General features: G+C 44.9%; 98 protein-coding genes (2 of these 98 running past the window's edge). 48 read left to right on the forward strand and 50 right to left on the reverse strand.

Annotated features, from left to right (window positions below; all coding sequences use genetic code 11):
• Nucleotides 1-866, reverse strand: the 5' portion of a protein-coding gene (locus VEJY3_RS23500; RefSeq protein WP_014234931.1) for a phosphotransferase. The gene continues 112 nt to the left of window position 1, outside the view; 866 of the gene's 978 nt are visible here — the first part of the coding sequence; the start codon lies at nucleotides 864-866; its stop codon lies off the left edge, out of view.
• 8 nt (nucleotides 867-874) lie between these two features.
• Entirely contained in the window at nucleotides 875-1,150 is a 276-nt protein-coding gene (locus VEJY3_RS23505) for a GNAT family N-acetyltransferase (RefSeq protein WP_014234932.1), read from the reverse strand.
• A 129-nt stretch (nucleotides 1,151-1,279) separates the two neighbouring features.
• On the opposite strand from VEJY3_RS23505, the gene VEJY3_RS23510 reads away from it, so the two are divergent.
• A complete protein-coding gene (locus tag VEJY3_RS23510; protein ID WP_014234933.1) occupies nucleotides 1,280-2,014 on the forward strand; it encodes a flagellar brake protein in 735 nt (244 codons plus the stop codon).
• 115 nt (nucleotides 2,015-2,129) lie between these two features.
• Here VEJY3_RS23510 and VEJY3_RS23515 read toward each other — a convergent pair whose 3' ends face one another.
• On the reverse strand, nucleotides 2,130-4,490 hold the full coding sequence (locus VEJY3_RS23515) for a Lon protease family protein (RefSeq protein WP_014234934.1): 2,361 nt from the start codon (nucleotides 4,488-4,490) through the stop codon (nucleotides 2,130-2,132).
• 195 nt (nucleotides 4,491-4,685) lie between these two features.
• Between VEJY3_RS23515 and VEJY3_RS23520 the strand changes: the two genes are divergently transcribed.
• On the forward strand, nucleotides 4,686-5,186 hold the full coding sequence (locus tag VEJY3_RS23520; RefSeq protein WP_014234935.1) for a hypothetical protein: 501 nt from the start codon (nucleotides 4,686-4,688) through the stop codon (nucleotides 5,184-5,186).
• Between the two features lie 230 nt (nucleotides 5,187-5,416).
• Here VEJY3_RS23520 and VEJY3_RS23525 read toward each other — a convergent pair whose 3' ends face one another.
• The gene (locus VEJY3_RS23525; protein WP_014234936.1) at nucleotides 5,417-7,450 is read right to left on the reverse strand and encodes a prolyl oligopeptidase family protein; all 2,034 of its coding nucleotides are present in this window, start codon (nucleotides 7,448-7,450) and stop codon (nucleotides 5,417-5,419) included.
• A gap of 166 nt (nucleotides 7,451-7,616) precedes the next feature.
• Nucleotides 7,617-8,516 (reverse strand): LysR family transcriptional regulator, encoded by a 900-nt coding sequence (locus VEJY3_RS23530; protein WP_014234937.1) that lies wholly within the window; start codon nucleotides 8,514-8,516, stop codon nucleotides 7,617-7,619.
• Nucleotides 8,517-8,679: 163 nt separating this feature from the next.
• On the opposite strand from VEJY3_RS23530, the gene VEJY3_RS23535 reads away from it, so the two are divergent.
• Together VEJY3_RS23535 and lldD are read left to right on the forward strand one after the other, a co-directional pair.
• Nucleotides 8,680-10,371 carry an L-lactate permease gene (locus tag VEJY3_RS23535; protein ID WP_014234938.1) on the forward strand — a complete coding sequence of 564 codons (1,692 nt, stop codon included), beginning with the start codon at nucleotides 8,680-8,682 and terminating at the stop codon, nucleotides 10,369-10,371.
• Nucleotides 10,372-10,670: 299 nt separating this feature from the next.
• On the forward strand, nucleotides 10,671-11,813 hold the full coding sequence (lldD, locus tag VEJY3_RS23540; RefSeq protein WP_014234939.1) for an FMN-dependent L-lactate dehydrogenase LldD: 1,143 nt from the start codon (nucleotides 10,671-10,673) through the stop codon (nucleotides 11,811-11,813).
• Nucleotides 11,814-11,927: 114 nt separating this feature from the next.
• Here the strand turns inward: lldD and VEJY3_RS23545 are convergent, their stop codons facing one another.
• Nucleotides 11,928-12,275 carry a helix-turn-helix transcriptional regulator gene (locus VEJY3_RS23545; RefSeq protein WP_014234940.1) on the reverse strand — a complete coding sequence of 116 codons (348 nt, stop codon included), beginning with the start codon at nucleotides 12,273-12,275 and terminating at the stop codon, nucleotides 11,928-11,930.
• 226 nt (nucleotides 12,276-12,501) lie between these two features.
• Here VEJY3_RS23545 and VEJY3_RS23550 point away from each other — a divergent pair, with 226 nt between their 5' ends.
• Nucleotides 12,502-13,605: a mechanosensitive ion channel family protein gene (locus VEJY3_RS23550; RefSeq protein WP_014234941.1), complete on the forward strand. Its 1,104-nt coding sequence runs from the start codon at nucleotides 12,502-12,504 to the stop codon at nucleotides 13,603-13,605.
• 60 nt (nucleotides 13,606-13,665) lie between these two features.
• Here VEJY3_RS23550 and VEJY3_RS23555 read toward each other — a convergent pair whose 3' ends face one another.
• A complete protein-coding gene (locus VEJY3_RS23555) occupies nucleotides 13,666-14,385 on the reverse strand; it encodes a carbonic anhydrase (protein WP_014234942.1) in 720 nt (239 codons plus the stop codon).
• Between the two features lie 343 nt (nucleotides 14,386-14,728).
• Between VEJY3_RS23555 and VEJY3_RS23560 the strand changes: the two genes are divergently transcribed.
• Nucleotides 14,729-15,166, forward strand: a complete 438-nt coding sequence (locus VEJY3_RS23560; RefSeq protein ID WP_014234943.1) for a DUF3859 domain-containing protein — start codon at nucleotides 14,729-14,731, stop codon at nucleotides 15,164-15,166.
• Nucleotides 15,167-15,243: 77 nt separating this feature from the next.
• Here VEJY3_RS23560 and VEJY3_RS23565 read toward each other — a convergent pair whose 3' ends face one another.
• Entirely contained in the window at nucleotides 15,244-15,447 is a 204-nt protein-coding gene (locus tag VEJY3_RS23565) for a cold-shock protein (protein WP_014234944.1), read from the reverse strand.
• A 569-nt stretch (nucleotides 15,448-16,016) separates the two neighbouring features.
• Between VEJY3_RS23565 and VEJY3_RS23570 the strand changes: the two genes are divergently transcribed.
• A complete protein-coding gene (locus VEJY3_RS23570) occupies nucleotides 16,017-16,217 on the forward strand; it encodes a hypothetical protein (RefSeq protein WP_014234945.1) in 201 nt (66 codons plus the stop codon).
• A 134-nt stretch (nucleotides 16,218-16,351) separates the two neighbouring features.
• On the opposite strand, the gene tdh is transcribed toward VEJY3_RS23570, so the two are convergent.
• The 5 genes from tdh to VEJY3_RS23595 form a co-directional block, all read right to left on the reverse strand.
• Entirely contained in the window at nucleotides 16,352-17,383 is a 1,032-nt protein-coding gene (gene tdh, locus VEJY3_RS23575) for an L-threonine 3-dehydrogenase (RefSeq protein ID WP_014234946.1), read from the reverse strand.
• Between the two features lie 168 nt (nucleotides 17,384-17,551).
• A complete protein-coding gene (locus VEJY3_RS23580) occupies nucleotides 17,552-18,745 on the reverse strand; it encodes a glycine C-acetyltransferase (RefSeq protein WP_014234947.1) in 1,194 nt (397 codons plus the stop codon).
• A 212-nt stretch (nucleotides 18,746-18,957) separates the two neighbouring features.
• The gene (locus tag VEJY3_RS23585) at nucleotides 18,958-21,282 is read right to left on the reverse strand and encodes a bifunctional diguanylate cyclase/phosphodiesterase (protein WP_014234948.1); all 2,325 of its coding nucleotides are present in this window, start codon (nucleotides 21,280-21,282) and stop codon (nucleotides 18,958-18,960) included.
• Complete coding sequence (locus VEJY3_RS23590) at nucleotides 21,282-22,211, reverse strand: transporter substrate-binding domain-containing protein (RefSeq protein ID WP_020333443.1); 930 nt, start codon at nucleotides 22,209-22,211, stop codon at nucleotides 21,282-21,284. Before VEJY3_RS23590 ends, VEJY3_RS23585 begins: the two co-directional genes overlap by 1 nt.
• A 60-nt stretch (nucleotides 22,212-22,271) precedes the next feature.
• A complete protein-coding gene (locus VEJY3_RS23595) occupies nucleotides 22,272-23,687 on the reverse strand; it encodes an aminotransferase class V-fold PLP-dependent enzyme (protein WP_014234950.1) in 1,416 nt (471 codons plus the stop codon).
• A gap of 585 nt (nucleotides 23,688-24,272) precedes the next feature.
• Here VEJY3_RS23595 and sodC point away from each other — a divergent pair.
• Nucleotides 24,273-24,746 carry a superoxide dismutase family protein gene (sodC, locus tag VEJY3_RS23600; protein ID WP_041170513.1) on the forward strand — a complete coding sequence of 158 codons (474 nt, stop codon included), beginning with the start codon at nucleotides 24,273-24,275 and terminating at the stop codon, nucleotides 24,744-24,746.
• 32 nt (nucleotides 24,747-24,778) lie between these two features.
• On the opposite strand, the gene VEJY3_RS23605 is transcribed toward sodC, so the two are convergent.
• The 4 genes from VEJY3_RS23605 to VEJY3_RS23620 all read right to left on the reverse strand — a co-directional run bounded on the left by VEJY3_RS23605 (nucleotide 24,779) and on the right by VEJY3_RS23620 (nucleotide 28,447).
• Complete coding sequence (locus tag VEJY3_RS23605) at nucleotides 24,779-26,152, reverse strand: HAMP domain-containing sensor histidine kinase (protein WP_014234952.1); 1,374 nt, start codon at nucleotides 26,150-26,152, stop codon at nucleotides 24,779-24,781.
• A gap of 20 nt (nucleotides 26,153-26,172) precedes the next feature.
• Nucleotides 26,173-26,922 (reverse strand): response regulator transcription factor, encoded by a 750-nt coding sequence (locus VEJY3_RS23610; protein WP_014234953.1) that lies wholly within the window; start codon nucleotides 26,920-26,922, stop codon nucleotides 26,173-26,175.
• A gap of 139 nt (nucleotides 26,923-27,061) precedes the next feature.
• Nucleotides 27,062-27,754: a spondin domain-containing protein gene (locus tag VEJY3_RS23615; RefSeq protein ID WP_014234954.1), complete on the reverse strand. Its 693-nt coding sequence runs from the start codon at nucleotides 27,752-27,754 to the stop codon at nucleotides 27,062-27,064.
• Nucleotides 27,755-27,763: 9 nt separating this feature from the next.
• On the reverse strand, nucleotides 27,764-28,447 hold the full coding sequence (locus VEJY3_RS23620; RefSeq protein ID WP_014234955.1) for a spondin domain-containing protein: 684 nt from the start codon (nucleotides 28,445-28,447) through the stop codon (nucleotides 27,764-27,766).
• A gap of 346 nt (nucleotides 28,448-28,793) precedes the next feature.
• Here VEJY3_RS23620 and VEJY3_RS23625 point away from each other — a divergent pair, with 346 nt between their 5' ends.
• Both VEJY3_RS23625 and VEJY3_RS23630 read left to right on the forward strand, forming a co-directional pair.
• The gene (locus tag VEJY3_RS23625) at nucleotides 28,794-29,723 is read left to right on the forward strand and encodes a LysR family transcriptional regulator (RefSeq protein WP_014234956.1); all 930 of its coding nucleotides are present in this window, start codon (nucleotides 28,794-28,796) and stop codon (nucleotides 29,721-29,723) included.
• Nucleotides 29,716-30,099 carry a VOC family protein gene (locus VEJY3_RS23630; protein ID WP_014234957.1) on the forward strand — a complete coding sequence of 128 codons (384 nt, stop codon included), beginning with the start codon at nucleotides 29,716-29,718 and terminating at the stop codon, nucleotides 30,097-30,099. The genes VEJY3_RS23625 and VEJY3_RS23630 overlap by 8 nt, the downstream gene beginning before the upstream one ends.
• Nucleotides 30,100-30,179: 80 nt before the next feature.
• On the opposite strand, the gene VEJY3_RS26060 is transcribed toward VEJY3_RS23630, so the two are convergent.
• The 3 genes from VEJY3_RS26060 to VEJY3_RS23640 form a co-directional block, all read right to left on the reverse strand.
• Entirely contained in the window at nucleotides 30,180-30,533 is a 354-nt protein-coding gene (locus VEJY3_RS26060; RefSeq protein ID WP_081469396.1) for a hypothetical protein, read from the reverse strand.
• Nucleotides 30,534-30,686: 153 nt separating this feature from the next.
• On the reverse strand, nucleotides 30,687-31,076 hold the full coding sequence (locus tag VEJY3_RS23635) for a cytochrome b562 (RefSeq protein WP_024372646.1): 390 nt from the start codon (nucleotides 31,074-31,076) through the stop codon (nucleotides 30,687-30,689).
• A 141-nt stretch (nucleotides 31,077-31,217) separates the two neighbouring features.
• Nucleotides 31,218-31,970, reverse strand: coding sequence for a phosphatase (locus tag VEJY3_RS23640; RefSeq protein WP_014234959.1), 753 nt, complete (start codon nucleotides 31,968-31,970; stop codon nucleotides 31,218-31,220).
• Between the two features lie 230 nt (nucleotides 31,971-32,200).
• Between VEJY3_RS23640 and VEJY3_RS23645 the strand changes: the two genes are divergently transcribed.
• On the forward strand, nucleotides 32,201-33,256 hold the full coding sequence (locus VEJY3_RS23645) for a trypsin-like serine protease (RefSeq protein WP_014234960.1): 1,056 nt from the start codon (nucleotides 32,201-32,203) through the stop codon (nucleotides 33,254-33,256).
• A gap of 95 nt (nucleotides 33,257-33,351) precedes the next feature.
• Here the strand turns inward: VEJY3_RS23645 and VEJY3_RS23650 are convergent, their stop codons facing one another.
• Entirely contained in the window at nucleotides 33,352-33,639 is a 288-nt protein-coding gene (locus VEJY3_RS23650; RefSeq protein WP_014234961.1) for a hypothetical protein, read from the reverse strand.
• Between the two features lie 347 nt (nucleotides 33,640-33,986).
• Between VEJY3_RS23650 and VEJY3_RS23655 the strand changes: the two genes are divergently transcribed.
• The 8 genes from VEJY3_RS23655 to VEJY3_RS23695 all read left to right on the forward strand — a co-directional run bounded on the left by VEJY3_RS23655 (nucleotide 33,987) and on the right by VEJY3_RS23695 (nucleotide 42,915).
• Nucleotides 33,987-34,844 carry a DMT family transporter gene (locus VEJY3_RS23655; RefSeq protein ID WP_014234962.1) on the forward strand — a complete coding sequence of 286 codons (858 nt, stop codon included), beginning with the start codon at nucleotides 33,987-33,989 and terminating at the stop codon, nucleotides 34,842-34,844.
• Nucleotides 34,845-35,259: 415 nt separating this feature from the next.
• The gene (locus VEJY3_RS23665) at nucleotides 35,260-37,440 is read left to right on the forward strand and encodes an FUSC family protein (protein ID WP_014234963.1); all 2,181 of its coding nucleotides are present in this window, start codon (nucleotides 35,260-35,262) and stop codon (nucleotides 37,438-37,440) included.
• Between the two features lie 10 nt (nucleotides 37,441-37,450).
• Entirely contained in the window at nucleotides 37,451-39,088 is a 1,638-nt protein-coding gene (locus VEJY3_RS23670) for a TolC family protein (protein WP_041170443.1), read from the forward strand.
• Entirely contained in the window at nucleotides 39,088-39,291 is a 204-nt protein-coding gene (locus VEJY3_RS23675) for a DUF1656 domain-containing protein (protein ID WP_014234965.1), read from the forward strand. Before VEJY3_RS23670 ends, VEJY3_RS23675 begins: the two co-directional genes overlap by 1 nt.
• A gap of 12 nt (nucleotides 39,292-39,303) precedes the next feature.
• On the forward strand, nucleotides 39,304-40,191 hold the full coding sequence (locus VEJY3_RS23680; RefSeq protein ID WP_014234966.1) for an HlyD family secretion protein: 888 nt from the start codon (nucleotides 39,304-39,306) through the stop codon (nucleotides 40,189-40,191).
• A 21-nt stretch (nucleotides 40,192-40,212) separates the two neighbouring features.
• The gene (locus VEJY3_RS23685) at nucleotides 40,213-40,899 is read left to right on the forward strand and encodes a potassium channel family protein (RefSeq protein WP_014234967.1); all 687 of its coding nucleotides are present in this window, start codon (nucleotides 40,213-40,215) and stop codon (nucleotides 40,897-40,899) included.
• The gene (locus tag VEJY3_RS23690; protein WP_014234968.1) at nucleotides 40,892-42,040 is read left to right on the forward strand and encodes an AI-2E family transporter; all 1,149 of its coding nucleotides are present in this window, start codon (nucleotides 40,892-40,894) and stop codon (nucleotides 42,038-42,040) included. The genes VEJY3_RS23685 and VEJY3_RS23690 overlap by 8 nt, the downstream gene beginning before the upstream one ends.
• A 209-nt stretch (nucleotides 42,041-42,249) precedes the next feature.
• Nucleotides 42,250-42,915: a DUF2057 domain-containing protein gene (locus VEJY3_RS23695; protein ID WP_014234969.1), complete on the forward strand. Its 666-nt coding sequence runs from the start codon at nucleotides 42,250-42,252 to the stop codon at nucleotides 42,913-42,915.
• A gap of 92 nt (nucleotides 42,916-43,007) precedes the next feature.
• Here VEJY3_RS23695 and VEJY3_RS23700 read toward each other — a convergent pair whose 3' ends face one another.
• The gene (locus VEJY3_RS23700; RefSeq protein ID WP_014234970.1) at nucleotides 43,008-43,772 is read right to left on the reverse strand and encodes a ferredoxin--NADP reductase; all 765 of its coding nucleotides are present in this window, start codon (nucleotides 43,770-43,772) and stop codon (nucleotides 43,008-43,010) included.
• A 206-nt stretch (nucleotides 43,773-43,978) separates the two neighbouring features.
• Here VEJY3_RS23700 and VEJY3_RS23705 point away from each other — a divergent pair, with 206 nt between their 5' ends.
• A complete protein-coding gene (locus tag VEJY3_RS23705) occupies nucleotides 43,979-44,431 on the forward strand; it encodes a thioesterase family protein (RefSeq protein ID WP_014234971.1) in 453 nt (150 codons plus the stop codon).
• A 65-nt stretch (nucleotides 44,432-44,496) separates the two neighbouring features.
• Here the strand turns inward: VEJY3_RS23705 and VEJY3_RS23710 are convergent, their stop codons facing one another.
• Entirely contained in the window at nucleotides 44,497-44,715 is a 219-nt protein-coding gene (locus VEJY3_RS23710; RefSeq protein WP_014234972.1) for a VF530 family DNA-binding protein, read from the reverse strand.
• Between the two features lie 154 nt (nucleotides 44,716-44,869).
• Nucleotides 44,870-46,024, reverse strand: a complete 1,155-nt coding sequence (locus tag VEJY3_RS23715; RefSeq protein ID WP_014234973.1) for a D-alanyl-D-alanine carboxypeptidase family protein — start codon at nucleotides 46,022-46,024, stop codon at nucleotides 44,870-44,872.
• A 243-nt stretch (nucleotides 46,025-46,267) separates the two neighbouring features.
• On the opposite strand from VEJY3_RS23715, the gene VEJY3_RS23720 reads away from it, so the two are divergent.
• On the forward strand, nucleotides 46,268-47,563 hold the full coding sequence (locus VEJY3_RS23720; RefSeq protein WP_014234974.1) for an alpha/beta fold hydrolase: 1,296 nt from the start codon (nucleotides 46,268-46,270) through the stop codon (nucleotides 47,561-47,563).
• Between the two features lie 82 nt (nucleotides 47,564-47,645).
• Here VEJY3_RS23720 and VEJY3_RS23725 read toward each other — a convergent pair whose 3' ends face one another.
• A complete protein-coding gene (locus tag VEJY3_RS23725) occupies nucleotides 47,646-48,134 on the reverse strand; it encodes a GNAT family N-acetyltransferase (RefSeq protein ID WP_014234975.1) in 489 nt (162 codons plus the stop codon).
• 364 nt (nucleotides 48,135-48,498) lie between these two features.
• Here VEJY3_RS23725 and VEJY3_RS23730 point away from each other — a divergent pair, with 364 nt between their 5' ends.
• A complete protein-coding gene (locus VEJY3_RS23730) occupies nucleotides 48,499-49,479 on the forward strand; it encodes a rhodanese-related sulfurtransferase (protein ID WP_014234976.1) in 981 nt (326 codons plus the stop codon).
• Nucleotides 49,480-49,555: 76 nt separating this feature from the next.
• Here VEJY3_RS23730 and VEJY3_RS23735 read toward each other — a convergent pair whose 3' ends face one another.
• Both VEJY3_RS23735 and VEJY3_RS23740 read right to left on the reverse strand, forming a co-directional pair.
• A complete protein-coding gene (locus tag VEJY3_RS23735) occupies nucleotides 49,556-50,428 on the reverse strand; it encodes a patatin family protein (RefSeq protein ID WP_014234977.1) in 873 nt (290 codons plus the stop codon).
• Between the two features lie 162 nt (nucleotides 50,429-50,590).
• A complete protein-coding gene (locus tag VEJY3_RS23740; RefSeq protein ID WP_014234978.1) occupies nucleotides 50,591-51,232 on the reverse strand; it encodes a MarC family protein in 642 nt (213 codons plus the stop codon).
• Nucleotides 51,233-51,459: 227 nt separating this feature from the next.
• Here VEJY3_RS23740 and nfsA point away from each other — a divergent pair, with 227 nt between their 5' ends.
• The 3 genes from nfsA (at nucleotide 51,460) to VEJY3_RS23755 (ending at nucleotide 55,438) form a co-directional block, all read left to right on the forward strand.
• Nucleotides 51,460-52,182, forward strand: coding sequence for an oxygen-insensitive NADPH nitroreductase (nfsA, locus tag VEJY3_RS23745; RefSeq protein WP_014234979.1), 723 nt, complete (start codon nucleotides 51,460-51,462; stop codon nucleotides 52,180-52,182).
• Nucleotides 52,183-52,444: 262 nt separating this feature from the next.
• Nucleotides 52,445-53,713 (forward strand): DUF1835 domain-containing protein, encoded by a 1,269-nt coding sequence (locus tag VEJY3_RS23750; protein WP_014234980.1) that lies wholly within the window; start codon nucleotides 52,445-52,447, stop codon nucleotides 53,711-53,713.
• Nucleotides 53,714-54,133: 420 nt separating this feature from the next.
• On the forward strand, nucleotides 54,134-55,438 hold the full coding sequence (locus tag VEJY3_RS23755; RefSeq protein WP_014234981.1) for a dicarboxylate/amino acid:cation symporter: 1,305 nt from the start codon (nucleotides 54,134-54,136) through the stop codon (nucleotides 55,436-55,438).
• Nucleotides 55,439-55,532: 94 nt separating this feature from the next.
• Here the strand turns inward: VEJY3_RS23755 and VEJY3_RS23760 are convergent, their stop codons facing one another.
• The 6 genes from VEJY3_RS23760 to VEJY3_RS23785 all read right to left on the reverse strand — a co-directional run bounded on the left by VEJY3_RS23760 (nucleotide 55,533) and on the right by VEJY3_RS23785 (nucleotide 66,384).
• Nucleotides 55,533-55,910, reverse strand: coding sequence for a YkvA family protein (locus tag VEJY3_RS23760; protein WP_014234982.1), 378 nt, complete (start codon nucleotides 55,908-55,910; stop codon nucleotides 55,533-55,535).
• A 188-nt stretch (nucleotides 55,911-56,098) separates the two neighbouring features.
• Nucleotides 56,099-58,162, reverse strand: a complete 2,064-nt coding sequence (locus tag VEJY3_RS23765; RefSeq protein ID WP_014234983.1) for an alpha-amylase — start codon at nucleotides 58,160-58,162, stop codon at nucleotides 56,099-56,101.
• A gap of 161 nt (nucleotides 58,163-58,323) precedes the next feature.
• Entirely contained in the window at nucleotides 58,324-59,001 is a 678-nt protein-coding gene (gene mtgA, locus VEJY3_RS23770; protein ID WP_014234984.1) for a monofunctional biosynthetic peptidoglycan transglycosylase, read from the reverse strand.
• A 146-nt stretch (nucleotides 59,002-59,147) separates the two neighbouring features.
• The gene (glgB, locus tag VEJY3_RS23775; protein ID WP_014234985.1) at nucleotides 59,148-61,352 is read right to left on the reverse strand and encodes a 1,4-alpha-glucan branching protein GlgB; all 2,205 of its coding nucleotides are present in this window, start codon (nucleotides 61,350-61,352) and stop codon (nucleotides 59,148-59,150) included.
• A 281-nt stretch (nucleotides 61,353-61,633) separates the two neighbouring features.
• Nucleotides 61,634-63,814, reverse strand: a complete 2,181-nt coding sequence (malQ, locus tag VEJY3_RS23780) for a 4-alpha-glucanotransferase (RefSeq protein ID WP_014234986.1) — start codon at nucleotides 63,812-63,814, stop codon at nucleotides 61,634-61,636.
• Nucleotides 63,815-63,930: 116 nt separating this feature from the next.
• Nucleotides 63,931-66,384, reverse strand: a complete 2,454-nt coding sequence (locus tag VEJY3_RS23785; protein WP_014234987.1) for a glycogen/starch/alpha-glucan phosphorylase — start codon at nucleotides 66,382-66,384, stop codon at nucleotides 63,931-63,933.
• Between the two features lie 569 nt (nucleotides 66,385-66,953).
• On the opposite strand from VEJY3_RS23785, the gene malT reads away from it, so the two are divergent.
• From malT to sstT, 7 genes are all read left to right on the forward strand, one after another.
• On the forward strand, nucleotides 66,954-69,662 hold the full coding sequence (gene malT, locus VEJY3_RS23790) for an HTH-type transcriptional regulator MalT (RefSeq protein ID WP_014234988.1): 2,709 nt from the start codon (nucleotides 66,954-66,956) through the stop codon (nucleotides 69,660-69,662).
• A 558-nt stretch (nucleotides 69,663-70,220) separates the two neighbouring features.
• Nucleotides 70,221-71,138 (forward strand): DUF368 domain-containing protein, encoded by a 918-nt coding sequence (locus tag VEJY3_RS23795; RefSeq protein ID WP_014234989.1) that lies wholly within the window; start codon nucleotides 70,221-70,223, stop codon nucleotides 71,136-71,138.
• Nucleotides 71,139-71,282: 144 nt separating this feature from the next.
• Nucleotides 71,283-71,708, forward strand: a complete 426-nt coding sequence (locus VEJY3_RS23800; RefSeq protein ID WP_014234990.1) for a hypothetical protein — start codon at nucleotides 71,283-71,285, stop codon at nucleotides 71,706-71,708.
• 9 nt (nucleotides 71,709-71,717) lie between these two features.
• Nucleotides 71,718-72,335 (forward strand): SCO family protein, encoded by a 618-nt coding sequence (locus VEJY3_RS23805; RefSeq protein WP_014234991.1) that lies wholly within the window; start codon nucleotides 71,718-71,720, stop codon nucleotides 72,333-72,335.
• A gap of 197 nt (nucleotides 72,336-72,532) precedes the next feature.
• Entirely contained in the window at nucleotides 72,533-72,835 is a 303-nt protein-coding gene (locus tag VEJY3_RS23810) for a glucose PTS transporter subunit EIIB (RefSeq protein WP_014234992.1), read from the forward strand.
• Nucleotides 72,836-73,115: 280 nt separating this feature from the next.
• A complete protein-coding gene (gene rsgA, locus VEJY3_RS23815; RefSeq protein WP_014234993.1) occupies nucleotides 73,116-74,192 on the forward strand; it encodes a ribosome small subunit-dependent GTPase A in 1,077 nt (358 codons plus the stop codon).
• A 356-nt stretch (nucleotides 74,193-74,548) separates the two neighbouring features.
• Complete coding sequence (gene sstT / locus VEJY3_RS23820; protein WP_014234994.1) at nucleotides 74,549-75,769, forward strand: serine/threonine transporter SstT; 1,221 nt, start codon at nucleotides 74,549-74,551, stop codon at nucleotides 75,767-75,769.
• A gap of 71 nt (nucleotides 75,770-75,840) precedes the next feature.
• Here sstT and pdxY read toward each other — a convergent pair whose 3' ends face one another.
• Together pdxY and VEJY3_RS23830 are read right to left on the reverse strand one after the other, a co-directional pair.
• Nucleotides 75,841-76,710, reverse strand: a complete 870-nt coding sequence (gene pdxY / locus VEJY3_RS23825) for a pyridoxal kinase PdxY (protein ID WP_014234995.1) — start codon at nucleotides 76,708-76,710, stop codon at nucleotides 75,841-75,843.
• A gap of 233 nt (nucleotides 76,711-76,943) precedes the next feature.
• The gene (locus VEJY3_RS23830) at nucleotides 76,944-78,137 is read right to left on the reverse strand and encodes a tetratricopeptide repeat protein (protein WP_014234996.1); all 1,194 of its coding nucleotides are present in this window, start codon (nucleotides 78,135-78,137) and stop codon (nucleotides 76,944-76,946) included.
• Between the two features lie 542 nt (nucleotides 78,138-78,679).
• Here VEJY3_RS23830 and pulA point away from each other — a divergent pair.
• Entirely contained in the window at nucleotides 78,680-82,660 is a 3,981-nt protein-coding gene (gene pulA / locus VEJY3_RS23835) for a pullulanase-type alpha-1,6-glucosidase (protein ID WP_014234997.1), read from the forward strand.
• A gap of 177 nt (nucleotides 82,661-82,837) precedes the next feature.
• Here the strand turns inward: pulA and VEJY3_RS23840 are convergent, their stop codons facing one another.
• From VEJY3_RS23840 to VEJY3_RS23855, 4 genes are all read right to left on the reverse strand, one after another.
• Complete coding sequence (locus VEJY3_RS23840; RefSeq protein ID WP_014234998.1) at nucleotides 82,838-84,433, reverse strand: alpha-amylase family glycosyl hydrolase; 1,596 nt, start codon at nucleotides 84,431-84,433, stop codon at nucleotides 82,838-82,840.
• 89 nt (nucleotides 84,434-84,522) lie between these two features.
• Nucleotides 84,523-85,029 carry a hypothetical protein gene (locus VEJY3_RS23845; RefSeq protein ID WP_014234999.1) on the reverse strand — a complete coding sequence of 169 codons (507 nt, stop codon included), beginning with the start codon at nucleotides 85,027-85,029 and terminating at the stop codon, nucleotides 84,523-84,525.
• A 297-nt stretch (nucleotides 85,030-85,326) separates the two neighbouring features.
• Nucleotides 85,327-86,136 carry a MalM family protein gene (locus VEJY3_RS23850; RefSeq protein ID WP_014235000.1) on the reverse strand — a complete coding sequence of 270 codons (810 nt, stop codon included), beginning with the start codon at nucleotides 86,134-86,136 and terminating at the stop codon, nucleotides 85,327-85,329.
• Nucleotides 86,137-86,237: 101 nt separating this feature from the next.
• Complete coding sequence (locus VEJY3_RS23855; protein ID WP_014235001.1) at nucleotides 86,238-87,515, reverse strand: maltoporin; 1,278 nt, start codon at nucleotides 87,513-87,515, stop codon at nucleotides 86,238-86,240.
• A 456-nt stretch (nucleotides 87,516-87,971) separates the two neighbouring features.
• On the opposite strand from VEJY3_RS23855, the gene glgX reads away from it, so the two are divergent.
• Entirely contained in the window at nucleotides 87,972-89,954 is a 1,983-nt protein-coding gene (gene glgX, locus VEJY3_RS23860) for a glycogen debranching protein GlgX (protein ID WP_014235002.1), read from the forward strand.
• A 104-nt stretch (nucleotides 89,955-90,058) separates the two neighbouring features.
• Here the strand turns inward: glgX and VEJY3_RS23865 are convergent, their stop codons facing one another.
• Complete coding sequence (locus VEJY3_RS23865) at nucleotides 90,059-91,045, reverse strand: LacI family DNA-binding transcriptional regulator (protein WP_014235003.1); 987 nt, start codon at nucleotides 91,043-91,045, stop codon at nucleotides 90,059-90,061.
• Nucleotides 91,046-91,432: 387 nt separating this feature from the next.
• On the opposite strand from VEJY3_RS23865, the gene VEJY3_RS23870 reads away from it, so the two are divergent.
• From VEJY3_RS23870 to VEJY3_RS23880, 3 genes are all read left to right on the forward strand, one after another.
• Nucleotides 91,433-92,872: a sucrose-specific PTS transporter subunit IIBC gene (locus VEJY3_RS23870; RefSeq protein ID WP_014235004.1), complete on the forward strand. Its 1,440-nt coding sequence runs from the start codon at nucleotides 91,433-91,435 to the stop codon at nucleotides 92,870-92,872.
• 256 nt (nucleotides 92,873-93,128) lie between these two features.
• Nucleotides 93,129-93,773, forward strand: a complete 645-nt coding sequence (locus VEJY3_RS23875; RefSeq protein ID WP_014235005.1) for a recombinase family protein — start codon at nucleotides 93,129-93,131, stop codon at nucleotides 93,771-93,773.
• Complete coding sequence (locus tag VEJY3_RS23880; RefSeq protein WP_014235006.1) at nucleotides 93,770-94,981, forward strand: multidrug effflux MFS transporter; 1,212 nt, start codon at nucleotides 93,770-93,772, stop codon at nucleotides 94,979-94,981. Before VEJY3_RS23875 ends, VEJY3_RS23880 begins: the two co-directional genes overlap by 4 nt.
• A 71-nt stretch (nucleotides 94,982-95,052) precedes the next feature.
• Here VEJY3_RS23880 and VEJY3_RS23885 read toward each other — a convergent pair whose 3' ends face one another.
• Together VEJY3_RS23885 and VEJY3_RS23890 are read right to left on the reverse strand one after the other, a co-directional pair.
• Entirely contained in the window at nucleotides 95,053-97,083 is a 2,031-nt protein-coding gene (locus VEJY3_RS23885) for a TonB-dependent receptor domain-containing protein (protein WP_014235007.1), read from the reverse strand.
• Nucleotides 97,084-97,220: 137 nt separating this feature from the next.
• Complete coding sequence (locus tag VEJY3_RS23890) at nucleotides 97,221-98,159, reverse strand: LysR family transcriptional regulator (protein ID WP_014235008.1); 939 nt, start codon at nucleotides 98,157-98,159, stop codon at nucleotides 97,221-97,223.
• A gap of 196 nt (nucleotides 98,160-98,355) precedes the next feature.
• On the opposite strand from VEJY3_RS23890, the gene VEJY3_RS23895 reads away from it, so the two are divergent.
• From VEJY3_RS23895 to VEJY3_RS23915, 5 genes are all read left to right on the forward strand, one after another.
• Complete coding sequence (locus VEJY3_RS23895; RefSeq protein WP_014235009.1) at nucleotides 98,356-99,276, forward strand: siderophore ABC transporter substrate-binding protein; 921 nt, start codon at nucleotides 98,356-98,358, stop codon at nucleotides 99,274-99,276.
• Between the two features lie 88 nt (nucleotides 99,277-99,364).
• Entirely contained in the window at nucleotides 99,365-100,321 is a 957-nt protein-coding gene (locus VEJY3_RS23900; protein ID WP_014235010.1) for an ABC transporter permease, read from the forward strand.
• Nucleotides 100,314-101,264 (forward strand): iron chelate uptake ABC transporter family permease subunit, encoded by a 951-nt coding sequence (locus tag VEJY3_RS23905; protein WP_014235011.1) that lies wholly within the window; start codon nucleotides 100,314-100,316, stop codon nucleotides 101,262-101,264. The genes VEJY3_RS23900 and VEJY3_RS23905 overlap by 8 nt, the downstream gene beginning before the upstream one ends.
• A gap of 11 nt (nucleotides 101,265-101,275) precedes the next feature.
• Nucleotides 101,276-102,037 carry an ABC transporter ATP-binding protein gene (locus tag VEJY3_RS23910; RefSeq protein ID WP_014235012.1) on the forward strand — a complete coding sequence of 254 codons (762 nt, stop codon included), beginning with the start codon at nucleotides 101,276-101,278 and terminating at the stop codon, nucleotides 102,035-102,037.
• Between the two features lie 122 nt (nucleotides 102,038-102,159).
• Complete coding sequence (locus tag VEJY3_RS23915; RefSeq protein ID WP_014235013.1) at nucleotides 102,160-102,771, forward strand: TetR/AcrR family transcriptional regulator; 612 nt, start codon at nucleotides 102,160-102,162, stop codon at nucleotides 102,769-102,771.
• A gap of 66 nt (nucleotides 102,772-102,837) precedes the next feature.
• Here the strand turns inward: VEJY3_RS23915 and VEJY3_RS23920 are convergent, their stop codons facing one another.
• Together VEJY3_RS23920 and VEJY3_RS23925 are read right to left on the reverse strand one after the other, a co-directional pair.
• The gene (locus VEJY3_RS23920) at nucleotides 102,838-104,376 is read right to left on the reverse strand and encodes an MFS transporter (protein WP_014235014.1); all 1,539 of its coding nucleotides are present in this window, start codon (nucleotides 104,374-104,376) and stop codon (nucleotides 102,838-102,840) included.
• Nucleotides 104,377-104,382: 6 nt separating this feature from the next.
• Nucleotides 104,383-105,396, reverse strand: coding sequence for an HlyD family secretion protein (locus tag VEJY3_RS23925; protein WP_014235015.1), 1,014 nt, complete (start codon nucleotides 105,394-105,396; stop codon nucleotides 104,383-104,385).
• Nucleotides 105,397-105,900: 504 nt separating this feature from the next.
• Here VEJY3_RS23925 and tnaC point away from each other — a divergent pair.
• From tnaC to VEJY3_RS23940, 4 genes are all read left to right on the forward strand, one after another.
• On the forward strand, nucleotides 105,901-105,975 hold the full coding sequence (gene tnaC / locus VEJY3_RS26235; protein WP_076633468.1) for a tryptophanase leader peptide: 75 nt from the start codon (nucleotides 105,901-105,903) through the stop codon (nucleotides 105,973-105,975).
• A gap of 278 nt (nucleotides 105,976-106,253) precedes the next feature.
• Nucleotides 106,254-107,714 carry a tryptophanase gene (gene tnaA / locus VEJY3_RS23930; protein ID WP_014235016.1) on the forward strand — a complete coding sequence of 487 codons (1,461 nt, stop codon included), beginning with the start codon at nucleotides 106,254-106,256 and terminating at the stop codon, nucleotides 107,712-107,714.
• A gap of 67 nt (nucleotides 107,715-107,781) precedes the next feature.
• Entirely contained in the window at nucleotides 107,782-108,996 is a 1,215-nt protein-coding gene (locus VEJY3_RS23935; RefSeq protein WP_014235017.1) for an aromatic amino acid transporter, read from the forward strand.
• 249 nt (nucleotides 108,997-109,245) lie between these two features.
• A complete protein-coding gene (locus tag VEJY3_RS23940; protein ID WP_014235018.1) occupies nucleotides 109,246-109,593 on the forward strand; it encodes a RidA family protein in 348 nt (115 codons plus the stop codon).
• Nucleotides 109,594-109,643: 50 nt separating this feature from the next.
• Here VEJY3_RS23940 and VEJY3_RS23945 read toward each other — a convergent pair whose 3' ends face one another.
• The 4 genes from VEJY3_RS23945 to VEJY3_RS23960 all read right to left on the reverse strand — a co-directional run bounded on the left by VEJY3_RS23945 (nucleotide 109,644) and on the right by VEJY3_RS23960 (nucleotide 112,474).
• A complete protein-coding gene (locus tag VEJY3_RS23945; protein ID WP_014235019.1) occupies nucleotides 109,644-110,396 on the reverse strand; it encodes an alpha/beta fold hydrolase in 753 nt (250 codons plus the stop codon).
• A gap of 21 nt (nucleotides 110,397-110,417) precedes the next feature.
• Nucleotides 110,418-110,750 carry a YggL family protein gene (locus tag VEJY3_RS23950; RefSeq protein WP_014235020.1) on the reverse strand — a complete coding sequence of 111 codons (333 nt, stop codon included), beginning with the start codon at nucleotides 110,748-110,750 and terminating at the stop codon, nucleotides 110,418-110,420.
• Nucleotides 110,751-110,993: 243 nt separating this feature from the next.
• Complete coding sequence (locus VEJY3_RS23955; protein ID WP_014235021.1) at nucleotides 110,994-111,419, reverse strand: DoxX family protein; 426 nt, start codon at nucleotides 111,417-111,419, stop codon at nucleotides 110,994-110,996.
• A gap of 167 nt (nucleotides 111,420-111,586) precedes the next feature.
• Nucleotides 111,587-112,474, reverse strand: a complete 888-nt coding sequence (locus tag VEJY3_RS23960; protein WP_041170444.1) for a LysR family transcriptional regulator — start codon at nucleotides 112,472-112,474, stop codon at nucleotides 111,587-111,589.
• A gap of 94 nt (nucleotides 112,475-112,568) precedes the next feature.
• Here VEJY3_RS23960 and VEJY3_RS23965 point away from each other — a divergent pair, with 94 nt between their 5' ends.
• Nucleotides 112,569-112,883 (forward strand): multidrug efflux SMR transporter, encoded by a 315-nt coding sequence (locus VEJY3_RS23965; protein WP_014235023.1) that lies wholly within the window; start codon nucleotides 112,569-112,571, stop codon nucleotides 112,881-112,883.
• 88 nt (nucleotides 112,884-112,971) lie between these two features.
• Here the strand turns inward: VEJY3_RS23965 and VEJY3_RS23970 are convergent, their stop codons facing one another.
• Nucleotides 112,972-113,805: a LysR family transcriptional regulator gene (locus tag VEJY3_RS23970; protein ID WP_014235024.1), complete on the reverse strand. Its 834-nt coding sequence runs from the start codon at nucleotides 113,803-113,805 to the stop codon at nucleotides 112,972-112,974.
• A 118-nt stretch (nucleotides 113,806-113,923) separates the two neighbouring features.
• Between VEJY3_RS23970 and VEJY3_RS23975 the strand changes: the two genes are divergently transcribed.
• Entirely contained in the window at nucleotides 113,924-114,571 is a 648-nt protein-coding gene (locus VEJY3_RS23975) for a glutathione S-transferase family protein (protein ID WP_014235025.1), read from the forward strand.
• A 72-nt stretch (nucleotides 114,572-114,643) separates the two neighbouring features.
• Here VEJY3_RS23975 and VEJY3_RS23980 read toward each other — a convergent pair whose 3' ends face one another.
• On the reverse strand, nucleotides 114,644-115,343 hold the end of the coding sequence (locus VEJY3_RS23980) for a CoA-acylating methylmalonate-semialdehyde dehydrogenase (RefSeq protein WP_014235026.1). Its footprint extends 797 nt past the window's final position; the window shows 700 of its 1,497 coding nt (coding positions 798-1,497); its start codon lies off the right edge, out of view — the gene reads right to left on this strand; its stop codon occupies nucleotides 114,644-114,646.

The following is a 115,343-nucleotide window of genomic DNA, read 5'->3' on the forward strand; positions in this document are numbered from 1 at the left end:
GCCCAGGCGACAGGAAACAACGGACGCCACTCTTGCTCGACCGCTTTTGCATCAAGCTGTGGCTGGTAGATTTGAAGAGCATGCCTAAGTTCTACGAAGTAGATATCAAGAACCCAACTTTCCATTTCTGAACACGCTTCTGGCTCGACCGCACTGCTCATAAACAGCGCCACGTCCTTCATCGCACAGCCATGGCCAACATATTGAAAATCGACTGCGGCAACTAATGACTCTGTGTCATCAAAACAAAAGTTGGCTAATTTAGCATCGCCATGAACAAGAGTTTGATATTTTGCGCAGGTAAGTGTGCTATCAATTAACGAAGCAGCTTGTTTTAACGCTTTATCTTCTAACGCGTCCAGTTCATCTGGCCTCGTTGCCAAATGCCAATACGTTCCAATATCCCATAGCTGATGGTGGTAAACCCCGATATAGCGGGCATGAAAATGCGCCAACCAAGAAAGACAAGCCCGTAAATGTTTTTTGGACGCTTGAGCCATCACTTTAGTGAACCCTGCTTCGGCGAGATCTTCCATAACGATCAACCATTCATTGTCCGTTTGAAAGCATTTTAACCCTTTCGGTATCCGACAATGTTCGTCGACAGATTGGCTAAAGTGTTCATACCAACTGACCTCAACCTGATAAGAGTGCAGTTTACGTTGATGGGATCGATCGGTATTCCAGCCTCTTGGGTGTTCAGATGGTTTGGGAAGCGTCACATGTTTTACAATGATTGAGCGCTTAGAGAACTTCACTCGCACCAGTTCACCGTAACCTCCCCAAAGTGATTGAATCACTTCGACTGAAGCAAGATTACCCAGATCTAGCTCATTGCCAATGTTCACATAGAGAGGGTTGATCATTTGTCCCCCTACGCCAAAAGATGTGCCCACTGTTTATTTTTATCAATATAGTGCCCGACATAAGGACAAACCGGGACGATTTTGTAGCCCAATGATTCAATTTCTGGCAGTACGGCTTCCATCATCACCTTTCCGCAACCCTTACCTCTTAGTTCTTCAGGAACCACGGTCGACGTGATATGCATTGCGTCATCTTGCAGTTGATACACAACTTTAGCGCTAAAGCCTTGCTCAAGTTCAACCCAAAAGATGCCACTTTCACTGTCGTGCGTCACTTTTTGCATAACTTACTTCCTTATTTTCGGTTAACTTATTGAATCGAACTATATCACTGAATAAAATCAATACCACGCTAGGAAGCCCAGTCATTTCATATCAGTCCCTTTTCAGGTTCGACCATAATAATGAGAAATATGATAATTAGTGCCGGAGATGGCAAGCGACCTTCTCAAAGTAAGAGGGAACCAGAACGTCAGGCGACAATACTCAACAGCACCGATGCAATGGCAATGGTGGAACACGGAAGCGAAGTTTCTTTAAACGTGACGACGCCCGTAGGAACTAAGTTTATAACCACCAGCACCTTTATTGGCTGTCACTCCAACCATACCGCGTTGGTAGAGCTACCAAATATTTCGGAAGAAGATCTCAAGTTCTACTTTCAAGAAGGATTCTGGATCAACATCAAAGCGTACTCTCAGCGTGGTGAAGGTGCGATTATTCCTTTTAGAGCGCAAATCCAGCATCGCTTGGGTGAACCTTATCCATTATTGGTTCTCAACCTGCCAAATACGATGCAAGTGTACCAGCTCAGGAAAGAAGTCCGTTACGAAGTCAATTTGAAAGCTCATGTACGCTTCGAAACATATCGCAACGAATGTGAGATAAGAGACATTTCTCGAAGTGGCTGTCGTTTCGTGACCTCTCCAATGAGTCGTCCGCTGCAGATTGGTGACCTCATTTCGTTAGATGTAACTATGCCGGAAGATAGCCGCATGCTAGCCCCACTCAACGGCCGCATTTGTAACCTGCAAAAATCGACTCATTACTCCCGTTACGGCGTGGAGTTTGATGACGTAGGCAAATCCAATGCAAAGCGCTTACTGAGCAATCTCAAATTTGACGGAACCAAACTGAAGTTAAAGTAGTTCGGCATTTGTCTCATCATTTTTCTTAAAACACAAGAATAGAAAAAGGCACTGAATGTGCCTTTTTGTTTTTTGATTCAGTCAGATACTGAATCTCTTTTCCGCGAGATTTGGTCTACTTTCTCAATGCATTAAGCTTAGCTTGAGCGATACCAAAAATCGTATCGATCGGATAAGAGCCTTCTTCTGTTGGTTCCCCTGCTACTTTTCCGGTAAACAGTTCAATCGCTTCGGTGACATGGTCTATCGCCCAAATATGAAACTCGCCTTTTTCTACCGCTGTGACGATATCGGATCGCAACATCAGGTTATGAGCATTCGACGCCGGAATGATTACCCCTTGACCGTTATGACGACCTTTAATGACACACACGTCATAAAAGCCTTCAATCTTTTCGTTTACACCGCCAATAGGTTGCGCTTCACCAAACTGGTTCATCGAGCCTGTGATGGCGATATCCTGACGGTTTGGCTGTTTTGAAAACGCAGAAGCAACCGCACACAGCTCGGCCATACTGGCACTGTCTCCATCGACCCCGCCGTAAGACTGCTCAAAGGTAATCGTAGTCGTAAGCGGAACACGTGCATTTTTACCAAACACAGACGACAAATACGCCGATAAGATCATGACCCCTTTGGAGTGAATGCTACCACCGAGATCAACACTGCGTTCAATATCAATCACCTCACCGTCACCATAGCAAGTGGTCGCGGTAATGCGGTTTGGTGCACCAAACATATAATCGCTGGTACTCAACACCGACAATGCATTAACTTGCCCGACTGCGGAACCTTCAGTGCGTATCAGCGTAGTACCATTGACATAGGACTCCATCACACTGTCACGCAAGCGGCTCACACGCATTTCTTGATTCTTCAGCGCTTCCTGTACATGCCCGGTTCGAATCATGTTGGAGTTGGCCTGACGAGCAACGTAGTTTGATTCTCGGAGCAAGTTAGCAATATTGGCAGAGTGCAGCGACAGCTTGGACTGGTCCCCAGACAAACGTGAGCTGTATTCGATAATACGGGCAATGGCTTTCTTGTCGCAGTGCAGCATGTTGTTATCGTGGACGACACTGGAAATAAAGCGCGCGTAGTGCAGCTCAGACTCAGGCGTTCGGCTCATTTCATCTTCGAAATCGGCCGTAACACGGAATAGCTCGCTAAATTCTGGATCGTAGTGCTGTAACAATTGATAAGTTCGGTAATCACCAAACAGGATAATTTTGATATCTAACGGAATCGGCTCTGGATCGAGTGAAACCGCACCGGTTAACGTTACTTCTTTCTCTAGTGAGGTAAAGCTTAACTGACGCGATCGAATCGCACGCTTTAGGCCATCCCATACATAAGGCTGCTCCAGCACTTTCTGTGCATCCATCAAAAGGACGCCGCCATTGGCTTTGTGCAAACTACCTGCCCGGATAAGCGAGAAATCGGTAAACACTGTGCCTTTAAACGTTGCCGTTTCAATAGAACCAAATAGCGAGTGATAATTCGGGTTCTCTTCGACCACAATTGGGAAATCACTGTTACAACGACTGACCAGTACATTCACTTTGTAGCGGCGAGGTAACTTCTTATCTAAAGACGCGGTCGCGATTTCGCCTTGTTCACCACTTTGGTCAAGAAAGATATCGGCGTTCTCGACAATGTCTTTTTGTAGTTCAGTAAGATAGGTTTTGATCTCTGGATATTCAGAGTAATCAACCTTAAGCGTTTTAATGAAGTGAGTAATCACATCCAGTGTTACTTCATCATTAAGCTTTTTGATCTTATCACTAAAGGTCTCTTCCCACTCAGTGAGCTCACGTACCATAGAGCGCAACGCCACTTCCAACTCATCAATGGCATCACTGAATTGTTCTTGCTCTTTTTTGCTCAGTGCATCAAACGACTCTTCGGTATGCAGCTCATCACCATCCATCGCAACGAACTGGTAGTCACCTTGCGTTGTGATCGTCAGGCTAATGCCTTTATCTTTCGCTTCTTTGCTAATACGATCCAACTCATTTTGTTGCTTGTTAGCTAGTTGGTTTTTTAACCGATCAGCACGGCTAAAGTACATTTCGTTATCAAATGCCAATGGTAATGCATTGAGCAACTTGCCCATTAAGGCTTCAATATCAACTCGTAACTTATTACCGATACCACAAGGCAATTTCAATACTTTAGGTGTGCGAGTGTCTTCAAAATTCGCGACATAACACCAATCAAATAACGCTTCTACATCGTGTTGATGACGATTTAAGTAACGTAAAATCATGGTACGTTTACCTAAACCATTCTGACCGATTGCGTAAATATTGTACCCTTTCTCCTTGATTGACATCGCAAACTCAACTGCCTTTTGAGCGCGCTCCTGCCCCACGATTTCATCAATAGGAGGTAATTCCTTGGTAGACTTACATGGCATATTCTCTAGATCAGCTACAGAATACAACTGCTTAGGTTCTAGCCTTAGTATTGCCATATCCGCTTCCTTTTTCTTATTGTGTTCAATTGAGTGTAGAGATTATTTGTTTAATTTTAAGTGATTTACATTACATCGCGGTCTAACCGAACACTTTATGAGCAACTAAACCACAAAAAATGACAACAATACACACTTGCAATTGATAACTATTTTCATTTAATATCATATTCAATCTAATTTGGGGAGTTGGACATGGATATCGAGCAATGCTGGATGCGCTACATGAAAGCTGGGCAATTAATACAACAGGGTCACTGGCCTGAAGCGCATCGTTTATATGAAGATGTACTCAATCATTTACCCAATCACATCCACTCAGCGTTAGAAAACGAACAAACCAAACCCTGCCAATTTATTTGTCTTATTAGCGGACTACGTGATGCTAGCGTGGCACAGTCAGAGATTCTCAATAGACTCGGTTCGCAACGTGCAGCTTTTTCAGCACTCAACCAAACTTATGCATTATTTCAGTTCTTACAATTGGAAAGCCATGATCTGATTGAGCGCTTAAGTCGTCACCTGCTCGCGCAGCAAAGTGAAGACTTACTTGCACACATGGCAGCATTTTGTACCGCGCAACGTAACGCGGAATGGATGATTGAATTACAACACGTGACTCATGCACACGAACAATTTTTGCATTTGCAGGCAATGATATCTGGCGAATTAGCCAATATGCGTCTCTATAATTAAGCCTCAGCCCCCTGATTCTGAAGCGATGCTAAATTGGCAAGAAAACTTTTGAATTACTGAAAATGGGCATAGCTGCCTTTCGGTTTGGCCGCCGAGACTGGTTGGTTCAACGAGTCAGACTTAGTCAATCTGATTCAATATACTGTTAACAGTATGACTTGAGTTCCCCCAACCATGAAAAATGCCGCGATTCTGTCGCGGCATTTTTTATTCTTCTAACTCATCGGTCGTTACACAGACTCAATGCCCATATTGTATAGGGTGAACGCATAGATATCGGTTGTAAGATCGATTTGTTTACTGAGCGGCATGCCCGCACCATGTCCTGCATTCACATCGATTCGAATCAATACCGGATTTTCGCCCTGATGTTTATCTTGCAGTTCGGCAATGAATTTGTAGGAGTGAGCAGGCACCACACGATCATCATGATCGGCAGTGGTCACCAGCGTTGCAGGGTATTGCACGCCCTCTTTCACATTATGTACAGGCGAGTAACCAAGCAGATACTGGAACATCTCTTCACTTTGCGCAGACGTACCAAAGTCGTACTTCCAGCCTTCTCCAGAAGTGAATGTATGGTATCGAAGCATATCAAGCACTCCCACAGCAGGCAGTGCCACTTTGAACAGCTCTGGACGTTGAGTCATACACGCACCGACCAACAACCCGCCATTCGAACCACCACGAATCGCCAAGCGTTCTGAACTTGTGTAGTCGTTCTCGATCAAATATTCAGCTGCAGCGATAAAGTCGTCAAACACGTTCTGCTTTTGCAACTGGGTTCCGGCATTGTGCCATGCCTTTCCATATTCACCACCGCCTCGCATATTCGCTACGGCATAAATGCCCCCTAACTCGAGCCAGTTGGCTACATTACCAGAGAACATTGGCGTCAGGCTGATATTAAAACCACCATAACCGTAAAGCATGGTCGGCGCAGTACCGTCGAACTTGGTGCCTTTTTTATAGGAGATGATCATCGGTACTTGTGTACCGTCTTTTGAGGTGTAGAAAACCTGCTTCGACTCATAGTCATTGCGATCAAATGGCGCTTTAGATTCTTGATAAAGCTGTGATTCACCAGTTTCCACATCAAAAGAGAAAATCGTCGGAGGCGTGACGTAATTGGTGAAAGTGTAGTAAAGCGTGGTTTCTTCTTTCTTCCCTGCTAAACCATATGCCGTGCCTTCGCTCGGTAATTCAACATCACGAATCCATTCGCCTTGGTAGTTGTACTGCTGTACTTTCGACAGAACATCAACCATGTAAGTAGCAAACAGATACCCGCCGCCTTTGCCCACTTCTAACGGCTGCTCTTGCTCTGCAATAACCTCTGCCCATTGTGAGGTTTGCGTGTTGTAACTGACGACTTTGCCATTTGGCGCATCGAGGTTGGTGTAAAACAGCAGAGTTGCATCTTGATTATCAATAAGGTGCGTATCGCCTTGTGTAGTTTCGCGTAACGTCACAATCTCTTGTGCTGCTGAGTTCAGGTCGATATAAAACAAGCGGTTGCCAGAAGTTGATTCCGCACCAGAGATAATTAAGTAGCGATCATCCGTTGTCGTCGTAGCGAATACATAGCGATGTGTCTGAGAGTCCAATGCGCCAAACACGACTTTATCTTCAGCTTGTGAAGTCCCTAGCTCATGATAGTAAAGTTTATGCTGCTCAGTACGCGCTGACAGTTCACTGCCTTCTGGCTTATCGTAGCTGGAATAGTAGAAGCCTTTGCTGCCCAACCAGGAAATGGAGGTAAATTTCGCATCGACAATTTCAGGCTCCAACTGTGCTTTGGTTTCCGCATCAATCACAAAGATCTTACGCCAGTCACTGCCACCTTCAGAGATAGAATACGCGACTAAACGGTTGTCTTTTGAAAAGCTCACTTCACCAAGAGAAGTGGTCCCCTCTTCAGAAAAAGTATTAGGATCTAAAAATACTTCTGTCTCACCCTCTCCTTTACGACGGTAAAGTACGCTTTGGTTTTGCAAACCATCATTTTTATAAAAATAGGTGTAATCACCGCGCACAAATGGCTGTGAGTATTTCTCATAGTTTTGGCTGCTAGCGACCAGATCGCGAATTTTCTGACGATAAGGGACCTGACCCAGTAAATCAAAAGTCACTGAGTTTTGGCTTGAGACCCAGTTTGCCGTTTCTTCACTACGATCATCTTCTAACCAGCGATAAGGATCGGCGATATCGTGTCCGAAGTAGCGGTCCACGACAGAATCTTTGCGAGTTTTTGGGTAATGCATAACGTCCGTGTTACTCCACTTTAATTTTGTTTTAGTTTTAATTGAGACTAATTCTCAACACATACCTTAGGGCGCTAACGTTTGATTTCAACTAAAAGATTGAAACATTTATTAAATTGATACTTAACACGCAATTTGCATCGAAGACGGCATGAAGTCCAAGCCGCTAAAAATAGTGTGAAATCGTTAAGTAACGATCACGGATGTGCTCAATTAATAATTTTACTTTATTCGGTGGCTGGCGAGTAAATGGATACACCGCATAAATACCCAGTTTTTTGCCAACCAATTCAGGAAAAATATCCACCAGCTGGCCATTACGAATATCGTGATACACCAAGCACCTTGGTACGTAGGCGATACCATGGCCACCCAGCGCCGCTTTGCGAAGCGCGGTGGCGTTATCAGTAGAGAAACTGCCCGACACTTTAACAATGTAGTTGCCTTCATCACTCTTAAACTCCCAATCGGAAGCACCTGTGGTTTGATAGGCATACTGAAAACAGTTATGACGCGTCAAATCGATCGGTTCTACTGGTTTGCCATTTTTGGCTATATAAGAAGGAGAAGCACACACCACCCATTGAGAATCGAGAATATGCCTTGCAATTAAGCTGGAGTCTTCAAGATACCCCGTTCGAATCACGAGATCATAACCATCAGCCACAAGGTCAACGAAGCGATTATCGAGCGACATGTCGACGGTTAAGCCCGGATGAAGGTTACAAAATTCGGCTACTGCATCAGCAAGAATCAAGTCTCCAGAAATAGATGGCACAGACATCTTAATATGTCCGCTTACATTCTCTCCAAAGCCTGCAACTGCATCCATAGCCTCCTGAGTGGCTTGCTTCACATTTTTAGCACTATGTAATAACACCTTCCCCGCTTCCGTCAGGGTCAATTTACGTGTTGTTCGATATAATAGCTGCGCGCCGATTTCTTCTTCCAACCTGGCGATTCTTTTACTAACTACCGAATTTGTAAGGTTATTTGCCTCAGCAACCTTACTAAAACTGCCCAGTTCCATTACCTGAGAAAATAGGATTAAGTCGTCTGCTCTCATTTGATTATGTCACTTTTGGAATTAATTATTTTCATTATTTCCCTATATCTAAAAAAAATAAAGGAGTAGATTCACGCCAAATTAACAAAACCATTACAACAAAAAGTCGCCTCTACAACGGAAACATACCGTTCAAAAAAGTCTGCGAACGAAGGATGTACAAATGAGTGAAACCCTACTTGCCCTCGTGGCGTTTTCGCCAATTGTTGTGGCCGCCATTTTATTGGTTGGTCTCAACTGGCCTGCTAAAAAAGCTATGCCTGTTGCTTTCGGTCTTACCGTCGCTATCGCCCTAATGTTTTGGGATATGTCAGCTACTCGCGTACTGGCATCCGTATTCCAAGGCCTAGGAATTACCGTATCTGTTCTCTGGATTGTGTTTGGCGCCATCTTCTTGCTCAACACTTTAAAACACACCGGAGCGATCACAACTATCCGTAACGGCTTTACCGATATCTCTGCCGACCGTCGTGTTCAAACTATCATCATTGCATGGTGTTTTGGCTCGTTCATCGAAGGGGCATCTGGTTTCGGTACGCCTGCTGCGATTGCTGCGCCGCTACTCGTTGCGATTGGCTTCCCAGCAATGGCAGCCGTGCTTATGGGCATGATGATTCAGTCTACACCTGTGTCATTTGGTGCTGTAGGCACGCCGATCATTGTCGGTGTCAATAAAGGACTGGATTCACATAACATTACCGAGACATTGGTAACACAAGGTTCTTCATGGGAAGCATACCTACAGGACATTACTGCTCACGTAGCGGTTATCCACGCGGTTGTTGGTACTATGATTCCAGTGTTAATGGCTGTGATGTTAACACGATTCTTCGGTAAAAACAGAAGCTGGACAGAAGGTCTCGATATCCTGCCATTCGCTCTGTTTGCTGGTATCGCATTTACGGTTCCTTACGCATTAACTGGCGTATTCTTAGGTGCTGAGTTCCCATCTCTGATTGGTGGCCTTGTTGGTCTAGCAATTGTGGTGACCGCAGCGAAGAAAGGCTTCCTGGTACCAAAAACTAAATGGGACTTTGAAAGCGAAGATAAATGGCCAGCCGAGTGGTTAGGTTCTCTGAAAATCAACATTCAAGAGAAATCTGGTAAGCCAATGAGCCTGGTAATGGCTTGGGTTCCTTACGTATTGTTGGCTGTGATCCTTGTTGCTAGCCGTGTAAGCGCTGAATTCAAGAGCTTCCTGCAAAGCATCAGCTTGTCTTTCAGCAATATTCTTGGAGAAGCGGGCGTTAGTGCAGCAATCCAACCGCTATACCTGCCTGGTGGCATCCTGGTGTTTGTTGCGCTACTTGCGGCACTACTGCAAAGCGGCAGCGCGAAACCACTTCGTGAAGCATTCGGCGAATCAAGCAAAACACTGATTGGTGCTGGCTTCGTACTGGTATTCACCATTCCAATGGTACGAATCTTCATTAACTCAGGTGTTAATGGTGCAGACCTTGCGAGTATGCCAGTAACAACCGCGAACTTTGCCTCAGACCTTGTAGGCTCTGCATTCCCGGCATTGAGCGCAACGGTTGGTGCACTAGGCGCGTTCATCGCGGGTTCGAACACGGTATCAAACATGATGTTCAGCCAATTCCAGTTTGAAGTTGCTCAAACGCTGTCTATCTCAAGTGTGATTGTCGTTTCACTTCAAGCGGTAGGTGCAGCAGCGGGTAACATGATTGCGATTCACAACGTAGTAGCAGCATCAGCAACAGTAGGTCTGCTGGGACGTGAAGGTGCGACGCTGCGTAAAACCGTTATCCCAACGTTCTACTACCTTGTTATGACAGGCATTATCGGTTTGGTACTGATATACGGATTCAACATGACAGATGCTTTGATGAAGTAAATAAAAGCGCAGGGTGTCAACGCCCTGCACGGTTTTGACACAGCTATTAGCAACACTACCTGCATAGGTTATTTGACCTGCAAATCTCCCCCGGTAGCTGTGTCACCTTCAATCACTTTATATAACTGATTGAATAATTGGACTGATTGTTCAATCAATTATGTAAATTGGTTACTAGAATTACTCTATCTGATAGTTGTACTTCTTTGTTAACCCGTATTCTGATGTCGTCAGCTACTCCGTAGCGATGAGAAACCACGCTCCACAACTTTGCTTAGAATAAACGCTAGGACACAATTATGATTATATCTGCTTCTACCGATTACCGCGCAGCCGCTAAAGCCAAGCTACCTCCATTTTTATTCCACTATATTGATGGCGGCTCTTACGATGAACGTACTCTGAAGCGCAATACTGACGATTTAGGTGATGTCGCTCTTCGTCAACGCGTCCTACGTGATATGGCTGATTTAAGCCTGGAAACCGAGATCTTTGGTGAGAAACTCGCCATGCCTATCGCACTTGCTCCTGTTGGTTTGACGGGCATGTACGCACGCCGTGGCGAAGTGCAGGCAGCAAAAGCAGCAGAGAAAAAAGGCATTCCTTTCACAATGTCTACGGTTTCCGTTTGTCCGATTGAAGAAGTCGCTCCTGCCATTGAACGCCCAATGTGGTTCCAGCTATACGTGCTAAAAGACCGCGGCTTTATGAAAAACGTTCTTGAGCGCGCAAAAGCGGCTGGAGTAACGACGCTTGTGTTTACCGTAGATATGCCAGTACCAGGCGCACGCTACCGCGACATGCACTCAGGTATGAGTGGTCCTAATGCAGCAATGCGCCGCGTATTTCAGGCAATGCGTCACCCGAGCTGGGCACTGGATGTAGGCATGCTGGGTAAACCTCACGACTTGGGTAATATTTCCACTTACCGTGGTGAACCAACGAAGTTAGAAGATTACATTGGTTGGCTAGGCGCAAACTTTGACCCTTCAATTTCTTGGAAAGATCTAGAGTGGATTCGTGACTTTTGGGATGGCCCAATGGTAATCAAAGGCATTCTGGATGAAGAAGACGCAAAAGACGCGGTACGCTTTGGTGCCGATGGTATCGTCGTATCTAACCACGGTGGTCGTCAGCTGGACGGTGTGCTTTCTACCGCTAAAGCTCTGCCAAGTATCGCAGACGCGGTTAAAGGTGACCTGAAGATTTTTGCTGACTCTGGTATTCGAACTGGATTGGATGTGGTTCGCATGCTTGCTCTTGGCGCGGACTGTACGCTTCTTGGTCGTTCTTTTGTCTACGCACTGGCTGCACAAGGTGGTACTGGTGTAGAGAACCTGCTTGACCTTTACGACAAAGAAATGCGTGTAGCGATGACGTTAACCGGTGCTAAAACGATTGCCGACCTTTCACAAGACTCATTAGTGAAAATCCCGAGCTAATCCGATACATCAATAAAAAACGAGCCATCAAAGGCTCGTTTTTTATAGCTAATTAGCTAAGGGCTGGAGAGCGTAGTCGTCGTTCAAATAGTGATTGAGACCGGGCTACGAAAACTAGCTCACTTGATGCACGTATTCGATCACCACCTGATTGCCTTCGATAAATACGTTGCTAATATCGCCATCCACCGTTACTCGGCTTTGCAGTTGTACAGAACCTATAGCAGACATTTCTCGCTCATTTAGAGTCGGAATCACTTGACTAGGGCGCACATGTAGCTGCTCGCATAGCTGTTTTACAAAACCCAATGTCAGGGGTGAACTACCACGTAATAGGCCAGAAAACTCATGCAAGCTCACACCGAGGCGCTTCGCCATATCCATTTGAGTGATGTGCATTTTGGCTTTTTGTGACATCCAAGTGTTATAGAGCGCAATTCTATCCTGCTCTTTAAATTCCATATCTGCCTCCGCTAATTTTAAGTGGCAATACCCTCTCACACTTGCCACCGCTTAATGTTAGCGATAAGTCAAAGAACTTATAATTAAACGTTCAAGCCCTGTAAGGTAATGTTACTCACTCTACTGACAATAACGCCGGTGCTATACAATATTTGTTAAATTTCTGGGGTGAGCGTTTAATATCTGCTACCTTTCTCACCAAGACTCATTCGAAATAAAGTTACTTATGTCACAGTGGTTTACCGATCTTCAAAACTATATTCTTACCAACGGTGAAGAATGGAACAGCAGCGTTCTATTTATCACTCTCGCCAGTTTTATTGCATGGATCGCTTGGCGATTAATTCGCTCACGTTTAGCCATCCTGGTAGAGAAAACGCCATTCCATTGGGATGACATGTTGCTTGAGGCTCTCAAAGCGCCGGTGAGTACACTCATCTGGTGTTGGCCCGCCACCGTATCTCTCGGCATTATTTTAGAAAGCGAGCTAAACGATAAGATAGATTGGCTGAGCACACTCAAGCTCATTTTGATCATAAGCATCTTGGTCTGGACCTTGATGCGGCTAATCACCAATGTAGAAGAATACGTACTCGAACACCAAAAACGCGACGAAACGACGGTGCAGGCTATCGCGAAAGTGGCTCGCTTGTTCTTCGCCACATTGGGCGTTCTGACTATCATGCAGGCGTTTGGCCTTTCTCTGTCAGGTCTGCTCACCTTTGGTGGTGTGGGTGGTTTGATTGTGGGTTTAGCCGCGAAAGATTTGTTGTCTAACTTCTTTGGTGGTTTGATGATCTATTTCGACCGTCCCTTCAAAGTTGGCGACTGGGTTCGCTCTCCCGACAGAGAGATCGAAGGCACAGTTGAACGCATCGGGTGGCGCATGACGATTATTCGCACGTTTGATAAACGCCCGCTTTACGTTCCCAACTCGGTTTTTAGCAGCATTGTGGTAGAAAACCCGTCACGAATGCTCAACCGACGCATTTATGAAAAAATTGGCCTTCGCTATGACGACGCAGAAAAAGTGCCGGAGCTCATCAATGCAATCAAGGAAATGCTGAAGGCTCACAAAGACATCGACGCTCGTCAAACGCTCATCGTTAACTTCGATTCTTTCGGGCCATCATCGTTGAACTTCTTTATCTATACCTTCACAAAGACGGTTAACTGGGTGCGCTACCATGAGGTAAAGCAGGATGTCTTACTGCAAGTGATCACTATCATTAAAGAGCACAACGCAGACATTGCCTTCCCAACTCAAACGCTTAAGTTGGATCCGATTCAAATGGCCAATCAGACAGAACCAGACGAAAACGGCTTTTAACATTACATAAAGCGAAGCCCACTCAATTGAGTGGGCTTTTTCATTATGGTTTAGCAAGCGTTATTGCTTGGTTAAAATCAGACGCGCATTCAACGGCTGAACTGGACGATTATTTTCACCCATGGCTTGTTCAAATGTCGCGATTTGTTCTGCTGAAATCGTCTGAGGATCTTTAAGTACTAGCCAACGCACCCCTTCCGAGCATGGAGGCGTGGTCAAAGATCCATTAAATCGATAGTAATCCTTCTCACTCGGGATCAGAGCACTGGCATCAAATGGCACACTGATTGTCACGTTACTGTCTTTTGCTGGGACTTTATCTAATAGCTTATCCAAAGCAGGGTTTGCATCCCCTTCTTCGAAGAATACCGCGACTACCGCAAGATTACCTTGCTCATCTGCGTGAACATAATGCGCCTCTAACGGATAGGATTTACCATCTACATGGTTTTCTGATGGCGTATGGAAGTGGAATTGCTTGAGGTTAAATGACTTGCCGTCAACAAGCAGGTTGTTGTCGCCTTCTAGACTCGTTTGTAGCGTATGACCATTGTTTGTCAGTGCAATAGCTTTACCATTGTAATCTAATTCCAGCTTGGCCAATTCCGCCTGAACCGCTGATTGAATATCAATTGGGCTCTGGTTTTTACCCTGAGCACATTCAGAAGCAAATTCCCCCCAATGCTCCGGCCCATGGTTACCCTCATATCCCCAATTTGCAGCATGCGCTGTACCAACTAATGCTAGAGATAAACCTAGCGCTGTAAGTGACTTATTCATAGTTTTACCTTATTCCATCAAGCGAAGTATTTTTAACCTCGCTATACTAATCTCAGAAGATCCTGTCGGAATAGTCCGAAAACTATGATTGCAAATAAACTTTGGGAGCAAGACCTCTTGTTATGTAATTGATAGTTCTCCCACCAGCTTCTGTTTCACAGAAAGTCACAAAAAGACAAGCATCGAAGTCTTCGCATCCATCACATCAGGCGTAAAATGACGTCGAGTAATTCAGACACAACCTCACCATATTGGTCTGTTTTTGTGGGGATACAGGCCCTTGCTTGAAGCCCTGCCGGTATTTGGTAGAATCGCGGCATTATTCATGAGCGAGAACCAATGAGTGGCAAAACGTACTCCAGTTATAGAAATGACATCCTACGGTATTTATTCCCACTGGGATGCAAAAGCCAAAGAGTTGCCTCAAATTAAAGCGTTCACCCAAACGGTTACTGCCGATGAAGGGGTTGAATTTGGCTTTACCGTCAATATTAAGAAAGCGAAAGGACAACTTTTACAGTTTTGCATCCATCATCCGGGCATTATCAATAAAAAGGGTAAAGTACTCGCGCCTTTTGATGGAGAAGTGTATGTACGAAGTAATGATTGGCACTTCTATCTTGGCGATACCATTCAGCTACTGTGTCCGATTAACGGATTAGAGAGCAACTTAGGTGAATGGCGAATGACGCTAGAAATGCAAGGTAAAACAATCGCTGAAAAAACATTCAACGTTGTTGCTCGTGACGAAGGACAGTTCTGGAAAAGCCGAGGGTTTTAACCTGACTTATGCTTAAAAAACACTAAAAGCAGACTCATAGCGACACTTAATGAGCCTGCTTACTTTTCAATACTCAGTTATATAGGCTTAACATTAGTCGCACACGGACCTTTTTGCCCTTGCCCTACTTCATATTCTACTTTCTGGCCATCCGCCAGCGACTTATAACCACTCATTTTAATTTCCGAATGGTGGACGAATAAATCTTTACTGCCATCATCCGGTGTAATAAAGCCAAATCCTTTATCTCCATTGAACCACTTAACTATTCCTGTACTCATATTCTCAATCTTCATCTTTGGTGAACTATGGATGACTTACTTGTTATCACCATTACAAGAGCCATTTTGTTTTAAAGTTTTATATTGAATTAAAAGTAAGCCAATTAATAAAAACAAATAAAACTATAAGTAACCATTAGCTCAATATAGGCAATAGACAAGAAATTGCAGAAAATATTTAGGCTAACCTGTGTAAAAATCCAGCAGAAATCCACCATCAACCTACCGCTGCCAACTTTATCTAACCACCTATTTAACATTGAATTATGGGGTACACATCACACCAAAAAACAAAAACTCGAAGTAATCTCATGCATATAACTAAGTTTCATACCCAGGTGGGTATGAATAAATTTTTTGTCCGTTCGTCAGTAGGCTAATTTATATGCAACTTTATGGGATGTGCCCTTCGTGTAAGAAGAGTACGGTGTTTAATCGAATACACCGGACATTCATAGAAAAAGTATTCCGGAAAAAATACTTCAAATATGAGTGTATCAATTGTTCAGCAGAAGTTTTTTCTCACCAAACTCAAAGAGATATAGTTCTCCATCGAAATGGGAGCTTAAATGAACAATAACATCAGTTCTATGGATCAAGCTGAAGGTTTACGTCGTCTTGTTAAATCTCCAACTGGCTTAGATAAATTAAAGGCTCTACAGGTCGAATTACGTAGTGCCATCATCGCAGGGAAATACAAAGATGCGGACAGGCTAATGGCTTTGCTAGACAAAGCTCAAAAAGAGCTAGAAGAAACGCATTGGAGATAAACTGGCGCTCGATCTGCTAAACAAAACTCTACTTGGTTAGGACTTTGGGGGATTAATTCCAGACGTTTACTGGTTATTCATGTTCCCTAAAACAAAAAACGCCCCTTTCGGAGCGTTTTTCTTACTTAGAATGGTTATTCCCAATCAAGGATAACTTTGCCAGACTGACCGCTACGCATAACGTCGAAGCCTTCTTGGAAGTCATCAATCTTGTAGTGGTGCGTGATGATTGGCGACAGATCCAGACCCGATTGGATCAGGCTTGCCATCTTGTACCAAGTTTCGAACATCTCACGTCCGTAGATACCTTTGATAACCAGACCTTTGAAGATCACTTGGTTCCAGTCGATACCCATGTCTGATGGTGGAATACCTAGCAGAGCAATACGACCGCCATGGTTCATGGTTGTTAGCATTGAGTTGAACGCTGCAGGGTTGCCAGACATTTCAAGGCCAACATCGAAGCCCTCTGTCATGTTCAACTCTGCCATTACATCTTCTAGCTTCTCTTCTGCTACGTTTACTGCGCGAGTTACACCCATCTTACGAGCAAGTTCCAGACGGTACTCGTTGACGTCTGTAATGACTACGTGACGTGCACCAACGTGTTTTGCAACTGCAGCTGCCATGATGCCGATTGGACCAGCGCCCGTGATCAGCACATCTTCACCAACTAGGTCGAAAGAGAGTGCGGTGTGTACTGCGTTACCAAACGGGTCGAAGATCGATGCTAGATCGTCAGAAATCTCATCTGGGATCTTAAACGCGTTGAACGCTGGGATAACCAAGTATTCTGCAAATGCACCTTCACGGTTTACACCTACACCTATGGTATTGCGACAAAGGTGTGTACGACCACCACGACAGTTACGACAGTGACCACAAGTAATGTGACCTTCGCCAGATACGCGATCACCAATTTCAAAGCCACGAACTTCCTGACCAATCGCTACAACTTCACCCACGTATTCGTGGCCCACAACCATAGGTACTGGAATGGTTTTTTGTGACCACTCGTCCCAGTTGTAGATGTGTACGTCTGTACCACAGATAGCCGTTTTCTTAATTTTGATCAGAATGTCGTTATGGCCAACCTCAGGTTTTTCCACCTCAGTCATCCAGATGCCTTCTTCAGGCTTTAGCTTTGATAATGCTTTAATTTTCATAGTATTCACCAAATATTGCTCCGCTCAGTGCGCAACAAAAAATTCTCTATAACTTTCATTATCACTCAACAGCGTGGGTGAAAAGGCTTAACCCAATGAGCCTTCTCCAAGGGAGATTTGGGCAAGCCTTTGTCATAAACCCACGTGAAACACGAGCGATACAGAAACTTAAATAATACCCATGTCCTTACCAACCTGGATGAACGCATCAATCGCACGATCCAGTTGCTCACGAGAGTGCGCCGCTGACATTTGAGTGCGGATACGCGCCTGACCCTTTGGTACAACAGGGAATGAGAAGCCGATTACGTAGATGCCTTTTTCTAGTGCACGCTCAGCGAACTCAGCCGCAACTTTCGCGTCACCAAGCATGATTGGGATGATTGCGTGATCAGCACCACCCATCGTGAAGCCAGCCGCTTCCATACGTGCACGGAAATGCGCTGCGTTTTCCCACAGGCGGTCACGTAAGTTGCCACTTTCTTCTAGCAGGTCTAGAACTCGGATAGAGGCATTTACGATTGCTGGTGCAACCGAGTTTGAGAATAGGTACGGACGAGAACGCTGACGTAGCCAGTCGATCACTTCTGCTTTACCTGATGTATAGCCGCCTGAAGCGCCGCCCATTGCTTTACCAAGCGTACCAGTGATGATGTCGATACGGTCAACCACGTTGTGGTGCTCGTGCGTGCCTGCACCGGTTTTACCCATAAAGCCAACCGCGTGAGAGTCATCAACCATAGTTAACGCGCCGTATTTTTCCGCCAGGTCACAGATAGCTGGAAGGTTCGCAACCACGCCGTCCATCGAGAACACACCATCCGTTACGATAAGAATGTGGCGAGCACCCGCTTCTTTTGCCGCAATCAGTTGTTGCTCTAGCTCTTCCATGTTGTTGTTTGAGTAACGGAAGCGCATTGCTTTACACAGGCGAACACCATCAATGATAGACGCATGGTTTAGTGCGTCAGAGATAATTGCATCTTCTTTACCAAGAATGGTTTCAAACAGACCTGCGTTTGCGTCAAAGCAAGAGGTGTAAAGAATCGTGTCTTCTTTACCCAGGAACTTAGACAGTTTCTGCTCTAGCTCTTTGTGGATGTCTTGAGTACCACAAATGAAGCGTACTGACGCCATACCAAAACCATGCTCATCCATACCCACTTTACCTGCTTCAATCAGTGCAGGGTGATTAGCAAGGCCTAAGTAGTTATTTGCACAGAAGTTCAGTACTTCTTCACCGGTTGAGATTTTCACAGCAGCTTGCTGTTGAGACGTAATAATACGTTCTGCTTTGTAAAGACCTTCAGCCTTCACTTCTTCAATTTGCTGTTGAATCTGTTGGTAAAATGCAGAAGACATTCGCAATTCCTTCTTGATTACGTTGGCGAGTTTTCACTCGTTTTGAATTTGGTTTAGCCTTTGTGTGACGGGCGTCACCGGCGATCACTTATCAATTAATTGTAGTGTAATTCAAAGCAGGAAGAGGGATTATCCCTTGAGGTGGAAAAGCATTGATGAACTTGAGGCACAAATATCATCAATGCTTAGCTATGACATTGTATTAAAAGGATTTACAACCAGCTTGGTTGCTTAAGTAAGGCGTCGAACTCCTCTGCGGGTACTGGGCGGCTATAGTAGAAACCTTGTCCAAACTCACAGTTTAGGTTGTTGAGATAATCGACATGTCGGCGCTCTTCGATTCCTTCAGCAACAATTTTGAGATTGAGTGCTTTTGCCATCGCGACAATTACACTGACCAGTTCTTGATCCGACTCATTTTCAAACACGTTTTGCATGAAAGCTCTATCGATTTTCAGACGATCAAATGGGAATTTCTGCAAGTAACTCAGTGCCGAATAGCCCGTACCAAAATCATCAATGGTCAGTTTGGTTCCCAATGAACGCAAGTTGTTCAGCATGTCCAATAACTCTTGGTCATGGTTGAACAGTAAACTTTCCGTCACTTCGACATCAAACTTATCGGCTGGGAGCCCCGATTCACTTAAGTTTTGAGTTATCAAATCAAGTAATTTTTCACAATAACGGAACTGAACACTAGAGAAGTTGACCGACATAAATAAAGGTGTAATTGATTGCCACTGCGCTGCTCGCAGACAAGCTTGCTGGATGGCAAACTCACCCACTTGGTGAATCAATCCATTTTTCTCAGCGATGGAGATAAACTCTTCAGGATTAACAAATCCGTATTTTTCATCTTTCCAGCGCATTAATGCTTCTGCACCAACAATCTCGCCTGTTTTTAGCTCAACAATAGGCTGGTAATACAATTCCAACAATTGATTAGAAATTGCGTGACGCAATCGGCTTTCCAAATCAAGATAGCGTTGCAGATCCTGGTTCATGTTCTGGTCATAAAAACAGAAAGCATCTCGGCCATCTTGCTTAACGCGATACATTGCCATATCAGCACTTGCCAATAACTGCTCCGCAGTTTCACCATCATCAGGGAACACTGACATCCCAATACTACTGGTGAGGAAAAACTCATGGTTGTTCCACATCAACGGCGCATCAAAAGCAGTGAGTACACTAGATGCGACACGTTTGGCTGTGTCACCATCAGGCAAGTCAGGCACCACTAATAAAAATTCGTCACCGCCTATTCTGGCTAGTAAGTCGGTTTTTCTCGCGACACCGTGTAAACGTTGCGCACTAAGCTTAAGGATTTCATCACCAACAAAGTGGCCCATGGAATCATTGATCTGTTTAAAATGATCCAAATCGATAAACATAACCAACACTTTAGAGCCACTACGAGCAGCGCGGATCAATTCCAACGCCAATCGCTCTGAACCGTAACTACGATTTGGCAAGTTGGTTAAGGTGTCATATTTCGCTTGGAATTCGAGCTCTTTTTCTGATGCGATACGACGTTCTATTTCATTAGTAAGCTTTTGGTTTTGTTTAGAAAGAATATCCTTACGCTTTTTCTCTTCTTCAAGCTTTATTTTTAATTCAATTCTATTATTATTCGCGATGAAAGCGTAACAAAGACCGCTAACAATCATTACAGCAAGAATACTCAAGCCAATAATAAATAATCGAGAGGTAAGAACATCACTTTCACTTAAAGGCTCAAACCAGGCTCTCAATTTAAAGTGATAGCGTTCAACTGGCACTTCAAAATATATTTTACTTGTCAGTTCTTTAGGTTCTAGGGAACTCTCGTGTTGATTATCTATAGAATTCTTTGTTATTGAATCCCAAACAACCATCTCAACGTTTTTAACATTGAGAACCATCCGGCTATAGCTATCTTCGTGCTCTTGATTGGTTAATTGCTCAATCACGACACTTGTGTTGATGTCTGCAACAATAAAAGCGACTTGTTTTCCTGAAAACTGTACTTTTTTGACCACTTGAATGAGTGTGCCATCACCCTCATCAGACGCGTAGACTTCCTCTGTGTGATTATGATCGATCATCAGTTTATGAACATCAACTGACTGTAACCTCTCAGGATTTGTAGAGATGATAATCGTTCCATCACCGCCCACCAGCGTTAACTTGTCATAAATATGGCTGTTATTTATTTTTTTACTGGCGATTTTACTGTCAAAACGATGCTTCAGATTGATCAGGCTCGCACCCAGTCCATACTCCATAGACATACCAGACGCCAAATTGGCAAAAAATGTTTGGACGGTCTTATCACTGGATAAATTTTCAATGTCTTCACTTGCAATCGTAAATAAGTTATCAAGTGTACTTGCATAACTTTTTACTTTTAAGTCTAGCTCTCTATGTTGTGATTCTTTTAATTTATTTTGGCCAAGACTTGTAACAACAATAAGCATCGCCAAATAAACCGACACTAATATTGCGCTTATTGTTATTATTTTTCTGCTGGATATTTTTTTAACAGCCTTTTTCATTAATTTTTCTTACTTTCTTCTATGAAGTAATCATTATAAAAGTAGTAGATCGATGGATAATATTTCTTCACTAGCATTTCGTACGTTCCATCTTCCTTAATCGCGTCCAAATAACGATCAAAGGCTTCGCGTAATTCTGGTGAATTTTTTCGGAATGCTACCGCCATCTTTTGATTTTCTGATATTGGACCGATCACTTTTATTTCACCAGGCCATTTTTCAAGCGCGATGAGAGTATCTGCAACATCTAACAAAGTGCTTTCCGCATCATTCTTCATAATTGCTGGCACCATCTCGTTGAGAAGGCGGTGACCATCAGGAAGAATCACTTTTGCTCCAGTGTCATACAAGTCATAAAGATTGGGGTCAAGACATGAGTGTTCCAAGGCTAGTACCTCTCGACCATCTATGAGATCTTTCACTATGCCGATGTCTTCATCAATGGAGCCAGTTGGCTTAATTGGAGACAGCGACGAATCCGTTCTGGATACTAACCAAACACCAGAAGGAAAGTAGTCCTTCGAAAAATCAACAACCTCAGTTCTCCAGTCGAGGATGGTCACACCATTTGCAATCAAGTCGCCTTCAATAGGTGTTGTTTCACCCAAAACGGCTCGTTTATCTTGGTAATGAACATGTTGGCCAATGAGCTTGCCGATCATATTGCTCCACTGAGCAGGCACGTATTCATAACGCACGCCCAAAGACTGAGCAAATCCTCTCACTATGTCGACATCAAACCCGGTGAGTGTTTCCATTTCACCTTGTTCGATATAAGAAACAAAATTGGCATAAGGAACACCGATATGGCGCAGGACTCCACTCTCGCGGATCTCTTGGAGATCACTTGACCAAACTGAAGAAGACATAACGGTGGCCGTTATTATCCCCATCGCGGCTATGGTTCGTTTAAGTATCTTGACTGACATAGTGCTTAACCTTTTTCACAAAGCGCCCAAAACTGGACGCTTACGTGATCAATAACAATCTTAGAATGAGTAGTACAAGTCTGTAATTGCTTGAACTAACCCTTCTACATCTTGCTCATCATGGAACAAGTGTGTAGAGATACGCAGCGCATACGTATTGTGTGAATCATCTTTCTTCAACTTGAAATCCGTTGTACGGATGATATAGCCATACTCCTCGCGCAAGCGATCCCGGAACAGCGTGAGAGCTTCACCGTTCGTCTCATCTGCAAGTGGGTTAAACGTCGTGATACCACTGGTTAAACCCTCTACGTTTGGTGAGAAGATCTTTGCTTGTGGTAAAGCTTCAGCAAGCAACTCTTTACACAGACTACCTAAGCCAAGGACACGCTCTTCAATTCGATCTCGGCCAATCTCATCCCACATTTTACAGCTGTCAGTTAACGCTTGTTTCGCTGGGAAGTTATCGTTACCAATGTACTGAAACTGAGTCTGTTGGGACATACCAGTATGAGCAAGTGATGAGTTAATCAACCAAAGCGGGTTTTCAAGTTCCCGCTCCCAGTACTCGCTTAAACGATCACCCTTCCTTACGTATAAAATACCAGTCGCGCCAGCACCACACTGCCACTTATGACCAGAACCTGCATAAAAGTCACAGTCTATGTCATGGAAGTCGAGATTTAACATACCAATGGTGTGAGCACCGTCGATCATCGTAGGGATGCTGTTCTCATTCGCAAGTTTACAAATCGCCTTGGCTGGAAGTGCCGTACCTGTTTTGTAAGTGATATGAGAGAAAACGATCAGTCGGACGTTCTTACCAGCGTTAAGATTATCTTCAATCGCCTTACTGAACACGTCGACATAAGCTTCTTCAGAGACCTCTTCGGTACCAGTAAACACCGGAAGTTGAATTTGAATCACCTCAGCTTTAAAACGCTCTGCTGCCACGTGAAGAGGCGAAAGAGCTGCTGCATGTTCATGGTGCGTTGTGAGGATAACGTCACCTTCTTCGAAATCCAGTCCGTTGATGATTGTACATAAGCCATCAGTGGTGTTACGACTAAGAATGATCTCTTCCGCATCTGCACCAAAGCCCGCAGCAATTTCCGCGGCCATATTGGTAACTTGTGGCCAAGAACCAAACTTGCCTTGCATATCCCATGGGTATGTTGCTACTAGCTTGTTATTGTCTGCGTAGTTTTCCAGTACATGCTTAGGCATAGAGCCTGTCGTGCCAATGTTCATGTACGTCGTTTTTTTGTCTAGAACAAACTGCTTTTGAACTTTACGCCAAAATTGTCTATCGTTTTTACTACCTAGACCTTGGCTGCCCCAGTTAATTTTCTGCTCACCTGCTTGTGCAAGGCCTGAGAAGGCAGATGCACTCACACCAGCAACAACGGCACCCGTTGCTCCTTTCAGAAAATTACGGCGGCTGCGATCAGTCTGAGTAGATTCCTTGTTGCTCATCTTTTTCATTCCTTGTCGAAATTAGCCATCTTATTGTTAATTAAATACACGTAACTATTTGTTACTAAAACATTATTACTTATTCAAACCAAACTTGAATTTTTTTCAACGTTGTTAAGTGATCTTTGTTCCATTTTTCTAACAAAATGATGACATATTAGACACCCAAACTATCATTTATATTCACCCAAACTCATATTAAAATAGTAGTTAAATTAGAGCGATTTAGTAGGGAAAATTTAATTTATTCGCTCGAGTAAAACCGATTCGTTCATTCGCTTTTAGTTCTACACATCTGTTTTTCTTCATGGTTTCGAACAAGTTTGCCGTTGACTCTCCGCTTATCACGGTGATTCTTATGTCAAATATGTCTGATGTGCTACGTTTTATTAGGGTCAGAATATACGGTTCTGGCTTTAGAACTTTCCCCAGTTCACGTCAAAAGTTGTTTGAAGAGCATGACGCTACGCGTGTCTCTTTCCGACACTCGCACATCGAACTTACTACCATCCGAATAGTTATATGGAAGGGCAAACCATGTTAAAAGGATTACTGCGGATTTCTGCACCCGTAACATTGATTGGAATGATCGCACCTGCCGCTATCGCTCAATCGATCACCATGACTGATCTCAATACCAACAAAAGCGTTGGTACGGTTGAGCTATCAGAGAGTCAATACGGCGTTGTATTTTCGCCTCAATTGACCAGTATCCCTGCAGGGCTACATGGCTTTCACGTGCATGTAAACCCATCTTGTGAAAGTGCAGAAAAAGACGGAAAAAACGTCTTAGGCGGTGCAGCTGGCGGCCATTATGATCCACAAAATACCGGAAAACATGGGTATCCGTGGACAGACGATAACCACCTTGGCGATCTTCCTCCCTTGTATGCGGATATGGAAGGAAATGCCGTTTCACCCGTCGTTGCACCACGCCTAAAACTGTCCGATTTGAAAGGCCGAGCCCTGATGATACATGCAGGTGGGGATAACCATTCCGATCAACCAGCGAAACTCGGTGGTGGTGGGGCCCGCATTGTTTGTGGCGTAATTGAGTAACGAGTCAAATCCTTGACTCATTCACACTTCTCTCATACTGCGGGAAGTGTGAATCGTTGGGTAAATCGTGACGCTGTCATAGCAGTTTCTAAGTAACTGTGATGCAACATTAAAATGGACTGCACAATTTTAGTTCCGATACCTAATGAACCTTGGTGAGACTCTGACGCAATGTGGTTGGAAAGCGTAAAGTGGGCACTGGCTCTGTCATCACTGAGATTGATTCGACAAACGACGGTCGACCCTGACGGACTATGGCGTAACGCGTTTTCCAACAAGTTCAGCAGCATCCTTTCCAGCAACCCTTTATCTCCAATGGTCTGTATTTGCTCTTCCATCTCTACACTCAGCGTCACTTCCTTGTTCTGAAATTGACCTTGCATCGTTTCAGCACACTCTGTTACCAACTCAGCCAAATCTACGGGAAGATATTCGTAGCTCGGTAGCGTGGCTTCTTTTTTCGCCTCTTCGAGTAATGCATGCAGTTGTCTGGAAAGTTTTTCTCCATTTCGAAAAGCCACATCAATAAGAGGATCCGATTCAGGATGTTGTAATCGCCACGTTTCTAAATACCCCAATACACTTGAAAGCGGCGTCTTTAAATCGTGACTTAATTGCACAAGACTTTGACGACGCTGAGAAGATTGATATTCGAGGTGTAAGAATTGCTGCTGGATGTGCTTTGCCATCAATTGGTAAGAATGAGCCACGGGTATTAACTCTGGAACCTGACGAGTAAACTCTGGATGCAGACGAAAATCATGTTCCGCCTGCTGTTGCAATTGATCGGTCACTCGCTCGATAGGATTAAGAAGACTGCGCTTCACCAACATATAAGCACCGAAAGCGAAGCCTAATATGGAGAGTAATACCAGCCCAGCGAGTGCGAGGTAAGGCGTATCAACTTGCGCGTTAGCAATCGCTGTGTGACGGGAGCTGCCGATCACAACATAAAGATAACCTACCGTTGAGCCAAGCTCTTCAATCGCCGCGACGGAAAACACTTTATGTCGCTCACTATTTCGCGGATCGTCGCCTAAAATCGGAAAAGTATCACCGCGTAAAAACTGTTTGATCGGAGCAAGATCCACCGACTTCAACAGCTTTGTCCCATCCGGAGCGGCATGTGTGGTGATATTCCCCTGACTATCAAGAAAATAGATTTCGAAGTCGGGCCCAATCAACATTAAAGTATGGAAGATCGATTTTAGCGCTTTCGGGTTGTAATCTGTCCCTATCATCAACGGATTATCATCGCGCATATGACTGGCGAGTTCTTTGTGTAAACTCTGCTGAGTGCGAAGTTCGATGGTCTCTTTCTGCCAGTTATAAGTCAGCGCAATGGCAGCGGCAGCCAAACAAAACCATACCGTGGTAAACACAACCAAACGAGACTTGAAGCTCATCCTTTCGCCTCCTAACTGGCTCATTGGTGCGACTGAAATTTGTAACCCACACCCCAAACTGTCTGGATAAAATGATGCTCAGAATCCGAGAGCATCAACTTAGAGCGCAAGCGATTAATAGTGCTACAAACCGTGTGATGATATCCGGCGTGATTGGTATTCCAGACATGATCGAGCAGTTCATCTTTGCTATATACCCTGCCGGGGCGAGTCGCGAGAAACTGTAACAACGAGAATTCCATCGCCGTCAGCGAAACATCTTTATTGTTGAGCGAAACCTGATGCAACGCCGGAACAATCTTTAACGCGCCAAAATTCAAAGCGTCTTCGGTCTCTCTGGCCTTGTTATCTGTCGTTTGATTTGCTCGGCGTAATACATTCCTCACTCGAGCTTGAAACTCCAGCACACTAAAGGGTTTCGTTATGTAGTCGTCAACATCTGCCTCTAAACCATCGACTTTGTCCATTTCACTGTCTCTCGCAGTCAGCACCAGAACTGGCGTCCAATCTTGCTGCTGACGCAAGTAATGGCAAAGTTCTAAACCATCACCATCTGGTAGCCCCCTGTCGAGGATAACCAGGTCAAAAGTCTGTCGCTGATACTCAGCTTTGCCCTTTTCGATGCTAACGACTCGCGTGACATGATGCCCTTGAAACTTAAGGTGCATTTGAACCAGCTCGGCTAAATCATTATCGTCTTCTATCAACAAAATGTTCGCTGCTAAATTGATTGCTGGGTTAACTGCTGAGTTAATAGATTGCTGCGCCATGATCCTTTCCCTGCGAATGACTTGCCCTATCTTGAGATAGCCTCATTCTGCACATGACCGGATCAAAGCACGCTTTCTTTCAATAAAAGGCTCCGGCGGTAGAAGCAAGAGAATTAAGCTTAGCCGCCGGAAGCTCTGTTTACTCTATTCGCGTGATCGTCACCTTCGCGCCAGGGTTTAGAAATCGGTGATTCGCAGCCAAGGTAGAATTCGTCAGCCCATCATCGTGGCTAATAACGCCAGCATGGAAGGCGACCATGTCGGCGTTGTCATTACGCTCTGCATTGAAACCTTCTCCGCCACCAGCCGGGCCTGGAATCGTCGCAGCGAGTTCATCATTGAGCTCGGTTCCGGAATCCCACACGTTCATGTTCATTTCGTAGCTGTCACCAACCGCGAGCGATTTAAGTGACAAGCCGGTCTCGCCAACAAAGGCATCGTTAGTGTTTACCAACATAGATGCCACCGACAAAAAACCATAGCGATGTGGGTTAAGGGTAATCGTCACTTCGTCAGAAGCCCCCGGAAGTAACAATCCATTCCCCGATACCCCCTGATAAACATTGCTGTCGCTGTTCATCATCGCAAGCAACTCGGCATTACTGCCACCTTCAGCTAAGTGTTCTAAGGCGACCGAAGCACTTAGACCAATTTCAAATAAGCGGAAGTCACTATTATGAGTAAGTACCGCCAGTGGAGACATAGGCTGATTTGCAGTGAGGTTCACCACATTTACCGTATATCGGAATGACGTTACCTCGTCGTTGTCATCATTATTACAACCTGCGAGTAGAGCGACTGACGCAGCCACTAGTAAGATTCTGTATTTCATACGTCCCCCTTACTTCACTACGATGGTGATGGTAGCTACGGGGTTTAACCAACGGTGACTGCTACTGTCTAGGTCGCTCATACCACCGAGCGAATCACTGTCACCCAAATTCCCCGGATGTACATGAACTTTGTCATTTGAGACCACAGTTTCAACACCCGTCCCGCCACTTCCGAAAGTAATAAAAGGCGGATTGGGTATGCTTGCCACTAACTCGTCATTGGCTTCTGTGCCTGCATCGTAGCTGTTCAATGCTGCTTTATAAGTACCTGCTGCCGTAGGAATTTCCCAGCTATCTAAACCAACAAATCCATCATTGGTCGGCAACAGCATTGCGCTGAGAGAAAGATAACCATGATCGCCACTGTCAAAGGTAAACGTGGTTGCAGTCCCCGGATTAAGGAAGCCACCTGCCGGATTTTCTAATACAGTGCCCCCAGCGTTACCAATCACGCTGGATAAACCGGAAATGTCGCCTTGTTCAGCCATCGCTTCTAACTCCGACGTCGCGGCTTCACCCACTCTGAACATATGCAGATTAGCGCCATGTGCGGCCACAATGAGCGGAGTAAAATAGATGCCTTTGGTAGCGTTGGTTACGGTAATTTCTAATTCTGCTGCGCTCACCGATGCTCCGCCAAACGTCAGAGCGACAGAAGCCATGGCGAGACTAAGTTGGGTACGTTTTTTCATTGTGAGTCCATCCTTTAATGAGAGTGGTATCCAAGCCCGTTAACTCATCGTCTTACGGCTGCCTGGGTAAAGTTACGATCGAACGCCTTCCGTTCTGCTTCTAAGCATGGCGAGTAGATCTATCGGCAACTTCATCAAATTCTCATAAAATTCTCACAACTTCTGGTTCGGTTGATGACACGTAGAAATGGCCCTCTTCTAATCGGTTGAGCGCACTCTGATTACTGAACAAAACAAGCGATACATGCTTTCTGACGAAAATATCGTGAAAGCGAGACTGATACACTTGAACTCAGCCATGTCGTGCCAGAGAATACCGTCATTACGCGCTACAGAACCAAAATCTATGGTTAATACTAAACTTATCGCCCTCCTTCCTGATCTTGCCTCGTTTATCTTGGTAGTAAATGAAGGGAGTTTTACTGCCGCAGCGAAAAAACTCGGGGTTACACCTTCAGCTTTGAGCAAACTGATCACGAGATTGGAGCATGCGCTTTCGGTAAAATTATTCGAACGCACCACTCGTAAGCTGCTCATCACTCAAGCTGGTCAAAAAGTATATGACCAAAGCATTGCGATGGTTAACGCTGCGCAGCAAGCTGTCGAACTCTCAGCAGAAGATCATACTGAGCCAAAAGGTGCACTTACCGTTGCGGCACCAGAGGCGTTTTTAAACTCGGTACTTCAGCCTTTTGTTTTACCCTTCTTACAGCGCTACCCAAAGATTCAGTTAAAGCTGCGCGCTGCAGATGGAGAAATCGATTTGTTTCGTCAAGGCATCGACGTCGCTTTCAAATTGACTGACAAGCCCGACGAGAATTTGGTATTAAAAGAGATAAGTAAAACCAACCTGGTGTTGTGTGCGTCACCGGACTACCTCGCTAAGCAGGGCACGCCAGACCACCCAACTCAGCTTGAACAGCATGACTGTATTTATCTGGCAGAAAACGATAAAGACAACATTTGGTCATTTTTTAAAGAAGAAGCCTTTCACTCTGTTGCCGTAAATGGTCGCTACGCGGTAAACCACTCACAAATGCGCTTAAATGGCGTTAAAGCAGGGCTAGGTATTGGAATCTTTCACGACTTTGTCGTCAAAGAAGCGCTAGAAACAGGGGAAGTCGTTGAAGTGCTTGCAGATTGGATGATCAAGAGTAACTACCATGGTGCAATAGCCATGCAGTACCCTCAAACGAAGTACATGCCCGCGCGCTTGCGTGTGTTTATCGATTTCGTCAATGAACACTTGATCTCAAAGGAACCTAATCATGTTTAATGCGATTCATCACGTCGCCATCATTTGTAGTGATTACCCAACGTCAAAGCATTTTTATACGGAAATATTAGGCCTGTCCGTTATTGCAGAAAATTACCGTGCAACGCGTGATTCTTATAAGCTCGACCTTGCGCTTCCTGATGGTAGCCAGATTGAATTATTCAGTTTTCCCGATGTACCTGAGCGCCCAAGCTTTCCGGAAGCCCAGGGCTTACGACACCTGGCGTTTCAAGTTGATGATATTGAGGAAGTAAAAACCTACCTTGAATCGAAAAACATCGCAGTTGAACCTATTCGAATTGATGAATTCACTGGTAAAGCGTTCACTTTCTTTCAGGATCCGGATCGGCTGCCTTTGGAGTTATATCAAAAGTAAACCGTGAAGATGGAAAGCGTAGGGGTATTTGAGGTGCTCGGTTGGAAGGTAAAGGGATTCAGAAAACGTTAAGTGCTTGATTAGGCTATGGCTGGGGGCGCCCTTGGAACTGGTGTTTCAAATCGCACACTTAGAGCCAAAAAAGTGTAGCTGTCAGAAAGAACCGAGCTCAGTCGTAAAAGTAAAGGTGTAGTTGGAAGTGAGTCGTGATGAAAGGGTGAAAAGTAACTGAATGGGCAGGGTTTCCCCTTATGTGTTACCGCATTGTCTCCCTCTTCAACCTGTACCAGTTCAAAACCATTAAGCGTACAAAGCGTTGCCCACACGCCCATGCTGTTACCATGAGCATTAATAACAGGCATTAGTGTTACCAGCGCCCAACTCAGGGCACTAACAAACAGCATGGAGCGATAAAAAGGAATTAATCTACGCATAACGGTGACTTAACAAATTTCATACAGCGTAACCAATTCTAAGTACAAGCTCAATAAAGGATTTCAGGCGTAGTTCTATTTTCCATCAGAAACAAAAGACCCGCAGAGTTGCGGGTCTTGAAATCGTTGGGGGTTGTTCATATCCATCCCAAATCAGCCAAACAGCTTGCTCCAGATGCTTGGGTTACGTTTGTCGTGGTATTCTTCACGAAGACTATCGATTTCGCGCAGTTGCGCTTTTGCTTCGGTAAGATTACCCGCATCTAAGTCCGCTTCGATGCTGTCTAGTGTCACTGACAACTTGTTGAAGCCTTCAAGAAACGTATCAAACTTTTCTGGTGGGTAGTTACCACGCTTAGATTGCTCCACGATAGCTTGTAAGCTATCAATGGCCGTTTTCATGGTTTCAACATCCGACGCTTCGGCCGCTTGTTTGAAATCCATCTTCATTTGTTTCATGTTCTGTTTTAGATCGACAGCTTCTGCCATTGCGTAGCTTGAGCCCAACGCAATCGCACACCCTAAAACTAAAGGACGTAACATCTTCACTTCTCCATTTTTAGTGCCGAATTCTTTGTCGGCTTTGTTTATCACGATCACCCCTCATTAAGGATGATTCGGATAGTTGAGCTTCGCAGTGTAAAGGAAACGCGCTTGGGGTGCATTCCCAAAATGTAATCAAGTTTATGCGTTAAGCATTTCGTCATATTCTGCAATTGGCTCTCGTCCACGAAGCGCCAGGAACGACAAAAACTGCTCAGCCGAGTGAGTAATGACGTTCTCACTCTTAATACCGACTCTGTCCATCAGTTCACCCACCAGATCGAGATTACCGACATCATGGCAAAAATGTGCATCACTGCCTGTGGTAAAGAAAACCCCCACTTCTTTACCTATTTGAGCGATATCATGACAACGTTCAACACTACCCACACGGCTGTTGCCTTTCAGGGTTGTATTGTTTATCTCAATAGCAACGTTATGTTGTTGCGCACATTTTAAAACCGTCTCGAAATCAAAGTCATAATTAGGGTTACCCAGATGCCCGAGTGCATCAACGCGACCACTTTGGATCACATTAAGTAGTGCTTCGGTATGGGTTTCTTTATTGGATGGAACAAAGACTGGCTCATGAAAACTGGCAATGACCCAATCAAGGTTCCGGTCAACGCTCAAAGGGATATCAATATCGCCCTCGATATTAAGAATGTTGGCTTCAACGCCACGAATGATGGCAACACCGTTGAGGTAACGAGGCAGAATCTTTTGGTTGGAGAAAAACCAATAATGAGGTGCACCCGGCATTGACTCTGCGTGATCGGTGGTGCAGAACATTTCGAGCCCGTTCTCTTTTGCCGACTGAGCGTTTTCAATCAACGTACTGTAAGCGTGACCGCTGGCATACGTATGTGTGTGGGTATCAACCTTAAATTCCATCATTTACTCTCTTTGGTTTGCAGGTTTTCAGCCATTGTATACCCAAACGTTGTCAGGATGCAGGACATAAAACCTCAATTCCCCCTATCCACACTTGCCAGCATGCCTCTTTTCCTGACCAAGCCCCTTCATCGAGTATGAATAATGAGACTGGATAGAAGCAATGTTGTACTTGTTGGAGTCTTGACTAAAGTAAATGTAATAACAAATCTAACAATAAGGATAAGGTTATGAGGTTACATCATGCTTTGCTCGGGACTTTCCTCATTTTGCCTATAACGACTTTAGCGGATACAGATACCAATCTATCACCACAAGATATATCTGTTGCTATCATTGGTGGTGAGCCTACCACTTTGAATCAATTACCATTTTTTGCTCGCTTGATACTACACAAAACTGGGTCTAGTGAATTCGCTAACCTTTGCGGTGGTTCTATCGTGAATGATCGCTACATTTTAACCGCCGCACACTGTGTGGAGTCAGAGGTATTCACAAACGGATGGAACACTGATGATTTACGTGTGTTAGTGAAAAACCCGACCATGGATGACGTTTATACCTCCGAATTTAAAGATGTTCGTAGAATTACGATTCACCCAGGCTATGCGCCCTACAACTTATGGATTAATGATCTGGCAGTGCTAGAACTTGCCCGACCAATCACTGATAACGTGCAATCCATTACTTTGCCACAAGATTTCGGAGATTACAGTGACGCATCGGCTTATCAAATATTTGGCTTGGGGCAGACCTCAACCACTGACACTTCAGTGCCAAATTATTTGCGCTGGGCAGAAGTCGACCCACTGACTGACGCAGAGTGTGCTTCGTTAGTGACAGGCTTCAACTCTGAAGAAAGTTTATGTGCAAATGGCTTTGAGGGCAGAGATTATACGGGTATATGCCGTGGCGATTCCGGCGGCCCGCTCACCTACGTAGACAGCAACGGCATGTATCAACAGATTGGTATTGTCAGTTATGGTTCATCCATTTGTGAATCTGCCGCCATACCGAGTGTGTTTACCGAAGTTCTGAACTACACCACTTGGATTGAACTGCAAACCAGCGCTGGCGTAAAAACCAGTTATGACGCTGAGTTAGCCGCAACGGAAGATTACCATAGTGAAGGTGACTCTCGGATCTTTGAAGACAGCAGTGATGATGGAGGCAGTGGTGACAGTGGTGGTAGTGGTGGCGCTGTCGGGACTGGCTTGTTGATGATAGCGGGATGGCTGGGTTGGATACGCAGACGCCAATCTAACAACAAATGTGAGTTGAGTTAGAAACAGCTCAGGCTATAGCGGCTCACCCGCTGTGTCTTACGATAAGAAAACAGCCTCCAAGACACGCAATACGTCATTGGACGGCTGTTTTTCTTCTAGCGACGAATGTAAATCGCGGTTGTACCGGCGGCTTTGCCTTCAGGAATACGAAAGCCCACTTTTAACATGGTATTGTGCAGTACTTTGTTAAATAACTCGAACTCCACCGTTTCTTTGACTTGGTTGAGGTGCTGCGTTTTTAACTCCGGGAATCGCATTAGTGCTTCTTTTCGTATATTTTTCAATTCTTCAGTATTAATGCTTTGTTTACTCAGCAGTTTATTACCGATGAAGCTTTCATAAGCACGCGCGCATTTCATCAATCGCAAAACAAATTCATTCATTGTAGTCTTTCTTTTTCGTTATAGCCTGACGTTAAGAACACATGTTTATATTGATTGTGTTCCAGCCTTCGGAAAAGATAGCAAGAAGTATCACAAGATAGGTGTAGGAAAAATCCTAACAGAGCGAAAGAAATTACGGACTATTCCTTTCTATTCAAATATTTAACAAAAGCCCTACAATTTGTAAAATTAAATTATTTAGTGATGATTTTATCATTAGTCAAATGATCATCAGCTAGCTCCCCAGGCAGCAAAAGACAACCGGTATAACTAATCACTTAATCAACTAATTGAATAAATCACTTTGCCGCTACACTCATTCTATGCACCCAATTTAAGGATTGAAGATGTTTACTTTTTTGCTGACCGTTGTTGTGATGCTCGCCTTTGCCGCCAATTCACTGTTATGTCGTGCAGCGTTGGTAGATGGACTGAGCGATGCGGGAAGCTTCACGATAATCCGGTTGATCTCCGGGGCGACGACGCTGGTGTTTTTTCTCCTTATCACCGGAACTTGGCACTCTGAAAAACCAACAAGTCGCTTTAAAGTTCTCGCCGGTGTGACATTGTTTGGCTATGCGGTACTGATTTCTTACGCGTATTTGAATATGGATGCAGGAACAGGCGCCCTACTCTTATTTGGGGCAGTACAGTTGACGCTTCTGACTTTACATTGGTGGCAAGGCGAACGATTTAAAACTTTAGAAGTGATTGGTATCGCCGTCTCCATTCTGGGTTTCGCTTGGTTGATGCTTCCATCAGCGACTCGTCCTGATATTTGGTCGACACTTCTTATCGTGATATCTGGCGTTTGCTGGGCGCTCTTTACTGCACTTGGTAAGCATGCTCCTTCACCAAGTAGCGGAATCGCATGGGGTTTTATTGCAGCCTCGGTAATCAGTTTACTGGTCTCCCCTTTTCTTCTCTCTTCGGTCAATCTCACCATTGAAGGCATCTCACTCGCGATCACCTCCGGTGTGCTTGCATCAGGGATTGGTTATTTACTGTGGTATCACGTAATCCAGCAACTGACTCTACTGCAAGCTGCGGTAAGCCAGCTTTCGGTACCCGTAATTGCCCTAGTACTTGGGTCTATTCTGCTTGGTGAATCCCTTTCAATTCATTCCGTCCTCACTAGCACAATCATTTTAGGTGGCATCGCGCTGGTTTTTTTATCTCGCTCCCAAAATGCAAATAAAGAATAGTAAAAACTCTACAACTTAATAAAAAATAAAACTTTTCCTCTCAAAATCCCATTCATCATCTATGCTTTTTAAAGGTGTGGCATAGATGACACCAAACAAATGCCCCCTATTTAGTATCAGGCGATTTATAGATTTAAAGAAATCTTGGCTAGGAAAAACCAGTAAATCTGTTTCATAAATAAGACCACGTAAAAGTAGTGGTTTTGAGCATTTACCCAATGCCCCTAGTAATGACAAGGGATACAGGTAAATTGATCGCTTTATATGCATTTAGTTTTGACACAAGATTTACAATCTGCTCCTTTTTGCTCGCTATATTCCGCCAACCAAAATATAGTTGGAACTGCAACCCTAAACCAACTTTTTATTAACAAATTCATCAACTTGAAACGATAAGCCTGAGCAAACTTTGACTATGAACGACAAAATTAAATTTGCTATAAAAGTATCGCTTAGCCTCACCCTGGCTTATCTGATCCCCTTTGCTATGGGGTGGCCGCAGGCGTCTACCGCAGCGACAACGGTGATGCTGATTGCCACAACAGGCAGTCGTCGAGAGTCTCTCGCAAAAGGCACATTGCGCGTTCTCGGTACCCTAGTCGGGGCAGTTGTCGGCTTGTTGCTGGTTGGACTCTTCGCACAAGATCGCCTGCTGTATATGCTGAGCGTGTCGCTCGTCGTTTCATTCATCTTTTATTTTCGTAACGCTTACCAAAAAGACCCTACGCTGCTGATGCTTACCGGGGTGATGACGTTAATGATGTCCAATGGTGGTGATGCGGACGGCGCTTTTCTTTACGGTGTTGATCGCGCCTACATGACTGTTTTTGGCGTGGTTGTCTATACATTGGTCGGTACTTTTCTATTCCCAGTCAAAACCGAACAAAATCTGCGTCAGCTAATTGAGCAGTTAAATCAAACTCAGCAAGCGTTATTCGCTACGATTGTGCATAGTTTTGAGCAAAGTCATGAATCACACCCTGACTCTGCCGATGGTTCAGAATCACCAGAGGAATCAGAACACAGAGCCTCACAACTCAATATCGACAAGCTCACCGAAGAAATGTTTGCTGCGCAAAATAGTCTGGAGCAACGATTTGCAACTGTGAGTGTTGAGTGCAGTGACGTCTCCGCGTATTTAAAAGAGTGGCGCTTGGCGGTTCACCTGAGCAAACAAATTACTCAGCAATTATCGGTTGCCGTGCATAGCCATTTTAGCCTTGAAGAAGATCGTCAGTGCATCACTAACTTTGACGAAACGATCGCGGAAATAGAACAGTTATTCCATACCTGTCAGCAGGTTTGGGAAGACAATGAACACGTTTACCGCACTAAAGAATTTAAGGTTGAATACAATCAAGAATTGCTAGATTCGGTACCACACCTGACTAAAGGCTCGGCAATCACTTTAGGGTTTCTGCTGGAATCCATGCATCAGAACCTCTCACGCCTGGCTGAAAGCATTAGCTGTATTGACTCGGTGACGAACAATGTCTCGTTCAACATTGAACTGCCAGAATCGAAAGGCAAGTTCTTGTGGTGGGATGCAGAAAACTTCAAAACAGCAGTCAAAACCTTCGTAACCTACTGGGTTGCAGGGCTCATCTGGATCTATTTTAACCCTCCGGGTGGCTACTCATTTGTGATTTTCTCGACCATGTTCATGTCTTTGTTGTCGTTTGTTCCTGTGCATCCAATTTTACTATTGGTGTTATTCACCTTTGGTTTCCTGTTTGCGGTGCCATCTTATTTATTCATTTTGCCGCAACTGGATCTCGGTCTGGAGCTAGGCCTGTTTATCTTTATCTACACATTTATTGGTTTTTACTTGTTCAACGGACCGATAACAATTTTCTACATGGTCGGCCTATTTGTACTTGGGCTGGACAATAATATGTTCTACCACTTCGGGATCTTAATGACGATCATGACACTGTTTTACTTGGTCGTATTCATGATTATTTTTGCTCATTATTTTCCGTTCAGTTCAAGACCCGAGCACCTATTCTTAACCATAAAAGAACGCTATTTCCGGCATACACGAGCTCTGTTTGTCACCTATCAAAAACAGTCTGAATCCTTTTTCACGCCACTTAAGCGTGCTTTGCACATAGTCACATTGAACGTGTCTGCGAAAAAACTCAAAGTGTGGGGTTCCAAAATCAATCACAAACATTTTGACCAAACGACACCAGAGGCGATCGGTGCATTCAGCAAAGCTTGTGACGTGCTATGCAGCCACATAAACGTGCTCATGGTTGCAGAGAAAAAATTGTTGTCTAACCCTTTGATAAACAAGCTCCGTCAACAACATCGTGACTCCATCATTCCTTTGATGGCGGGTGCATTAGCCAGCCACCAGGTAACAGAAGAACTCGACTCCGTATTTAATCAATACAGTCAGGATTACCAATCCTTCGAAGATAAGCTGGAAGATTTTTTTAATGAATTGGATTTATCTGACTACGCTTATTCAGAGATAGCTGGTTTTTATATCTTGCTGAATTTAAAACGGAACGTGTTCGAAGCAATTAAACATTGCAAGCAAACCTACGAGGATATCGATTGGGTGAACTTACAACAGAAGCGGTTTTAAAGGTAGGGGTATGATGCTTCAAAAACTAACGAAACCAAGCCTCGCCATAATGACTCTGATTGGGCTCAGTGCGTGTACAACTGTGGGGCCAGACTATGTCCATCCCCAGCAATCTGCTTTACCAAGTGATTGGTCATTGCAAAACGCAGTACAGGATACCGAGCAATCTGAGCAAAAGGTACAGCAGTGGTGGCAACAATTTAATGACCCAACACTGAATCAACTGGTTGAGTTGGCGAGCCAGCAAAACCTTGATTTAGAAGCCGCTGGGTTGCGTATTGTCCAAGCCCGTGCCTTAGTTGGCGTTGCATCAGGCTTGCAGTATCCACAGGTACAAACCGTATCCGGTAATTTGGCACGTGCTTACGTCAACGATCAAGGGTTCAACAATGCTGCGCTCTCATTTGATGCAGCTTGGGAGATGGATATTTGGGGTAAATATGCTCGCGGGATTGAATCGGTAGAAGCGGGTTACTATGCAACGATCGCGTCTTACCACGATATTATGGTAACCATCACGTCAGAAGTGGTGCGCAATTACATCAACTATCGAACCTACCAAGAACGTATTCTGCTCTCTAAACGAAACATCGAGATCCAAGAGCGCGTGGTCAATATTACTCAAGTCCAATTCGACTCAGGTAACGTGACCGAGCTCGACGTTCAACAAGCACAAAACCAGTTGTACACCACAAGAGCCGCCCAGCCCAGCCTTGAAATTGCGATGAAGCAGTCACGCTCCGCGATTGCACTTCTGTTAGGCTTGTTGCCAGAAGAAGTCGACACCATTCTGGCATCAAATGGTCTATCCGAGCGTATCGCCGAATACGAAGCACAATTTAAATCAACAGGTAGAAAAACGGCGTTATCTGGCAATGACGAAAACTCGATTGTCCCGCGTCCACCATTGTTAGAGACACAAATCGACGCCAACTTGGTCATGCGCCGACCAGACTTGCAAGTGTCTGAGATGCAAGCTCGCGCGCAAAGCGCCCAAATTGGTGTGGCAGAAGCGGCCTTGTATCCAAGTTTTTCTCTGTTTGGCTCGATTGGTATCGACAGTACCGTACCGGATGGCAGTAGCTTTAGTTTCAGTGACTCACTCACGATGGTCGCAGGCCCAGCGTTTAGTTGGAACATTTTCCAATATGGACGTGTGAAAAATAACATTCGCTACGAAGATGCCAGCTTTCAGGAAACCTTAACCAACTACAACAAAAAAGTACTGCAGGCCGTCAATGAAGTCACCAACGCGTTAGAAGCTTACGACCTGTATTTAGAACAAAAATCGCTACGTTTGCAGTCGGTAAACTCTTCGATTCGTGCCTTCAACATTTCGATGACTCAATACGAAAACGGCCAAATCTCCTTTGAGCGTCTACTGAACTCAGTAGAGAAAATGACGCGAGCAGAAGATAACTACGCCTCTATCAAAGGCAATGTTGCCAACCAGGTCGTCGCTCTTTACAAGTCCCTTGGTGGGGGTTGGCAAGCACAAACCGGTAAGCCGTTTTTATCTGACGAGATTGCGAAACAGATGGTCGAACGCACCGACTGGGACGGGTATTTAGACCAAGAAAACCGAGTTCTACCGCCACTTCCTATTGAACGGGCTGGTGACAAACCGCCTAAAGGGGAGGAGCCATAATGCCTTATGAACTCTCTTGGGGTGATGTGTACTTTTCCCCGTTACTGCTGGTGCTGTTTCTTGCGGTCACCGCAACGTGGATAACCGTCATCCTGTTAAACAAGACTCGCTTATCTCGTTTTATCGCTTTTCCGTCGCTGACTTTCATCGCCATCATGGTCTGTTATGTGGTGGCGATAGACAGCTTTTATATTCAATTTTAGGTGCCAAACAAGATGAAAAAACTATTCGTAATTGCACTCAATCTTGTCATTCTTGGTGGCGCAGCTTGGCTCGGCTATCAAAAGTATGAAGAGTATTTCAATAATCCCTGGACGCGAGATGGTCAGGTACGTGCCAATGTCATCAAAGTTGCGCCTCGCGTATCCGGTCCAATTGTGAACGTTGCGATACAAGACAACCAAGAAGTCAAAACTGGCGATTTATTGTTTGAGATCGACCCAACCACCTACGAGGTTGCATTGTCGCAAGCAGAAGTGGGACTGGAAAAGTCCATCGTCAGCTCTCGCGGTAAGAAAATCGAGTACGACCGTTTAACGGATATCCGGGCGAAAGATCGCGGCGCAGTATCCCACAAAGATCTTATCCGCCGTGAGATTGCCTATGAAGAATCTCTACTACAAATCAAGGCGGCAGAAGAGCAGTTAAAGTCTGCGAAATTGAATCTTAGCTATACCAAGGTTTATGCGACCGTCGACGGTTTTGTTTCTAACCTGGATATCCGCAACGGTACTCAAGCGGTTGCCAACCAGCCTCTGCTTGCGCTTATCGACAAACACAGCTTTTGGGTATTTGGTTTCTTCCGTGAGAACCAGTTACAGCAAATCGAGCCTGGCAGCAAAGCACAAGTGACGCTGATGTCTCATCCAGAGACACCTATTGACGCAACCGTCGATTCTATCGGCTGGGGTATCGCGCCACGAGACGGTACCGTCGGTTATAACCTGCTGCCAAATGTTAACCCTGTCTTCCAGTGGATTCGTCTGGCACAGCGCATTCCTGTGCGTATTGCCATTAAAGAACTGCCAGAAGATATCGAGCTTCGATTTGGCCTTTCCGCTTCCATCATGGTGATGAAAGACTCATCAGAAAACAATGAATAGTTACTAAGTGAGAGAACAACTATGGTCATTGGAAAAAAACTCAAAAACATTAATGAAGAAAATAACTTCTTCTATCTCACACTGTCACTCATCGTTTTGTTGATTGGCGGAGCATCTGCTCAGGTGGTGGATGAAGGGGCAATCGAGCATATTTTACAGGCGTTTACGATAATCACGTTCATCGTGTGTTTTGCTAGTCTACGATTCGATAAAACCTGGTCTCGGTTCCTCTATACTCTTTTCGCAGTATGGGTGTTGGTCATCGTGATAAAAACGATTTTTCATATCAAAGAAATGAACGTCGTGATGCTCGCGTTAACCTTTGCGTTTTTCTTTGGCACCTTTAAATCTATTGCAAGACAAATCCTGTTTACTGGTCACGTCAACAGTAACAAAGTCATTGGGTCTGTTGCGTTATTCCTGTTGCTGGGTTTGATGTGGGCCATCGCCTACCTCATTTTACTGGAGTTTTCACCACAGGCTTTCACCGGTATGGAGGCGATATCCTGGGGGCAAAACTTCTCCAATGCGGCATATTTCAGTTTCGTCACCCTGACCACTCTTGGTTATGGCGATATCAGTCCTCTGACTCCGTTGGCTCAAGTCATCGTTTATTTAGAGGCCATTACAGGTGTGTTTTATATGGCTATTGTGGTTTCTAGCCTCGTCAGTTCCAACATTGATCATCAGGTAAATAAAAATGGATAAATCATCGGAAAGAAATGAAAGTAAGATTTTCATCAGTAATATGGTGGAATCGTCAATACGAATTGGCTTGATCTTCGTATTGTTTATGTTTACTTACGACATCATCAGGCCTTTCATCCTTCCCGTTATTTGGGGGGCGATCATTGCAGTGGCACTTTTACCCGTCACTAAAAGGCTTCAGCGAGCCTATGGTGGCAGGCGTGGTTTGGCAGCAACCACCATCGCTTTGCTTGGTATCGCGCTGTTAGTGACACCGCTTGTGATGGTTTCTGGTTCCATTTACGACGGTGCAACCCATGCACTGCAAGTACTCCAGAGCGGTGATGTCAAAATACCTGGGCCGAAGCCATCGGTTGCAGACTGGCCACTTGTCGGTGGTAAGCTCTACGACACCTGGACACTTTTCTCGACGAATTTAGAACAAGCAATTCAAACCTTTATGCCTCAGATTAAGTCAGCATTGACTTCCCTGCTTGGCATGATGGGTGGCGCTCTGGGTAGTGTATTGCTTTCTATTCTGTCTTTGGCGATTGCCGCTGGCTTTATGACTTACTCAGAATCATTGGCATCTGGCCTAACCACCATTGCCATTCGTACCGCAGGTGACAATGCAAAAAGCTGGGCGACGCTCATTGCAGCAACCATTAAAAGCGTTTTACTTGGCGTTGTCGGTGTCGCTGCGATTCAAGCGTTGCTGATTGGTGCGGGTTTCTTCGTATTTGGCGTGCCTGCAGCTGGCTTGCTTACTCTAATACTGATGATTTTGTGTATCGCTCAGTTACCAGCTCTTCTTGCAGTGCTACCTGTGATTGGCTACATGTACATGACTCAAGACAGCACGACTGCAACCTTGTTTACCGTATGGGCGGTCGTTGGTGCGCTTTCTGAAAACTTGCTCAAGCCAATGCTGATGGGTCGAGGCGTGGACACTCCGATGCCAATTATCCTGATTGGTGCCATCGGCGGTATGCTTGTCTACGGTATCGTAGGCCTCTTCCTTGGCGCGGTTATTCTTTCAATTTGGTATGAGCTATTCGTTTGGTGGCTAAGCATTGAGAAAGCCCAACAGCAAGAGGAATTGGGCGACTTGCTGGAGGAAGCAAAAGACCAAAGTGAATCTGGCAACGGAGCAGGTATTTAAGCTCACCAAGCCTTAATCCGATACTCACAATCTTTCAAACCGTTGCATTGCAGCGGTTTGTTTTTATTGGTGTCACATTTTCATCTCAATAACGATGAAAAATGAAACTAATGTTAAATTTTCAAACTAATGACACTTGATTGTTGCAATCAAACGCATAACGATGCACTCTCGATGCTCACTAATAAATAGTGCTTAGGATAAAAACAATGAAATTGATCAAGCCTTTAACTTGCGCGCTCGCTCTGGCAATGAGTAGCATGGCATTCGCTGACGTAACGGTTAGTGTTCCTGACGACGTTTCGGTACTCGCAGCAAACGGTGAAAAAGTGAAGCTGGATGGCGGCTTCTTTGCCTCAGAAAGAACACTAACGTTACCTGATGGCGTTAACCAGGTCGTATTCCGATTTACTCCGTTTTTCAACAAAGGCAATGACCGTGTCAGTGTTGAAAGCGACGTGATTGTCACCAGCTTTACGTCTTCAGATTCTAAACTGGCACTTCAACTTCCAGAGTACCGCAACTTGAATGATGCAGAAGACAATATCAAAGACTTAGACTGGAAACTGGTTGATGCATCTGGCAACGCGATTGCCGTTAAGCAAGACAAGCTTATCAAAGAAGGTATGCAGATTGGCCGTGACTATGTTCGTGAAGTAGAAGATTACAATCGAACTGGTGGCGTGGCAGCAATTGCTGTCGCAGGAGCGATGGTTCAGCCAATGACGTTACCCGCTGAAATCCCTGAAGATATGAAGCAAGCACGTGCGGCAGTAAAAGCAGATTCAACCGCAGAAGAAATGCTGCACTTCTGGTACCAAAAAGCGGATGCTGAAACCAAAGCTCGCTTTAAAGCGTACATCAACCAACAATAAGTTTGGTCTTTCTGAGTTTAAAAGCCACATTTAATGTGGCTTTTTTCGTACTGTAATAACCTCAACAACTGCTGAGCTTTAATGGTTCCGATTTACCAGTAACGCTCGTAAATGATGTTACCACCAGTATTGACTCGAAACTTCTCTAAACCGCGTTCTTGCAATACTGGCAATGTGTCTTTAATCATTGCTGGATTGCCACACAACATCACAAAACTACTGCAAGGTGAGAACTGCACATCCGCTCGATTAGACAGCTCTCCTGAGGCAATAAAGTCGGGAATACGGCCTTGTAACTTACCTTCCACTGCTTCTCGGCTAACAATAGGCACGTACTTTAATCGGCCTTCATAGCGCTGCTCTAAGTGCTCAATTAAGTACTTATACACCAGGTCTTTCTCATAGCGAACACCATGAACCAAAACAATCTTTTCGTTATGAGGAAGCAGGTTAATGTCATCTAACAATGACAAAAATGGCCCGATACCGGTACCAGTTGAAAGCAACCAAAGGTCATGTGCTTGTTTGGGAATCGAATCATGGATCAAATCTCCGTGTGCCGTTTCACCAACATAGATACTGTCACCAGTCTTTAACTTTTGCAGTTTTGGCGACAATTGTCCCTGAGGGTCCGCAACAATCAAAAACTCCAGCCAGTCAAACTGTTCGCTCGGAGCATTCACCACGGAATAGGCACGGCTGATTGGGTTGCCATTCTCGTCTAACAACGCGAGTTTGGTAAATTGACCAGCTTTAAAGGAAAGTGGAGCGCCAGATACTCTTAAGCTGAACAGCTCGCCTGTCCAGTCTATTCGCTTCTCAACTCTGGCGAGATTGAAATTTTTCAGTTCTGCCATGAGACATCTCCCTTTTAGCCACTCTCAAATAAACTTACGCTTACAACGTTACTATGTAAAGATTAAACTTTACATAAACAACCAGTTTATTTCACACTTCAGGAACAATTTTATTACATTCTAAATAATTACATCTAGAATAAATACTCAGATTAATAAGTGGCTTCACAATTTGTGGCAACGTTGATGAAAAAGGAACAAAGAAAATGGACACACTACTAAAAGACTTCCCCGTCGTTACTGAGATCAGAGTAGCTTGGGGAGAAATGGATGCCTTGCAACACGTCAACAACGTCGTCTACTTTCGTTACTTCGAAACCGCACGTCTGGACTATTTTGAAGCGATTAATTTGCTCGTCGACCTGCAAACCTCGCAAATTAGCCCTGTTCTGAGTGAGACTCAGTGTCGTTATAAATTGCCAGTGACTTACCCGGACACGCTTCTGATTGGCGCTCGAGTGATCGACATGCAAGGCGATCGCATGACAATGGAATATCAGGTGTTTAGCAAAAAGTGGGGAAAAGTGGTCACCGTCGCGACGGCAACGGGTGTGATGTTTGATTTTAAAAATAACACTAAGACTGAGATTCCAGACAACGTCCGCAAGTCGATTCTGGAACTGGAAGCGACTGTGGGCAACACTCACCACCTGGAGTAATCATCGAGTTTAAATTCCCGGCGGCACACAATCGTGCTTTCGGGAATAATTGCTTTTTCGGCAGCTTAACAGAAAGTTTCGATGTACAGCGCTTCAACTTTATCTCGTGCCCATTGCGTCTTACGAAGAAACTTTAACGACGACTTAATAGACGGGTCTTTTTTAAAACAGTTAACACGAACACGTTCATACATACCATTCCACCCAAAGTGCTCAACCAAACGGGTGACGATTTTTTCTAAACTCAACCCGTGCAGAGGGTTATTCGGTTGTTCGTTGCTCATGATTTCAATCCAACAATTTATAGGGCGATTTGGCGGGCTAATCTAACTGAAACAAACCTGATTCCCAACTGTTATTTACATCAGAATAAAAACAGCCCGAAGGTAAACGGGCTGTTATTCGATTCATCGTTTAGTCAGTTAACCTGAGTCGGGGTTAAAAAAACGATTTCACCCATAAAACGATGCTGTCCCAGATTTGGCCAATCCATGACGCGGGTTCAACCGCTTGATTGCTGACCAGTGGGTAGCTGGCGACGGTTTCATCGTTATTTTTCCACACGACTTTACCAACCACTTCCCCTTGCTCAATCGGTGCCATTAAAGGTTCTTTCATTTCGACACTCTTATCTAAGCCAGCTGTCATACTACGAGGTAGGGTCAAATAGGCATCTTGCGGGAAGCTCGCTTCTATTTCACTCACCTTGCCTTTCCAGACCTTAACCTTTGATTCCACCTGTCCCTGTGTAGCCACCTTCTTAGTGTCATAAAAACGGAAACCATAGCTGAGCAAGTTTTTAGACTGACTGATGCGTGCTTGCGCGCTAGGTGTTCCCATCACGACAGAGATCAAACGCATTTTACCTTCAGTCGCTGAACTGACGAGACTATATCCCGCATTGCTGGTGTAACCTGTTTTGCCACCGTCCACTTTAATAGACTTATCCCACAACAACTTATTACGGTTGTATTGGGTAATATCGTTCCACTTAAACACCTTTTCGTTGTAGAGCGCATAAACATCAGGTACGTCATTGATGATCGATTTCATCAACGTCGCCATATCCAAAGGAGAAGTTTGGATGCCTTCACTATCCAGCCCATGAGAGTTCACAAAGTAAGTATCTTGAAGCCCGAGCTTTTCGGCCCAGCCATTCATCAACGCCACAAATCCATGTTCACTGCCTGCCACATGTTCCGCCAGAGCGACACATGCGTCATTTCCCGATTGGATAATGACACCGCGCATCAAGTTCGCAACGCTGATTTCATCTTTCGGTTTGATGAACATTTTGGAGGAACCGGGGAATTTTTCTGACCACGCATTTTCGCTGACAGTCACTAAATCATCCCAATTTAATCGACCTGCTTTGATTTCCTGACCCACGACATAAGCCGTCATGAGTTTGGTTAAACTGGCAGGGGCTAATCCGGCTCTCCCGTTCTGTTCTGCGATAATAGCTCCCGACTGAAAGTCCATTAACACGTACCCTTTTGCCTGTAACTCAGGTGGGCTTGGCGTGACCACCGCAAATGCGGGCACGCTAACTAAACAAGTCACGATAATCCATTGAGCCAGTGACACTTTCATTCAACATCCTCCACAATTCACACTCACTTTGTCGTCGCTCTAATGAGCATAGCTCATTCAACCAGTTGCACCAGTCGCTAATCGTTTCATTTTCTTGAACTTACGTTGATTTTACAAAAGAGATTAAACGGCTTAGATGTGACTTGCTCTACTTCGGATTCTTGGTTAAACCCTGATTTCGAAGTAAAGTAGCGAGCGTAAGGTCTACTAGATGCTGAACCCAACAAGGATATAAATAAAACAATGAATGCTCTATCATTTATCGACGCAGGATTGCACTACACTCCCCACACATTTAATGTCCCTTTGAATTACCAGGAAGAGAGCAAAGGCACTATTGAAGTCTTTGCCCGTTCGGTATGTTTAGTGGGAGACGAAGACTCAACCAAACCATGGCTTGTGTACTTTCAAGGTGGTCCTGGCTTCCCTTCTCCACGTCAAAATGGCCATAACGGCTGGATAAAACGAGCACTTCAAGAGTACCGAGTATTACTGCTCGACCAGCGCGGCACCGGAAACAGTTCGGTGATCAACCACCAAACGCTGGCGCACCTAACGCCACACCAGCAGGCAGAATACCTGAGCCATTTCCGAGCAGACAATATTGTTCGCGATGCTGAATTTATACGTCAGCAATTTGGTGTAGAAAAGTGGGCGATTTTAGGCCAAAGCTTCGGTGGTTTTTGCTCTCTGACGTATTTGTCGTTGTTCCCAGAAAGCCTGACCCGAAGCTACATTACTGGTGGCGTGCCGTCTGTTTCACGTCATCCCGACGATGTGTATAAAGCAACGTTTAAACGTACAATGGATAAGAATCAGGCGTTCTTCCAGCAATTTCCTAAAGCGCAGCAACTTTGCCAGACCATTGCTGATCACCTGTTAGAAAATGAAGAGTTTCTGCCAAACGGGCAACGCTTTACCGTTGAGCAATTCCAACAGATTGGGATTAATTTTGGGGTCAGCGATACCTTCTTGCCAACGTATTACTGGCTGGAAAGCGCACTCATAGAAGTAAACGGAAAAACGCAGCTTCGTTACGAGTTTTTAAGTGACATGCTGGCTCAGCAAAACTTCCAAACCAACCCTATTTACGCCATTTTGCACGAGTCTATATACTGCCAGGGCTTTGCTTCCAATTGGAGTGCACACCGAGTACGTCAGTCAAACCCGGCGTTTAACTATGAAAAAGGCCAACCTTTCTACTTTACCGGGGAAATGGTTTTCCCATGGATGTTTGACCAATACACCAACCTAAAGCCACTGAAAGAAGCTGCTGAAATACTGGCAAGCAAAGAGGACTGGTCACCCCTTTATGACCAAAACCAACTGGCGTTGAACAAAGTTCCGGTAAGCTGTGCGGTTTACGCCGACGATATGTTTGTGGAAATGGACATCAGCCGAGAAACATTAGCGTCCATGCCGAACTCAAAAGCGTGGATCACCAACGAATATGAACACAATGGTCTGCGTGCTGACGGCGAACGCATTCTGGATACCTTAATTGCGATGGGTAACCAGACTGCGGCGACTTTGGTTTAATAAGACACCCGTTTTGCATACCGACGCCTTTTCACCATGAAAAGGCGTTTTGCTATCCAATACCGAGCATCACGCAAGTCGATTAATCTTTGATCCTTTTTATCATGGACTTAGTGATCACTCGATAGCCCATCTTGTGATAAAAATCTTCGCCTTCGTGGTTAAAAGAACCAACGGACAATCCGATTTCCTCTGCGCCCAAGCTGCAAAGCGCACTTTCAATTCTATCCATTAACGACAAGCCTATTCCCAAGTTTCGATGGCTTTCCGCAACAACGAGTTCATTGATAAAGCCAACGTATTTCTCTGGTGAAATGATGGAGTTAACTTCACCGGTGGTTCCCGAAATAAACCCCACAATGTTTCGATTTGAACAAGCTACAAATGCAGTGATACTGCCATCGAAGTATTTTTCAAAGATATTACGGCTATCCCTAATCTCAGCCATTTCTTGTGGTGAACGATAAAAGTCTGGCTCAGCTTGATAGTGAGAAGTATCGAGCTCAACTAAAAGAAGTTTGAGAAGCGGTATATCCTCTTCTCTGAGTCGCCTGATATGAAACTGCTGCATGTCTTACTAACCATTCCGTTGAATTAATTTTTGTTTTTTTATCTTGCTGTACTGTGCTGAGTGCATTTACGAGTAACGAGCACTCAACCAATTAACCGTACAAATTTCACACAAACCTGTCGAGGTTAACCTCGTCAATTAACTTAGATTTTTGTTGATAATTTGAAGACCTACAAGGTTTGCGGGGAAGCAGCTATCCATTCTGCATCCTCATTTTGTCACTAACCAATCAACATGCATGTTTCCTGTCCGACGGGTTTACCTGTATACCTGACCGTTTTAGTCGGGTATACTCCGGGCCGTTATAATTTAATGGTCGTCGACCACTTGTTTTATTAAAGCCTGTTTTTTTAAAGGAAATCTCATGAGTCAGTATGTTGTCTGTGCGCTGTACAAGTTTGTGGAACTAGGTAACTATCAAGAGCTACGCGAACCATTGCTTGCACTGATGGAAAAGAACCAGATTCGTGGCACCCTTCTGCTGGCAAGTGAAGGTATCAACGGTACCGTTGCTGCGGACCGCGCGGGTATTGATACCCTGCTTGAATGGCTAAATGCAGAGCCACGTCTTGCGGGCACTGTTTATAAAGAGTCGCTTGCTGAGACACAGCCTTTTAACCGCACTAAAGTAAAACTCAAGAAAGAGATCGTAACTTTAGGTGTTGAAGGTATCGATCCTCGTCATGTGGTTGGCACTTATGTGAAACCAAAAGACTGGAACGATCTTATTGCGGATCCAGAAGTGTTTGTTGTCGATACACGTAATGATTACGAAATCGAAATCGGTACTTTTAAAGGTGCGGTAAACCCGAACACTGAAACTTTCCGTGAATTTCCAGACTACGTGAAAGAAAATATGGACCCGGCCAAGCATAAGAAAGTGGCAATGTTCTGTACTGGTGGTATCCGTTGTGAGAAATCGACCGCTTACATGAAAGAGCAAGGCTTTGACGAAGTTTATCACCTTGAAGGCGGCATCCTAAAATATCTGGAAGAAGTGCCACAAGAAGAGAGCATGTGGGAAGGTGATTGCTACGTATTCGATGGTCGTGTTGCTGTAAACCACCAGCTAGAGAAAGCGGACTACGACTTATGTAACGCTTGTCGTTTGCCAATCACAGAAGAAGACAAACAGTCAGACCTTTACGAGCAAGGTGTAAGCTGCCCTAAATGTCACGGTACGCATTCAGAAGAGCAGATTGCTCGATTCCGCGAACGTGAAAAGCAGATTTCTTTAGCGGATCAACGTGGTGAACAACACGTTGGCGGTGAAAGCGCGAAGCAACGTGAAGAGCGACGTGCGGCTAAGATTGCTCAAAAAGAAGCACAGCGTAAACAAGCCTAACGCTTATTGGCGAACCATATACCATGGTTCGCCAATTTACATATTTACGAGTGACGAAAGGTTAAGCGTCGCTGCGCTAAATACAGAAGTGACAGTTCTCTCGATCCAGGCCATGAGCACCAGCAAGATTTTTCAGGTGCGCTCTGCCCTCTGCAAGCCCCATCTCATAACCTTCAAGCAACACAGACTGACGCATTGATAAACGCTGTACATGAAAATTATCAGGCGGAGCAATAACGCGGATACGCGCGTCTTCCGGCGGGTTACGAATAAACGCCAACGATTCGTTATAGTTCTCTGTTCGGTGCAACATTGCTTCGACCATTTTAGGATGCTCGGCAAATAGCTTCTTAGTGAGCCAGGTTGTTTTGGCTGGCTTCTTCGAGTAATTCAGCGGGTGGGATAACACCACAGTAATGTCTCTCGCGCCTCTTCGGTAAGCTTCGCGAACCGGAATTGAATCCGCCACGCCTCCGTCGGTGTAACAGCCACCAGAAAAGCAAGGGGTATGTTTGTATGCGATAGGCAAAGCAGTCGTCGCTTCTAGCGCGTGATGGAAGTTATCACGATTGACTCGATAATAGTCTGCCTTACCTGTATCAACATTGGTTGTGGTCGCAAAAAATGGAATACCATCAAACAACTTCTTTTCATCAACTGGATATAAACGGTTAGACTCTTCAAATAACCATTTAACGTCAATAAGGTCACCGCCCTTTATAAAGCGGGTTGGATCGAAGAAACGTTTACAGGTTGCAAGCTTGGTGATGATATTAATGCTGCGATGTGGGTAATCAGTTAAGTAACCAATCAGATTCGATGCACCTGCTGATACACCAATTGCAAAATCAAACGGCTTGTAATTTTGCTCCATGAACGCATCTAGCACGCCACTAGCGAAGACGCCTCGCATCGCACCACCTTCAACCACAATTGCTTTTTTTACCATGTTTCCTCCCCAATACTGTGTTTAAAAATAGTATTGAAAGTAAGGCAATAGAAACAATTGGTTATTCTTATTATTTAGATAGGTGATTCCTATACTCAAGTAAGATTTCGCTACAGAGTACAACCTGTGACCATGCCTACACCTTACATAAGCCTAGTAGGGTTAAGAGAAAACGTTCTTATACGCTTCTGCAGCCCCATCAATGAGCATTTGAGTGCCGATGACCGCCAATATCAGCCCCATCATTTTGGTCACAACATTGAGCGCACTAGGACCAACGGCTTTCACTAATCTATCGCCAAATAAAAACAAGATGTACGTGATAATACAGAGCACAGCAAAAGAAACGATGGTAATGATTGTTTGATCAAACCCACCAGCGGTCGCAAAGTTCATCGCCGTTGCGATAGTGCCAGGACCAGCCAATATTGGCATCGCGAGAGGGGAAACCGCGATACTTAACGCCGCTTGTTGCTGGGCAGGGGAGTAAGCCTTTTCTTTGGTCTTTTGATGGGTAGTATCACCTTGTAGCATGTTGTAACCAATCAAAAAGACCAGAATTCCGCCAGTAATACGCAGCGCATAAAGCGTAATCCCAAATAAATCGAAAATCAGTTTTCCCGCAATTGAAAACACCGCAACGATGATAAAAGCAATAAACACCGAACGCAGTGCTATGGAGCGAACCGTCTCTTTATCTTCATCCGCAGTTAAGCTCAAGAATATGGGAATATTCGCGATAGGGTTCATGATGGCGAAGAAACCCATAAATACCGTTACTGTGTGAACGATCAGTTCTTTCATCTTTTTACCGCATGTAATTCATTGATTTTAAGACAGTATATACCCATATCTTAAAGCGTGCCTGATAACTGGCTTTCTCTAGTAAAACTTATGGTTTAAGGCTCACTTTTTTCGTTTGAGCTTTTCTTTTGAGCTTTTTTCTTTGGAGAAAGTTTACCCAGCCATCAAATGCCGATAAGGTGAGTTCCACGAAATATGAAAACAATAACAAAGGATGTTAAAGCATCATGAACAGTACGATTGAAACTATAATGAGCCACCGCTCGATTAGAAAATTCAGCCCGCAACCAATAGATAAAGCTCAACTGGACACGATTATTCAAGCTGGCCTAGCCGCATCTTCTTCCAGTATGCTGCAAGTCGTTTCCATCATCCGAGTCACGGATCCAGAAAAACGCGCTCAATTAGCGCAATACGCAGGTAACCAAGCTTACGTTGCGAGTGCGGCGGAGTTTTTAGTGTTTTGCATTGATTATCAGCGTCACTCGGCTATTAACCCTCAAGTACAAGCAGACTTCACCGAGTTAACACTGATTGGTGCCGTTGATTCCGGCATCATGGCGCAAAACTGTCTGTTGGCAGCAGAATCGATGGGATTGGGTGGCGTATACATTGGTGGCTTGAGAAATAATGCCCAAGGTGTTGATGAGTTGCTCGGCCTCCCTGCCAATACTGCCATTTTGTTTGGTATGTGTCTTGGCCATCCAGAGCAAGACCCAGAAGTTAAACCTCGCTTACCAGCAAAAGTGATCGTGCACGAAAATCAGTACCAAGCTTTAAATATTGAAGACATAAAAGCTTACGACCAAACCATGCACGATTACTACGCCACTCGTTCAAGTAATCAAAAGCAAAGCACCTGGTCTGAGGAAGTGACAACGAAATTGGCTGGAGAGTCTCGCCCGCATATTCTGCCTTATTTACATGGCAAAGGATTAGCAAAGCGCTAAATTGTATTGAACGATAGCCCTGCCAGGTTAGGTGGGGCTTTGTTTTTATTAACTATTCCTTCTCTGAACCCTGATTTTCGGTTGCCAGTCATTCAGCCGTCGCCTATGATATACGAGCTCACGCCTAAAGCACCCAACACTCGCGGAAAGAACTCGGTTCACGGCAATTTGGCTTCCCTGCATTTCCAGCAGGTACAATCTGTTTTTACCTTCTTAAAGCTTCTGTTCAGGCGAGTGTGGAAGAGAATAAGAAAGGTGAAAAATGCAACCTCACAACAGCTTCTCAATTAATCTCAATCAGCAAAAAGTCATTGCTAAAAAGCGTTTAAAGGCAATTCGTCAACGTGACTTCAATACGCTGGATCTCGTTAAACAGTTTCACTCCCAACCCGACACTCTATCTTTTGAATCTATTCAGCTTGCTGATGTTCAACATGCTTTAGCAAGAGAGCTCGGCTTACCGAGTTGGAACAAACTAAAAGCTCACGTGGAACGTTTAGAATCGCATAAGAACGCTATCGCTAAACGAGAAAAAGCGTTAGACAGTGGCCTGAGTACGCTCCATGTTCGTTGTGGACATGATATTCAGGAAAAACTTAAAGAGAGCGGCTTTGAAGGCCAGTTTCTCCCAATGATTGATCCACTATGCATGGGCCCTATTCCTAAAGCTGAGCAATCATTTTTAGCCATACGCGCTCAGTTCGTTGTTGATACGATGCTGCCCGTTATGGGGCATAAAGAATCTGTTCAAAACATCGCTCAGCAAGAGCAGCGTAACGTAGAGACTCTGCTAGACGATAAGTTTGAGCGCATCGTATTTTGGGTGGAGCATGATAGCTATGATCAACTTATGTTGATCCGTTGCCTGACTTATCTTGAGAACGTAAAAGCTAAAGTCATTGAGATCATTGAATTGAACCAATTCCCCGGTACAGAACGTTTTATCGGTTTTGGACAATTACCCGCAGAGGCGATTCGTTCATGCTGGCATGATCGCAAGCCGATAAACGCAAGATTAATGAGCCAGGCCAGTCGGTGTTGGCAAGCTCTCACAGAAGAAACGCCAGATTCTATTGTCTCTCTATTAGAACAACATGAGTTGGATTGCTTGCCAAATATGAGTGCGGTTCTTATACGGCATTTGCGCGAGCTCCCCCATTCAATATCAGGGTTGAGCTTCACTCAGCGTCTCGCACTCGATGCACTAAAGGAACAAAACAACGCGATTTCAGTGAGTAAGTGGTTTCAGCTTTATCAGCAGAGCGAACCTTTGCCCTACCTGGGTGATGTGATGTTCTACGCACTGGTCCTTCCTTTAGCAACCAATGGGAAACCACTGATAACAGTAGACTCGTTAGAAAAAAACTGGTGGGAGCAACAAGTGTGTATAACCGAGCATGGAATACAGTGCTTAAACGGTAATGTTAAATTTGAGCAACAATATTGGGTTGGTGGAATTCCAAACAACAACAAAAGCCGTTGGGAGTGGGATCATCTACAGCTATCTAGCCTGTCCAATGTACAATGTTGATATGGAGCTGAATTTACCAACTTAGTAGCTAAAGATAACAGAGCGATGCGAATAGTGAGATAAATGTATTGCTCTAATTATCGACTACTAATGCGTATTATATAAACAAGTTTTAGTTGCATATTTAGTCCCACATTAATCAGAGGTGAATAATTACGAGTTCAATATGCAACCAAAACATAGAACACCAAAGTGTAACAATAGGTGAACATTAGTTTTATACTCGATAAAAGTGTTAAAAAACAGCCGTTACAACCAGCCTTAAAGTTAAATAACTGTTAAAATAATATTTTTTATGGTGACCGTGGTCACATCTACCGACCAAGATTAGGTTTTTTCTTTCGTGTTTTTTCACTCCGCTGCTAACCTGCACGCCACTTTGAAGTGAACTCAGAGTGCATAACTATAAGGAGTGTTCTCATGAATACCAAGAAACCGATGTCGCTTACCAGCCGTGTTATTTTCGGTATGGTGGCGGGTATCTTGACAGGATTTGCAATTCGCACACTTTTTGCCGACAACGGATTTGTCGACGCATACATTGTTAATGGACTATTTGAAGTTGGTGGGCAGATCTTTGTCGCCAGCTTGAAGATGCTAGTAGTACCTTTGGTATTTGTATCACTCGTTTGTGGTACTAGCTCTCTTAAAGACCTATCTACTTTAGGTCGCATGGGTGGTAAAACCCTCGCTTTATACATTGCAACAACGGCTGTCGCTATCACACTTGCTCTGACTATGGGCACCGTGTTCCAGCCAGGCGCTGGCGCTGATCTTACTGCGGTAAGCTCATTTAAGTCAGCAGAAGCACCGTCTTTGGGTCAGGTGATCATTGATATGTTCCCGACTAACCCAATCAGTGCAATGGCTGAAGGTAAAACACTTCAAGTTATCGTGTTTGCCGTTTTATTTGGTATTGCGATCAGTGCTGCTGGTAAACCAGGCGAGCGTATCGCTGCATTCTTCTCAGACTTGAATGAAGTGATCATGAAACTGGTTGCTATTTTGATGAACCTGGCACCATTTGGTGTGTTCTTCCTGATGGCGAAGCTGTTTACTGGTTTGGGCTTGGGTGCAATCCTAAACCTTGCCGAGTACTTTATCGTTCTAGCTGGCACACTGCTGCTACACGGTCTGGTAACGTACAGCCTAATGTTGAAAGGGTTTACTGGTCTTAGCCCAATTACCTTCCTGCGTAAAATGGAAGATGCTGTGATGTTTGCGTTCTCTACTGCATCATCAAACGCAACCATTCCGGTTACTATGGAAACAGCAAAACACCGCATGGGCGTAGAAAACCGTGTGTCTTCGTTCACTGTACCACTTGGTGCAACCGTGAACATGGACGGAACGGCGATCATGCAAGGTGTCGCTACCGCGTTTATCGCACAGGCATTCAACATTGATTTAACCATGGGTGACTACCTGATGGTTATCATGACGGCGACTCTGGCATCTATCGGTACTGCTGGTGTTCCTGGTGTTGGCCTTGTCATGCTAGCGATGGTACTAAACCAAGTAGGCTTGCCTCTGGAAGGTATCGCTCTGATTATGGGTGTTGACCGTCTACTGGATATGATTCGTACCGCAGTAAACATTACTGGTGATAGCGCAGTAACGGTTATTGTTGCTAAATCAGAAGGTGCATTGGATGAAGCTCGCTTCAACGATCCAATGGCCGGCGCAGCCGAAGAAGAAGTGCATCTTAAACGCGCTGACGCTTAAACCGTTTACGGTTATCCTGTCTAGAACAAAGCCCCGATGGAAACATCGGGGCTTTGTTTATTGAGAAAGATTGATTAAGCAATCTTAAAGACTTTTAGTCATTAGCCATTAAATTCAGTTTCGCTCTGGCTTGTTCTTCATGCTCTGGCGTAATAGCGTTGCCAACCGTGTTCGCAGCCAATGTAAGCGCTGCCATATCATCAGTGAATCCAACGCCAGCCAGCACATCGGGCACCATATCCGTTGGGAGAACGAAATACGCTAATGCCCCACCAAGAATCGCTTTATGGCGCACGGAGGTATTGGCGTCTGTCATCGCGAGCCAGGATTTAATTCCCATCACAGCAAGCTCTTCACCCGCTTTTCTTACCGAGTTTTTCATCTTGCGCCAAAACGTTTTCTCATCTGGCGCTTTTAGTGTTTCTTCAACGGCGTCATTAGGCGCCGACTTTAAAGACATGGCTGTAGTCATCGTTGCCTCCGATAGTTGTGACGATTGCAATAATAGTAATGATCAAATCTGAACGTAACATTAATGGGTGCTTCTTTGCTGAACTTAAAAATACGATGAATAAAAACAAAGCCCCCAAACCTAAGTCTGAGGGCTATGACTTTTAAAATCTGGATTAAAACCCAGAATGAGCTTTTTGAACTAGTGATTTACGGTTTCTCTCGGCCGACAAAAGCAACCACTACCTTGTCACCAGCAAGAGTACGAGAGAAGACGTACGCTCCTTCCTGAGCGATTACGTGATGCTTACCTGCTCCAATCGCAGGGTGTGCTTTTCGGAACTGCCCTAGAGTCTGCCAATGTTTCAGCAACGATTGTTTCTCGTCAGTAAGCTTCCAGACCATGTCAGAACGAGTCCCTTGGTGGAAGTCGTCTGCATATGGGCCAATGTTACGCCCCACTTCATCGCCATAGTAAACCTGAACAGCGCCTGGGCTTAACAACAGCGCATTCGCTGCGTTACGCTGCATGGCGTAGTCTTTAAAGCGTGAGAAGAATAGCTCGGTGTCGTGAGAGGACATATAGCTGACCGGGTTAAAGTCTTTCTCATTGGCGATGGTATCGGCATAGCTTTGGTAGGTTTCAGCCATTTGGCTAAAACAGGCTGCGCCTTTATCGAGTTTCTTCTGCATATCAAAGTTAATCAGCGCGTCGAAGCCATCGTCAAAGTAAGGGCTACGATATGCGGTGTGTCCCCAGACTTCGCCCATCATCCAAAACGGTTGACCGGATCTACCGTTTTCTTTACGCCACTGCTCTAAGCTTTGAGAGGCTTCTTGCTTCAAACGTTTCCACACGTCACCTTCGACGTGTTTTACGGTGTCGACGCGATATCCATCAATGCCAAAGCGCTTCACCCAATCCGTTTGCCATTCAATTAAATAATCCGACACGGTGAAATTGTCTCGCGCCTTAACACGCGTACCCGGATTGTCTAGCAGCCACTTAGGTGGTGTTACCGCTTTATCAGATTCGGTGACAAAGTCCGGCAACCCAGCGAGCGACATAGTGATATCGCTGCTGCCCGGCTCAGGATAGCCCGGTAAACCTGCTCTTACCCAATCACCACCCCACCAGTTAGCCCAGTTCGGACTTTGGTAATCAATATAATGGTGGTAGCTGTGCCAGTTTTCACCACTCTTTGGTTGCCAGTTCGCCCATTTCTCTGGCAAATCAGCGCCCGGTTTGAGCACTTCGATACCATCAAACTGTAAATCGGCAAGTGTGGAGTAACCGGTGTGGTTGATGACGGCATCCATCAGCACTTTTAACCCGCGTTTGTGCGCTTCTTCCACTAGCGTCTTTAAGTCAGCTTCACTGCCGAAGTTTTCGTCGATCTTAGTAAAATCACGCGTCCAGTAACCGTGATAAGCATAAAATGGGAACGAGCCACTGTCGCCACCGCCAACAAAACCGTGTACCTGCTCAACAATCGGCGATAACCAAATGGCATCTGTCCCCAAGCTTTTGATGTAGTCCAGCTTATCAATCACTCCTTTGAGGTCGCCACCATGGAAGGTGCCGATTTCTTCTTTCCCGTCTTTTTTACGCCCATAGCTAGCGTCATTGCTGCTATCTGCGTTGTTGAATCTATCAACCATCACAAAGTAGATATTGGCATTTCGGTAGTTAAACGGAATTGCTTGCTTGGTTTTCTTCATCGGCTCAAGAAGTACGATTCCACCTGACGCTTGGTCTGGCACCAAAGAGACTTGTTGATTTTTCACTTCGACTACCTGCCCTGAGTAAGCATCCCGCAATTTGGTTCCATCGGGGAAACTATCACCCAATGCAATGGACACTTCGCCACCTTGATAAACTTCACACTGGACTTTTGGGATCGGGCGTTTGAACTCGGTTTTCGCCGCTTTCTTTGGTTCTCGCTTAAACAGAAGTGTTTTTGCCTGCTCATCATAGGCAAACGAGTAGTCACCGGTAAAACGTATTTTCAGCGCAAGTTCTGTCGGCTCTCCACAGTTCAGTGAAATGGGTGTATTGAACTTTACGTTTTGTCCGTCGGGCGCGGTACAACTTCCATCAATACCGGTTATTTTTAGTGTGTAGCCATCTTTGGTAAGCGGCACGACTAAAGGTTGCTCGGCACTGAGTGGAAAATCGCGGCTGTTCGTTGTGGTAGATATGGTGATATTGGGTTCAGCAATAGCACTTGCCGAGGCGAGTAATAATGTCGTCGTGATCAGATTCAGTTTCATCGTTCTATCCATTGATTGCGTATGTAACCTACGCAAATTTATTAGTTTTATTCACACTAATAGTAAATGGATGAAAATTTGAGCACATCATTCTAATAGACTACGCCCTAAAGCTTGGATTAACTCACATTTTTGCTTTATCAGGGCGTAGTTTGAAATTTCTACAAATGAACGCTGCCTAGATTTCGCATTTGATTCATCGCCCATCTGGTGCGGCGCTGAGTATAGTCGCTTTGTGGGTAAACTTTTATACGATAAGGATTAGGCAACACCACGGCTAATTGCGCCGCTTGCCACTTCGACAATCTATCTGAGCTTACGCCAAAGTAGTTCTGAGCAGCCGCTTCTGTACCATAGATACCCGGACCAAACTCAACCACATTCAGGTAGACTTCCAGAATGCGCTCTTTGCTCCACATCGCTTCCATCAGCAGTGCAAAGTAAAGCTCATAGGCCTTACGCACATAAGAATGGGCAGGAAACAAAAACACATTCTTGGCGGTTTGTTGGGTAATCGTGCTTGCTCCGCGGGATGGGCCATTTTCGTCCGCATTCGCTATCACATTAAACAGAGACTCAAAATCGACGCCATAGTGCGTCGGGAATTTTTGGTCTTCTGTTGCAATCACAGCAAGCTGCATGTTTTTGGAGATTTGCGACAAAGGCACCCATTCATGCTGACTGTGATCAGGATAGTTTGTTGGAGGTGAGACAAGGCGACTGAGTTTCCAGCCCCAAATTGGAGGATCGATAAACTTTACCGCCCCGACCATAACAATAGGAGCAAGCAACAGTACCAACACGACTTTAATTAGAAATGACTTTAGCCTTTTGATCATTCTCAGTATCCCGACAACGCTCCGCTTTAAAAGCAAGCGAGCAAGATTGCCGTATTCTGCAAAGAACAACAAGTTTCTGAGGTTAAAGTTTGGTCAAAAAAAGCCCGATTTACATTGTAAAGCGGGCTTGATGTTTTCAGTGGCGCTTATTTAGCAAGCTTGTAGAACACCGTTGATAAAGGTGGGATGCGCAATCCAAGAGATTGTGGGAGCGACTCGCTTTCGATCGCTTCAGTTTCGACACTCTTGTGAACCTTGAAGCCACTGCCACCGTATTTGCTGTCATCGGTGTTAAGCAGAAGATCGTATCGGCCTTCATTCGGAACGCCTAAGCGGAACTTCTCATGTGGTACTGGCGTAAAGTTGGTGATAACCAAAATACGCTCACCGTCCTCACTAATACGCTCATGAGCCAGAATACTCGCATCGGCTTCATCTTGAAGACGCCATTCGAAACCAGCAGGAATACAATCCTGATCGTGCATAGCTGGTTCAGTTCGGTATAGATGGTTTAAGTCACGAGTCAGATCTTGAACCCCTTTGTGACGTTCAAACTCCAATAAGAACCACTGTAGTTGATCATCATGGTTCCATTCCGCTGTCTGACCTAATTCTGCGCCCATAAAGTTAAGCTTTTTACCTGGCTGACCGTACATATGGCCGTAGTAAGCACGCAAGTTAGCGGTTTGTTGCCACTCATCACCAGGCATTTTGTTGTGGATAGAGGCCTTGCCATACACCACTTCATCGTGCGACAACGACAATACATAGTTCTCACTGTGTGCATAAATAAGCGGGAACGTGATGGTATTGTGGTGGTATTTGCGATGAACCGGATCTTCTTTCATGTAAGAAAGACTGTCGTGCATCCAACCCATATTCCACTTGAATCCGAAGCCCAATCCGCCCATGAATGTTGGCGCAGACACACCTGGGAATGCCGTCGACTCTTCAGCAATCGTCATAGCATTCGGGAAGTGTTTGTACACCTCCTCGTTCATCCATTTTAGTGTCGCAATCGCTTCATAGTTTTCGTTGCCACCATCGACATTCGGAATCCACTGATCATGACTGCGTGAGTAGTCAAGGTAGATCATGGACGCAACAGCATCGACTCGAATACCATCGATATGGAATTGTTCGAACCAGTACAAGGCATTCGCGACTAGGAAGCGACGGACGTGCTCGCGGCCGACATCATAGATATACGAGTTCCAGTCTTGGTGCCAGCCGCGACGTGGGTCTGGATCGTGGAACAGAGGTGTGCCATCGAAGTTTTCCAGACCATGGTCATCGGATGGGAAGTGCGCTGGTACCCAATCGAGAACCACGCCAATACCCGCTTGGTGACAAGCATCAACAAAGTATTTGAAGTCATCTGGCGATCCATAACGACTGGTTGGAGCAAACAGCCCCACTGGCTGGTAACCCCAAGAACCGTAGAATGGATGTTCAGAAACTGGCATCAGTTCAACGTGGGTGTACTCCATGTCGACCAAATATGGCACTAAGTGTTCAGCCAGTTCACGGTAGTTAAGAAACTCACCCTGCTCATTGCGTTTCCAGGAGCCAGCGTGTAGCTCATAGAAAGACAACGCTTCACTGCGCTTTTCCGTTACTGGACGACTTTGCCATTGCGTATCCTGCCATTGGTAACGGTTGTGGTCGTAAGTGATGGATGCGAATGACGGGTACTGCTCTGAATAAAAGCCCCATGGGTCTTGCTTATGAGGCAACCCTTCTCCATGTGGACCTTTTAGTTCGTATTTGTATTGTACACCTTCTTCTAAGCCAGGAACGAACAAGCCCCAAATACCGTAATCGAGGCGTTGCATTGGCTGACGACGGCCATCCCACTGGTTAAATCCGCCGATCAAACTCACGGCTGACGCATGTGGTGCATAAACTAGGAAACGAACGCCAGAGATATGTTTACCTCCACGTTCTAGAGTGACAAAGTGCGAACCCATGTAGTGATACATGTCTTTCGGTGTGTGCAGGTGTTCGTACTCTTGGTAAATATTGTGGTATTGGTACGGGTCGTCAATGATTTGTTCAACGCCATTCCAATCTACAGCTAAGCGGTAATGTGTAAGGTGTAAATCGCGTTTTTCTTTGAGAATAAAACCGCTGTCACCTTCGCGTTCAAGGGCAACTCTTGGCTCCCCTTCAACCAATAATTCAACTTTATCTGCGCCTGGCATCCAGACTCTTAGGGAACCTTCACCATCATCAATAAATGGCCCCAGCGTCGCAAACGGATCCGAGTAAGAAGCCTGAGCTAGCAGTTCATAGGCACGTTCATACTTTTTCTTTGTTCTCTTTATTTTATTTGTTTTCGTGTTTTTCAAACCTTTCTCCCTAAAACCAATATCCACCTTAAACACACCGAGTTTAAGAAAATATTGGCTTGCACAGCCAACATTGTAAACTTACTAAAAAGCACTGCTTCGAACGTCAATGTTTGCAAGCAGCATCAAAAAACGAAAATGCCCGCTATTATTGCGGGCATAATAACAGTACTCCATCCTAACGGATTGTTTTTATAGAATGAGTGACGTAGATGGAAATTTCTTACCTAAGAGCAAACAAATTTATAATCAGCTCGCTTTCTCACTCATTCTATTCGTCCTTACTTGCTTGCCTGAGCGCGGACTTCCGTTAAACGTTTTGCAATTCGATTCACATCTTCACGACTGAAAATTTCATCAAGGTTCATCGACAGCTTACGACGCCAGTTTGGATACTCATCAACAGTACCAGGGATATTGACCGGTTGATCCATCTCTAGCCAGTCTTCCAGCTGAACACTAAGCAGTGCAGAATCACCTGCTGCAACATGCAGTTGAAGCGCTTCGCTTAAGTACGAATCCATAGGTACGAACTGCGCATCATGGCCAATGCCTTCAGGCAGATAACCATGCCAGCGAACGCTATCCAGAATACCTTGCTTGCACTTAAGACGATCAGCAAACAGACCTTCTAGTTGCTCTTCGTCTGGGTACAGACCAATCTCACGACCCATTTTCAAGTCATCACAGTGCCAGAAACCGCGTAGCGTTGGCATATCGTGCGTACACAGTGCCGCCATAGATTGCTCAGCATAATGCTTAGGAGAAATGAAGCCGCCGTCGTCTTTTGAGGTTTCAAAGAAAAACACTTTGTATGAGTGCACACCAGCATCGCGAAGAATATCTACGATTTCATCTGGCACCGTACCTAAGTCTTCACCAATAACTGAACATTGATGACGATGTGACTCAAGCGCTAAGATTGCCAGCATGTCTTCTACTGGGTAGTACAGGTAAGCCCCTTCTGTTGCCTTTTCGCCTTTTGGAATCCACCACAGACGCAGCAGACCGAGTACATGGTCAATACGTAGCGAACCACAATGCTTCATGTTGGCACGCAGCAGTTGGATGTAAGCGTCGTAACCCGTTGCTTCAAGCACTTGTGGGTTTAGTGGGGGCAGCCCCCAGTTTTGACCTAGTGGGCCCAGTACATCTGGTGGCGCACCAATACTTGCGTCCAGAACAAGGTTACCTTCGTCAGCCCAAGTTTCACTGCCAGAATCCGCTACGCCTACTGCAAGGTCACGGTACAGACCTACAGACATGCCTTTTTCTTCTGCAAGTGCTTGAGCTTCTTTGATTTGATCATCAGCGATCCACTGTAAGTACATGTACAGGTGAACGCGGTCTTTTTGATCTTTAATGTATTTCTGCGTTCCAGCCGACTCGAATGTACGGTATTTTTCAGGGAACGCTGGCCAACCCCACACGTTGGCATCTTCTGCGTGCAGATAGGCATGAAGTGCGTCAAAGGCAGCTTGATGTAACAAGCTGTCGCCGCCTTTCTCTACGAATTCTAAGAATGCACGTGCACGGTCTGTATTCTTGTCCAGATGACGCGCTTTGAACTCGCTAAACAGTAAAGGCAGTACGCTCATTTTAAGAGCTGAGACTTCGGTGTAATTAACCCAATGAGAATCACGAGCTTTTTGTAGACGCTGCTGGAATTCAGCACTGCCAACTTGTTGCTGCGCTTCTGCACTCAGAGCGAATTCCGGTACGGATACCACATCAATATACATGATGTTCAACCAGCGGCGAGAAGACGGGCTGTATGGGCTCGCACCTTCTGGGTTTGCCGGGAACAACGAGTGAATTGGGTTCAGGCCAATGAAGTCTCCGCCACGCGAAGCAATGTCACTAACCAGTTGCTTAAGGTCTCCGAAATCACCGATACCCCAGTTATGCTGAGTACGCAATGTGTAAAGCTGAATACTCGGGCCCCAAAGCTTTTTGTGTTCGTTAAGCGCATCTTGTTTGTAACAAGCTTTTGGAGTGATGATCAGCGACATTTCATAAGGCGTTTTACGACGCTTACGACTGATGATCAGTTTGTGATAACCCCATGCCAAGTTCTTTGGCAATGCAAACACTAGAGGGCCACCCTCAGCACGTTCATCACGAACAATTTGAGACTGAAGATAGCCTTCAAGTACCTCTCCTTGCTCTGTTTCTAAACGCCAGCTGAATTCACTCTCACGAGCACTCGTACCTAGGTTTAGTTCCACTTCGACAGGCTCGCCGTCGCGTAAAACAAGAACAGGGGCTAGTACGTCTTTCTTATGCTTCTTCTCAGCAGAAGCCAATAGTTTTTCATCGCTGCTAGTATCGTAGCCAAGTGAAGCGAGCAAACGGCGCAGAGTCTCATCAGACACTTTAGCCTCATCTCCCCATGCACTGACGTAACTGTCAGCCAATCTCGCCATTTCCGCGACTTTCTTTAATGCTGTTAGTTCTTTCATCGCTTTCTCCGAAGGTAATGCAAACACCTTCCATGTAGGGTTTTATTGTTATCAATAACTTATATTTGAAAATAACCAAAGGTAGCGCAGGGCTACCTTGGTTTTTACTTGTCTTATTAACGGTGAACCGGTTCTAGTTTCCAGATGTTGTTCACATAGTCTCGAATTGAGCGGTCTGACGTGAACTTGCCAACGAGGGCGGTATTAAGGATGGCTTTCTTAGCCCAACCAGCCTGGTCTTTGTATTGCTCGCCCATATCTTCATGCGCTTTCACGTAAGACGCGAAGTCTGCAAGACATAGGTACGGGTCACCGCCATCAAGCAGGCTGTCGTACGTTGCACGCAATAGACCCGGCTGACCTGGTGTGAATTCTTCACCGACAAGAAGATCCATTGACGCTTTTAGTAGATGGTCCGCATTGTAGTAATCAAACGGGTTGTAGCCTTGAGCTTTCAGCGCTTTCACACCTTCAACATCCAGACCGAAGATGTAGATGTTCTCGTCACCCACTTCTTCACGAATCTCAACGTTCGCACCATCCATTGTACCGATAGTAAGAGCACCGTTTAGCGCCATCTTCATGTTACCAGTACCTGACGCTTCTTTACCTGCTAGCGAGATTTGTTGTGATACGTCCGCCGCAGGAATGATGATTTCTGCCATGCTCACGCGGTAGTCAGGAATGAATACCACTTTAAGCTTGTTACCGATGCGAGGGTCGCTGTTGATCTTCTCTGCAATTTTGTTGATTGCGAAGATGATTTCTTTCGCTAGGTGGTAACCCGGTGCTGCTTTCGCTGCGAAGAATACAACACGTGGTACACAATCAAACCCAGGCTCGTTAAGGATGCGATGGTACAGAGACAACACGTGTAGCAAATCTAGGTGCTGACGCTTGTACTCGTGTAGACGCTTGATTTGAACATCGAAGATCGCATTGGTATCCAGCTCGATACCCATGTTTTCTTTCACCCAGTGAGCCAGGCGTTCTTTGTTCTCTTTCTTCACTGCCATGAATTCTTTTTGGAATTTCTCGTCAGTGGCGTATTTCGCGATGCCTTCTAACAACTCCAGTTTCGCTGGCCATTCGCCACCGATTTTGTCAGTAATTAACTGAGACAGACCTGGGTTACAGAACTTCAACCAACGACGAGGAGTAATACCGTTCGTTACATTGTGTAGACGAGTCGGGTACAGCTCATGGAACTCAGGGAACAGGTCTTTCTTAACCAATTCAGAGTGAAGTGCTGCTACACCATTAACCGCGTATGAACCAATTACACTCAGGTTAGCCATACGTACCATGCGGTGGAAACCGTCTTCGATGATCGAAAGTTTTTGCTGTTTCGCAACATCACCAGGCCACTTAGCACGAACTTCTTGCAGGAAGCGGTGGTTGATTTCGTAAATGATTTCCATGTGACGTGGAAGCAAGTGCTGAATTAGCGACTCTGGCCATGTCTCTAGTGCTTCTGGAAGTAATGTGTGGTTTGTGTACGCGAATGTGTGCGAACAGATTTCCCACGCCGCTTCCCAAGACAGACCTTTCTCATCAACAAGGATGCGCATTAACTCAGGAATAGCGATAGTTGGGTGCGTATCGTTAAGCTGGATAGTCTCTTGCTTTGGCAGTTCTTCTAGTGAGTAGCCTGCTGCTTCGTGGCGGCGAAGAATATCGCGTACTGACGCTGCAGAGTGGAAGTACTGTTGCATTAGACGAAGTGTTTTACCTTTCTCGTGGTTGTCATTCGGGTAAAGCACTTTAGTGATGTTGCCTGCGTCGATCAGCGCATGCTGAGCTTCGAAGTAGTTACCATTGTTAAAGCTAGCCAGTGAGAATGGAGCAATTGCCTGACATTCCCAAAGACGCAGTGGGTAAACCGTTTCTGATTCGTAGCCTACGATTGGTAGATCCCAAGGCATCGCTTTTACTGTCATGCCTGGAACCCATTTACGAATTTCTTTACCGTTCTCGTTGACCACTTCAACATGACCGTAGAAGCCGATTTCTTGAGCAAGCTCTGGACGAGCCACTTCCCAAGGGTAACCTTCTACGCCACACCATGCATCTGGCGCTTCTTGTTGACGGCCATCTTTGAAAGATTGCTTAAATAGACCGTATTCGTAGTGTAGGCCGTAACCCACTGTTGGGTATTCTTGCGCGGCACATGAATCCATGAAACAAGCTGCCAGACGGCCAAGACCGCCGTTACCCAATGAAGGATCGCGTTCTTCTTCAAGAAGGTCAGTTACGCTATGACCCAATTCAGCCATTGCTTCTGTTACTTGCTCGTACAGACCCATGCTGATTAAGTTATTGCCCGTTAAACGGCCAATTAGGAATTCTAGAGAAAGGTAGTTAACGCTCTTAGCACCTTTGATTCGAGGATCTTCTTCAGTAGCAAGCAAATCAAAAGTAGTGATCTCCGCTAGTGCACGACCCATTGCTAGGTACCATGCGCGGCTATCTGCGTTTTCAACAGTATGTGCGTAAGTTACTGATAGGTGTTTCTTTACGCTGTCTTGGAACGACTTTTTATCAAATTTTTTCTGTTGTGTAGGTTTCATTAAGAAATTCTCACGTCTTTTAGTAATTCATCTGCCATATATCGTGCATTTACCGGTGTGAATAAACATCCTCCTGTTTCTCCTCCTTTGAAGGAGGAGGAATGAGGGCGTAGAGGGGGGTACAACCGATCAGTTAGTGATCTGAATCGCAACAAAGCTTTTTACGCTCCGCTTCTTAGTGATTTCGATCACAGGCGAATATGAGAAAAGGCTAAAATTTACTCATAAAGTTTTTAAGACACTGTCGAAGCATGATGTAAATTTTGTCTTAGCGATCACACTCCCCTTGTTCACAAACACAAAAATTACATATTCATCGTGCAATAATTCCTACAAGGAATAACAAACCAGCCTAAAAAAGTGATTAAACTCACAAATAAAGGGCGTAGTTGGTGCCATTTAGCTCATCTCGTGAGAATTAGGAAGTGGATCAAAGTAAGGTGTAATAGCGATGTCGTAACATCCCACTCGATTTATATTTTTGTTTACTTTTTAAACAGATTAAAATTTGGTGACGAAAACCGTTTTCAGATTTCGCTAGCTTACATAAATTAAGGACATAACGAATAATGTGGATTCCATCTAAGCTCACTCGCCCAGGCCGGTTACATAACGCCATTGTGCGTCCAAGAGTGCTGGACTTACTGCAACAAGCGCCTTATTACAAATTGGTTTTGTTTCGCTCACCTGCCGGTTACGGTAAAACAACAATGGCAGCGCAGTGGCTGTCGGATAAGCCTAATGTTGGTTGGTACAGTATTGATGACAGCGATAATGACGGCTTCCGTTTTGTCAATTACCTGTTGCAGGCCTTAAACAAAGCAACAAACTTCAGTTGTTCTAATGCACAGAAACTGGCGGAAAAACGCCAAATATCCTCTTTACGCTCATTGTATAGCGAGCTGTTTGCCGAAATGGCTGACTTTCATCAGGAATGTTACGTGGTACTCGATGACTATCACTTAATCACCAATGATGAAATTCATGAATCAATGCGCTTCTTTTTAAAGCACATGCCAGACAACTTAACCGTCGTCGTCACAAGCCGTGCGACACCGCCATTAGGTACTGCAAACCTGCGTGTGCGTGACTTGATGATCGAAATCGGCAACGACATGTTGGCCTTCGACACAGAAGAAACGACCCGCTTCTTTAACCAGCGCATCGCTGACGGTATTGATGAAGACATGGCAAACAGTCTGAGAACTTATGTTGAAGGCTGGCCCTCTGCATTACAACTTATCGCTCTTCAGGCACAGCATCAAAACCGCACCTTGGCGCAGACGGTAGAGTCTGTTTCACAGTTCAACCATGCACATCTTTGGGATTACTTGGTAGAGGAAGTATTTGATCTACTCGATCATGAAACCCGCCAATTCCTGATGCAGGTTTCGGTTCTGGATCATTTTAACGACGAGTTGGTATTCGCGTTAACTCAGCGTGAAGATGCGCTCGGTATGATTGAATCTTTGAATCGCTACGGGTTGTTTATTTACCCTCTCGAGGGCGAACATAACTGGTTCCGATTCCACAACCTGTTCGGTGAGTTTTTGTCTCATGAACGCCAGGCTCGCATTCCTCAGCAAGAAAAAGATCTACATCGCAATGCTGCATTAGCTTGGTTACAACAAAAATCGCCTCACCAAGCGATTCACCACGCTCAGAAATCTGACGATAAAGATTTAGTGGTTGAAATTCTTAACGAATTTGGCTGGAAAATGTTTAACCAAGGCGAGTTGAGCACCTTGGAAAATGCCATTCATCAGCTGGATTCAGAATTGCTATTTAGTCATCCAAAACTGACGATGTTACGCGCATGGCTGGCTCAAAGTCAGCACCGTTACAATCAGGTTGGTCAGTTACTTGAAGAGGCAGAAGCGGAGCACCAAAAGCGAGATATTGAGCTAGATGTCCACTATCAAGGTCAGGCCAATGCGCTACTTGCTCAGGTTGCGATTAACAGTAACCAGCCAGAAAAAGCACTCGAGTTGGCAGAGCTCGCACTCAGTGAGTTAGACCACACTATCTATCGCAGCCGAATCGTGGCGACCTCAGTCGTTGGTGAAGTCAATCACGTACTGGGTAAGCTCGATCGTGCATTACCGATGATGCAGCAAACCGAAAAACTGGCTCGCCAGTATCAAGTTTACCATCAGGCGTTATGGGCGATTCTACAACAAAGTGAAATATTGATTGCCCAAGGCTATGTTCAGGCTGCCTTTGAACTGCAAGATTCGGGCTTCCGTCTGATAGAAGAGCACCAGCTTCAGCACGTGCCTTTGCATGAGTTTTTACTTCGTATTCGTGCGCAAGTGCTTTGGTGCTGGAATCGTCTGGATGAAGCCGAAGAGTGTGCTTATAAGGGATTACAGATCTTAGAAAGCCATTCGCCAAGCAAGCACTTACATAGCTATTCTATGCTTGCACGTATCGCTGTTGGACGTGGAGAGCTCGACAAAGCAGGTAAGTTTATAGAGCATATTCAACACTTGATGAAACAGTCGACCTACCATGTCGACTGGACGGCGAATGCATCATTGTCCCTCATCTTATTTTGGCAAGCTCGCGGCAATATGGATGCAATACAAGAATGGCTCAACAGTGCAGTTCGTCCAGAATCTGCGTGTAACCACTTCTGTCAATTGCAGTGGCGTAATATTGTTCGTGCGCACATTAATCTTGGTCAATATGACGAAGCTCGCCAAGCGTTGAATTTTCTACAAAGCGAAGCGCATCGCAGTAACTTAGTCACTGACACGAACCGCAACTTAGTTGTTGAAGCGGTATTAGCCGCGCGTCAGAAAGATGAAGAACAAGCGAAAGCCTTACTTAAAGAAGCATTAGTAATGACCAACCAGACAGGTATGGTTGGAAACTTCTTGATTGATGGCGCAACCATTGGCGGTTTGTTAGAGAAGCTTAGCCTGCGCCATGAGTTGGGCGATTTAGAGCGTCACCGCGCACAGCAATTGATGAAAGACATTTCATCAAATCAGCGTAGCCGTTCAATTCACTTCGATGAAGACTTTATTGAGAACTTGGTAAACCACCCGAACGTACCAGAGTTAGTACGTACTAGCCCGCTCACTCAACGAGAGTGGCAGGTGCTTGGGTTGATTTACTCGGGCTTCAGTAATGAACAAATTGCTCAGGAGCTTGATGTCGCCGGAACAACCATTAAAACCCACATCCGTAACCTGTATCAGAAACTGAACATTGCGAACCGTAAGGAAGCGATTATCACGGCAGAAAACTTACTGCAATTGATGGGTTACTAGAAGAGATAAACCACTGAGTAGCTTAAAACGAAGGGTTGGCGTGACAGCGTCAGCCCTTTTTATTTAGCTTGTGCTTTCAGCATTGCACTTAGTAGCCTGAGCTGCGGTTGAGCAGAAATAGCCTTTTATTCAGACAAAAAAATAGCCAATCGCAATAATCGCGATTGGCTGATATTTAATGTGAACAATCTGTATTCACTAACAACGTCAGTTGGCTAGGTGACCCTCGGCTTAAGAAGGGTCGCGGCGTATTATGCATAAACCATGCCATAATTGAAAGCTTTATTTTTGACTCAATATCTCATATGAAAGCGTTCTAAAACATTATCTGTAGCAAAACGAAAAACGTCGTTGCATTTAGCAAATGCAATTTGCAAATAATACACTCCAAACACAATTATTGAGTGATACCTTAATACTTAGACAAAACATCTAAACTTAGAACAATAATCAACCGGTTAGAACGGAATTTATCTCGTAATAACAATACTATTTCATACTTTTTTACCAGTAATGTTTGTATACTCTGCCCCATCATCAGAAATCAACAGTATGAAAATGAACTATCTAATTACTTTCTTTAAAGGAATGGCAATGGGTGCAGCCGATGTGGTTCCCGGCGTCTCTGGCGGCACTATCGCTTTTATTACAGGCATTTACGATACCTTGCTAGAGAGCATTCGACGCATCAACCCAAGGCTTTTATCCATCTGGAAAAGAGAGGGAACGAAAGCGGCGTTTAACCATATCAATGGTTTTTTCCTTATCGCGCTGTTTTCCGGTATTTTCGTTAGCATTGCAACCCTCGCGAAACTGATCACCTGGCTTTTGAACACGCACCCTATTCCAATCTGGTCATTCTTTTTTGGGCTGATTTTGGTTTCGGTTTACCACATCGTGCGTCAGGTAGAAAAACGCGACGCTATTCGCTTCATTACCTTATTAGTTGGCGTTGCATTCGCTTACAGCATTACGGTGCTTAAGCCACTGCATATGGAACCGACAATGGTGAATACGCTGATAGCTGGCTCTATCGCTATTTGCGCCATGATTCTGCCGGGCATTTCAGGCAGCTTCATTTTGCTGCTCATCGGCATGTACACTCCCGTATTAGCGGCAGTAAAAGGCTTCCAAGTAGACATTTTGGCGCTGTTTTTAGCAGGTTGTGTTATCGGCTTACTGACGTTCTCACATTTGCTTTCTTGGTTATTGCGCCACTTTAGAGACGCAACATTGATGTTCCTAACCGGGTTGATGATTGGCACACTGCCTAAAATCTGGCCATGGAAAGAAACATTAACCTGGCGCACAAACTCAAAAGGTGAACAAGTTCCGTTACTTCAGCACAACTTGACGCCGTTTGAGTATGAACACATAACTTCTCAGCCATCACAACTGGTTATCGCCATTGTCATGATGCTGGCCGCGATAGCGCTAGTACTTAGCTTGGAAAAGTTCGCAGATTCAAGTAAATAGATGTCTTTATTTCATTACGGAGCCGATGGCTCCGTTTTTTTCTAATCTACTAAGGTAAATACATTTTCTCGGAACTTGTCTCGTTGAGCATCGCCCAGGTGTGCTACGATGCAGTTCTTATTAAGTCATAACTGCTGAACCTTAATGAAACTGTTGAATATCACTGGTGTCGCTGTGGCACTGGTCGCGGGGTTTTACGCCCCGACGCTACTTAAAAGTTTGTCGACCTCCTCTGAACTCAAACCGCTTGATGAATATTGTTTTCTATCTACGGCGGCTTGCGTCCAACAAGACGTAACCATGACACTTAATGTCGATAACACTCAGCCCTTAGTCCCTGCACTGCTGACCGTAGAATGGTCTGACAGCGAAGCGGAACAACTCGTATTGAGCTTGTCAGGACGAGAAATGGAAATGGGTGAGCCTAAGTTTTTATTAAACAAAGTGTCTCCAGGAAAATACATGGGTGAAGTGGTCTTGCCGGTCTGTACTCAAGAGTCAATGACTTGGGTCGGAGAGCTCACCGACGGACAAGACACCATTTATCCCGCCATCAAAATGCAAAGGTAAGGAATCATTATGAGCCGCAACTGGTCCCTATTTCTCGTGGTCGCTTTCGTACTCGGATTTGGCGCTAAAAGCTATTTGGACAGCCAAGAAGCGATCCCAACCGAACAAACTGAGCCAGCTAAGTCAGAGCAGACGGTGTTATTTGGCGAAAATGACCAGCCAGTTAACATTTTCGACGTTAATGACCCTCGTATTCGTATTGTTTACTTCGGTTTCACACGCTGTCCTGACGTTTGTCCAACCTCGCTGGCCATGCTAGCAGGCGCACTCAACCAAATTGACGAAACACAAAAGGCCCAACTACGCCCAATGTTTATCTCTCTCGATCCTGAGCGCGATGAAGCGGATGCATCGGCAAAATACGCACACTACTTCCATCCTATGATTGAGGGGCTATCTGCGCCGCTAGACATCACGACTCCGCTGGCACACAGCTATGGCGTTATTTTCCGCAAAACAGAATTAGAAGGCTCTGAGCTGAAATACACACTGGACCACAGCTCCTACTTCTACTTCTTGAAACCTGACGGAACCTTGATCACCAAAGTTCCTCACACGCTGACGCCCGCACCGATCGTCGAGGCAATCTCACAACTCACCTCAAACGATACGTCGACGAAAAGCTAGTCAAGTCACAGAACTCCTGGTAACGACGCAACACTGCAACGATTAAGCGATAGAGGCTCCTCAATGGGAGCCTCATTTATCTCGCTCTATTCTTACTGGCTATTTGTTTCAAAATATAATTCTGTGCTATACCCCTCAAATGTATAGGTGCATTTACGCTATACATTAGTCTCCAAGTTCCAGAGGTAGACAACAACATGCTTAAAGGTTTCAAACGTCTTTTAAAATTCCTGACTCAGGTAAATCCAAATATGGATCAGGATGTCGACACGATTATTGCCGCAATTGGTGGTATCGAGAATGTCGTTGAAACAGGCGCTTGCGCCACACGTTTGAGGTTGACTCTGAAATCAACGGCAGTCGTTGATCAAAAAGCGTTGAAACAACATGGCGCTCACGGCGTAGTGGTTTTAGATGATAAACATATCCAAATCATCTACGGGCTGAAGGCAAATAGCTATTCACAGATAATGGAAGAGCGAATGAGCAGCCAAAGTTAGCTCTGGCAGCATGAGTTTCTCTACCGCAAACGAATGAGAGCGGCTATACTCTCCCCGTCTTATTAACGAACCCAATTATCAACCAACTAAAGAGGACACAAAATGATTGTAATGCAAAACACACACTGGGCATCGCAAGGGTAAACGTCCAAAAGTTCAATTGGTGGCTTAGCCACAACCTCCCTTCTCTGCCCGGTTTTCTCCGGGGTCAAATCTATCCGAATTAGACCCTAATGCAATTTGTATTAAGGCGCTTTGTTGCGTCTGGGATAATTCAACAATGAATAAAACACACACTTTATTTGCAACACTGACTTCAACCAGCAACCCACTCAAGCGTTTAGGTTGGAAACCGTTCTTTCAGCAGCAGCTGACTTTAGACGATTATGAAAACACGCAATTTGCGCGAGTGATTGCACATCATCGCAGTGGCTACTTATTGGCCAGCGAGAACGGTAACATCCATCTCAATGCTCACTCATCGTTACCCAGTATGACGGTTGGTGACTGGGTCGTCTTAGATCAGAACCAACAGTTTGTTCGCTTACTTGAACGACGCAGCCTGTTCAGTCGTAAAGCGGCAGGTGACAAAGTGGCAGAGCAACTTATCGCCGCGAACGTTGATACGGTATTTATTGTTTGTTCACTGAATGACGACTTCAACTTAAGCCGTATTGAGAGGTATTTGGCGCTAGCACATGAAGCCATGGTAGAACCGGTCATCGTTCTGACTAAAAAGGACCTATGCGATAACCATGATGAGATAACAAGCCAAGTACAGAAATTGGATCACCTTTTAGCTATCGAGGCCGTAAACGGTTTAGACCCAGACAGTGTTGCTAAGCTAATGAACTGGTGTCATGAAGGGCAAACAGTCGCGTTTATTGGATCGTCTGGCGTTGGCAAATCGACGCTCGTGAATGCATTGCTTGGGCAGGAGGAGCAAGCAACCAGTCATATCCGTGAAGATGACAGTAAAGGCCGACACACCACAACGTCTCGCTCAATACACCTTTTGCCATCTGGTGGTATTTTAATTGATACCCCTGGAATGCGTGAACTTCAGTTGGCAGATTGCGAAGCAGGGGTCAGTGAAACATTTTCTGACATCACCCAGCTAGCTGAACATTGTCGCTTTGGCGATTGTCACCACGATTCAGAACCGGGCTGCGCCGTTCAAGCCGCCATCGAAAATGGGACACTGGAACAACGTCGCTTAAAAAACTACCAAAAGCTATTGAGGGAACAAAGAAATAACGGAGCGACTCTAGCCGAGCAAAGAGCTAGAAACAGACAGTTTGGAAAAATGGTTCGCAATACGATGAGTGAGAAGCGTAAACGCTATCAAGATTACTAACGCTTTGACTTTCGTCGGTCAATTCAATTTAAGGAGACATTTGTCTCCTTTTTAATAACTTTGTTAAAAAGCATCATTCATAACCACCAAATTATTGCAACACAAACAACTTAATTTAATAACATTCAGCAAACATTTAATCCAAAAACAAACTAAAACTAGACACAAAATATTACCAAGTTAAGATATGGGCGGTTCAGTCAGAGAATGACTGACTATATAAAAACAGGATAATTGATAATCATGTGTCTTAGTGACCAGAAGCAATGCTCACCCCTTATTTAATAAGGGCATTATCGCCGTGTAATGTGTAGTTATTATTCAATCACTTAGGCATAACATTGCAGGAATGATGTATGCAACATAACAGCCTCGTTGCCCGATATGCTCGTGGTAACCTCGTTCTCCAGATCCTTGTCGGTATTGTCTTTGGTGTTTTACTTGCAACAGTTTCACCAAGTCACGCTCAAAGCGCTGGAATGATTGGTAGCCTTTTTGTTGGAGCGCTTAAAGCGATTGCTCCAATCCTAGTATTTATTTTGGTTGCTGCGTCTATCGCAAACCAAAAGAAAAACCAACACACTTATATGCGTCCGATCGTTGTGCTTTACCTATTGGGCACATTCTTCGCAGCGCTATCTGCCGTGGTTCTAAGCTTCCTTTTCCCAACCACTTTAACGCTTGTAACCGGCGCTGAGGGTGCTACCCCACCACAAGGTATTGCAGAAGTTCTACACACACTACTATTTAAAGTGGTAGATAACCCAGTAAACGCTCTAGTAGAAGCAAACTACATCGGTATTCTTGCTTGGGGTGTTGGTCTTGGTCTGGCGCTGCATCACGCTTCAGCTACTACTAAAGCGGTTTTCGAAGATCTAAGCCACAGTGTGTCTCACATCGTACGCTTTATTATTCGTCTAGCACCATTTGGTATCTTCGGCTTGGTAGCTTCAACGTTCGCAACAACAGGTTTCAGCGCGCTAGCGAGCTACGCTCACCTGCTAGCAGTACTGTTAGGTGCAATGTTTATCATCGCATTGGTAGTAAACCCTGCGATCGTTTACTTCAAAACCAAACAAAACCCATACCCATTGGTTTTCCAATGTCTGCGTGAAAGTGGTGTAACAGCATTCTTCACTCGTTCAAGTGCGGCAAACATCCCTGTGAACATGGCGTTGTGTGAGAAGCTAAAACTGGATGAAGACACTTACTCAGTTTCTATCCCTCTAGGCGCAACCATCAACATGGCGGGTGCTGCAATCACTATCACAACACTAACGTTGGCTGCAGTTCACACTATGGGTATTGAAATTGACCTATTGACTGCATTGCTTCTGAGTATCGTCGCAGCGGTATCTGCATGTGGCGCTTCTGGTGTTGCAGGTGGTTCTCTACTACTTATCCCTCTTGCTTGTGGCCTATTCGGTATCTCGAATGACGTAGCAATGCAGGTGGTAGCGGTCGGCTTTATCATCGGCGTTATTCAAGACTCAGCAGAGACTGCTCTAAACAGTTCTACAGACGTTGTCTTCACTGCCGCAGTTTGCCGTTCAGAGCATCAAAAAGAACAGCAATAATCGAATTACGATTCAATAGACAAATAAAATGGGGAGCCGATTGGCTCCCCATTTTTTTATATCAACTTTGATTACACAGTGGCTAAGGCCACTTCTTCAATTTGGAAATGTTTAGCTGGCTCGACAAACTCTTGCTGAGCGGCGATTGTTTGTAATTCCCACTCACCAGCATGGAAAGTTGCACTTAGTACGCCATAACATGCATCATGACAGTGCTGGAAAGCCTGTTTCGGGCTCCAGCCCTTAAGTAGCCCTGCAGTAAAAATCGCTGAGATAAGATCACCCACGCCAACAGGTTGTTTGGCAAATTCAAAATGCGGGCGTTTTGCCAGATAAATACCATCTTGCGTAGCCAGTAGCATGTTGAAGCTGCCGTTATCCAGACAGTAAAGGTGTTTGACCAATACAACTTTCGGACCTTTCGCTAACGCTCGCTGACAGGCGGTAATAGCCTCTTCCAACGTATGAATTTCCATTTCTGCAAACTGGCTGAGTTCGAACTGATTTGGCACGATCACATCTGCCATTGGCATCAGACGCGTTAACAGGTTTTCAGCAATCCCCGGAGCAACAATACAGCCTTTATCAGGTGCTCCCATCACTGGGTCACATACATAAATTGCGTCTGGATTCTTACTCTTAACTTGAGTGACCGTCTGTTCCACTGCTAGGCACTGTTCTGCACTTCCTTGGTAACCAGTTAATACCGCCTGGCATTTTTCCAGAGCGCCAATGTTACCTAAACCACGAACAAGCTCACTGATGTCATCGGCTGAAAACGCTCGACCTGTCCAACCCTCTGCATATTGGGTGTGATTGGAAAACTGCACGGTATGAATAGGCCACACTTCAAAACCCATACGCTGCATCGGAAAGACAGCGCTGCTGTTACCGGCATGACCAAAAGAAACGTGTGATTGTATAGAGAGGATACCCTGCATTGTAGCTGTCCTTTTATTTTTGTTATCGATAGTTCAAAGACTGCGGCAAGCGCCAGTTTTGCGAAGCCGCTAGTGTATCCGACTAGCACAGATTGTTTAACTCAATTCTTAACCGTCCCTTACCGATGTCCGTATTTGGCCTTCATAACCTTGTGCCCGCTTAACTGTGTTGTATAAATATGAGTTTGCAGGCTGTTAAAGTAAAAGCCTCAAGTGTGAGGCTTATTCAATTATTACGGCTGGAGGAAGTTCTGGGTAAAATCGAGCGCAGCTTTGGAAGGCTGAGAGGAGAACGATGATTTTGGTGTTGTATCCACCTCATCTGTTATTGACGCATGACAAGAGTTGGTCGTGTATCCTTCGATTGACTGGTCTTGCTCTGGATTAGGCTCATCAGCGATGACATCTTTTAACTCATCTTCATTAGGGAAGTACGCCTCACGTTTATAAACCTTGTTTAACGCACGAATGATAGAGTGCTTTTTTACCACGCCAGATGCCAGCATTCTTTGCAGCGGTTTGGCTATCACCTGTAAGCCCACCACCACATCAACGCCGATATTACCCGCGACTTTATCCCGTAATATTCGAGCTGCTTCGAACCCCATGCTTGCAGAGAGAAACAACCAAATGTAGGCAATAGCGTTGCCAGTTTTGCTCGAATCTTTCCAAGCTTCCCCTGCATAATACATGGCTTCTGCACTGCCGAGCTCTGCAGCACTTTCCAGCCAATAACGGCCTTTCAGCATGCTTTTTTCAGTACCAATACCTTTGGTGTAACACAGTCCTACCTGAATTTTTCCAGCGATACTGTCTTTCTCTGCAGCCTTCATAAACCAATAGAGTGCGTCGGCACTGTGACCCGACGTATTTTCCGGGGATAACTGCCACTCACCCATATACAGCATCGCATCGACACAACCCTCGTCGGCCGCTTCTTCGATCAGTTCATGTCCTTTGGCGACGTTTTGTTCCACACCTCGGCCAAAAACCAGCGCTTTTCCGGTGATAAATTTCGCTTCCAGATCACCTTCTACGCCAGCGATCGCAGTGCGCCAAAAGTTTGCCTGCTCTTTTAGAACCACATCTTCACGCATACGCTCACTCATGCGAACAATGCCGTACATGCCACTGATGTTGTCTAGCTTCGCCGCTTTATCGTACCAATACAAAGCCTGCTTGATATTGTTTCTTTCCGCTTCTTTCGCCAGAAATAAAATCGTCGGTATGTGCCCGGTTTCAGCCTTAAATTCCCGCTCTTTAAGCTCTTGCTCACGAGCTTTTTTCATTGCCTTGCGATATGCCGCCTCACGAGCCTGCCGCTCTACTTCCAGACGTTGTTTTCGCATCGACAGCGAGATCATCCATACAAATATCAGGACAAGTGAAAGGCCAGTTGCCGCAATGGCAATACCCATGCTACTCATAAACCGCCTCTTGTTCTCCATGATATAAATTGACGTTCCCCCATAGGGAAACCCTTAAATTGCTTTTGTCTGAATAGTTTCAGCACTTGGACTTTATATCGGCTACCCGATGAAAATCTGAAGTTGAGAAGTAAAGAATGACGTGATTAAAACTCAGACGCCTTAACTTATTTTTTATCGAAAATTATTGATTGGTTTTTTATAGAAGGTAGTCACGCTTTTGGGGCTGAGACATTCTCCTCCCCTGTCATCCCCCCTTCCTACTCCTATCAAAATTAACATTTTGAGTGTGTGTCACTCCTCTCACTATGCGTCCGTTTTATTAGTTAATTTGTGAACCAAATCCACTGTGTAAGAAAATTTTCATTTGTAAAAAACTAAACAGTCCGTTCTCACATTTTGCTGATGAGTCAGTGTATTAGCATTTCTTTGAACATTTCCTTTCGGCATTTGCACCAGATAGGACGTATGGTTCTTCCGTTCTTTGAGCCGAAGACCTGACGCGTTCTTTATATCAATTCAATAAAAATGGATTTGTAAACGTGGACAAAAAAACATTTAAATTATCAATAATTGCCAAAACCGTACTGCCTTTGATCTCCGTCGCGGTGATCAGCGGTTGTGGTAGTGACAGCACCGACGACAATACCACCAGCCCGAGTGCAGGACTGTACCCTGCGGGAGAGAATGAAGTTGTTGTTTACTATAAACGTGATGTTGCCTCAGCATCTTCAGCAAGCGGCTACGAGGGCTGGGGTCTGCACCTATGGAACGGCGAAGGCTGTACCAGTACTGATTTAGATGCCATGGGCATTACAAGCGGTGGTACTGATTGGGCATCGCCTCGCGAATATGACGGTATCAGCGAAACCTACGGTGCGTACTACGTACTTAAAGTCGATCCTGACGCCGCTGACCCATACGAATGTATGAACTTCATCTTACACAATGGTGATGACAAAGCCTTCGGCAGTGCAAACTCGAAAGTCGAGCTGACGAAGATAGGCGAATCTAAAGGGGTATTTGGCTTCCACGGCAGTAGCGAACTGTTCTACGAACCAATCGAAGAGCGACCAGTCGACGTTGATGGCCAGAAAGCACATTGGTTAGATGCAAACACTATTGCTTGGGAAGCGGCAGCAAACGCTGACTCAATGAAGCTTTACTACAGCCTGACTAACGACATCCAAATGGATGAAGACAAACAGATTACCGGTGGCACGGCGGTAGAGCTAAGCAAAGCAGGTGATTTGTCTGATGATCTGAAATCTCGCTTCCGTCACTTATCTAGCCTGCAAGCTGCTGGCATTGATGTGGATGACGCTACACTGCGTACGATTCTAAAATCACAAATCGTAATGGTAGCTTACAACGCTGATGGTGATATCATTTCTGCAACTGAAGTGCAAAAACCAGGCGTACTGGATGCGGTATTCGCTGATGCCGATGCGGGTAACGCGATCGGTCAGGAACTGGGCGCGATTGTTGAAGGCGGCGCTGCAACCTTCAAGTTATGGGCTCCAACGGCTCAAGACGTTTCTCTGATTATCTACGATGAGAATCTGCAAGAAGAATCAACCGTTACAATGACGGAAGACAGCGTAACGGGTATTTGGGTTTCCGAGCCACAAAGTAACGTAGTAAACAAGTTCTACCGCTATCAGGTGAAGGTTTACCATCCAACCACAGGTGTTGTGGAAACGCGTATGGTCACTGACCCATACTCATTAAGCTTGTCTCTAAACTCTCTTTACTCACAAGTTGTCGACCTGAACGACGCTAGCTTAATGCCACAAGACTGGAACAATTACGACCGTCCAACCGTTGAAAAAGACGAAGATCACGTATTGTACGAATCACATTTGCGTGATTTCAGTTTCAATGACAGCCAAGGCACACCAGCATATAACGGCAAATACTTAGCGCTAACAGAGCCTGAACGTGAGTCTGTTTCTCACCTACAAGCTCTGAAAGATGCAGGTTTAACAACGCTACACATTCTACCTGCATTTGATATCGCTACCGTCGATGAGAACGTAGACAACCGCGTCGACATCAACGATACCGTTGGCAAACTATGTGGCATTAAACCTGACGCTTCTGTCTGTGAATCAGAAGATGATGCGAAAATCATTGAAGATGTTCTGAACGGTTACGATCCTGCATCTGGGTCTGCACAGAAACTGATGAACGATCTGCGTATGCTAGACAGCTTCAACTGGGGTTACGACCCATTCCATTACACTGTACCAGAAGGCAGCTACGCAACGAACCCGAATGGCACACAGCGTATTCTGGAATTCCGTGAGATGGTTCAGGCAACGCATAAGATGGAACTTAAGTTGGTGATGGACGTGGTTTACAACCATACCAACGCATCTGGCATCAATGACAAATCTGTTCTGGATAAGATCGTTCCGGGATACTACCACCGTCTAAACGTGAATACTGGTGGTGTAGAAAACTCTACCTGTTGTGACAACACCGCAACTGAAAACCTGATGATGGGTAAACTGATGGTTGACTCACTGAAGGTTTGGGCGAAAGACTACAAAGTTGACGGCTTCCGTTTTGACTTGATGGGTCACCAGCCAAAAGATGTCATGGTTTACGCTTTAGAGCAAATCCGTGAGATTGACCCGAACACACTATTCTACGGCGAAGGTTGGGACTTTGGTGAGGTGGCTAACGACGCACGCTTCGATCAAGCGACTCAGCTAAACATGGCTGGTACAGAGATCGGTACCTTCTCAGATCGCCTACGTGATGCTGTTCGTGGTGGTGGTCCATTCGATGGTGGTGTCGATTCAGATGGTAAACACTCACTTCGTTACAATCAGGGTTTTGGTAACGCGGCATACGCAAATGAAGAAACCAAAACAGATACTGACGCAGTAAATGGTCGTCTGCACAACCAAGATATCGTTCGTCTGGGTATGGCAGGTAACTTGGCAGATTACATCCTTGTCGATTACACCGGCGAAACCAAGCTTGGTAAGAATGTAGACTACAACGGTGCTCCTGCTGGCTATACTAAGATGCCTTCAGAGAACATCTCTTACGTTTCTAAGCACGATAACCAAACGCTTTGGGATAACAACGCGTACAAGATTGCGACAGGCATCAGCTCGGCTGATCGTGCTCGTATGCAAAGCGTATCACTTTCAACCGTGATGCTGGGACAAGGTATTCCGTTCATTCACATGGGCTCTGAACTCCTTCGTTCAAAATCAATGCAGCGCGACTCTTACGATTCTGGCGACTGGTTCAACCGTGTATTCTTTGACGGTAGCGACAACAACTGGAACGTCGGTCTGCCTCGTGAAGACAAAGATGGCGATAACTGGGATCTTATCAAAACGATCATCAGTGACAGCACAGCGAAACCTGATACAACTGACATTGAGCTAACCAAGCAGCAATTCCTCGAGCTACTAAAAATCCGTAGTTCAAGTGAACTGTTCCGTCTGGATACCGCTCAAGAAGTGATGAATCGTGTCGACTTCCGCAACGTTGGTCAAGATCAAGTTGCTGGTCTGATTGTTATGTCTATTGATGACGGTGTCTCTGCAGGTCAGGATCTGGATCCAAACAACGACGCGATTGTCGCAGTAGTTAACTCATCATCTGAGGCACAATCGTTTACCATAGCTGGCGCGAGCGGTTTCGAACTTCATACCGTGCAGCAAAACTCTGCGGATACTGTTGTTCAAGGAGCAAGCTTCTCTGGAGAAACCTTCACTGTACCAGCGCTGACGACGGCAGTATTTGTACAGCCTCAAGCTGGCGCGCAAGGTGCGGGTTTGCCTGTGAATACGTCAAATAAAGATGTATCAAGCATCCCTCCTTACGGTGAAACGGTTGTTTACGTGAAAGGAACAATGAACGGTTGGGCAGATAGCTCAGACTGGGCAATGACCTTCATTGGTAACGGTATGTACTCTGTAACAGGTGTATTGGAAGCTGGTGACCATGAGTTCAAATTTGCAGACACTGGTTGGTCGAACCCAAATATTGGTTGTAGCGCAGCGGATCAGGCAAGTGATTCCCTTGACTTGGGAACAGGTGACAACTGTGCACTGACTGTGACTGAAACTGGGAAATACACCTTCATCCTTAATGCACTTAACGTTCAAGATGACAGCGTAGAAAAACCAGTTGTTTCGGTAACAAAATCAGCAGACGCACCAACGTTTGGCGAAACTGCACTTTACCTACGCGGTGATGTGACAGACGCTAACTGGGCAGCGATTGAAAGCGCGAAGTTCAGCTATGTCGCAAACGATGTTTACTCATTAGACATCAACCTGACTGCGGGCTCGTTTGAAATGAAGATTGCCAGCTCAGATTGGGCTGACGCCACTAACTTTGGTGGTCAGGGCGCAATTGAATTCGGTACACCATTAACGATGGAGTCTGGTGGCGGTAACATCAGTATCACGGTACCAGCCGACGGAAGCTATAACTTCCACTTCAATGCCGCTGATACAACAGCACCAATTGTGACAGTGACGCAAAACTAAGTCATTTACGATACAAAAAGGGGAAGCCATGCTTCCCCTTTTTTTGTGTTTTTATAAGCCCATATAACCCATTGTTTATTTGGCTGGGATTCCCACTTGAGCAGTCAATTAAAAAGCCAAGGGTGCCTTTTCAGATAGGCAATCGCACTTGGCTTCAGAGAAAAGCGTCCAGAAATTTTATTCAGAGACGGTAAAGAATCGAGCTTGTAACGGCGACATCGGGATTAGATACTGGCCATTGCTTGACGTAATGGTCTCGTTGGTTAACAGATCCACCAGAGCACTATTACTCCCTACCGATTCCTCACTTAGTATTACGTTTTTTGCACTTTCTAGCGTGTTCAACGCAAACAATACCTGATCGGTACCAGCTGTCTTTAAGTCGACATAGCTGCCGTTACTCGACAACAGGTTAGCGCGTGAACCTTCATATAACGCAGGGTGCGCAGCACGAATTGTCATCAGAGATTGAACATAACTTTTAAGATCAGCCTGATTAGCATCTAAAGTTGCGGTAATACCTTCAATTTTCGCGCTGCTTCTGGCAACGTGGTCATCACATAATCCCGCCAAAGCACAAGTATTGATGTCTTCTTTTGCAGCAAAACCATCGACTTGGTCGCCAATTTCGTCTCCGTAATATAAAGTGATCGGTCCCGAGTAAGCTGCCTGGAAAGCAAATGCCGCTTTATGGCGTAACCAATATTCTGCATCGTTCACATCTGCAATCCCACCCCGTTGCAATAGATCACCAAAACGCACTAAATCATGGTTGCCTATCATTAAGTTAGGTTGTGCATGACTTGGGTATTGTTGATGAGTAAGGTAACCATTATCCAGCCAGTCTGCCCCTCTGCCGCCTACACCACTTTCGTTTACGGCTAACGTTTCGACAATGCGGTAACGCATTGGAAAATCAAAAGCAGAACACAAGGCAGGATCACTTTCTGTGCCATAGGCTTCATCTGCTATATCTGATTCCCCTTTCCAGATTTCCGCCACCATGTAGCCAAGAGGGTTCACCTGCTCACCGTCACTGTTGGTGTATGTCACGTTTTGCGAGGCTTGATTCACCGCTTTACGCAGTTGTGTCCAGGCGTCGGTCGGGACCTGATACGCCTGATCTAAACGCCATCCGTCTATCTTGAGCTCGTTGATCCAATAAGTCGCCACTTCTTTATAAAATTCGAGGCTCTGTGGATAATCAACAGGGTTATTTGATCCAGATGGTAGCAAGCCGGATGGAGAAGGTTTAATTAACCCCGCTTTATGGTGACCAAACACACCATCAAAAAAGACATACAAGCCTCGTCTGTGTGCTTCTTCCACCAGCGTTCTTGCGGTTTCTAAATCACCAAAGTGTGGATCTATCGTAAAGTAATCCGTCGCATAGTACCCCGTGGCATCCAGACGATCAGCCCAGTCATCTTGCCCATCAATGGCTTCAGACTCAAAAATCGGCGTTAGCCAAATTGCATTCATCCCCAAGCTTTGGATGTAGTCCAGTGAATCAATAATACCTTGCAGATCACCATTGTGATGACTGGTGCCATATCCCGTGGAATAACCAATACTCGTATCGCCATCGACAAAGCTTTCAACCATGATCTGATAAGTCCGAAGCTGATTACTTTGCTCGAATACATTTGTCTGGCAAGCATAGTTACTGACTTCGGGTAAAGTTGCTCCGTTATCACCATCAGATGAATTGCAGCCCGATAGAACGCCTGTTACGGCTAAGGCCAGTAAAGACCGATATAGTCGTTTATTCACGTATAATCTCCCAAAAAATTAGCCCCAGCATTTTTCACATGCAGGGGCTAATCAAATAAAAATCAAAATTAAACTAACTTAATAGAATATTACTGGCACTTATTTACCATGACATGAAGAGGTTTACCTTCCCCTTCAAACTGAAGGCTCCAGACATATTTCCCGTCTTCTTTAATATCAACTGAAGTATCTGTACCGTAACCACCAAATGTTAATGGCGTTAATTCGCCAACATTCATTCGATTGCCTTTAGCCGTAAACTGAGGGAACCATAACTCTGTTGCATACTGCATTTTAAATGAGCCTGATTTTTCTTGAGTCACAGCTTGGTAGATATTATTTCCTTTGTAATTATATTGGCGCTGAGGCACATGTTTCCAGTCAGAATCTGCAAATGTACCAACGACAAATAACGGTTTCTTAATTGGTCCTTTGTCTGCACTATCTGGGTTATCACAAGCCTGCATGAATGCAATCGCTTCCGCATCAGACATATTCATAACAGGCTGCGCAGCCGTTTCAGACTCAGAGGTAGATTGACAACCAACTAAAGCAACAAGTAAGGCAGCAGCAAGAGAAGTCTTCATCATCTTCATATTCACGTAATTCCTTTTTAATTAGTAAAGCTCGTTAGAACAGAGAGAGTTTAATATTGAGATTCCCTCATGCATGAGGAAATAAACTTTATCCTGCTGAGCTTATTTACTTGGATAGGTATATTCCCCTGAGCATAAAGTCAGGTTAGGAATATTGTTTAATTATTACTCTAATTAGTATTAAAAACAAAAGGATAAAAATAAATATGTGAATGAGGTAACTGTATGTAGGGGTAAATATTTAAACGTTAATTTATTATTTAAAAGGCCAGCCTTGCACTGGCCTTTTTTATTCGATTATTTGCTATTTACCGCTTTAACAAATACATCTTGCGCGCCTTCTATACCTAACTCTTTCGCTTCATCGAGTAAGGTTAAGGCTTTAGGAATATTGTCTTCGGCTACTGCTCTTTCAATTGCACGGTGGTAGTAACCGGTTAATTCCGCACCTTCTGGAATATTATCGTTTTTCGCGACAATCTTAGTCGTAACGATATCATTTGCAGTTACCGATAGACGGAACTGACCAAGAGGGCTGTGCTTTGCAAATGGATCAGCAATATCTGGCGGCTGAGTATGACGCGCTTTAGCATAGGCTTTCGCCGGATGCAGAATCTGAGTACTTCCTTTCAAATCTTCGGAAGTGGTGTAAATCAACACATGAAGGTCATTACCACTCATGTCAGGAATAACATTGAGATCGAGTACGAATTTGTCGTTATCCAACATTTTTGCAGGTACGTACTCAAACTTTGAAAAATCTGCTGAATAAACGGTTTTTCCGTCCGCATTAACCACGATTACATTTGGAGCGTAAAATTGAAGATCAGTGCTAACGAATGTCTCTAGTTGTAAATCGAGACTGCCACGGTTTCCCGGAAGTGCAAATGCGGCGATAGCACCTGCACTGTTACCATCCAGTAGCATTTGGCTTTTATCAGTCAAAGCAAAATCAGTAACCACAGGTACATCAAGCGGTACCCATTGAATATCACCAGACTGGGTGATCACCTGTTGCTGGTCATTAGAAGTCATCTCTACTTGTTCTACAGACGCACAGCCAGACGCCAACATGCCCAGCAGTACGGGAGCAAGCCATTTTCTCATTACTGTCTACCTCGACTTTTTTATTGTTTTTGAAATAAATACAGCCAGATAGGTTCTGGCTGTATCATTCTAGGACAATTTAGGACTTAGTGGCTAGATGATTACCACCAAGCTTCAGCTTGTACACCAAATTGGAATGTATCGTCTGAACGACCGCCGTCAAATTTTTGCGTATCGTTGTCGTCGTCAGCTGTTAGGTAAGTCGCGTATAGACGGATTTCTGGACGTGCCCAGAAGCTAGAGCCAGCAGACCAAGCTTGAGCAACAGTCATCTTACCGTAAGTGCTTTCGAAACCATCGTTATCGTCGATTGCGTAACCCGCTTCGAAGATAGTCTTGTTGTTTTCATCCCATTTGAACATTGGGCGAGCAACTACAGAGAATGTTTCCCACTTGTCTTGACCATCCCACATGTCGTTACCAACACCGTACACTAACTGGTGACCAAGTTCCCAGTTGTCGCCTAGGCCAATTACACCCCAGTTGATGATACGGTAGCCGTCTGCACCGTCGTTAGCTTCTGCACCGTACCAGCTACCATCGCCGTAGAATGCGAATGCTTTAGAGTAACCTTCAGTACCGTATTGGAATACTGTTTTGTTAAAGCCAGAGTCTAGACCTTGAGTCAACTCAGCAGTAACCATAACGCCGTTTTTCGCATCTTTAGTGCTGTTAGACGCATCTTCAGTTTCGTTTACGATTGCGTAATCCAGACCCATTTCTAGAGACGCATTTGACCATAGAGAAAGGCCTGCGTAGCGAAGGTCTAGCGTGTTAACGTTTGCTGCATCGCCGTCGTTACCTTCATCAGTGATGTCTGAACGGTCGTTACGAACCCATGCGAAAGATAGTTTACCAGGGCCAGCTTCGATACCTTCGATACCCGCGCCAGCACCAGAGATGTTCCAGTAGTAGAAGTCAGAGATATGAACGTCGTGACGTTGGTAGAAACGCTTACCTGCCCAAAGTGTTGCTTCAGGAGCGAAGTTTAGCAGGCCTTTTGCTTGAACGTTGAACTGACGTAGAGCGAACTGTGCATCATCAACACACTCAACTGCGTCGCCAGCGTCGTTTAAACCACAGTTAGTAGAAGTACTTTCCCAGTCATTAGAGCCGTTAGAAGTCATTGCAACCATAGAGTCTACGTAGAACGTTTTACCGTTGTTGTTGTAAACTTCTTGGCCTAGTTGTACTTCACCGTAGATATCGCCTTCGTTACCAAGACGACCAATTTTGTTCTTTTCAAATGTTACTTGTTGGCCACCGTCACCACTCACGCCAACACCAGCACGCATGTAACCATGAAAATCCACTGCGAATGCAGAGCCAGCAGCTAAAGAAGCAGCCACTGCTGCAGCAATTACACTTACTTTTTTCATTCTTAACTCCATTAAGGGTATTTATAATTCTGTCTTCCCTGCTCGCTCTAAAGATGAATAAAAGGCAGTTTAACTTCACCTAGAGAAAGAGAGGTAAGATGGGAACAAGTCCCCGTTTGTTTCAACAGAATCGAGATTACCCGAGGCGTACAAGGATGACTTCCTCCGCCCTAAACTAAATTAAGGGGGATGAGAAAGGCGTAGAAAATATACCGTATGGCGTTTCATCTAGCTATATCACGGATATAGGGCGTAGTCCGTAAGTATTTTTATTTATGGACTCGTACAAAATGATAGGAGGATCAAATTTTAAACACAAAAGTGAATATTTAAAGTAATTAAATTACATGAATATTTTATCTTGTTTTGTAATTAAGGCTGTTGACCTTAGTAAGACAAAGTTTTTAACTTATAGTTTCCTATAGGTAGCAATAATTATTAAATAAAGAATCTCAGATGACGCAATTTCGATCTCGCCCATACCCCTTGGGTGCAACATTGAATAAAGAAGGCTGTAACTTCTCTATTCACTCGCCCGAGAATAAAGACATAAAACTGGCGTTGTTTTCCGACGACGACAAGTACACGCTGCACGACCTACCAGGCGAATACGCCGGTATACGGCACACCTTTATTCCAAAAGTTAAGGCTGGTCAGAAGTACGGCTACATCGTCTCCCATAATGATGAACCGCTGCTCATCTCGGACCCTTACGCGAAGTCAATCGATAAGGCGCTCCATTACCAACCTCCTTACTCTGCAAAGAAAAGCTTTGATATGCCAAAGTGTGTGGTTATCAAAGATGATTTTGACTGGCAGAAAACGGAACACCCGCGAATCCCAAGAGAAGAAATGGTGCTATTCGAGACCCACGTAAAAGGTCTCACTCAACTTCACCCCAAAGTTGATGCCGCCAAGAAAGGACATTATCTCGGTTTGTCTACCCCAGAGATGTTGGCTTTCTATAAGCAGCAGAACATTAACACGTTGCAGTTGCTACCTGTCGCCGCGTGTATGCACGAGCCCCATTTACTCGAAATGAAGAAAGCGAACTACTGGGGCTATAATCCCTACCTGTTCATGACCCCCGATCCCCGCTATGCGAAAAAGGACGCGGTGACAGAGCTAAAAACAACCATTCGTGAGCTTCATAAAAACGGGATCGAAGTCATTCTTGATGTGGTCTATAACCACACCGCTGAGGGCGGCGAAGGCCCAACAATTTTCAACCTCAAAGCCCTAGATTCACGTTTTTACATTAAGCATGGCACCCACTTTGCTAACTATACCGGGTGTGGCAATACCGTCGATCTCACTTATCAACCGGCTCTAAACTTAGTGATGGATACGCTTCGTTACTGGGTTAGTGAGTTCAAAGTGGATGGTTTCCGCTTCGATTTGGCCGCCACACTTGGCCGTCAGGGAGACAATTACAACCCTGAAGCGGCATTTTTCAAAGCGGTGGCACAGGATCCTATTCTTCGTGAAACCAAGTTAATCGCAGAGCCTTGGGATATCGGCCCTAACGGCTACCAAGTGGGTAACTTTCCCTTTGGCTGGAATGAATGTAACGATAAGCTGCGTGACATCTCTCGTAGCTTCTGGCGCGGCGATCAAGGCTACTTAAAAGAGTTTGCGACTCGCCTGATGGGTTCGCGAGATATCTATAGCGCTGCAAACTGGCCTTACAAGCTGACCGTCAACTACATCACTTATCATGACGGCTTCACTCTGCAAGACCTGGTGTCCTACAAACACAAGCACAATGAAGCCAATGGCGAAGAGAACCGCGATGGACACGGTGATAACCGCTCAGAAAACTACGGTGTAGAAGGTGAGACGGAAAACTTGATGATCATTGCGACTCGCGAAAAGCAGAAACGTAATCTGATCGCGAGCTTGTTGTTTTCATTCGGCATTCCTCACATCCTAACCGCTGATGTGCTGTCTCATACACAGGGAGGTAATAACAATGCCTACTGTCAGGACAACGAAACCAGTTGGTTAAACTGGAGCCAAACAGAGCGTAAGCAACATTTCAAAGTCTGGATGTCGCAAATGGTTGCCAATCGTAAGAAATATATGGTGCCATTTATTCGTTCGTTCAGTGGTGACAGCCGCAATAACAATCGCATCTTCTGGCGAAGAACTGATGGCCACTTAATGGAGCATGATGACTGGAACCGCCTTAGCTCTGTGGCACTTCACCTTGGGATCGGCAAAGACGGACAAGAGTTGGTGTACTTAATCAACCAAACCAATGCGACTGCGCGCTTTAAGTTGCCAAATGATCGCAAGCAAAATTGGATAACGATTTGTGATACCAATGTACGCAACTTAAATCCAGGCCACGCTGAAGGCGAAGTACTGCTTTCACCGACGTCAATGGTGATATTACATTACCAGCCGAACTCGAAAGCTAAACCTTCAGCAGAATAAGCGTTTCTTCAGGATAGATATAGCATTAAAAAAACCGATGCATTGAATGGCATCGGTTTTTTATTTTCAGCTTAGGGGAACGTTCCCTAAAAGGATGTTTCCATCTAGCACGTTTCACGTTCGATGTTTTGGAACGTCAGCACCACTTTGCTCATCTCTTCACCACGGCCTTCAATACGTTCAAGCAACATTTTCGCGGCATTTTCCCCTGCTTTATCAAAGGCATAGTTGAAAGTAGATAAGCTCGGAATACTGATGCTCGAAAGTTCATCATTACCAACACCCAGTACACGTACTTGTTCACCGACCTTTATACCCATTTCACGCAGTGCCTTAACAGCGCCAACGGCGATACGGTCAGTCGCACAAAACAGTCCATCAACTTCTGGATAGTTTTTTATCAACTCTTGCGCTTGCTGATAGCCTGACTCTATGGTGAAGTCGCCTCTGGCATGGACGAGCAATGATTGTTGATGAAAGGCTAAAGCCTGCTCAAGTCCCTGCGAACGCTGTGCATCAACCGCGATGTCATCGCCCTGAACACCAATGAAAGCGACATGCTGACAACCTGCTGCAATCAAGCGGTTACCCGCTTCAAAACCAACACGTACATCGTCATGGACAACACTTGGTACATTATGCAGAGAGCCATCTTGCCCCACCAGAACAACAGGTACATTAGACTGTTGAATTGCTTTCACTAGTTTCGCATCTAGGTGCGTTGCATAGAGTATGATTCCTTCGACCCTTTTTTGATTAAAGATCTGAATATACTCAACTTCTTTTTCATAAATCTGATGTGTATTGGCTAACAAGACGTGTTTTCCGGACCGTTCAATAACAGCGGTTAACCCATCAACGCCCTGAGAAATAGCATGAGAAGACACGCGCGGTACGATCACGCCAATAAGGTTTGTCTTCTGCGATTTGAGATCCTTAGCAACCTGATTCACTACGTAACCACAATCTTCCACCGCTTTACGTACTTTCACTTTGGTGGCTTCTTTTACCCCATACTCGTTGTTTATCACGCGAGATACGGTGGATTTCGACACACCAGCCAAACGCGCAACGTCGTGCAAACTTGCCATATTGCCCCTATTCCACTTATTTATTGGGATTGTTTGCAGAAAGCGCTCTGTATCCCTAGTCAATTAACGTGATTTTACCCTCGTTAAGCGGAATTTTGTTGACGAATATGGGGATCACACTCACACATTTCAGTCTTTTGTTTTGACCGCTTGTGAATAATCATCAAAAATCCATTTTGCAAACGTTCCCAAAAATACAAAAACGATAAAGCAGGTGCAGATAGGTACTCAGACCACAAACTTAAGCGGGCTTGAGTATTATAAAGTCAAACATCCCCTCGATAACGAGTGGTAAAACAGGTGATTCGGTAACAATGATCAATCTGTAATATTGGCGATAGCACTTGGATACATTTTAAATTTCAGTAATACCAATCGGGGTGTGCAATGAACTATCCAGTCATAGCAAAACAATTACTAGAGCACTTAGGCGGTAAAGATAACCTACAAGCCCTTGCTCACTGCGCTACGCGTCTACGCTTAGCGCTAAAAGACGAAGAAAAAGTCAATGAAGAAGCCATAGGCGAATTAGACGGGGTTAAAGGTCAGTTCAAAGTTGCTGGTCAGTATCAAATTATTTTCGGCTCTGGCATTGTAAATCAGGTATACGCCGAGATGGCGAAACAGACTGGCCTGGCCGAAATGTCTACCAACGACGTCGCGTCAGCAGGTGCTCAGAAACAAAATATCGTTCAACGTGCCGTGAAAGGACTGTCGGATATTTTTGTTCCAATCATCCCCGCGATCGTTGCCGGCGGTCTGCTTATGGGTCTTTTCAATCTGCTTACCGCACAAGGCTTGTTTATTGAAGGTCAGTCGATCATCGAAGCGTACCCAGGCCTGGCAGACCTAGCGAGCATGATCAACACATTCGCCAACGCGCCTTTTGTTTATTTACCTGTTTTATTGGCGTTTTCTGCTTCGAAGAAATTTGGTGGTAACCCATTCTTGGGTGCTGCACTAGGCATGCTGATGGTTCACCCAGACTTACTGAATGGTTGGGGCTTCGGCAGTGCATCGGTTTCGGGCACGGTCCCAACTTGGAACATTCTGGGCTTGGAGATCCAAAAAGTCGGCTACCAAGGCTCAGTACTCCCTGTTTTGGTGTCTGCGTTTATTCTGGCAAAAGTCGAACTTGGCCTGCGTAAAATTATCCCGTCCGTATTGGATAACTTGCTAACCCCAATGCTGGCCATCTTTATTACTGGCTTTGTGACGTTCACTTTGGTAGGTCCGTTTACTCGTGACCTTGGCTTTATGCTGGGTGATGGTCTGAACTGGCTATACGATTCGGCTGGTTTTGTTGGTGGCGCTCTCTTTGGCTTTATCTACGCACCGTTTGTAATTACCGGTATGCACCACAGCTTCATCGCAATTGAAACTCAGCTATTGGCAGACATCGCAACCACCGGCGGTACATTTATTTTCCCTATTGCTGCCATGTCGAATGTCGCTCAAGGCGCAGCTGCATTAGCGGTAGGTTTCACAACGCGCGATACGAAAATGAAAGGCATCGCTGTCCCATCTGGTATCACTGGGTTATTGGGTATTACCGAGCCAGCAATGTTCGGTGTGAACCTGAAGCTTCGCTACCCGTTCTTAGCAGCAATCGTAGGCTCAGCCGTTGCGAGTGCGTTTATCACCCTATTTAACGTGAAAGCGCAAGCACTTGGTGCAGCTGGCTTACCTGGCATTATTTCTATCTCGCCAGACAAAATAAGCTACTACATCATTGGCATGATTATCTCTTTCATCACCGCATTTGCCCTGACCGTCGTATTGGGCATGCGTGAAAAGGCAAAACAGAATAAGCAAGCAACCGCTTAAACGTTTCGTCTCTTAGTTAACCACTGCCCTATCTCATTTCTCGCCCCAGAGAAATGAGGAGATAGATAAGATGAAATACGGCCCCCCTGCCATTAGGTTTTAATACCAAGCCAGTCAAAAGTTTTTTGACTGGCTTTTTTTATTTCTGCTGGTTTCCTTATCTTTGGTTCATTTGGTGTTGTAAGTATTAATGAACCAGCGTATATTTATGAACCATTACATTATATGAACCAATTTATTTACGAGGCAAACCATCATGACAACCTACCTCTATTCTCGCTATTCGCCTCGAAATCGTGCTTACAGCGAGAACCTATCAATTTTGAAAGCGGCGGCTCCTGACGCGCAACATTTTGAAGACAAAGCGCGTGGCTGCATACCACCGACCGAGCGTGAGTCATTCCAACAATTACTCGAAATCATCAAACCTGGCGATACCATCATCATTTGGTGGCTAACGACTTTTGGACGTGATTTCAGTCAGTCACTCAATACCATCGAGCTATTACTAAATAAAAACGTGACACTGAAAACGGTGTGCGAGCCACTTTGTTTCGAGCCAGGATCGGTTGAAACCAAGACCTTGACCACCTTGCTGTCTGGTTACGGAAAAGTACAAACCCAGCATCGCTTGTTTGCCGCAGAGCAAGGTCGACGTGCGATTAAAGGTGAGCCCGATAGATGGAAACAAAAATTTCGCGGTCGCCCTGCAGACAAAGCCAAGCATCAACAAATCGCAACACTACTGCTTGAAGGTAACACGCTACACAGTGTTGCTCAGCAGTGTGATGTCAGCTTATCGACAGTAAAACGCGTCAAAGCCAAACTGAATGAGTTTGACGATGAGGGCGGAATGAGAACACGTGGAAGATCTGGTCTTTCAAATGGTGAATCATCATGAAGAATGCCATTAACTTTCGTTCCATTTTACTCGCCTGCCTGATTATCAGTGTCGGTCAGCTGAGTATGGGATTGGTGATGCCATCTTTGCCATGGATAGCAAAGGACTTCTCGATTTCACTCGACCAAGCTCAGCTATTAGTAAGTATTTACTTACTTGGTTTTGGCCCGTCCCAGTTTATCTATGGCCCCATATCCGATGCTTTAGGCAGAAAAAAAGTCTTGTTAACCGGACTGCTGATTGCCATGTCAGGGCTACTGATGATCATATTTATGAGCCAGACTTTTACTGGCATGGTCATGGGGCGTTTTCTGCAAGGATTAGGTACTGGCTGCTGCGCTGTATTAGCCCGAGCTTCTACCCGTGATCGCTTTAGCGGTAGCGAACTTCCGGTCGCGATGTCTTACATTGCGATGGCAGCTTCTATCACACCTCTGATGGCACCCGTTATTGGTGGTTTTATCAACTTCCATTTCGGCTGGAGTATGGTGTTTATTTCGTTGTTAGGTTATGTGTCGATCGCCTGGGTAATCATTGCATTTCGCTTCACCGAGACAATTTCAAAGCGTTCTTCCATTCCGTCACCTAAGACGATGTTACGCCAGTACCGAAATCTACTCACCTCACGTTACTTCATGAGCTTTGCTAGCATAAGTTGGCTTAACTTCAGTTTGATGATCACAACCGTGTCTGTCATGCCGTTTATTATGCAGGATCAAATCGGTATGACTTCCGATGAATACGCGATGTGGGCACTTATTCCCGCTCTGGGTATGCTGGGCGGAACAACCATTTGTAACCGCGCCCGCCCGGTCATTGGCAACAAAAAGATGCTGCTATGTACGCCGGTGTTGCATATAAGTGCGGCGATATGGTTGTTCTTCTGTCCGGTAGAGCCGTTGTATTTGATGCTGGGGCAACTACTGATGATATTGGGTAACGGTATTGCTTTGCCGTGTGCTCAGGCTTTGGTCATGCAACCTTATAAGGAACAAGCAGGAACGGCCGCAGCAATGTCCGGTGGTGGCCAAATGATCGCTTCTTCTCTGGTGAGTTTGACGTTAGTCCAGTTCGGTTTGAGTGAGGCGTGGCACCTGTCACTGGTCATCGCACTGTTTACTGCAATTACATTGATGAATATCCTGCGAGGATTCAGTTCATCCCTACCTACAGAGCACATAGCCGATGAAGTAACTCAGGCTAGTTAATATCTGAATAGGAAAAGAAAAGGGGCGTCACAGTGCAAACTGCGACGCCCCTTTATCATTTGAGTTTCTGGTTAGAAATCTGCTGTCATACCAACATAGTAAGTACGTGGCGCTTCAACATAACCAATGTCTTCAAGCTCTTTCGACACACTCTCATCAGTTAGATTGGTGATACCCGCGCGAATGCGCAGTGAATCGTTCACATGATATACCGTACCCATATCTAACGTTGTGTAAGAGTCTTGAGTCAGCTCAGAGTCAATCTTACGTTCACCACGGTAACGAGCGCTCGCAAACAGATCCAAGTCTTTGGTTGGGTACCAGTTCAGGCGAGCAAATGCCGAGTGCTTGTAGCGCTCATTCAGCTCTTCACCGGTCGACTTGTCTTCTGTATCCAGGTACGTGTAGTTACCCGACATTGCCCACTGATCAGAAAGCTGAATGTTGCCTGACAGCTCAACCCCTTGGATAACGGCTTTTGAGACGTTTTTAAATGACTTGTATGGGTTAGAAAGCTCACGATCAATTGGGTCACCATTCTCGTCGATACAACTCATAACAGAGCTTGACCACGTTCCTGTTTCACAGAACACATCGGTTTGCTCAATCAGGTTTTCAACCTCGTTACGGAATAACGCCGTTTCAATATCCCAGTTACGAGCACTGTACAGTGCAGAAAGCTCATAGTTGATGCTGGTCTCTGCTTCCAGGTCTTCATTACCCTGAATGTCACAGTTACCTTTACAGCTGATCAACTTAAAGTCTGGGTTATTTTGTGTCATGGTTGGCGCTTTAAATGCTTTGCCTACTCCACCTTTTAGAACCAGTGAATCTGTGGTTTGGTGTACCAGGTAAACACGCGGGCTGAACTCTTCACCGAATTGCTCATGCTTGTCCAAACGGCCACCAATGGTTGCGGTTAAAGTATCCGTCATTTCCCACTGGTCCTGAGCAAACACAGCGCCTTGGTAAGCTTCTGCTTTGTTGCCCACGAGGTTTTCTGGGTTAGTCAGCTCACTGTTTTGGTAGTCCATACCAAACGTGAACGTATGACTATCGCCAAAATACGTTGTTGCCGATGCTTCCACAATTTGTGTCAGTTCTTCGATGGAATCCACACCGTCATTTGCCGCATCGATATTCTCTACGTTTTCGCGTGAATAACGTACTTGTGTGTCACCCCAAGACCATAAGCCAGTATGTGAAATTGCCTGGCTATCACGTCGAACTCGAGAGTTTGAAGACAAGACCGTCGTTGCGCTTTCAGCAACCGTGTCACGCTCGTCATTACTGTAACCTAAGTCTAAATCAATAAACTGAGTGTCGGATAAGTGCCATGACAATGTACCAAACATCGCTAACGTATCGCGCCCTTCTAAAGCCGTGATATCCGAACGATCATATTCAACGCCTCGCGCAGTCTTAGTGCCTGAATAGGGCTGCCACGCATCACGACTGGTTTGAGAAACGGAAAAACGCGCGAACAATGTGTCATCAATTAAGGCACCTGATGTGGTTAAACCAACCGTATATTTCTGCCCGCCGTTGCCGTCATTTGGTGTCGCGTTATCCAGACTTAACTGAGAACTCCAGTCATTTTCCGGCGACTTAGTGATGATGTTGATCGTACCACCCATGCCATCTGAACCGTAAAGTGCAGACATAGGACCACGGATGATTTCAACACGTTCGATTGAGTCCATTGGAATCGCAGAGAGATCGAAATCGTTACCACGGACAATCGCACTCGCAGAACTCATACGACGCCCATTCACCATAATGAGGGTGTATTTTGAATCCATACCACGAATAGAAATCTGCTGACGCCCAGCTCGCGTACTGTCGTAATCAGCTTCCACACTGGTTTGGTTCGCCACGATATCCGCTAACGTAATGCCTGGATCATTCTCGATGTCTTCTGCCGTAATCACAGACATAGACGCAGGTGCGCTTTTCAGCTCCATCTGCGTACGTGTTGCCGTCACAACCATTTGTTCATCGACTTTGGTTGGGGTTGTATCAGCAAAAACTGACATTGAGGCGCATAGTGCACCGATCGCCACTGCTAATGGTTTTGGTGCTGCCAGAGTAGTTTTAGACATATTAAAACCTGTTATTATTATTGAAAGTTATAATGATAATGGTTCGCATTAAATAGGTTTTATTTTGCTAAAACAAGTCTCCCCGTATACAGACAGTAAATTACCACTATGCAAAAAATGAATAACTAAAAATTTAATCATTCACTTTCGATGGACCCGTATATTTCTTTAAACAAGGACTTAACCCAGTTACACATCGGATCATTGTGGTAGCGCTTATGCCAATAGAGATAAACCGATTCACTATCAAGACGAATTTCTTCGGGTACCGTTTTCGTGATCAGCTTACGTCCAACACATGCCCCTTCCGCAAATGGGGTCGGCAAATGGAAGATCACATCCGTCTCTTCAGCAATGGCTGGGGCTGCATTAAAATTGGAAAGCTGTATGGGTATCGACAAACTTCGGCTCTTATCCACTACACCAAGTTCGGCAAACCGATGGTAAATAGACAGCGTTTTGCCGCCCTGAAGAGAAATCTGGCCAAAGTTGCATTCAAGTAACATGTCTATCGTCAAATCTTCAACATCCGCTAACGGATGGGACTCGCTCATCAAGAATCGATAGTCGCGGCTTGCAACTTTCATGCGATACAAGTTTTGCTCAGAACTAGGGGGCGAAGCGGTAGAAAGCACAAAATGCACATCCCCCGTAATCAAACCATCAAAATGCCTTTTAGGAATAGAGTCGACATCGACAATCATATTGGGTGCTTCTTGGCGAATGCGTGAAATCACACTAGGCAATAACATGGTCACTTGAGGGACTAAACCATAGAAGCGTATCGTACCTTTACTCTTCTCCGGAACAAAAGACTGACCATGCATTAACTTCTCTAAACCCGTTAGCACAGTGGTTAGATCTTGTTTGATGACTTCGGCTTTGGGAGTCAACTCATAGCCATGAGCGGTTCTCACAAGTAGCTCGTCGTTAAACAAATTTCTCAGCTTTTGTAAAGACCGACTGACGGATGGTTGGCTCATATTCAGCAAAACTGCGGTATTGGATACGTGCTTCTCTTCAAGTAAGCTCTTGAGAATAAACAGTAAGTTTAAATCTACCTGGGCTAAATTCACTTTTTGAATACTCACTATTCTGACAATTCAGTTGCTGGTTATAACCTATCTGATAACGTGTCTGCAATCAATAATCATTCTTATTTGATTTTAATCAACTTAAGTTTCAGTACTTTCAGATCATCTTTTGCTCTGTTTTCTTTTTTAAACGCTTTCCAGTTAGATGACTGACTTATAGACCTTTTTGGGAATCATTATGTTTGGTAAAACTTCTCTTCGTGTAGCAACAAGTGCGCTACTACTGGCATTAGCGCCTATCGGGGCATTCGCAAAAACCTACCAACACAGCATGGGCTCGGTAGAAATTAATGAAGTACCGAAACGCGTAGTCGTTCTCGGCTACGGCAGCCTTGATTACGTCGATGCTCTGGGTGTTACACCAATTGGCGTACCAAAGACACTACTTCCAACCACACTGGAAAAGTACAAAGGCGACTCTGTGGAAAACACAGGCAGCGTGAAAGAAGTGAATTTTGAAACCTTGTTTACGTTGAAACCTGATCTGATCATTGCAGAAGCGCGCATGGCGACCATCTATAAAGATCTAAAAGACATCGCACCAACGTACATGTTCGAGATTGATACCAAAGACTACTGGAAAACCACACAAAAACACTGGCGTACACTAGGCGAAATCTTCGAAAAGAGCGATAGAGCGGATCAATTGATCAAAGACGTTCAAGGTCAAATAGATACGCTTCACAGTAAAGTGGCACAACATCCTCCTCGCGCTTTAACTGTTTCGAACAGCGGCAATAGCCTAGCTATGTTTGGCGAAAAGAGCCGTTTCTCGTTTGTATATGATGAAGCTGGTTTCGCGCCATCAACGTCTCAAAACGTAGAATCCGTCTCCGGTAATCACGGCAACCTGATCTCATTTGAATACATTGCCGATGCACAACCAGAAGTTCTGTTGGTTTTAGATCGTGAGCAGGCTATTGGCCAGAGCAACGGTAAAGCGAAAGCATTGTTTGATAACGACCTCGTCAAATCAACACCAGCAGCGAAAAATGGTCGCGTGATGTTTATTGACCCGGCGGCCTGGTACTTGACTGCTGGCGGTTACCACTCAACTCAAACCATGATTAAAGAGCTAAACCAAGTCGTTGTTAACTAATAAGCGCACGTTAATCACCCTATAAAAATGACCTTTCCGCTTATGGCGTGAAAGGTCATTGTCGTATTTATAAACCTAAATCTTCACTATGAAATTACATCATATTTTGGCGTTTGCTTTGCTCATCAGCCTCGCTGGCATCTCATTGCTAGTCGGGGTAGCGAACGTATCTCTCTCGCAAATTTTGGCTGGTGACAGTCACAGTTTGAACATCTTGTTAGTCAGTCGACTGCCGCGATTAATTGCCATTGTTTTAGCCGGCGCAGGTTTGAGTATTGCTGGACTGATAATGCAACAAATCGTTCAGAACCGCTTCGCTGCTCCGTCAACAACTGGCACTGTGGACTGGGCAATGTTCGGTTACATCATCGCTTTAATCTTCTTTGCCGATATGAGCAGCTGGGTTCACCTCATTACCATCTTCGCTTTTTCTGTGCTTGGTACGGTGATTTTTGTTCGCTTTCTACAGCGTTTGAAGTTCAAAAACACAGTTTTAGTACCACTGATAGGCATCATGTATGGCAATGTCGTCTCTTCTATGACGACCTTTGTCGCGTATAAATATGATCTAGTGCAGACACTTGGCTCCTGGACGGTCGCGAACTTCGCTTCTGTTTTACAGGGTAACTACGAGTTTTTATATTTGGCGCTCCCTGTATCGGTGCTAGCTTACGCTTATGCCAACCGCTTTAGTGCTGCCAGCGTTGGTGAGAGTTTCGCGAAAAACATCGGCTTAAACTACCAGCGCATCGTACTTATTGGCGTTATCTTGGTCGCGGTGTTGTCCTCGTCTGTCGTGATGATCGTGGGGATGATTCCGTTCCTGGGTCTTATCGTGCCGAACCTTGTGTCGATATTTATCGGCGATAACATGCGTCGCAACTTGCCTTGGACTGCCTATGCAGGCGTCATTCTGGTACTGACCTGTGACATTTTAGGCCGTTTGATTATCTTCCCTTATGAAATCCCTATTTCGATGATCATCAGCATCTTAGGCGGTTCTGTTTTCATTTACCTGGTATTGAGAGACAAAGCGAATGCGTGATTCCATTAAAGTCATCGTACTCGCGGCTGTCGCAGTACTGATATGCGCCGTATTTATCGGCAAAGGTTTAACACCGGACAACTACCAATTTTTCTTGTCCCGTCGTGTGCCTAAAGTTCTGGCGATTGTATTGGCAGCAATTGCCATTGCTTCATCGTCATTGATTTTCCAGACCATCACCAATAACCGAATCCTCACTCCTTCAATTCTCGGTTTTGACTCCCTGTACGTGATGATTCAGGTGGTATTGGTGGTAATGTTTGGTGGCCTGAGTGTTTGGGTCATCAACAGCAAACTCAATTTCGTCCTGTCTACAGGCATCATGATTGTGTGTGCCATGACCCTATTCAGCTTCTACTTCAGAGGCCGTCAACGCAACATCTTCACCCTGTTATTGATTGGTATCGTGCTTAGCAGCTTGTTCAGCAGTATTACTGGCTTCTTCACTATGGTGACGGACCCAGATGAGTTTAACTTCATTCAGGGTTCCATGTTTGCCAGCTTTAACAACATCAACGGTGAACTGGTTTACTGGTGTGTCGCTCCGATGTTGCTTTGCGGCGCTTATTTAATTCGTATCTCACATAAGTTGGATGTGATGTGGCTGGGTGTGGACAACGCCAAGAGTTTGGGTATCGACACACACAAGCTGACTATGCAGGTGATGTTCATCATCACGTTGATGGTGTCTATCTCCACCGCGTTGATTGGTCCAATCCTATTCTTTGGTTTAATTGTTGTCGCTCTGACGCGTCAAATTTTCACTGGTTACCAGCATCGCCTGCTGATCGTCGCCAGCTCTGTACTGTCTGTTGTATTGCTGTCTGGTGGCCAGTGGGTCGTTGAAAACCTATTCGATTTCGATACCACCATCAGTGTCATCATCAACTTTTTTGGCGGCGGTTACTTCCTAGTTCTACTTATGAAAAATAAATTCGATTAAAGGTGTATCACATGATCCGTATTCAAGGTTTAAGTAAAAAATACAATGAAAAATACGTGGTGAAAAATGCTGATGCTCTTTTCCCTCTTGGCAAAGTGACCAGCATTATTGGCCCAAATGGCGCAGGTAAAAGTACCCTGCTTTCCATGGCAAGTCGCCTGACAGAAAGCGATGCGGGTACTGTCGTGATAGGTGACAAACCGCTCGACCAGTGGAACACGGAAGATTTGGCCAAGCGCCTTTCCGTGCTGCGTCAGTCCAACAATATCAATATGCGTTTTACTGTGCGTGATTTAGTCGCATTCGGGCGCTTCCCATACTCTCAGGGGCGCTTAACAGAACAAGACCATCGCATCATTGAAGAGTCTATGCAGCACCTTGAAATCGACCATTTGCAAGATCGCTTTATTGACCAACTGTCCGGTGGTCAGAGACAAATGGCGTTTATTGCGATGGTCGTCGCACAAGACACCGATTACATTTTTCTTGATGAGCCACTCAATAACCTCGATATCAAGCACTCCGTCGATATCATGAGTACACTGCACAAGTTAGCTAAACTGAAGAACAAAGCCGTGGTGATCGTAATTCACGATATAAACTTTGCTTCTTGCTACTCTGACCATATTGTCGCAATGAAGTTGGGTGAAGTCATTAAGGCGGGCACTGTAGACGAAGTCATTGATGAAGCGGTACTAAGCGATATTTATGAGATTCGTTTTGTCGTTCAGGAAATCGATGGAAATCGTATTTCTTTGTACTATCGACGTTAAAATAGCACTTTACGAAATGGCGACATCAGGTCGCCATTTTTGTACTGCAAGACAAAAAGATGTGTCTCTCCTAGACAATAGTGGTACTGTACTGAACAGTCTGATTTAAGCTAGGTTTTGTTATGCGCGCGTCCACTCAACAAAAAAGAATTCGCATCATCGAAGTAGCCACTGAGCTTTTTATTACGCAAGGTTACAAAGAAACGTCATTGGACCAAATAGTTGCCATTTGTGGTGGTTCAAAGCAAACCTTATACCGATATTTTTCCAATAAAGAAGGGCTATTTACAGAAGTGTTGGCGCACAACACTCAAACCAGTTTAGAGTCGGCTTTCCAGCTTTCTGCTCAACAAAATGAGTCGCTACAACAAACATTAGAAGACTTCGCCAAGAAGTATCTACGCGGAATTTGTTCCAACCCTGTTCTGTCACTTTACCGAATTATTTCTGCCGATTTTTATCAGCACGACTCAATACCAAAGCAGTTTTGGCAAACGAGTCCGATGCGGATTCATCAACACTTAATTGAGTTTTTAAAGACAGACGTTGTCAGCCAACAATTAGACATCGACGATCCAGATCTCGCGTGCGGGCAACTCCTCGCTCTAATCAAACTCGATTACCAGACCAAGGCGCTATTAGGGTTTGAGTTACCCGGTGATGCAGAGTTGGATACTCATGCTCGTAAAGCCGTCACCGCTTTTCTCTCACTCTATCAGAAACAATCAGCGTAACTCCTTATTAAAGGCAGAAGCCGCCTCCGAACTGGAAGTCGGCTTATTCCTCAACTTAAAAGAACCCTAGTTTGGACTCGCTTCTCGTTTTGCTACCAGTTTCTTGCCGATAAGGAGCACTGGAGCCAGCGCCAAAATCGAGAAAATAAACATAATCAATGAATTACTTAATGCCAAAGTCGTGGCTTGCTCTTTGACGACAGCAACCACTTGGCCCGCCCCCATGGAGGAATTAGGCAAATGCCCATGAGTGAGAATCGTACTGGTAAGTGCCTGTTCATAAGCAGAAAAGGCATGGCTCGATTGCTCTAACGTTCGTCCTATTTCACCCGATGCTTGTGCACTATGGGTCTGAATTACGCCAGAAAAAAATCCACCGCCGATAACACTGCCCATGGTTCGGAACAAGTAGAAGTTACAAATCCCCTCAAGGCGCTCATGATTTTTAAAATAGGTTAACACGGCAATGGTTACCGACACGTTCAGCATCCCTACCCCAAAGCCACGCAAAAGCATAGGTAAAAGCAACGATTCTGGCCCGGCCTCACTTGGTAGAAGACTAAAACGATATACAGAGAGCAAGATCATTAAAACACCTAATGGCACAACCGCATCAACCAGCGTTCGTCTTAGGTAAAACACCATCACACTCAGCAGCATGCCCACAATCATCGCATAGAAGAATGGCAACTGCGCATAACCAGCGTTCAAATGATTGTAGTTCAACGCCATTTTAAGGAAATTTCCAAACAGTGCAGAACTCGCCATTACCGCAAAACCCGCCAAAAAGGCGTTATACATAAAGACATTGGTTTTCAGCGTATTATGCAATTGCGATGACGCGGTATTTAAACGCCGTCTTTTAACTAAGAGGTAAATCAGGCTTAGCCCTAATGTGGTCGTGATCAGCGTAAGTTGAATAAACGCCTCTGAATCTAACCAGTTATAGTAACGGCCTCGCATTAACAGATAAACGACCAAACCTGTCGCTAACGCTGCAATAGTATAAACACCAACATGCGATTTATGCTTTTCGACAATGTTAACTGGTTCAGGTTTGTAAATACTCACAAGAATAAGCGCTGAAAAGTACAACCATGCCGATAGAACACAAAATAGCGACCAGTCAAATCGCTCCAATACATGTGCCATTAACCAAGGATACAAACCCATCGGCACCAACGTCGAGAAGACTAAAGTCAAAGCAATGATTACGGGCAACCAACGTTGCTCAAACACATCGAGCAAAAAGAGATTAACCACCACCAGCAATACACTCATGAAAAAGCCAACGAACAGCCAAGTCAGTTTGAATAACCATGGGCTCGGCAGTTGCCAGTATAAGATCATACTTGCCGTTATCTCTATGAGCAGAGCAGTGATCAAAATCCGGTAAGCACACCAGTGACGAACCAACTTCGGTGCCCAGATAAAGCCCAACACTTGGGCAATCATAAATCCGATTTTAACCAGCTCTGTTTCATCAAGAGACAAACCTATAGTCGCCGCCATTTCATACGAAAGCTCACTAAACATCACGGAGTTAATACCAAATGCCGCAAGCGCGAATAACACCCAAGTCAATAAACGGATACGTGACTTCATGGTAATTTAACCTTGTTTATCGATTTTAATCGCTACCTCGACAGACAGGCCCGGATAGATACGCTGTCTCAGCTCTTGGGGAATATCTAACTCAATTCGCACTGGCACGCGCTGAACGACTTTGACAAAGTTACCCGTCGCATTTTGTGGCGGGAGCAAACTAAACTGCGCACCCGTTGCAGGTGTAATCGAAGCAACTCTGCCATGCAGTGGCTTGTCAGGGAACATATCCAAAACGACTTCAACGTTCTGTCCTTCAATGACATTTTCTAACTGAGTTTCTTTAAAATTGGCTTCTACCCAAACATAGTCCGGAACCATCACGATGAGCCCCATACCAGGCTGAACAAACTTACCAACCTGCACTTGTCTGTCTGCAATAAAACCATCAAATGGCGCTTTTACCACCGTTCTCGCTAGCGCAATTTTAGCAAGTTTCAGATTTGCCTGAGCTCGTTTCTGTTGTGCAATAAGCTGCTTTTTCTCGGTTTTTAATGCCTCATATTGCTTTTGCTCTGCGCTTAACGCCAATTTAACCGATTCTAAATGACTGCGCGATTCGATGGCTCGCGTTCTTTGCGCTTCAAATTGGTTCTTACTGACTGATTGCTTTTGTACCAGACGTGACAAGCGCTCTAACTCCGCAGCCTGATGATCGGAATTAGCTCTTGCGCTAGTAATGCTTTGCTTCGCCTGTTCAATTTTGACTAATTGCATTTCCGTTTTGGTCTGGTTCGCTGTGATTGCTGCGTTGGCGACGTCTAAAGCCGATTCTGCGATCTCCAGATTTGCGATGAAATCCTCGTCGTCAATTGAAAACAAAGGCGTACCTTTGCTCACCCATTGGTTGTCTTTGACGAATAGCTGGCTAACTTGTCCTGCGACTTCTGGTGAAACCGCTGTCACGTCAGAATGGACGTAAGCGTTGTCTGTCTTAACTATGTTCGGCTGATACAAGCTGTAACCAACGCCGAATAATGATCCAAAAACAAGCAATAATGCGATGGCTTTCTTTTTCATACTGAACACCTCAACTAATGATTCGCCAAACTGTACTGTACGGTACAGTTTTAGTAAAGCAACTTTTGATCATTTTGAAAAGTGAGGATCTAAGGGGATGAGTTGAACGATCTTCTGGGAAAATATGGAGCGCCACGCAGCTTGTTGATAATTGGAGTAGATATTAATGTGTGGTTGCTCCAGTTTAAGCAGATTGAACACTGGAGGCCGTGTCAGCAACTCAACTCTTTTCAATCAAACTGTTTGTAATGCCTCGTTTGTATGCCTCAAAAAAGAACAAGTACGTTTCACAATGGTGCACCACCTCTACATCACCAGAAGGGATAAAAGGTAATTTCATTACAAAACAATTAGATATAAGTTGGTCTGTATTTTGCTAAACGAATATCGAATCGATGCTTCGATATAGATGCATCAACCATCAGTAACTTAAAAACGTTCGCGTTGTTTTAGGTTGCTTAGTTAGATTGTTTTGTTTACTTAGTTCTATCAAGGTGACTTAGTATGTTGTCTACAAACCATATCGCTAATTGGATAACCCTCGATTTTAAAATCGCCTTCTTTTTCCCTGCGCAATAACACTTCTTATTGGGCGCACAGCAATGTGCTCTGTACTGCTATTTGTTTAAACAAGCAGTACCACTCGATTAGCCCAAACCAAATATCAAGCATACAGAACAGTAAATCAGAGACTTATTTTGTTCGATAACTCCCCTCTGGTGTTGATAAAGCCATAAGTCAGGTATTTACCGCAGTGCGTTTATTTCTGAATTTTAGATTTGGGAAGGCACTGTTTTATTTCAATCCATCTGTATGCCTTAAAAATATTCAAAAAATGATCTTTTAGGGAAAATAAAATGGAAAACTTTAAACATTTACCAGAGCCGTTTCGTATTCGCGTTATTGAACCAGTAAAACGCACTACACGTGAATATAGAGAACAAGCGATTCTAAAAGCGGGTATGAACCCTTTTCTTCTGGATAGCGAAGATGTGTTTATCGACCTTCTTACCGATAGTGGTACAGGCGCTATTACGCAAGAGATGCAAGCAGCCATGTTGCGCGGCGATGAAGCATACAGCGGCAGCCGAAGCTACCATGCACTTCAACAGGCCGTTGAGGATATCTTTGGCTACCAATACACCATCCCAACTCACCAAGGACGTGGTGCAGAGCAAATTTACATTCCGGTTCTGATTAAAAAACGTGAGAAAGAGAAAGGATTAGACAGAAGCAAGATGGTGGCGTTGTCGAATTACTTTTTTGACACCACACAAGGCCATACACAGTTAAACTGCTGTGTTGCGAAAAACGTTTATACCGAAGAAGCATTCGACACTTCGATCGAAGCAGACTTTAAAGGCAACTTTGATCTGGAGAAACTAGAACAGGCAATCCTAGAAGCTGGCGCAGCAAATGTACCTTATATTGTCAGCACCATCACATGTAACTCTGCCGGCGGTCAGCCAGTAGCGCTTGCTAACCTAAAAGCGGTTTATGAAATTGGTCAGAAATACGATATTCCAGTGATCATGGATTCGGCTCGTTTTGCCGAGAATGCTTACTTCATTCAACAACGCGAACCTGGCTACGCTGACTGGTCAATCGAAGCAATCACCAAAGAAAGCTACAAATACGCAGATGGTCTGGCGATGTCAGCTAAGAAAGATGCCATGGTTCAAATGGGCGGCTTACTTTGCTTTAAAGACGACTCGTTAATGGACGTGTACACAGAATGTCGCACGCTGTGTGTTGTTCAAGAAGGCTTCCCGACCTATGGTGGCCTAGAAGGTGGCGCTATGGAGCGTCTTGCCGTGGGACTTTATGATGGTATGCGTCAGGACTGGCTGGCATACCGAATCGGTCAGGTTCAGTACCTGGTTGATAAGCTGGAAGCAATTGGCATCGTTTGTCAGCAAGCAGGTGGCCATGCTGCCTTCGTTGACGCAAGCAAACTCCTGCCGCACATTCCTGCAGAGCAATTCCCGGCACATGCACTGGCGTGCGAGCTCTATAAAGTCGCTGGTATTCGAGCGGTAGAAATAGGCTCCCTTCTATTGGGCCGAGATCCTGCGACAGGTAAACAACACCCGTGTCCGGCTGAACTGCTTCGCCTTACCATTCCTCGCGCTACCTACACACAAACGCATATGGATTTCATTGTCGAAGCATTCCAGGCGGTAAAAGAAAATGCAGCCAATGTAAAAGGTCTGGACTTTACTTATGAGCCGGAAGTTTTACGTCACTTCACCGCGCGTCTAAAAGAGGTTGAGTCAGAGATTCAAACTCCATCCATCACGACAGCAGAAACAGTATAAAAACTAAAAATTTAAGCGCAGCGTGGAAGGTTGCGCTTTTTATTTATTTTGATAAAGGAATAGCATCATGAATAAAAACCCATCTTTAGTCGGTGGCTCCTGCATTATTGCCAGTGTCTGTGTTGGTGCAGGTATGCTTGGTTTGCCAAGTGCCAGTGCAGGTGCCTGGACAGTGTGGTCCATTCTCGCGATTTTATTGACCATGGTCGTGATGACAATATCGGGCTGGATGTTGTTAGAAGCGTTTAAAGAATATGATTTAAAAGTTTCCTTTAATACCGTAACCAAAGAGCTACTGGGTAAAAAAGTTAACTTTATTAATAACCTGACCGTCTATTTTGTCGGCGGTATTTTACTTTATGCCTATATTACGTCTTCTGGGTTAATTATTCAGAACTTGCTCGATATCGATACCAAAAGCGCTTCTGTTATTTTTGTGGCCGTATTTTCTGCTTTCGTATGGCATTCAACGAGAGCGGTAGACCGAATTTCAGTTCTGTTGATTCTGTTCATGATACTTAGCTTCGTGTTTGGTGTTTCGGGGCTGGCAGCCAATATAGACACCTCTATTCTGCTAGACACCATCAGTCAGGAATCACAGTACGCACCCTACGCAATGGCAATTTTACCTGTGGCTCTGACGTCATTTGGTTACCACCACTCCGTAGCTTCTATGCGCGCCTACTACGGTGAAGAAAACAAAGCTAAAAATGCAATTTTGGGCGGCACAGTGATCGCTTCTGTTCTGTATTTATTATGGCTGACAAGCATCTTTGGTAATTTGCCTCGCGTTGATTTTGGCCCGGTCATTGAACAAGGGGGTAACGTAGATGTGCTGCTAAGTTCACTTGGCTCTGTGATTGAATCAGAAAAAGTGAGCCAGGCAATTAACAGCTTTTCAATGGCCGCGATTCTTTCTTCTTTTATTGGTGTGGGTTTAGGCGTGTTTGATTTTCTGGCTGACCTATTTAAATTTGAAGACAACCGCACAGGTCGAGCGAAAACATGGGCCGTAACTTTTGTCCCACCTCTGGTTTTATCTGTGCTGTTTCCATTTGGATTTGTTAGCGCCATTGGTTATGCCGGAGCCGCTGCAACTGTATGGACCTGCATCATTCCAGCACTGTTAGTGAGAAAAGCGCGCAAAACATCCGGCACGAAAGACGGGTTTAGGGCTCCTGGTGGGCAACCAATGCTCATGGGCGTCATCTTCTTTGGTGTCGTGACTGCCGCCTTCCATTTTATGAACATGATGGGAATACTGCCGACGTATTCTGGCTAGATGTCATGACTTACGGCTCGACATTCACGGTATGCTTACAGGAACGTCAGCAAAAACATAACAAAAGTACGAAATGATTGGTCAACAAGAAACGATCACTGTTACGAAAGGCTGATTTTGTTAATATTCATGTTGAGTCGAAGCTGACGACTACACCAACCTAATTAAATTGGCTTATTAAGTCACGATGTTAGGTTGGTTTATCATAACTATCACTAAATCCTAAAAAAAGCAGTAAAAAGGAAAACAATGACAATTGAAAGAATAGAATCCACAGAGCGTATGAGCCGTATTGTTAAACACAACGGTACTATTTATCTTTGTGGCCAGACAGCTGGTGATGCGGCTTGGGATATTACCGAGCAAACAGAGCGCTGCCTCGCTAAGATTGATGCCTTACTAGAAACAGCAGGCAGCCATCGCGATAAGCTCCTATCCGTTACCATCTACCTTCGCGATATGAAAGACTTCGCCGAGATGAACAAAGTGTGGGATGCATGGGTTGCGAACGGAGAAAAACCTGCGCGCGCATGTGTTGAAGCTCGCATGGCAAGAGATGTTATTCTGGTAGAAATGTCCGTGACGGCCGCTCAATAGTCTGTAAATGCTTAGTTAGTACTTAGCAAGACATTTCAACGCCACCTATTCTAAGGTGGCGTTTGTCCTTCTTCATCCAGTTTTAAATACCGAATCACTTTGTAAGCCAACCATTCAGGATTATCCAAAGGAATATCGTGCCCGTCACTATGGTTGTAGATAATAGGCATGTTCCAAGCCTTAGCAGGGGCTTCTGTCGCGGTATGACTGACGAGATTATCTTCGAGAGACGAGATAAATAGGATTTCGTTTACCGGTTTGTTCGCCCTGAACGTCATGGCCGCGAGTAATTGCCGAAAAAAGTTCGACGCCGTGGTTGGGTAGAGTCTATTCAACATAACCCAATCATCGATTACCGCTTCGCTTATCGGCTTATTCGATACCATGGAGTAAATGATCGACTCTTTTTGCTCTGGGCGCGAAAACAACGCTTTCATGATTTTGAGATAGTTCACGGGCTTTAATCGCTGATAAAAAGGACTAAATCCCCGGCTGCTGGTATTAATACAAACAACCCGCCTCACCTGATTGGGGTACAGCTCTGCCCACTTCAGCGCAATCATTCCTCCCATTGAAATCGCGACGATATCAACCTGAGCATTGGTTGCCAGCTGAAAACGTATACTCTCAACCATTTCCTCTATTGAGCATGGTGATTTCTCATCCGACAGAGCACCAGTACCGGGAATATCTACAGCGATAACTCTCTGGTTTGGAAGGAGTTCACTCAGCAGCAGTGAAAACTCGCCCCAATGGTACTGACCACGAAAAAGCCCTCTAATTAAGACGATGTCATTACTCATGAAGCTTTACTCACGGCTCGTTTATTCGGGTTGATTGGCATCAACTAAAGGGCTAACCTCGACTTCAGAGCATGCATTGTGTGCTGTTAACCATTGTTCAACGGCGACACGGTCATCTTCTGAAGCTGAATCATACCTACGCTCAGGAACCACAAAACCATCAAAGCTAGAGAGATCAGCACCACCACCCATGACTAAACCTCGCCCCTCTAAAAACGACAAGAAGTCATTGATAAGAAGATCGCACTCCTCTTCATTCGTTAAGTTCAAATGACAAAAAAATGAAAACCCCAACACTTTAAACTCGTCGACATACAGCTTTTTTCTTAATCTTCTCGATCGTTTAGTCGCCATAATATTGCCTCAAACACTATTAAACGGGAGTACAAGAATTTACTTTTATACAGTGTAGTAGCCTGATTAAAACGGGGGATTAATATTTTGAGCTAAAGATACGCGGTGAAAGGTATGAAGCTAAGAAAGAGGCAGACTCAAATTACGCCGTCATTGTGATAATGCCAAGGACTAAACAGATCAGATTAATAAAAATAAAGCCGGGTATTTCCCGGCTTTATCAAGAGTATTAGGAGTAAATAATTACTGTGCGTCAGGCTTTAATGCGTACTTGCCTGAACCAAGAAACATAATTGCAATTGAAGCAAACAAATAAACACCAATGCCTTCAACCGCCCATGCGCCAAACTTATTTAAAGCGAACAAATCTCCCATGTTTAAGAGATAGATAACCATTAAACAAGTGCCAGCGACAACAACAGAAGCCAAGCGAGTGTATAAGCCAATAATCATTAGGATTGGGGCAACCACTTCACCTAAGTAAACCCCGTAGGCTACAAATGCAGGCAGACCATGGTCGACCAACAAGCCTTGTATAAACTCGGTTCCGCCAATCACTTTATGGATGCCGTGCAATAAAAATAGGAATGCAAAACTGACACGTAACACCAATTTACCCAGATCGGGTTTTGCCAATATTCTATCGATAAAATTTAATAGTTCACCCATAACCACTGCCCTTTTTATGTCTAATAATTAACACTATAGAGGTCTGGAAAGGCGATTATCAGCTTAAAAGATTAACTGACTTCATCAATTTTTCCGAACAACATCATTGACATAAATCAATTAGGCCACCAGCACATTGGGGTATGAAAAGTGTCGTTGAGAAGGACTTAAGTAGTCGGTGTGAATATCTGTTTGAGTTCGTCAAATAACCACTGAAATACCGGCCCATGTATTCTTCCCTTTTTAAAGACTAAATCGACAGGTGCATTCCAGGGCTTGTGGTCGAATGCCACTTTAATTTTATGTAGTTCACCAGACTTTATTGAGTCGTTGACCAAAAATGATGGCAAATAAGCCCAGCCAACCTGCTGTTTAACGAGCTCTAACGCGCTGTAATGGCTTGAACTCCACCAAACTTTAGGTGCGATGCTGATCAAAGCCTGCGATTCTACTTTTGATTTTCCTCGGATCGCCAATTGTCGAAACGGTGCCAGATCAGATTGCAGCTCGACATCAATATCTGCAAGCGGATAATTCGGATGACAAACAGGAAGGTAATCAATGCTTCCGACATAACAGAAGTCGACTTGCTTTAACTGTTCAAACTCGGTGAACATCACTCCGATATCAACATCACCATTTACCACTTCAGCAGAAATATCGCCAGACGCTAAACTCAGCACATCGATTTGAATCGTAGGAAATTGATTATCCAAACGCTTAAACAAATCGGCGAACTTTGGATTATACACGCCGTCGTCAATGGCTATCGTCAACTGGCTTTCTTCCGATCGTTCAATGGATTGAGCAATTTTTTCGAATTCGTCTGCCTGCGCCAACAAGTTTTTCGCACTGCGTATCAAACGTTCACCAGCGGGGGTTAACTTGGGGCTTCTGGCCGAACGATCAAACAATTCGATGCCTAAATCAATCTCTAAGGTACTGATACCATGACTAACCGCAGATTGAACCTTGCCCATTTTCCTTGCACAGGCAGAAAATGACCCTAGCTCCGCAGAGAGTACCAACATCCTAACTTGTTCCAAACTCAACATATGAAAAAATTCGATAGTTATTAACTTTTATCCATCATAATAATCGATACCATAGCCTGCAAATGTTTTTCCTTTATCTAATTAGGTGGAAATTATGAGCTGGTTATATTTAGTTTTAGCTGGTCTTACGGAAATTGGATGGCCGGTTGGATTGAAAGTTGCTCAGTCTGGGCACAAGGTGTTAGGGATAACAATGGCAGTGGTATTCATGGCGATAAGCGGCGCGTTGCTATTTGCAGCGCAGCGAGCGATCCCGATGGGTACCGCATACGCAGTTTGGACAGGCATTGGCGCAGCCGGAACATTTCTTGTCGGCGTTTATTTCTACGGAGACCCGACTTCCATGGTTCGCTACATCGGCATCATGCTGATTTTGTCTGGCGTGGTCATGTTGAAGCTTGGTCACTAAATGAGAAAAAGCATTAACGCAGCCTTATATCGCAAGCGTTAATGCTTATCTAAACATCAAATAGCGTCCTTTCTACAACCAAAGTTCTTTACTCAATCAAAGAAAAGTCAGCGATAGTCAGGTCGAACGAGCTGAGCAGTGGGTGCGGCGTTACTCCAGAAACTAACACAATGTCGACCGCAGGCAACGGTGGCATATCATCTAGAATCTGTAGATCGTTTGTTACACTTAACCGTCCCATTGCACCAATAGCCAGCCCCTCTCGAACTATTGCCCTTTGCGCTGACGCGGTATTACAACACGCTAACAGCTGGTAAGAGATACCTCTTTTAGTTAGACCATCGATTGCAGCAGCGTGGTATTTACAATCCGGCTGGAAAAGTGCCAATGGTAAAGGCTTAGTCTTATCCGTTTGGTAATCCTGACTGGCAATCCACACCCCTTTATCGTGAGCAAGCCAATGCCCTTCTTCACTTCCAGCGGAGCGCGTGAGTATAGCGGCGTCTAATTTGCCTTCATCCAGCCATTCTCTCAGTGTGACGCTGGGTTGACTAAACACTTGAATAGAACAGGTTGGTTCCGCCTTTTTTAGAATCGCGATGACTTTCGGCAAAATGGCATCGTTGTAGTCTTCCGGACAGCCTAACCTTAGTGGCAGCTTATCGTGATAACGGCGTACCTGTGTCACCGCTTTGTTGTGTAAAGCGACCAGTTGCTCAGCATGAGCTCGTAACGCAAGGCCAGCTTCGCTGAGCACCAGATTACGTCCTTCTTTTTCAAACAGGCGAATATTCAGTTCATCTTCCAATTTACGCATCTGAGCACTGAATGCCGACTGGGTTCGATTAATCTGCTTCGCTGCTCGCGTAAAACTGCCTGTTTCTGCAAATGCCAGAAGGCTTCTTAAAGCATCAATATCCATACTAAGCTTATCTATCGGTTTTATTAATGTGTCCCATCAAAACTATCCGTTAGTTTTCGATAAAACAATCTATTACCGTAAATGTTCCAAACCATCACTCAGAAATAAGGAAACATGGATGAAACTTTATATCGGCAATCAAAACTACTCGAGCTGGTCTCTCAGAGCATGGCTTATCTTCATGCAATACGACATCGACGTTGAGATCGAGAAAATCAAACTGTTTACGGACGAATTTTACAACACACTGGAGGACATTACACCAACCGCCAAGGTGCCTACTTTGGTTTGCAATGATGTTACCGTGTGGGACTCGCTGGCGATTCTCGAGTACGTAAACGAAGCTTTCTTAGACGATAAGGCGTGGCCACAATCTCTTACTGAGCGAGCCAAAGCAAGAGCTATATCAGCTGAAATGCATTCAGGATTTATGGCACTACGTAACGAGATGCCAATGAACTGCCGTGCTAAGAGATCGGTAGCTTTGAGCAAAGACGCGCTTAAAGACATCGAGCGTATTGATCAAATCTGGTCACTGCAAATGGAACAATACCCTGATGGTTGGCTATTTGGAGAATGGTCGATTGCGGACGCGATGTATGCACCTGTGGTACTGCGCACGCTTACTTACGGCATCAAGCTATCAGAAAAGGCTACGCAATATCAGCAGAAAGTCCTGAATAGCGACACCATGCAGCGTTGGCTAACGGAAGCCAGCCTTGAAACGGACATCGTCGAAGAAGATGAAGCGGGTGAACCGATCTAGCCTGCTTATCACCTATCCCCGAACTAAAAAGCCAGGGGATAGGTAAATAACCAAGAAAATTAACGCTATTTATTACTTGTTACTTGGAAATGCAAATTGCGCCGCTTCGTTGGTTTGCGGCTTTGGCCATTTCTGAGTAATGGATTTACGGCGAGTGTAGAAGCGCACGCCGTCAGGGCCATACGCGTGGAGATCGCCAAACAACGAACGTTTCCAGCCACCAAAGCTATGGTAAGCCACCGGGACAGGAAGCGGTACATTGACACCAACCATGCCAGCTTCCACTTCATCACAGAATATCTCAGCCGTTTCACCATCGCGTGTAAAGATGCAAGTCCCGTTACCAAACTCATGCTGGTTAATAAGCTCAATCCCCTCTTCAAGGGACTTAACACGGACCACACACAACACAGGGCCAAAGATTTCGTCGGTGTAAATCTTCATTTCTGGTGTCACTCTATCGAACAAGCTGCCACCGATAAAGTAGCCAGCAGAGAAATCAGGAACCGAAAGACCACGGCCATCCACAACTAATTCCGCACCGGCCTCAACACCGCTTTCAATATAACCGGAAATCTTCTCTAAATGCTCTTTCGCAATCACTGGTCCCATGTCCACCGAGTTCTGAGTAAAGGCTCCGACTCGCAATTCTTGGATAAGCGGGGTCAATTCTTTCACCAAGTTATCTGCGACTTCATCACCCACACACACCGCAACTGAAATCGCCATACAGCGTTCACCACAAGAACCAAATGCCGCACCCATCAGTGAG

This window comes from Vibrio sp. EJY3, from assembly GCF_000241385.1.
GTDB classification, from domain to species: domain Bacteria; phylum Pseudomonadota; class Gammaproteobacteria; order Enterobacterales; family Vibrionaceae; genus Vibrio; species Vibrio natriegens.

Coding starts and splice junctions, on each gene's coding strand:
- rsgA (WP_014234993.1), top strand. CDS start 73,116: ATGAATAAAACACACACTTTATTTGCAACACTGACTTCAACCAGCAAC.
- VEJY3_RS23935 (WP_014235017.1), top strand. CDS start 107,782: ATGAATAAAAACCCATCTTTAGTCGGTGGCTCCTGCATTATTGCCAGT.
- VEJY3_RS23630 (WP_014234957.1), top strand. CDS start 29,716: ATGTTTAATGCGATTCATCACGTCGCCATCATTTGTAGTGATTACCCA.
- VEJY3_RS23640 (WP_014234959.1), bottom strand. CDS start 31,970: ATGGAATTTAAGGTTGATACCCACACACATACGTATGCCAGCGGTCAC.
- VEJY3_RS23695 (WP_014234969.1), top strand. CDS start 42,250: ATGAAATTGATCAAGCCTTTAACTTGCGCGCTCGCTCTGGCAATGAGT.
- VEJY3_RS23595 (WP_014234950.1), bottom strand. CDS start 23,687: ATGAGCAACAAGGAATCTACTCAGACTGATCGCAGCCGCCGTAATTTT.
- VEJY3_RS23505 (WP_014234932.1), bottom strand. CDS start 1,150: ATGCAAAAAGTGACGCACGACAGTGAAAGTGGCATCTTTTGGGTTGAA.
- VEJY3_RS23875 (WP_014235005.1), top strand. CDS start 93,129: ATGACAACCTACCTCTATTCTCGCTATTCGCCTCGAAATCGTGCTTAC.
- VEJY3_RS23675 (WP_014234965.1), top strand. CDS start 39,088: ATGCCTTATGAACTCTCTTGGGGTGATGTGTACTTTTCCCCGTTACTG.
- VEJY3_RS23515 (WP_014234934.1), bottom strand. CDS start 4,490: ATGGCAATACTAAGGCTAGAACCTAAGCAGTTGTATTCTGTAGCTGAT.
- VEJY3_RS23925 (WP_014235015.1), bottom strand. CDS start 105,396: ATGAAAAAGAAAGCCATCGCATTATTGCTTGTTTTTGGATCATTATTC.
- VEJY3_RS23635 (WP_024372646.1), bottom strand. CDS start 31,076: ATGTTACGTCCTTTAGTTTTAGGGTGTGCGATTGCGTTGGGCTCAAGC.
- VEJY3_RS23615 (WP_014234954.1), bottom strand. CDS start 27,754: ATGAAATACAGAATCTTACTAGTGGCTGCGTCAGTCGCTCTACTCGCA.
- malT (WP_014234988.1), top strand. CDS start 66,954: ATGTGGATTCCATCTAAGCTCACTCGCCCAGGCCGGTTACATAACGCC.
- VEJY3_RS23965 (WP_014235023.1), top strand. CDS start 112,569: ATGAGCTGGTTATATTTAGTTTTAGCTGGTCTTACGGAAATTGGATGG.
- VEJY3_RS23880 (WP_014235006.1), top strand. CDS start 93,770: ATGAAGAATGCCATTAACTTTCGTTCCATTTTACTCGCCTGCCTGATT.
- VEJY3_RS23685 (WP_014234967.1), top strand. CDS start 40,213: ATGGTCATTGGAAAAAAACTCAAAAACATTAATGAAGAAAATAACTTC.
- VEJY3_RS23795 (WP_014234989.1), top strand. CDS start 70,221: ATGAACTATCTAATTACTTTCTTTAAAGGAATGGCAATGGGTGCAGCC.
- VEJY3_RS23610 (WP_014234953.1), bottom strand. CDS start 26,922: ATGGCGCAGCAATCTATTAACTCAGCAGTTAACCCAGCAATCAATTTA.
- malQ (WP_014234986.1), bottom strand. CDS start 63,814: ATGAAAGAACTAACAGCATTAAAGAAAGTCGCGGAAATGGCGAGATTG.
- lldD (WP_014234939.1), top strand. CDS start 10,671: ATGATTATATCTGCTTCTACCGATTACCGCGCAGCCGCTAAAGCCAAG.
- VEJY3_RS23955 (WP_014235021.1), bottom strand. CDS start 111,419: ATGGGTGAACTATTAAATTTTATCGATAGAATATTGGCAAAACCCGAT.
- glgX (WP_014235002.1), top strand. CDS start 87,972: ATGACGCAATTTCGATCTCGCCCATACCCCTTGGGTGCAACATTGAAT.
- VEJY3_RS23690 (WP_014234968.1), top strand. CDS start 40,892: ATGGATAAATCATCGGAAAGAAATGAAAGTAAGATTTTCATCAGTAAT.
- VEJY3_RS23620 (WP_014234955.1), bottom strand. CDS start 28,447: ATGAAAAAACGTACCCAACTTAGTCTCGCCATGGCTTCTGTCGCTCTG.
- VEJY3_RS23865 (WP_014235003.1), bottom strand. CDS start 91,045: ATGGCAAGTTTGCACGACGTTGCGCGTTTGGCTGGTGTGTCGAAATCC.
- VEJY3_RS23895 (WP_014235009.1), top strand. CDS start 98,356: ATGTTTGGTAAAACTTCTCTTCGTGTAGCAACAAGTGCGCTACTACTG.
- VEJY3_RS23800 (WP_014234990.1), top strand. CDS start 71,283: ATGAAACTGTTGAATATCACTGGTGTCGCTGTGGCACTGGTCGCGGGG.
- VEJY3_RS23700 (WP_014234970.1), bottom strand. CDS start 43,772: ATGGCAGAACTGAAAAATTTCAATCTCGCCAGAGTTGAGAAGCGAATA.
- VEJY3_RS23855 (WP_014235001.1), bottom strand. CDS start 87,515: ATGAAAAAAGTAAGTGTAATTGCTGCAGCAGTGGCTGCTTCTTTAGCT.
- VEJY3_RS23900 (WP_014235010.1), top strand. CDS start 99,365: ATGAAATTACATCATATTTTGGCGTTTGCTTTGCTCATCAGCCTCGCT.
- VEJY3_RS23525 (WP_014234936.1), bottom strand. CDS start 7,450: ATGCATTACCCAAAAACTCGCAAAGATTCTGTCGTGGACCGCTACTTC.
- VEJY3_RS23765 (WP_014234983.1), bottom strand. CDS start 58,162: ATGAAACTGAATCTGATCACGACGACATTATTACTCGCCTCGGCAAGT.
- VEJY3_RS23740 (WP_014234978.1), bottom strand. CDS start 51,232: ATGAAAGAACTGATCGTTCACACAGTAACGGTATTTATGGGTTTCTTC.
- VEJY3_RS23945 (WP_014235019.1), bottom strand. CDS start 110,396: ATGAGTAATGACATCGTCTTAATTAGAGGGCTTTTTCGTGGTCAGTAC.
- VEJY3_RS23565 (WP_014234944.1), bottom strand. CDS start 15,447: ATGAGTACAGGAATAGTTAAGTGGTTCAATGGAGATAAAGGATTTGGC.
- VEJY3_RS23705 (WP_014234971.1), top strand. CDS start 43,979: ATGGACACACTACTAAAAGACTTCCCCGTCGTTACTGAGATCAGAGTA.
- VEJY3_RS23850 (WP_014235000.1), bottom strand. CDS start 86,136: ATGAGAAAATGGCTTGCTCCCGTACTGCTGGGCATGTTGGCGTCTGGC.
- VEJY3_RS23645 (WP_014234960.1), top strand. CDS start 32,201: ATGAGGTTACATCATGCTTTGCTCGGGACTTTCCTCATTTTGCCTATA.
- VEJY3_RS23605 (WP_014234952.1), bottom strand. CDS start 26,152: ATGAGCTTCAAGTCTCGTTTGGTTGTGTTTACCACGGTATGGTTTTGT.
- VEJY3_RS23725 (WP_014234975.1), bottom strand. CDS start 48,134: ATGCAGCAGTTTCATATCAGGCGACTCAGAGAAGAGGATATACCGCTT.
- VEJY3_RS23715 (WP_014234973.1), bottom strand. CDS start 46,024: ATGAAAGTGTCACTGGCTCAATGGATTATCGTGACTTGTTTAGTTAGC.
- VEJY3_RS23555 (WP_014234942.1), bottom strand. CDS start 14,385: ATGAATAAGTCACTTACAGCGCTAGGTTTATCTCTAGCATTAGTTGGT.
- VEJY3_RS23580 (WP_014234947.1), bottom strand. CDS start 18,745: ATGTCTTCTGCATTTTACCAACAGATTCAACAGCAAATTGAAGAAGTG.
- VEJY3_RS23805 (WP_014234991.1), top strand. CDS start 71,718: ATGAGCCGCAACTGGTCCCTATTTCTCGTGGTCGCTTTCGTACTCGGA.
- VEJY3_RS23530 (WP_014234937.1), bottom strand. CDS start 8,516: ATGAGAGCAGACGACTTAATCCTATTTTCTCAGGTAATGGAACTGGGC.
- VEJY3_RS23670 (WP_041170443.1), top strand. CDS start 37,451: ATGATGCTTCAAAAACTAACGAAACCAAGCCTCGCCATAATGACTCTG.
- VEJY3_RS23570 (WP_014234945.1), top strand. CDS start 16,017: ATGAACAATAACATCAGTTCTATGGATCAAGCTGAAGGTTTACGTCGT.
- VEJY3_RS23545 (WP_014234940.1), bottom strand. CDS start 12,275: ATGGAATTTAAAGAGCAGGATAGAATTGCGCTCTATAACACTTGGATG.
- VEJY3_RS23905 (WP_014235011.1), top strand. CDS start 100,314: ATGCGTGATTCCATTAAAGTCATCGTACTCGCGGCTGTCGCAGTACTG.
- VEJY3_RS23970 (WP_014235024.1), bottom strand. CDS start 113,805: ATGGATATTGATGCTTTAAGAAGCCTTCTGGCATTTGCAGAAACAGGC.
- tnaA (WP_014235016.1), top strand. CDS start 106,254: ATGGAAAACTTTAAACATTTACCAGAGCCGTTTCGTATTCGCGTTATT.
- VEJY3_RS23950 (WP_014235020.1), bottom strand. CDS start 110,750: ATGGCGACTAAACGATCGAGAAGATTAAGAAAAAAGCTGTATGTCGAC.
- VEJY3_RS26060 (WP_081469396.1), bottom strand. CDS start 30,533: ATGCGTAGATTAATTCCTTTTTATCGCTCCATGCTGTTTGTTAGTGCC.
- VEJY3_RS23585 (WP_014234948.1), bottom strand. CDS start 21,282: ATGAAAAAGGCTGTTAAAAAAATATCCAGCAGAAAAATAATAACAATA.
- VEJY3_RS23750 (WP_014234980.1), top strand. CDS start 52,445: ATGCAACCTCACAACAGCTTCTCAATTAATCTCAATCAGCAAAAAGTC.
- VEJY3_RS23520 (WP_014234935.1), top strand. CDS start 4,686: ATGGATATCGAGCAATGCTGGATGCGCTACATGAAAGCTGGGCAATTA.
- VEJY3_RS23785 (WP_014234987.1), bottom strand. CDS start 66,384: ATGAAACCTACACAACAGAAAAAATTTGATAAAAAGTCGTTCCAAGAC.
- VEJY3_RS23940 (WP_014235018.1), top strand. CDS start 109,246: ATGACAATTGAAAGAATAGAATCCACAGAGCGTATGAGCCGTATTGTT.
- sodC (WP_041170513.1), top strand. CDS start 24,273: ATGATCGCACCTGCCGCTATCGCTCAATCGATCACCATGACTGATCTC.
- VEJY3_RS23535 (WP_014234938.1), top strand. CDS start 8,680: ATGAGTGAAACCCTACTTGCCCTCGTGGCGTTTTCGCCAATTGTTGTG.
- VEJY3_RS23830 (WP_014234996.1), bottom strand. CDS start 78,137: ATGAGTAGCATGGGTATTGCCATTGCGGCAACTGGCCTTTCACTTGTC.
- VEJY3_RS23735 (WP_014234977.1), bottom strand. CDS start 50,428: ATGGTAAAAAAAGCAATTGTGGTTGAAGGTGGTGCGATGCGAGGCGTC.
- VEJY3_RS23650 (WP_014234961.1), bottom strand. CDS start 33,639: ATGAATGAATTTGTTTTGCGATTGATGAAATGCGCGCGTGCTTATGAA.
- nfsA (WP_014234979.1), top strand. CDS start 51,460: ATGAACAGTACGATTGAAACTATAATGAGCCACCGCTCGATTAGAAAA.
- VEJY3_RS23720 (WP_014234974.1), top strand. CDS start 46,268: ATGAATGCTCTATCATTTATCGACGCAGGATTGCACTACACTCCCCAC.
- VEJY3_RS23625 (WP_014234956.1), top strand. CDS start 28,794: ATGGTTAATACTAAACTTATCGCCCTCCTTCCTGATCTTGCCTCGTTT.
- VEJY3_RS23730 (WP_014234976.1), top strand. CDS start 48,499: ATGAGTCAGTATGTTGTCTGTGCGCTGTACAAGTTTGTGGAACTAGGT.
- VEJY3_RS23680 (WP_014234966.1), top strand. CDS start 39,304: ATGAAAAAACTATTCGTAATTGCACTCAATCTTGTCATTCTTGGTGGC.
- VEJY3_RS23920 (WP_014235014.1), bottom strand. CDS start 104,376: ATGAAGTCACGTATCCGTTTATTGACTTGGGTGTTATTCGCGCTTGCG.
- VEJY3_RS23960 (WP_041170444.1), bottom strand. CDS start 112,474: ATGTTGAGTTTGGAACAAGTTAGGATGTTGGTACTCTCTGCGGAGCTA.
- VEJY3_RS23885 (WP_014235007.1), bottom strand. CDS start 97,083: ATGTCTAAAACTACTCTGGCAGCACCAAAACCATTAGCAGTGGCGATC.
- VEJY3_RS23590 (WP_020333443.1), bottom strand. CDS start 22,211: ATGTCAGTCAAGATACTTAAACGAACCATAGCCGCGATGGGGATAATA.
- VEJY3_RS23710 (WP_014234972.1), bottom strand. CDS start 44,715: ATGAGCAACGAACAACCGAATAACCCTCTGCACGGGTTGAGTTTAGAA.
- VEJY3_RS23655 (WP_014234962.1), top strand. CDS start 33,987: ATGTTTACTTTTTTGCTGACCGTTGTTGTGATGCTCGCCTTTGCCGCC.
- VEJY3_RS23870 (WP_014235004.1), top strand. CDS start 91,433: ATGAACTATCCAGTCATAGCAAAACAATTACTAGAGCACTTAGGCGGT.
- VEJY3_RS23910 (WP_014235012.1), top strand. CDS start 101,276: ATGATCCGTATTCAAGGTTTAAGTAAAAAATACAATGAAAAATACGTG.
- mtgA (WP_014234984.1), bottom strand. CDS start 59,001: ATGATCAAAAGGCTAAAGTCATTTCTAATTAAAGTCGTGTTGGTACTG.
- VEJY3_RS23845 (WP_014234999.1), bottom strand. CDS start 85,029: ATGAAGATGATGAAGACTTCTCTTGCTGCTGCCTTACTTGTTGCTTTA.
- VEJY3_RS23760 (WP_014234982.1), bottom strand. CDS start 55,910: ATGACTACAGCCATGTCTTTAAAGTCGGCGCCTAATGACGCCGTTGAA.
- VEJY3_RS23665 (WP_014234963.1), top strand. CDS start 35,260: ATGAACGACAAAATTAAATTTGCTATAAAAGTATCGCTTAGCCTCACC.
- tdh (WP_014234946.1), bottom strand. CDS start 17,383: ATGAAAATTAAAGCATTATCAAAGCTAAAGCCTGAAGAAGGCATCTGG.
- VEJY3_RS23755 (WP_014234981.1), top strand. CDS start 54,134: ATGAATACCAAGAAACCGATGTCGCTTACCAGCCGTGTTATTTTCGGT.
- sstT (WP_014234994.1), top strand. CDS start 74,549: ATGCAACATAACAGCCTCGTTGCCCGATATGCTCGTGGTAACCTCGTT.
- VEJY3_RS23915 (WP_014235013.1), top strand. CDS start 102,160: ATGCGCGCGTCCACTCAACAAAAAAGAATTCGCATCATCGAAGTAGCC.
- pdxY (WP_014234995.1), bottom strand. CDS start 76,710: ATGCAGGGTATCCTCTCTATACAATCACACGTTTCTTTTGGTCATGCC.
- VEJY3_RS23975 (WP_014235025.1), top strand. CDS start 113,924: ATGAAACTTTATATCGGCAATCAAAACTACTCGAGCTGGTCTCTCAGA.
- VEJY3_RS23550 (WP_014234941.1), top strand. CDS start 12,502: ATGTCACAGTGGTTTACCGATCTTCAAAACTATATTCTTACCAACGGT.
- VEJY3_RS23510 (WP_014234933.1), top strand. CDS start 1,280: ATGATAATTAGTGCCGGAGATGGCAAGCGACCTTCTCAAAGTAAGAGG.
- VEJY3_RS23810 (WP_014234992.1), top strand. CDS start 72,533: ATGCTTAAAGGTTTCAAACGTCTTTTAAAATTCCTGACTCAGGTAAAT.